The 115,343-nt window shown below is 61.0% G+C and carries 102 protein-coding genes, 3 tRNA genes, 1 other RNA gene and 1 riboswitch (2 of these 107 cut by a window edge); of the genes, 41 read left to right on the top strand and 65 right to left on the bottom strand.

The window, feature by feature from the left end; all coding sequences use genetic code 11:
* Window positions 1-133, top strand: partial view of a hypothetical protein gene (locus tag QWU44_RS00770; protein ID WP_370913813.1) — the final stretch only. Its footprint begins 893 nt before the window's first position; the window shows 133 of its 1,026 coding nt (coding positions 894-1,026); its start codon lies beyond the left edge, outside the window; the stop codon is at window positions 131-133.
* Window positions 134-209: 76 nt separating this feature from the next.
* Here the strand turns inward: QWU44_RS00770 and QWU44_RS00765 are convergent, their stop codons facing one another.
* The 13 genes from QWU44_RS00765 to QWU44_RS00705 form a co-directional block, all read right to left on the bottom strand.
* A complete protein-coding gene (locus QWU44_RS00765; RefSeq protein WP_370913812.1) occupies window positions 210-566 on the bottom strand; it encodes a zinc ribbon domain-containing protein YjdM in 357 nt (118 codons plus the stop codon).
* Between the two features lie 31 nt (window positions 567-597).
* Window positions 598-1,959 carry an LssY C-terminal domain-containing protein gene (locus QWU44_RS00760; protein WP_370913811.1) on the bottom strand — a complete coding sequence of 454 codons (1,362 nt, stop codon included), beginning with the start codon at window positions 1,957-1,959 and terminating at the stop codon, window positions 598-600.
* 53 nt (window positions 1,960-2,012) lie between these two features.
* On the bottom strand, window positions 2,013-2,774 hold the full coding sequence (locus QWU44_RS00755; protein ID WP_370913810.1) for a lysophospholipid acyltransferase family protein: 762 nt from the start codon (window positions 2,772-2,774) through the stop codon (window positions 2,013-2,015).
* Window positions 2,775-2,876: 102 nt separating this feature from the next.
* Window positions 2,877-3,839 (bottom strand): ROK family protein, encoded by a 963-nt coding sequence (locus tag QWU44_RS00750; RefSeq protein WP_370913809.1) that lies wholly within the window; start codon window positions 3,837-3,839, stop codon window positions 2,877-2,879.
* Between the two features lie 96 nt (window positions 3,840-3,935).
* Window positions 3,936-5,078, bottom strand: a complete 1,143-nt coding sequence (locus QWU44_RS00745) for a glycosyltransferase family 4 protein (RefSeq protein WP_370913808.1) — start codon at window positions 5,076-5,078, stop codon at window positions 3,936-3,938.
* 14 nt (window positions 5,079-5,092) lie between these two features.
* A complete protein-coding gene (locus QWU44_RS00740; RefSeq protein ID WP_370913807.1) occupies window positions 5,093-6,157 on the bottom strand; it encodes an NlpC/P60 family protein in 1,065 nt (354 codons plus the stop codon).
* A gap of 244 nt (window positions 6,158-6,401) precedes the next feature.
* Entirely contained in the window at window positions 6,402-7,037 is a 636-nt protein-coding gene (locus QWU44_RS00735) for a C40 family peptidase (RefSeq protein WP_370913806.1), read from the bottom strand.
* A gap of 12 nt (window positions 7,038-7,049) precedes the next feature.
* Window positions 7,050-7,222, bottom strand: a riboswitch (cyclic di-AMP (ydaO/yuaA leader).
* Window positions 7,223-8,171: 949 nt separating this feature from the next.
* Complete coding sequence (locus tag QWU44_RS00730) at window positions 8,172-9,803, bottom strand: cytochrome bc complex cytochrome b subunit (protein ID WP_370913805.1); 1,632 nt, start codon at window positions 9,801-9,803, stop codon at window positions 8,172-8,174.
* Window positions 9,800-11,005 (bottom strand): ubiquinol-cytochrome c reductase iron-sulfur subunit, encoded by a 1,206-nt coding sequence (locus QWU44_RS00725; protein WP_370913804.1) that lies wholly within the window; start codon window positions 11,003-11,005, stop codon window positions 9,800-9,802. Before QWU44_RS00725 ends, QWU44_RS00730 begins: the two co-directional genes overlap by 4 nt.
* Window positions 11,002-11,892 carry a cytochrome c gene (locus QWU44_RS00720; RefSeq protein WP_370913803.1) on the bottom strand — a complete coding sequence of 297 codons (891 nt, stop codon included), beginning with the start codon at window positions 11,890-11,892 and terminating at the stop codon, window positions 11,002-11,004. The genes QWU44_RS00725 and QWU44_RS00720 overlap by 4 nt, the downstream gene beginning before the upstream one ends.
* 92 nt (window positions 11,893-11,984) lie before the next feature.
* Window positions 11,985-12,599 carry a heme-copper oxidase subunit III gene (locus QWU44_RS00715; protein WP_370913802.1) on the bottom strand — a complete coding sequence of 205 codons (615 nt, stop codon included), beginning with the start codon at window positions 12,597-12,599 and terminating at the stop codon, window positions 11,985-11,987.
* 756 nt (window positions 12,600-13,355) lie between these two features.
* Window positions 13,356-13,787, bottom strand: coding sequence for a cytochrome c oxidase subunit 4 (locus QWU44_RS00710; RefSeq protein ID WP_370913801.1), 432 nt, complete (start codon window positions 13,785-13,787; stop codon window positions 13,356-13,358).
* A 16-nt stretch (window positions 13,788-13,803) separates the two neighbouring features.
* Window positions 13,804-14,940, bottom strand: coding sequence for a cytochrome c oxidase subunit II (locus QWU44_RS00705; protein WP_370913800.1), 1,137 nt, complete (start codon window positions 14,938-14,940; stop codon window positions 13,804-13,806).
* A 508-nt stretch (window positions 14,941-15,448) separates the two neighbouring features.
* On the opposite strand from QWU44_RS00705, the gene asnB reads away from it, so the two are divergent.
* A complete protein-coding gene (gene asnB, locus QWU44_RS00700; RefSeq protein WP_370913799.1) occupies window positions 15,449-17,371 on the top strand; it encodes an asparagine synthase (glutamine-hydrolyzing) in 1,923 nt (640 codons plus the stop codon).
* A 189-nt stretch (window positions 17,372-17,560) separates the two neighbouring features.
* On the opposite strand, the gene QWU44_RS00695 is transcribed toward asnB, so the two are convergent.
* On the bottom strand, window positions 17,561-17,905 hold the full coding sequence (locus QWU44_RS00695; RefSeq protein WP_370913798.1) for a HesB/IscA family protein: 345 nt from the start codon (window positions 17,903-17,905) through the stop codon (window positions 17,561-17,563).
* Window positions 17,906-17,926: 21 nt separating this feature from the next.
* On the opposite strand from QWU44_RS00695, the gene QWU44_RS00690 reads away from it, so the two are divergent.
* The 5 genes from QWU44_RS00690 to QWU44_RS00670 all read left to right on the top strand — a co-directional run bounded on the left by QWU44_RS00690 (window position 17,927) and on the right by QWU44_RS00670 (window position 21,439).
* Window positions 17,927-18,052, top strand: coding sequence for a hypothetical protein (locus QWU44_RS00690; RefSeq protein WP_370913797.1), 126 nt, complete (start codon window positions 17,927-17,929; stop codon window positions 18,050-18,052).
* Window positions 18,030-18,863, top strand: coding sequence for a DUF3043 domain-containing protein (locus QWU44_RS00685; RefSeq protein ID WP_370913795.1), 834 nt, complete (start codon window positions 18,030-18,032; stop codon window positions 18,861-18,863). The genes QWU44_RS00690 and QWU44_RS00685 overlap by 23 nt, the downstream gene beginning before the upstream one ends.
* A gap of 18 nt (window positions 18,864-18,881) precedes the next feature.
* The gene (locus QWU44_RS00680) at window positions 18,882-19,409 is read left to right on the top strand and encodes a bifunctional adenosylcobinamide kinase/adenosylcobinamide-phosphate guanylyltransferase (RefSeq protein WP_370913794.1); all 528 of its coding nucleotides are present in this window, start codon (window positions 18,882-18,884) and stop codon (window positions 19,407-19,409) included.
* Between the two features lie 132 nt (window positions 19,410-19,541).
* Window positions 19,542-20,585: a nicotinate-nucleotide--dimethylbenzimidazole phosphoribosyltransferase gene (cobT, locus tag QWU44_RS00675; RefSeq protein WP_370913793.1), complete on the top strand. Its 1,044-nt coding sequence runs from the start codon at window positions 19,542-19,544 to the stop codon at window positions 20,583-20,585.
* 2 nt (window positions 20,586-20,587) lie between these two features.
* Entirely contained in the window at window positions 20,588-21,439 is an 852-nt protein-coding gene (locus QWU44_RS00670) for an adenosylcobinamide-GDP ribazoletransferase (protein ID WP_370913792.1), read from the top strand.
* A gap of 115 nt (window positions 21,440-21,554) precedes the next feature.
* On the opposite strand, the gene QWU44_RS00665 is transcribed toward QWU44_RS00670, so the two are convergent.
* A complete protein-coding gene (locus QWU44_RS00665) occupies window positions 21,555-22,670 on the bottom strand; it encodes a branched-chain amino acid aminotransferase (RefSeq protein WP_370913791.1) in 1,116 nt (371 codons plus the stop codon).
* A 182-nt stretch (window positions 22,671-22,852) separates the two neighbouring features.
* On the opposite strand from QWU44_RS00665, the gene QWU44_RS00660 reads away from it, so the two are divergent.
* Entirely contained in the window at window positions 22,853-24,346 is a 1,494-nt protein-coding gene (locus QWU44_RS00660) for a leucyl aminopeptidase (protein WP_370913790.1), read from the top strand.
* Between the two features lie 77 nt (window positions 24,347-24,423).
* On the opposite strand, the gene QWU44_RS00655 is transcribed toward QWU44_RS00660, so the two are convergent.
* Window positions 24,424-24,819: an oxidoreductase gene (locus QWU44_RS00655; RefSeq protein ID WP_370913789.1), complete on the bottom strand. Its 396-nt coding sequence runs from the start codon at window positions 24,817-24,819 to the stop codon at window positions 24,424-24,426.
* 126 nt (window positions 24,820-24,945) lie between these two features.
* Here QWU44_RS00655 and sucB point away from each other — a divergent pair, with 126 nt between their 5' ends.
* From sucB to QWU44_RS00625, 6 genes are all read left to right on the top strand, one after another.
* A complete protein-coding gene (sucB, locus tag QWU44_RS00650) occupies window positions 24,946-27,048 on the top strand; it encodes a 2-oxoglutarate dehydrogenase, E2 component, dihydrolipoamide succinyltransferase (protein ID WP_370913788.1) in 2,103 nt (700 codons plus the stop codon).
* Between the two features lie 248 nt (window positions 27,049-27,296).
* Window positions 27,297-27,902, top strand: coding sequence for a TetR/AcrR family transcriptional regulator (locus QWU44_RS00645; protein ID WP_370913787.1), 606 nt, complete (start codon window positions 27,297-27,299; stop codon window positions 27,900-27,902).
* Between the two features lie 41 nt (window positions 27,903-27,943).
* Window positions 27,944-28,723 carry a lipoyl(octanoyl) transferase LipB gene (lipB, locus tag QWU44_RS00640; protein ID WP_370913786.1) on the top strand — a complete coding sequence of 260 codons (780 nt, stop codon included), beginning with the start codon at window positions 27,944-27,946 and terminating at the stop codon, window positions 28,721-28,723.
* Between the two features lie 44 nt (window positions 28,724-28,767).
* Window positions 28,768-29,835, top strand: coding sequence for a lipoyl synthase (lipA, locus tag QWU44_RS00635; protein WP_370913785.1), 1,068 nt, complete (start codon window positions 28,768-28,770; stop codon window positions 29,833-29,835).
* Between the two features lie 55 nt (window positions 29,836-29,890).
* The gene (locus tag QWU44_RS00630) at window positions 29,891-30,664 is read left to right on the top strand and encodes a DUF4191 domain-containing protein (protein WP_370913784.1); all 774 of its coding nucleotides are present in this window, start codon (window positions 29,891-29,893) and stop codon (window positions 30,662-30,664) included.
* Between the two features lie 297 nt (window positions 30,665-30,961).
* A complete protein-coding gene (locus QWU44_RS00625) occupies window positions 30,962-32,581 on the top strand; it encodes an aspartate:alanine exchanger family transporter (protein ID WP_370913783.1) in 1,620 nt (539 codons plus the stop codon).
* 70 nt (window positions 32,582-32,651) lie between these two features.
* On the opposite strand, the gene QWU44_RS00620 is transcribed toward QWU44_RS00625, so the two are convergent.
* On the bottom strand, window positions 32,652-33,128 hold the full coding sequence (locus tag QWU44_RS00620; RefSeq protein ID WP_370913782.1) for an RDD family protein: 477 nt from the start codon (window positions 33,126-33,128) through the stop codon (window positions 32,652-32,654).
* Window positions 33,129-33,338: 210 nt separating this feature from the next.
* On the opposite strand from QWU44_RS00620, the gene glnA reads away from it, so the two are divergent.
* Window positions 33,339-34,775 carry a type I glutamate--ammonia ligase gene (glnA, locus tag QWU44_RS00615; protein WP_370913781.1) on the top strand — a complete coding sequence of 479 codons (1,437 nt, stop codon included), beginning with the start codon at window positions 33,339-33,341 and terminating at the stop codon, window positions 34,773-34,775.
* A 75-nt stretch (window positions 34,776-34,850) separates the two neighbouring features.
* Here glnA and QWU44_RS00610 read toward each other — a convergent pair whose 3' ends face one another.
* The 4 genes from QWU44_RS00610 to QWU44_RS00595 form a co-directional block, all read right to left on the bottom strand.
* Window positions 34,851-35,519, bottom strand: coding sequence for a DUF624 domain-containing protein (locus tag QWU44_RS00610; RefSeq protein ID WP_370913780.1), 669 nt, complete (start codon window positions 35,517-35,519; stop codon window positions 34,851-34,853).
* 38 nt (window positions 35,520-35,557) lie between these two features.
* Window positions 35,558-36,496 carry a carbohydrate ABC transporter permease gene (locus QWU44_RS00605; RefSeq protein WP_370913779.1) on the bottom strand — a complete coding sequence of 313 codons (939 nt, stop codon included), beginning with the start codon at window positions 36,494-36,496 and terminating at the stop codon, window positions 35,558-35,560.
* On the bottom strand, window positions 36,493-37,341 hold the full coding sequence (locus QWU44_RS00600) for a carbohydrate ABC transporter permease (protein ID WP_370913778.1): 849 nt from the start codon (window positions 37,339-37,341) through the stop codon (window positions 36,493-36,495). The genes QWU44_RS00605 and QWU44_RS00600 overlap by 4 nt, the downstream gene beginning before the upstream one ends.
* A 101-nt stretch (window positions 37,342-37,442) precedes the next feature.
* Complete coding sequence (locus QWU44_RS00595; RefSeq protein ID WP_370913777.1) at window positions 37,443-38,771, bottom strand: ABC transporter substrate-binding protein; 1,329 nt, start codon at window positions 38,769-38,771, stop codon at window positions 37,443-37,445.
* Window positions 38,772-39,293: 522 nt separating this feature from the next.
* On the opposite strand from QWU44_RS00595, the gene QWU44_RS00590 reads away from it, so the two are divergent.
* From QWU44_RS00590 to QWU44_RS00575, 4 genes are all read left to right on the top strand, one after another.
* Window positions 39,294-39,896, top strand: a complete 603-nt coding sequence (locus QWU44_RS00590) for a hypothetical protein (RefSeq protein ID WP_370913776.1) — start codon at window positions 39,294-39,296, stop codon at window positions 39,894-39,896.
* A gap of 81 nt (window positions 39,897-39,977) precedes the next feature.
* Window positions 39,978-40,913, top strand: a complete 936-nt coding sequence (locus tag QWU44_RS00585; RefSeq protein WP_370913775.1) for a nucleoside hydrolase — start codon at window positions 39,978-39,980, stop codon at window positions 40,911-40,913.
* A gap of 82 nt (window positions 40,914-40,995) precedes the next feature.
* Complete coding sequence (locus QWU44_RS00580; RefSeq protein WP_370913774.1) at window positions 40,996-42,318, top strand: nitrate/nitrite transporter; 1,323 nt, start codon at window positions 40,996-40,998, stop codon at window positions 42,316-42,318.
* A gap of 78 nt (window positions 42,319-42,396) precedes the next feature.
* Entirely contained in the window at window positions 42,397-42,816 is a 420-nt protein-coding gene (locus QWU44_RS00575; protein ID WP_370913773.1) for an organic hydroperoxide resistance protein, read from the top strand.
* A gap of 139 nt (window positions 42,817-42,955) precedes the next feature.
* Here the strand turns inward: QWU44_RS00575 and QWU44_RS00570 are convergent, their stop codons facing one another.
* From QWU44_RS00570 to QWU44_RS00560, 3 genes are all read right to left on the bottom strand, one after another.
* Window positions 42,956-43,615: an anaerobic ribonucleoside-triphosphate reductase activating protein gene (locus QWU44_RS00570; RefSeq protein ID WP_370913772.1), complete on the bottom strand. Its 660-nt coding sequence runs from the start codon at window positions 43,613-43,615 to the stop codon at window positions 42,956-42,958.
* Complete coding sequence (locus QWU44_RS00565; RefSeq protein WP_370913771.1) at window positions 43,612-45,438, bottom strand: ribonucleoside triphosphate reductase; 1,827 nt, start codon at window positions 45,436-45,438, stop codon at window positions 43,612-43,614. Before QWU44_RS00565 ends, QWU44_RS00570 begins: the two co-directional genes overlap by 4 nt.
* Window positions 45,439-46,003: 565 nt before the next feature.
* Window positions 46,004-46,678: a heme oxygenase (biliverdin-producing) gene (locus QWU44_RS00560; protein WP_370914273.1), complete on the bottom strand. Its 675-nt coding sequence runs from the start codon at window positions 46,676-46,678 to the stop codon at window positions 46,004-46,006.
* A gap of 432 nt (window positions 46,679-47,110) precedes the next feature.
* On the opposite strand from QWU44_RS00560, the gene QWU44_RS00555 reads away from it, so the two are divergent.
* Window positions 47,111-47,899 carry a lysostaphin resistance A-like protein gene (locus tag QWU44_RS00555; RefSeq protein ID WP_370913770.1) on the top strand — a complete coding sequence of 263 codons (789 nt, stop codon included), beginning with the start codon at window positions 47,111-47,113 and terminating at the stop codon, window positions 47,897-47,899.
* On the opposite strand, the gene QWU44_RS00550 is transcribed toward QWU44_RS00555, so the two are convergent.
* Both QWU44_RS00550 and QWU44_RS00545 read right to left on the bottom strand, forming a co-directional pair.
* Entirely contained in the window at window positions 47,896-51,015 is a 3,120-nt protein-coding gene (locus tag QWU44_RS00550) for a bifunctional [glutamine synthetase] adenylyltransferase/[glutamine synthetase]-adenylyl-L-tyrosine phosphorylase (RefSeq protein ID WP_370913769.1), read from the bottom strand. The genes QWU44_RS00555 and QWU44_RS00550 overlap by 4 nt on opposite strands.
* Before the next feature lie 57 nt (window positions 51,016-51,072).
* Entirely contained in the window at window positions 51,073-52,413 is a 1,341-nt protein-coding gene (locus tag QWU44_RS00545; RefSeq protein ID WP_370913768.1) for a glutamine synthetase family protein, read from the bottom strand.
* Window positions 52,414-52,647: 234 nt separating this feature from the next.
* On the opposite strand from QWU44_RS00545, the gene QWU44_RS00540 reads away from it, so the two are divergent.
* Window positions 52,648-54,288 (top strand): CHAD domain-containing protein, encoded by a 1,641-nt coding sequence (locus QWU44_RS00540; protein ID WP_370913767.1) that lies wholly within the window; start codon window positions 52,648-52,650, stop codon window positions 54,286-54,288.
* A gap of 15 nt (window positions 54,289-54,303) precedes the next feature.
* On the opposite strand, the gene QWU44_RS00535 is transcribed toward QWU44_RS00540, so the two are convergent.
* Window positions 54,304-54,537, bottom strand: coding sequence for a hypothetical protein (locus QWU44_RS00535; protein ID WP_370913766.1), 234 nt, complete (start codon window positions 54,535-54,537; stop codon window positions 54,304-54,306).
* Window positions 54,538-54,753: 216 nt separating this feature from the next.
* On the opposite strand from QWU44_RS00535, the gene QWU44_RS00530 reads away from it, so the two are divergent.
* The gene (locus tag QWU44_RS00530; RefSeq protein WP_370913765.1) at window positions 54,754-56,097 is read left to right on the top strand and encodes a galactokinase family protein; all 1,344 of its coding nucleotides are present in this window, start codon (window positions 54,754-54,756) and stop codon (window positions 56,095-56,097) included.
* A gap of 26 nt (window positions 56,098-56,123) precedes the next feature.
* Here the strand turns inward: QWU44_RS00530 and rnpB are convergent.
* The 5 genes from rnpB to cobC form a co-directional block, all read right to left on the bottom strand.
* An RNA gene (rnpB, locus tag QWU44_RS00525) (RNase P RNA component class A) lies at window positions 56,124-56,584 on the bottom strand.
* Between the two features lie 63 nt (window positions 56,585-56,647).
* Window positions 56,648-57,802, bottom strand: a complete 1,155-nt coding sequence (locus QWU44_RS00520) for a bifunctional RNase H/acid phosphatase (RefSeq protein WP_370913764.1) — start codon at window positions 57,800-57,802, stop codon at window positions 56,648-56,650.
* A 33-nt stretch (window positions 57,803-57,835) separates the two neighbouring features.
* On the bottom strand, window positions 57,836-58,561 hold the full coding sequence (locus QWU44_RS00515; protein ID WP_370913763.1) for a zinc ribbon domain-containing protein: 726 nt from the start codon (window positions 58,559-58,561) through the stop codon (window positions 57,836-57,838).
* 67 nt (window positions 58,562-58,628) lie between these two features.
* Window positions 58,629-59,774 (bottom strand): Nif3-like dinuclear metal center hexameric protein, encoded by a 1,146-nt coding sequence (locus tag QWU44_RS00510; protein WP_370913762.1) that lies wholly within the window; start codon window positions 59,772-59,774, stop codon window positions 58,629-58,631.
* A complete protein-coding gene (gene cobC, locus QWU44_RS00505; RefSeq protein ID WP_370913761.1) occupies window positions 59,774-60,871 on the bottom strand; it encodes an Rv2231c family pyridoxal phosphate-dependent protein CobC in 1,098 nt (365 codons plus the stop codon). The genes QWU44_RS00510 and cobC overlap by 1 nt, the downstream gene beginning before the upstream one ends.
* Before the next feature lie 10 nt (window positions 60,872-60,881).
* Between cobC and QWU44_RS00500 the strand changes: the two genes are divergently transcribed.
* Genes QWU44_RS00500 through QWU44_RS00485 form a run of 4 tightly spaced genes read left to right on the top strand, consistent with a single transcriptional unit; the run spans window position 60,882 to window position 63,398 of the window.
* On the top strand, window positions 60,882-61,535 hold the full coding sequence (locus QWU44_RS00500; protein ID WP_370913760.1) for an HAD-IA family hydrolase: 654 nt from the start codon (window positions 60,882-60,884) through the stop codon (window positions 61,533-61,535).
* Complete coding sequence (locus QWU44_RS00495; protein ID WP_370913759.1) at window positions 61,513-62,028, top strand: low molecular weight protein-tyrosine-phosphatase; 516 nt, start codon at window positions 61,513-61,515, stop codon at window positions 62,026-62,028. Before QWU44_RS00500 ends, QWU44_RS00495 begins: the two co-directional genes overlap by 23 nt.
* A gap of 54 nt (window positions 62,029-62,082) precedes the next feature.
* Window positions 62,083-63,063: an SURF1 family protein gene (locus QWU44_RS00490; RefSeq protein ID WP_370913758.1), complete on the top strand. Its 981-nt coding sequence runs from the start codon at window positions 62,083-62,085 to the stop codon at window positions 63,061-63,063.
* A 2-nt stretch (window positions 63,064-63,065) separates the two neighbouring features.
* The gene (locus tag QWU44_RS00485; protein WP_370913757.1) at window positions 63,066-63,398 is read left to right on the top strand and encodes a hypothetical protein; all 333 of its coding nucleotides are present in this window, start codon (window positions 63,066-63,068) and stop codon (window positions 63,396-63,398) included.
* Window positions 63,399-63,419: 21 nt separating this feature from the next.
* Here the strand turns inward: QWU44_RS00485 and cbiB are convergent, their stop codons facing one another.
* The 4 genes from cbiB to QWU44_RS00465 all read right to left on the bottom strand — a co-directional run bounded on the left by cbiB (window position 63,420) and on the right by QWU44_RS00465 (window position 66,372).
* Window positions 63,420-64,313: an adenosylcobinamide-phosphate synthase CbiB gene (gene cbiB, locus QWU44_RS00480; RefSeq protein WP_370913756.1), complete on the bottom strand. Its 894-nt coding sequence runs from the start codon at window positions 64,311-64,313 to the stop codon at window positions 63,420-63,422.
* Window positions 64,310-65,614 (bottom strand): acyl-CoA thioester hydrolase/BAAT C-terminal domain-containing protein, encoded by a 1,305-nt coding sequence (locus QWU44_RS00475; protein ID WP_370913755.1) that lies wholly within the window; start codon window positions 65,612-65,614, stop codon window positions 64,310-64,312. The genes cbiB and QWU44_RS00475 overlap by 4 nt, the downstream gene beginning before the upstream one ends.
* A 173-nt stretch (window positions 65,615-65,787) precedes the next feature.
* Window positions 65,788-65,860, bottom strand: a tRNA-Val gene (locus tag QWU44_RS00470).
* 83 nt (window positions 65,861-65,943) lie between these two features.
* Window positions 65,944-66,372: a DUF3052 domain-containing protein gene (locus tag QWU44_RS00465; protein ID WP_370913754.1), complete on the bottom strand. Its 429-nt coding sequence runs from the start codon at window positions 66,370-66,372 to the stop codon at window positions 65,944-65,946.
* 449 nt (window positions 66,373-66,821) lie between these two features.
* On the opposite strand from QWU44_RS00465, the gene aceE reads away from it, so the two are divergent.
* From aceE to QWU44_RS00450, 3 genes are all read left to right on the top strand, one after another.
* Window positions 66,822-69,566, top strand: coding sequence for a pyruvate dehydrogenase (acetyl-transferring), homodimeric type (gene aceE, locus QWU44_RS00460; protein WP_370913753.1), 2,745 nt, complete (start codon window positions 66,822-66,824; stop codon window positions 69,564-69,566).
* A gap of 142 nt (window positions 69,567-69,708) precedes the next feature.
* The gene (locus QWU44_RS00455) at window positions 69,709-69,864 is read left to right on the top strand and encodes a hypothetical protein (protein WP_370913752.1); all 156 of its coding nucleotides are present in this window, start codon (window positions 69,709-69,711) and stop codon (window positions 69,862-69,864) included.
* Window positions 69,861-70,325, top strand: a complete 465-nt coding sequence (locus QWU44_RS00450; protein ID WP_370913751.1) for a LiaF domain-containing protein — start codon at window positions 69,861-69,863, stop codon at window positions 70,323-70,325. Before QWU44_RS00455 ends, QWU44_RS00450 begins: the two co-directional genes overlap by 4 nt.
* Window positions 70,326-70,328: 3 nt before the next feature.
* On the opposite strand, the gene QWU44_RS00445 is transcribed toward QWU44_RS00450, so the two are convergent.
* Entirely contained in the window at window positions 70,329-71,366 is a 1,038-nt protein-coding gene (locus tag QWU44_RS00445) for an alpha/beta fold hydrolase (RefSeq protein WP_370913750.1), read from the bottom strand.
* 154 nt (window positions 71,367-71,520) lie between these two features.
* On the opposite strand from QWU44_RS00445, the gene QWU44_RS00440 reads away from it, so the two are divergent.
* Complete coding sequence (locus QWU44_RS00440; RefSeq protein WP_370913749.1) at window positions 71,521-71,808, top strand: acyl carrier protein; 288 nt, start codon at window positions 71,521-71,523, stop codon at window positions 71,806-71,808.
* 727 nt (window positions 71,809-72,535) lie between these two features.
* Here the strand turns inward: QWU44_RS00440 and QWU44_RS00435 are convergent.
* A complete protein-coding gene (locus QWU44_RS00435) occupies window positions 72,536-73,363 on the bottom strand; it encodes a serine hydrolase domain-containing protein (RefSeq protein WP_370913748.1) in 828 nt (275 codons plus the stop codon).
* Window positions 73,364-73,389: 26 nt separating this feature from the next.
* Here QWU44_RS00435 and QWU44_RS00430 point away from each other — a divergent pair, with 26 nt between their 5' ends.
* The gene (locus tag QWU44_RS00430) at window positions 73,390-74,715 is read left to right on the top strand and encodes an alpha/beta fold hydrolase (protein WP_370913747.1); all 1,326 of its coding nucleotides are present in this window, start codon (window positions 73,390-73,392) and stop codon (window positions 74,713-74,715) included.
* Between the two features lie 58 nt (window positions 74,716-74,773).
* On the opposite strand, the gene QWU44_RS00425 is transcribed toward QWU44_RS00430, so the two are convergent.
* The 3 genes from QWU44_RS00425 to QWU44_RS00415 form a co-directional block, all read right to left on the bottom strand.
* On the bottom strand, window positions 74,774-76,102 hold the full coding sequence (locus tag QWU44_RS00425; protein ID WP_370914272.1) for a dicarboxylate/amino acid:cation symporter: 1,329 nt from the start codon (window positions 76,100-76,102) through the stop codon (window positions 74,774-74,776).
* A gap of 408 nt (window positions 76,103-76,510) precedes the next feature.
* The gene (locus tag QWU44_RS00420; RefSeq protein ID WP_370913746.1) at window positions 76,511-77,314 is read right to left on the bottom strand and encodes a TRIC cation channel family protein; all 804 of its coding nucleotides are present in this window, start codon (window positions 77,312-77,314) and stop codon (window positions 76,511-76,513) included.
* Window positions 77,315-77,481: 167 nt separating this feature from the next.
* A tRNA-Ile gene (locus QWU44_RS00415) sits at window positions 77,482-77,555 on the bottom strand.
* A gap of 186 nt (window positions 77,556-77,741) precedes the next feature.
* Between QWU44_RS00415 and QWU44_RS00410 the strand changes: the two genes are divergently transcribed.
* Window positions 77,742-77,817, top strand: a tRNA-Asn gene (locus QWU44_RS00410).
* A gap of 60 nt (window positions 77,818-77,877) precedes the next feature.
* On the opposite strand, the gene QWU44_RS00405 is transcribed toward QWU44_RS00410, so the two are convergent.
* On the bottom strand, window positions 77,878-78,828 hold the full coding sequence (locus tag QWU44_RS00405; protein ID WP_370913745.1) for an ornithine cyclodeaminase family protein: 951 nt from the start codon (window positions 78,826-78,828) through the stop codon (window positions 77,878-77,880).
* Window positions 78,829-79,058: 230 nt separating this feature from the next.
* Here QWU44_RS00405 and QWU44_RS00400 point away from each other — a divergent pair, with 230 nt between their 5' ends.
* The gene (locus QWU44_RS00400) at window positions 79,059-79,304 is read left to right on the top strand and encodes a hypothetical protein (RefSeq protein WP_370913744.1); all 246 of its coding nucleotides are present in this window, start codon (window positions 79,059-79,061) and stop codon (window positions 79,302-79,304) included.
* Between the two features lie 233 nt (window positions 79,305-79,537).
* Here QWU44_RS00400 and dnaG read toward each other — a convergent pair whose 3' ends face one another.
* A complete protein-coding gene (gene dnaG / locus QWU44_RS00395; RefSeq protein WP_370913743.1) occupies window positions 79,538-81,445 on the bottom strand; it encodes a DNA primase in 1,908 nt (635 codons plus the stop codon).
* Between the two features lie 115 nt (window positions 81,446-81,560).
* On the opposite strand from dnaG, the gene QWU44_RS00390 reads away from it, so the two are divergent.
* Window positions 81,561-82,052, top strand: coding sequence for a ribonuclease domain-containing protein (locus QWU44_RS00390; protein WP_370913742.1), 492 nt, complete (start codon window positions 81,561-81,563; stop codon window positions 82,050-82,052).
* A 392-nt stretch (window positions 82,053-82,444) separates the two neighbouring features.
* Here QWU44_RS00390 and QWU44_RS00385 read toward each other — a convergent pair whose 3' ends face one another.
* From QWU44_RS00385 to QWU44_RS00365, 5 genes are all read right to left on the bottom strand, one after another.
* On the bottom strand, window positions 82,445-84,724 hold the full coding sequence (locus QWU44_RS00385) for a collagen-binding domain-containing protein (RefSeq protein WP_370913741.1): 2,280 nt from the start codon (window positions 84,722-84,724) through the stop codon (window positions 82,445-82,447).
* A gap of 377 nt (window positions 84,725-85,101) precedes the next feature.
* Window positions 85,102-85,461, bottom strand: a complete 360-nt coding sequence (locus QWU44_RS00380; protein WP_370913740.1) for an ArsR/SmtB family transcription factor — start codon at window positions 85,459-85,461, stop codon at window positions 85,102-85,104.
* Window positions 85,462-85,467: 6 nt separating this feature from the next.
* Entirely contained in the window at window positions 85,468-86,727 is a 1,260-nt protein-coding gene (locus tag QWU44_RS00375; protein ID WP_370913739.1) for an MFS transporter, read from the bottom strand.
* A 472-nt stretch (window positions 86,728-87,199) separates the two neighbouring features.
* Window positions 87,200-88,495: a deoxyguanosinetriphosphate triphosphohydrolase gene (locus tag QWU44_RS00370; RefSeq protein ID WP_370913738.1), complete on the bottom strand. Its 1,296-nt coding sequence runs from the start codon at window positions 88,493-88,495 to the stop codon at window positions 87,200-87,202.
* 39 nt (window positions 88,496-88,534) lie between these two features.
* Window positions 88,535-89,221, bottom strand: a complete 687-nt coding sequence (locus QWU44_RS00365; RefSeq protein WP_370913737.1) for a YdcF family protein — start codon at window positions 89,219-89,221, stop codon at window positions 88,535-88,537.
* A 50-nt stretch (window positions 89,222-89,271) separates the two neighbouring features.
* Here QWU44_RS00365 and QWU44_RS00360 point away from each other — a divergent pair, with 50 nt between their 5' ends.
* Window positions 89,272-91,341: a TPM domain-containing protein gene (locus tag QWU44_RS00360; protein WP_370913736.1), complete on the top strand. Its 2,070-nt coding sequence runs from the start codon at window positions 89,272-89,274 to the stop codon at window positions 91,339-91,341.
* A gap of 5 nt (window positions 91,342-91,346) precedes the next feature.
* On the opposite strand, the gene QWU44_RS00355 is transcribed toward QWU44_RS00360, so the two are convergent.
* The 3 genes from QWU44_RS00355 to QWU44_RS00345 form a co-directional block, all read right to left on the bottom strand.
* Entirely contained in the window at window positions 91,347-91,826 is a 480-nt protein-coding gene (locus QWU44_RS00355) for a hypothetical protein (RefSeq protein ID WP_370913735.1), read from the bottom strand.
* A 19-nt stretch (window positions 91,827-91,845) separates the two neighbouring features.
* Window positions 91,846-92,385, bottom strand: a complete 540-nt coding sequence (locus QWU44_RS00350; RefSeq protein ID WP_370913734.1) for a hypothetical protein — start codon at window positions 92,383-92,385, stop codon at window positions 91,846-91,848.
* A 75-nt stretch (window positions 92,386-92,460) separates the two neighbouring features.
* A complete protein-coding gene (locus tag QWU44_RS00345; RefSeq protein WP_370913733.1) occupies window positions 92,461-93,846 on the bottom strand; it encodes a glycine--tRNA ligase in 1,386 nt (461 codons plus the stop codon).
* A gap of 372 nt (window positions 93,847-94,218) precedes the next feature.
* Here QWU44_RS00345 and QWU44_RS00340 point away from each other — a divergent pair, with 372 nt between their 5' ends.
* Window positions 94,219-94,662 carry a Fur family transcriptional regulator gene (locus tag QWU44_RS00340; RefSeq protein WP_370913732.1) on the top strand — a complete coding sequence of 148 codons (444 nt, stop codon included), beginning with the start codon at window positions 94,219-94,221 and terminating at the stop codon, window positions 94,660-94,662.
* A 22-nt stretch (window positions 94,663-94,684) separates the two neighbouring features.
* Here QWU44_RS00340 and QWU44_RS00335 read toward each other — a convergent pair whose 3' ends face one another.
* The 9 genes from QWU44_RS00335 to dnaJ all read right to left on the bottom strand — a co-directional run bounded on the left by QWU44_RS00335 (window position 94,685) and on the right by dnaJ (window position 103,355).
* Window positions 94,685-95,776, bottom strand: a complete 1,092-nt coding sequence (locus QWU44_RS00335) for a VIT1/CCC1 transporter family protein (RefSeq protein WP_370913731.1) — start codon at window positions 95,774-95,776, stop codon at window positions 94,685-94,687.
* Window positions 95,777-95,800: 24 nt separating this feature from the next.
* Window positions 95,801-96,577: an isoprenyl transferase gene (locus QWU44_RS00330; protein WP_370914271.1), complete on the bottom strand. Its 777-nt coding sequence runs from the start codon at window positions 96,575-96,577 to the stop codon at window positions 95,801-95,803.
* A 19-nt stretch (window positions 96,578-96,596) separates the two neighbouring features.
* Window positions 96,597-97,364 (bottom strand): DNA repair protein RecO, encoded by a 768-nt coding sequence (gene recO, locus QWU44_RS00325; protein ID WP_370913730.1) that lies wholly within the window; start codon window positions 97,362-97,364, stop codon window positions 96,597-96,599.
* A gap of 1 nt (window position 97,365) precedes the next feature.
* A complete protein-coding gene (gene era, locus QWU44_RS00320; protein ID WP_370913729.1) occupies window positions 97,366-98,286 on the bottom strand; it encodes a GTPase Era in 921 nt (306 codons plus the stop codon).
* A gap of 139 nt (window positions 98,287-98,425) precedes the next feature.
* Window positions 98,426-99,748 carry a hemolysin family protein gene (locus QWU44_RS00315; protein WP_370913728.1) on the bottom strand — a complete coding sequence of 441 codons (1,323 nt, stop codon included), beginning with the start codon at window positions 99,746-99,748 and terminating at the stop codon, window positions 98,426-98,428.
* A 2-nt stretch (window positions 99,749-99,750) separates the two neighbouring features.
* Window positions 99,751-100,371 (bottom strand): rRNA maturation RNase YbeY, encoded by a 621-nt coding sequence (ybeY, locus tag QWU44_RS00310; protein ID WP_370913727.1) that lies wholly within the window; start codon window positions 100,369-100,371, stop codon window positions 99,751-99,753.
* Window positions 100,368-101,303, bottom strand: a complete 936-nt coding sequence (locus QWU44_RS00305; RefSeq protein WP_370914270.1) for a PhoH family protein — start codon at window positions 101,301-101,303, stop codon at window positions 100,368-100,370. Before QWU44_RS00305 ends, ybeY begins: the two co-directional genes overlap by 4 nt.
* A 142-nt stretch (window positions 101,304-101,445) precedes the next feature.
* Window positions 101,446-102,225 (bottom strand): 16S rRNA (uracil(1498)-N(3))-methyltransferase, encoded by a 780-nt coding sequence (locus QWU44_RS00300; RefSeq protein WP_370913726.1) that lies wholly within the window; start codon window positions 102,223-102,225, stop codon window positions 101,446-101,448.
* On the bottom strand, window positions 102,222-103,355 hold the full coding sequence (gene dnaJ / locus QWU44_RS00295; protein ID WP_370913725.1) for a molecular chaperone DnaJ: 1,134 nt from the start codon (window positions 103,353-103,355) through the stop codon (window positions 102,222-102,224). The genes QWU44_RS00300 and dnaJ overlap by 4 nt, the downstream gene beginning before the upstream one ends.
* A gap of 286 nt (window positions 103,356-103,641) precedes the next feature.
* Here dnaJ and QWU44_RS00290 point away from each other — a divergent pair, with 286 nt between their 5' ends.
* Window positions 103,642-103,845 carry a hypothetical protein gene (locus QWU44_RS00290; protein WP_370913724.1) on the top strand — a complete coding sequence of 68 codons (204 nt, stop codon included), beginning with the start codon at window positions 103,642-103,644 and terminating at the stop codon, window positions 103,843-103,845.
* Window positions 103,846-103,917: 72 nt separating this feature from the next.
* Here the strand turns inward: QWU44_RS00290 and hrcA are convergent, their stop codons facing one another.
* Window positions 103,918-104,946 (bottom strand): heat-inducible transcriptional repressor HrcA, encoded by a 1,029-nt coding sequence (gene hrcA, locus QWU44_RS00285; RefSeq protein WP_370913723.1) that lies wholly within the window; start codon window positions 104,944-104,946, stop codon window positions 103,918-103,920.
* A gap of 220 nt (window positions 104,947-105,166) precedes the next feature.
* Here hrcA and QWU44_RS00280 point away from each other — a divergent pair, with 220 nt between their 5' ends.
* From QWU44_RS00280 to QWU44_RS00270, 3 genes are read left to right on the top strand one after another with little or no spacing between them, the layout of a single operon-like run.
* The gene (locus tag QWU44_RS00280) at window positions 105,167-106,825 is read left to right on the top strand and encodes an HlyD family efflux transporter periplasmic adaptor subunit (protein WP_370913722.1); all 1,659 of its coding nucleotides are present in this window, start codon (window positions 105,167-105,169) and stop codon (window positions 106,823-106,825) included.
* Entirely contained in the window at window positions 106,822-107,514 is a 693-nt protein-coding gene (locus QWU44_RS00275; protein WP_232958984.1) for an ABC transporter ATP-binding protein, read from the top strand. The genes QWU44_RS00280 and QWU44_RS00275 overlap by 4 nt, the downstream gene beginning before the upstream one ends.
* A complete protein-coding gene (locus QWU44_RS00270; protein WP_370913721.1) occupies window positions 107,511-108,785 on the top strand; it encodes an ABC transporter permease in 1,275 nt (424 codons plus the stop codon). The genes QWU44_RS00275 and QWU44_RS00270 overlap by 4 nt, the downstream gene beginning before the upstream one ends.
* A 10-nt stretch (window positions 108,786-108,795) precedes the next feature.
* On the opposite strand, the gene hemW is transcribed toward QWU44_RS00270, so the two are convergent.
* The 3 genes from hemW to QWU44_RS00255 all read right to left on the bottom strand — a co-directional run bounded on the left by hemW (window position 108,796) and on the right by QWU44_RS00255 (window position 112,706).
* The gene (gene hemW, locus QWU44_RS00265; protein ID WP_370913720.1) at window positions 108,796-109,974 is read right to left on the bottom strand and encodes a radical SAM family heme chaperone HemW; all 1,179 of its coding nucleotides are present in this window, start codon (window positions 109,972-109,974) and stop codon (window positions 108,796-108,798) included.
* On the bottom strand, window positions 109,971-110,672 hold the full coding sequence (locus QWU44_RS00260) for a hypothetical protein (protein WP_370913719.1): 702 nt from the start codon (window positions 110,670-110,672) through the stop codon (window positions 109,971-109,973). Before QWU44_RS00260 ends, hemW begins: the two co-directional genes overlap by 4 nt.
* A gap of 204 nt (window positions 110,673-110,876) precedes the next feature.
* Window positions 110,877-112,706 carry a long-chain fatty acid--CoA ligase gene (locus tag QWU44_RS00255; RefSeq protein ID WP_370913718.1) on the bottom strand — a complete coding sequence of 610 codons (1,830 nt, stop codon included), beginning with the start codon at window positions 112,704-112,706 and terminating at the stop codon, window positions 110,877-110,879.
* A 197-nt stretch (window positions 112,707-112,903) separates the two neighbouring features.
* Here QWU44_RS00255 and malQ point away from each other — a divergent pair, with 197 nt between their 5' ends.
* Window positions 112,904-115,066: a 4-alpha-glucanotransferase gene (malQ, locus tag QWU44_RS00250; RefSeq protein WP_370913717.1), complete on the top strand. Its 2,163-nt coding sequence runs from the start codon at window positions 112,904-112,906 to the stop codon at window positions 115,064-115,066.
* Window positions 115,067-115,335: 269 nt separating this feature from the next.
* On the opposite strand, the gene QWU44_RS00245 is transcribed toward malQ, so the two are convergent.
* Window positions 115,336-115,343: the final stretch of a hypothetical protein gene (locus QWU44_RS00245; protein ID WP_370913716.1), read on the bottom strand. 286 nt of this gene lie beyond the right edge of the window; 8 of the gene's 294 nt are visible here — the last part of the coding sequence; its start codon lies off the right edge, out of view; it ends in the stop codon at window positions 115,336-115,338.

The following is a 115,343-nucleotide window of genomic DNA, read 5'->3' as shown; positions in this document are numbered from 1 at the left end:
GAAGTCAGACGCCATCAACGACATCGAACTCAACTCAACCGATATTCCGGGACGGATCATTCTCATCGCATGCGCCGTAGGCGGGGGCCGCGACCTGGACTACAACGTAATCGTGTCCGGCCACCTGGTCTGACCCCAGCACGAAAACAACTCTGTTCAGGACGATGTGTGTGGCAGCGACGTTTTCAGCGCTGATCCAGCCTGCACGTTTATGCCTTACGCACGACCGATGACTTCAACTGCATCGCTCCAAACCCCTCGATTCGACAGTCAATGTCGTGGTCCCCAACTCCGTCAACGAGGCGGATTCCCTTGACCTTCGTACCCGCTTTGATGGGCTGAGCCGCTCCCTTCACTTTCATGGTTTTGATAACGGTAACGGTATCTCCGTCCTGCAAAACATTACCTACGGCATCCACAATCACGGGAGTACCCGGATTCTCCGACTCACCGAGCTCCTCGCCCGGCGCCCACTCATGGGCGCACTCCGGGCAGATGATCAGGGCGTCCATCGGATAGGTGTACTCGCAGGTGCATTCGGGACACGGAGGTGTGGTATCAGTCATGACCTCCATCCAACCATGTGCTGTGTGCACCTCACCATACGGGCCCCTCCCGAGATGGAGCCTTCGAGCACACACCCCTCCGGGTACTCCAGATCCTCGCACTATCCTCGGATAACGCCAGAAGAAGCACGATGTTGACGCAGATCGCCGCAACCGGTAAGACCGCATCGAGTTGTTCTCCCATGGCTTTGAAAATGACGCCGTCTGCCAACAGATTGAACAGCGCAAATCCGAGCAGCCATATCCTCGAGCTGCCACTGCCCCGCCAGGTACGCCAGGCGCAGATCAACAACCCCACGTAGCTGACTCCACGTAGTATCTGGACGATACCTCCGAGTACCGGGTCGATTTCTGCGGTGAGTCGCTCCACAGCCTGGACATCGATGATGACGTCGAAAAAGACAGCAACGAATGCAAGGAACACTCCCGCGATCACCGAATTCGGCCTGCGGTCGCCGTCCTCCTTCGCGCCAGACGACCGGAGCACCTCATGCAGGTCTGAGTCAGGGCTCGCTGCGGCGCCGGCAGCGGGATCACCGAGGTCGGGATATCCGCACGCTGCTCGTACCACGGCCCACGGCATTTGATCGAAATCCTGGTCCGGGATGACCCCTGTCAGGTCGACCACCGGCAAGTTCCCATCAGTCCGCACCTCATCTCCGCCGCCGTTCCGGGAATGGTAGCCGGTTGAGAAATTCTCGATTACCCGGTGTTGGATCCGTGCATCCGACCCCTCCAAGCAATTGACGATGTAGTCACGCTCGACGTCGATATTTGCATCGACTTTGTGGGTAATCTGCAATGTGAAGAGAGACAGACCCACAGCACGGTCATAGGTACCTGCGGCGAGCCAATCTGCCCGGATTCCCCCCGGTAGGAACCACCCATCAGGGCACCGCCAGAAGCGAACGTGGTGGCGTTGTGACGCGTTCCCATCCACCTCCTGCTGATACGCGAAACACTGCTTCCGCCCAAAAACCAGGAGTGGACTGACAGGAGCGTGAGGATAACTTTTTCGGAGCAAAGCCGAACGGATTATTCCGAGGGAACTACGCATCGTGATGTCGTCGGCGAGGCGCCATCCCGCTTTCGTCATGGCGGTGTGTATCTCACGGGCGCTTCCGTCGAATGCGAGATTGATCGGATCACCCAACAATCCGTCGGATGTCCGCGCCCGTCCGATGAAATAGTTGGGAACGTAGATCGCGGTCAGAAGTGTGTGTATTCGAGGGAGAACCAGATAAGCGACTATCCCCCAGAAAGGTAGCAGAAGAAGCAGATGTAGAAGTCTGGCGCTGAAAGAAGCACGGAAGACGTCGATGGCGAGGACGGTCGCGGCAAGTGTAGCGATGATGAAAAAGAAGAGATCAATGATCCGTCCCGAGTGAGTCACCCAGGTTGGCCTCGTATGGATCTTTCCCGGAACGGCCCCCGGAAATGGAGTACTCACTCCCCCGGGGATTTTTTCTGGCCGAAGCCCGGCTCCGTTCCATCAGGATAACCGTTACCGGCAGCGAGGGACTGCTTGACGTCCGCTGCATAGCAATCCACGTACTCATTGCCGGTCATATCAACGAGAACCTTGATGATATGGTCCGTCAGCGCCCGCGCAGCTTCATAGCTATCGGACGAGAGTCCTCTTGATGTGACGAATTGAATCGGGTCAATGGGACTTCCGATGTGCATGCCAACCTTAGCGGGCCGTGGCACCCAAGTACCGATCGGGTTCGCCTTACGAGTACCGAACATGGCGACGGGTATCACCGGTGCCCCCGTCGCCAATGCCATACGCGCCACCCCCGTCTTTCCCCGGTAGATGCGGCCGTCCGGTGAGCGTGTCCCCTCCGGATATATCCCCAGAACCTTACCCTGACGCACGAGCTCGATTCCGGTCTCGATGGCAGAGCGTGCGGCATCTCCGGAACTCCGGTCGATGGGAACCTGACCGACAGAGAGGAAGAATGCGCGTTGCAGCTTACCGATGATCCCCTTTCCCGTGAAGTACTCCTGTTTCGCAAGGAACGTGATCCGACGGGGGATCAGCAACGGCAGAAAGAAGGAGTCCATCACGGTCTGGTGGTTGGACGCCATGATCGCGCCACCGGTCGCCGGAACGTTCTCTACACCGCGGACATCAGGACGGTTGTATACCCGCAGGAACGGCCCGATCACGACATGTTTGAACAACCAGTACCACTTGATCTTCATGGCGTTATACGCTCCTTCGACAAGACGAAAAGACTCGTTCTACCGGCCCACTGATCAGTAATGCACCATGTGAGTCAGGGCTGACGGGTTGCAGCTCGGGTATCAGGTGTCTCCCCGGGCCAAGTCCGCCACGCCGATCATACCTGCGTCAGCACCCAGCTCTGCTGTGGCCAAACGAGCAAGGGGACGGTGCCCAGCTCCAACGATCGCCCCCGTGAAGTGAGAACGCGCATCCTCCAGCCACAGATCGGCATCCGTCGAGACCCCTCCCCCGATGACGATCAGTTCCGGGTCGAGCACATCAGCGACAACGCTGAGCCCCTGTCCCAACCACGCGGTGTAATCCCGTACCGCCGCAACCGCGACCGGATCGTCACCTCGAGCGGCGTCCATGATCACCCGTCCGGTGAGTTCCCCACTTCCGCTCTCGCGGTAATCTGCAGCGAGACCGTACGTATCGTCGGCCCCGGCCACGATGATCTCCCGGGCGGTGTCGACCAGAGCAGTACCTGAACAGTAGCGCTCGAGACAACCGAATTTTCCGCACGAACACGGACGACCGTCACGGACGACAGTGAGGTGGCCGAACTCTGGGGCGGTGCCGTATGCACCCCGGTAGAGTTTTCCCTCGATCATGAGCGCACCACCGATACCGGTACCCACCGCGAACAACACCCAGATTCGACTACCCCGGGCAGCCCCAAAACGGTACTCACCCCACGCCGCCGCGTTCGCATCGTGCTCAAGAGTGACCGGAAGTCCCAACTGCTCCTGGAGTATGTCCCGAACCGGAGCGTCCCGCCACGGCAGGTGGGGGGCAAAACGCACCGTGGTGCATTCGGGATCAAGGAACCCGGCTACCGCGAGCCCCACACCGGTCACCTGTTGGCGACGACGGTAATGGGACACGATTTCGGTGACTGCGGTTTCAAGTTCTTCAGCGGTTCCGGGGGTTGGCACCTGCGTGGTGTCGATGATGTGGCCTTCGGCATCCACCGCCGCACCCCGCAGGTTGGTTCCGCCGATATCGAACCCGACGGTGACCGAACCCGATGGGAGTGGCATGTTCGCACCTTGTTTCTGTGACGTCTTGTTCAACAACCTGGCCATTATATCGGGAAGAGAGCCGTACTCCCCACTTGCGGTACGGTTGGCGGGTTTCTAAACCGATGCAGTTCCTTCCAGAACACGCCTCAAGCGGGCGCCCATGATGTCCCACGTCCAGTTACCGAGTACATGCTGCCGCCCGGCAACACCCATCCGGGATCGCAGATCTGCATCTCCGAGAAGACGGTTCAGCGCTTCAGTCAACGCTCCGGTGTCACGCCCACCGACAACGATCCCGGTCTCCCGAGTGACGGTTTCCGGTGCGCCTCCGGAATCACCGGCGATAACCGGTACACCACTGGCCTGAGCCTCGAGGTACACAATTCCCAGTCCTTCCACATCAAGTCCGCCCCCCCGGGTACGGCACGGCATAGCGAACACATCTGCTGCCGCAAGCAGGCGTCGCATCGCCTCGAAATCGAGTTTCCCGGTCAACTGCACACTATCCACGAGGTTCGGTGTGATCATGGCCGATAGACGCCTCCGGTAGCTACCCTCACCAACGATGAGTAGCCTGACTTCAGGATTCACCGCAAGCACCCCGGGCATCGCACGAATCAGCTGATCCTGGCCTTTTCTAGGGACAAGGCGGGAAATACAGACGACCAGAGGTGCTTCCCCCGGAATACCGAACTCACGCCGGGTAGCTTCTTTCTGCGCCTCGTCCGCCGGGCAGAACACATCCGTGCTGACGCCTGACGGCAAGGCGCTGAATGTGGCAGCAGGACCGAAGGCACTCCGGAATCTACCGAGTGTGTAATTGGAGATGTAGGTGACATGGTCGCACTGGGATCCGATGCGGCGGAGCATCGCTCTTGCCCCCGGGATCATCGACCACCCGACCTCGTGTCCATGCGTCGAAGCCACTATCCGGCGGGCACCAGCTTGCCTCGCAGATGGTGCGAGGAGAGCAAGAGGGGCGGCAGCTCCGAACCAAACCGTGTCAATCTTCTCTGCACGAATCACGCCCTGCATCGCCCGGGCAGTGGCGGGGGTCGGAAGCATGATCTTCCTGTGCCAGCGATGGACGCGATAGGGAACATCGGCATCATGGGAAACCGCTGCGGCCCGGTCCTGGGTCGAGGTAAATACCACCGTCTCCTCGGGATCCAACGTCCCGATAAAATCCCTGAGATACGATTGGATTCCACCGAGTGCGGGTGGAAAATCATTGGTGACCAGAAGAGTCCGCGTCATCGGGTAAGTCCGCGCTAATAGCGACGCGCGCCAAAGAAAGGCATCGAATCCATCGGCACCACCTGCACAGGAATCCCGAAATCCGAGGCATGGACCACCATCCCGTCACCCGCATAGATTCCTACATGGGTGGCTCCGGGATAAAAACCGATCACGTCGCCCGGCTGAAGCTGGTCCCGGCTCACCGGGACACCATCCGCCATCTGCGCCTGAGAGGTGCGCGGCAACCGTTTGCCCTGTTGCGCGTACGCCCAGACCACCAACCCTGAACAGTCGAAAGAATCAGGACCGGTGGCACCCCAGACATACGGCGCCCCGATCTTGGACATCGCCTGTTCAAGTGCCGACATCCCTGACGGATTCATGCCCATAATTCCGTCAAGAGAATGGTCTACGGGCCCGTTCTTGTTGATCCAGGCGAGTTTCTCGGTCGCAGACATGTTCTCGACCCGATTCCGGATATCCGTTATAAGGCGTTCAAGATCAATACGCTCCGCTTCCAACTTCGCACGTCTGGCTCTGAGCTCACCGGCGCGGAACTCAGCCTGTGCCTGCGCCCTCGACACCTTTCCCCTGGCGCGTCCCGCATCCGCCCGGGCCCTCTTCAGCTCATTGAGCGCATCCGAGTATCGACGAGACAGGGCATTCATATATGCTGACCGATCAATCGCTTCCTGCGGCCCAGCGGCATCGATCAACATCGTGAGAGGATCAACGGCCACCCCCCGGTAACGAGACTGGGCGATCCGGTCGACCTCAGCTCTGGCCCCGTCAACCTCACGATCAGCCTGCTCTGCACGCTCGCGGGCCTCATCGGCACGTTTCCGGAGTTCCTCAACCTCGCGTTCCCTCTCGGCAAGTTGTTCCTCAAGCTGCTTCACCTCTTCATTCTGCACCTCAGCCTGGTGAGAATTCCGGCCGAGTTCCTCGATGAGGAATCCGAGATCCTGTGGCGCCTCAGCCTCTGCCTGCACCCCCTCTGGGTCTGCGACGGCAGGAACCGACGGGCAGAACATGAGACCAACGACAGCAACGCTGGCGAAGATCGACTGACGTCGACGCAACCTGAAGAACTGCAACGGTGTTCAACTTTCCGAGAGTGTGGTTCATAAAGGGAACAGACCGGGAGAGCGATCCGCTTCAAACGACTATAGAACGTTAGCGGGTCTTCCGAAAATACCCCTGGGATGACTGCGAGCGGAGTTCAGCGACGATCCACACTCTTCATCGGTACTTCACTGGATCAGCGCTCCGACTCCCTGAACTGACGAACCGCCATCCGGGAAACCCGAATGGCGGAACGGAAGTGGTCACCGAGGTGAATCAGTAACGAACCGCTGAATGGAACGGCATGTAGTCGAGTGAGGTCTCGGAGAGCGGGGTGCCCGACTGAATCGCATGGATGACAGTTCCATGTCCCGAGTAAATTCCCACATGGGACGCGCCTGAGTAGAAGGCTATGATGTCTCCGGCCTGAAGATTATTGAAGGAAACGGGCGTTCCACCTGCAGCCTGTGCATAAGACGTACGGGGAATGTGCTTGCCCACCTGGGCATAAGCCCAGGAGGTCAGACCCGAGCAATCGAACGCATTCGGACCCGTGGCACCCCACACGTAGGGGGATCCGATCTTTGAGCGGGCGGCATCGACAACACGCTGCCCATCAGCAGCCGGCGCAGCAACGAACTGCTGCTCGAGCGGAGCCGCCGCGATAGCGGAGTAATTGGCCTGGGCTGCCTGTCCAGCGAGTGAAGGAACCCACTCGGAAATGCCCGGCACCGATGCGATGTTCGGAATATTCTCCAGACCCGCAACCTCAAAGGAGAGGTCAGTATTGGGAATGTAAACCTCCGCGGCCTGTGCCGGGGAGGTCAGAGCGGCGGTAGCTCCGAAAGTTGCAGCGGATGCGATTGCTGCCCGCTGGACCGTCTTGTTACTACGGCGGCTGTGCTTACCCACGAATGAATCTCCAAATCTTCCAGTGTGTTACCTGCCGGGTTAGCTGTCGGGCTCGGAAGCGGAAGGCTCCTACCCCACTCCACGGCCATCGTGCGACGGTGGTCGTTCTCGTGTGGGATTCACCCCAGAGTTACTTTGGGTGTCGGGTCCCCGGCTCGCGGTATCGATTCAGGCAGACTCTCTGCCGTCTGTCGAAGGTGCGAAAAGGTGTGTATTTCGGTTTTCATTGGCGGTGCTTCCGGGACTATCCCCGTCGCCTGCCGCAATGTCTCAATCAGATTACGAAACGGATAACAACATGTCCACTCAAACCGTCAATCCAAGGACGTTATCGCTCCGTTATCGTTTCTCAACCGGACCTCAACCAAACCATCAGCCCCGTCCCCCCTGGCAAGCTCCCCAACTGCACAGTCTAGCAAAAAAGGCACTGACCAGCAGTTTACCGCAAATTCCAAATAGCCTCGAGAAACATGTCCCCTCGCCAACCAAACACAGTATCTAGTAGCAGATAAATATTTGTGGTACTCGTCACATATTCCGAATCGAGGTCCGAATACAGCGAATCCGATGAACACGACCACCGGCCTCCACTATCCGGAGGCACCCAAACCCTGCCCCCCCGCTAGGTTCCTAGCAGGATAATGCGCCCTGCAGACTCCGACTTCACGTCCACCCAGCAGGTTCCGGTTTCCACCGCCCAGACATTGCGCCGATACAACGTCATCAGTACAACTACACCCCGGGGAGGCCCCCTTTGTATCACCGCGCCCCAAAACTGATCACTATCCCAAGCAGAATCGACGAGAACCCACTCGGGCATCTGGGAAGACAATGCCGAGCACCTACCGTTTACCTGTCATCAGCAGCAGTCGAAAATCGAATTTGTGAAGTATCGGCCCCACTTCGGTTCGCCTCACGCCACGAGCTGTCCTCGAATCCGCTTACCTCGGAAACACCGTTGGATAGCCCGCAGCAGTGTCACGCACCCGCAGATGCCCGCACAAGGGGAACAGAGGAACACTAACGCCACTGACTTTGGAAGTACCGGAAAACGGGAAACCCCGGATATCCCTGCCACTTTGAATGTGGCCGGAGATCCGGGGTTTCACCGATTTCGAAGAACCGGAAATGATTCTAGTTGTCGAACCCGCGGGCACGATCCTCAGCACGAACCGATTCCTGCAGCCTCCGCAGCATCTCGGTCTCTTCGTGATGATTCGATTCCTCAATCTCACGTGCCTTCGCCGCGATATCTTCGGGGTCAGCCTTGAAGAAACCTCCGCGTCCGGGGTGCCCGGCGTAACCGAGTTCGTTCATTTGCTTCGGTACCTTCGCACCAGCATATTCGAGCGGAATCGGGTGACCGTGCTCATCCACCGGTCCGAGCGGCTGGTGGACCTCGACGAATGCACCGTTCGGCATCTGATTAATGATGCCTGTCTCAATACCGTGCTCCAGGACCTCTCGGTCAGAACGCTGGAGCCCGATGCACAGACGGTACGTCATGAAATAAGCCAGAGGCGGAAGTACAACCAACCCGATACGACCAATCCAGGTCATGGCGTTCAAGGAGATATCGAAGTGCAGGGCAAATAGGTCATTGCCACCGGACAAGGTCAGTAGGAAGTAAAAAACCATCGCCATGACACCAATCGAGGTACGCACCGGCACGTCCCGCGGACGCTGGAGCAGATTGTGATGAGCATCGTCGCCCGTGATCTTCTTCTCTATAAACGGGTAGGCGAACAGCAGGCCGACCAGGATACCGAGCATCACAGCGACCCAGAACACCGCCGGAATCGTGTGGTTACCGAAATACAGCTCCCACGCAGGCATGACACGGGCAGCACCGTCAGTCCACAGCATGTAGATGTCCGGCTGGGAACCGGCCGAAACCTGCGACGGATTGTACGGACCGAGGTTCCAGATAGCGTTGATCTGGGTTATACCTGCGAGCAGCGCAAGAAGACCAAAGGTGATCAAACCGAATGCCACGGACTTCACAGCGAACACCGGAAGAATACGAACGCCAACGACGTTGTTCTCCGCACGTCCAGGCCCTGGGAACTGGGTGTGCTTCTGGAACCACACGAGCGCCAGGTGCGCAGCGATGAGTGCGAGAAGAATACCCGGTATCAGCAGTACGTGAGCGATGTAGAAGCGATCAAGCATCAGGTCAGAGGGGAAATCGCCCCCGAAGATCAACCAGTGCATCCAGGTGCCGACAACCGGGAGTGAGATGACGATGGCGGACATGATTCGTAGACCGACACCGGAAAGCAGGTCGTCGGGAAGTGAGTAGCCGAAGAAGCCCTCAGCCACGGAGAGCAGCAGCAGGATACAACCAATGATCCAGTTTGCCTCACGCGGACGCCGGAAGGCGCCGGTGAAGAAGATACGCATCATGTGGACCATGATCGAGACGGCGAACATCAGAGCCGCCCAGTGGTGTAACTGGCGGATGAACAGGCCACCGCGAACCTCGAAGGAGATGTTCAGGGCAGTCTCATAGGCGCGCGACATCTCCACGCCTCGCAGGGGAGCATAGGTCCCGTCATAAATGACCTTGGTAATCGACGGATCAAAGAAGAGGGTGAGGTAGATCCCGGACATCAACAGAATCACGAAACTGTAAAGCGCGATCTCACCGAGGAGGAACGACCAGTGGGTCGGAAAGACCTTATTGATCTGGGTGCGCATGACACCGGAGATGGTGAGCCGTGAATCGAGGTTGTCGGCTACTTGGGCAAGTTTCTTGTTACTCATGAGCGACGCTCCCAGAAGGCCGGACCAACCGGCTCGATGAAGTTGCCAGCCGCGACGAGGTAACCCTCATCATCGACGGTGATCGGAAGCTGCGGAAGTGCGCGGGCAGCGGGACCGAACACCGGCTTGCAGAACTGCAGCACGTCGAACTGCGACTGGTGACACGGACAGAGAATACGATTGGTCTGCTGTTCGTACAGCGAGGTCGGGCAACCGATGTGGGTACAGATCTTCGAGTACGCGTAGTAGTCACCATAGTGGAAGGCCTCTTGGCCCACACGCTGAACGGCACGGGCTGCGTCAGCACTACGAAGGCGAATCAGCATGACCGGGTTACGGGGCCCGTGAATCGAGTGCATCTGCTCCGTGTAGACGTCAGCCTTGGGATCGTAGGCGTCACCGTCGTTCACGTAGCTCACCGGCAGTGGGTAAACCGTCTCCATGCCGCCGGCCTCCATGTCCTCGGGACGCATACGGGTCAACCGTGTGATCCCCTGGGTTGTCATATGACCGTCATGTTCGACAGCGATGGCACCGGTGTCCCGGCCCAGATAGAGTTTTTCACCGTGGTCGAACAACGTCCACCCGGACGTCCATAACGTACCGTCACCCTGGATACCGAGAGGGCCCTTCTTCCAGGGATTCTTGACCATTCCACCTAATGGGACAAACATCGCGAGACCAGCGAGCACCGCGCTGCCTCCCATGATTCCCATGAGCACCTTACGGCGGCCGAGAGTCGAGGTCTCCCAGGAGTCATTCAACAGTGCGACAATGGTCTTTCGGTCGACCTCATCGGAGGGACCGTCGTGACGACGCTGGACCGCCACCTCTTCAGGGATGAACTTCTTGACGAACTCGACCGCTCCGATACCCAGGGAAAGCACCGACAGACCGAGCGTCAGTCCGAGAAGCGGCGTGTAAAGGGAGTAGGCCCACAGCCCATCCTGGCCGAGATACTTGTACTCCCAAGGCCAGAAGATGTAGATCGCGATACAGGCCATGGCCATGACACCACCGAGACCGAACCAGAATCCGACGGTCCTAACCGCACGCTTTTCAGCGGGATCATTATCCAGCGGGAAACGCTCTTTACGGTAGGCGACCGTGACCTCATCGAGCTCGGTACCCAGACGGGCGAGCTCCTCATTAGTCATCGCGTTGAGTTCCTGCGTCGTGTACTTCTTTTCGGTGTTGCTCATGAGCGCGATCCAATCCACAGAGCGGCGGCGACGAGAACCACGATGCCGAACAGCCACATCAGGAGGCCTTCAGCGACTGGTCCGACACCACCGAGACCGTAACCACCCTGGTCGGGGGTTTCCTTGACGGACTTCAGGAAGGCGATAATGTCCTTCTTCTCATCCGGAGAGAGCTGGCGATCGGAGAACTTCGGCATATTCTGGGGCCCGGTGAGCATGGCCTGGTAAATCTCCTGCTCATTAGCCGGTGCCAGTGGCGGTGCGAACTTACCCGAGGACAAGGCTCCACCCTTACCCGTGAAGTTGTGACATGACGCGCAGTTGAGTCGGAAAAGATCCGAACCACGGGCAACGTCGGCCGGGTCGATTTTGCCGTTGTAGTTCTTGCCCCGGAGGCTGTCGAGTGCGACGGTTCCGTCCTCATTACGGACGATACCGGGACCGCCGCCGTTGGCGTTGACATAAGCGGCCAGCGCGAGAGTCTGCTCTTCGTTGTACCGAGCGGGCTTCCGCTCCGCCTGAGCGTTGTTCGACATCATCGGCATCCGGCCACTATGAACCTGGAAGTAGACGGCACCTTCACCGACGCCTATCAGTGAAGGACCACGGTCCTTCACACCCTGGAGGTTCGCCCCGTGGCAAGTGATGCAGGCGGTGTCATAGAGATCCTTGCCCTCCTGGATCATGGACTGTTCATCCTTGGCCGCGGTAGCGGTCTGAACATCAGGTGTCAGAGCGCCAGCCAGGAGGCCGGCGCCAGTCAGTCCGACCGTCAGCGCGACGGCACCAGCTACGGTGCGCCGAACCTTGCGGCGGTTCTTGACCTTTTTGGCCGAGGCCGCTGCTGATGCGGCGGTCCCGGTGGTCTGTGGGTTGGTTTCCATCATTTTCCTTATTACGTGTGCTCGGAAAGTGAAGGGCTGTAGGCCTGTGCGCGGATACCCGGGGGTGAGTCCGTGATCGCGTCGGCGGCTACGGCCTACTTAATGAAGTAAATAGTGATGAACAGTGCGATCCAGACGACGTCGACGAAGTGCCAGTAGTACGACACGACCATCGCTGCGGTTGCCTGGGCCGGCGTGAACTTCGACTTGCTGACCCGGATCAGGACGACCACGAAAGCGAGGACACCCGCGAGAACGTGGGCCGCATGGAATCCGGTGGTGATGTAGAAAACCGAACCGTAGACACTGCCCTGAATCGTCAGTCCCTCATGCACCGCGTGCGTGTACTCGTACATCTGACCCCCGAGGAAGGTCAGACCCATCAGAGTAGAGATTGTGTACCAGATCCGCAGGCTGAAGACGTCCCCCCTTTCCGCAGCGAAGACGCCCCACTGCGCGGTGAACGAAGAGGCCACCAGAATGGTGGTGAACACCAACGCATACGGGACGTTGAGAAAGCTGGTCCCATGGTCCCAGCTCTCCCCCTGGCCGTTGGCGCGAGACACGAAGTACATCGCGAACAGACCAGCGAAGAACATCAATTCCTGCGACAGGAACACAATGGTGCCGACACTGACCATGTTGGGTCGGTTCAGTGCCGCAACACGTTGCGTTGCTGCCATTCCTGGGTTTCCTACTGCGCTCGTCACGTCAACCAGTATGGTCGGTTTTCAGGTTTAAGTCATCTCACGCCCCCCACGACAATCAGTCGATTATCAAAAGGTGCAGGTTCTTCCAGGCGTTCCTTAAATTATCCGGAAATTTTCCTGGACCGTGGAACTTTCCGCCTCTTCCATCCGACGCACGATTTTCGCAGGTAGCAGGGCCACACCCCCTCACCCCCTCCCCCACATTGCGTCATCCGCGGTAAATCCTAAACACCCCCCAGAGGACCATCGGGGACGGAACGGAAAAACAGATGTTACCCATCTCACATTTTAGACCGACTGGAATTGCGCCCTCTACAACTTTAGTTTGACCCCCGCTCACCAGGGTTTTTAATGCAGCCAGCGCGTTACGGATCGCCTAGCCCCACCGGAAAGTTCAGGAGAGGGAAATTCACCGCAGGCATTCTTCTTCGCGGAGGCACATTCCGACTCCTCCGCGCCATGTCCCCCCACCACCCTCTCTGCCCACACATAAATAAAGGTGGAGAAGCGGAACACGACATAATCACGTCAAATCGCCAACTTCTGAGACGAGATGACTCCACGAGGAGGATCGTACAGGTATTCGACAACGAAACGAGAGCCTGTACCATTTCCACCGACATGTTCAACAGCACAACATCACGGATCACCAACGACATAGCAAAACCACAGTACCCCGCCCGTAAAATAAGGGCGGGGTACTGTGGGGCGTCCTCCGGAAGGCTGGAGGACCGCTAATTTCGACCGATACGCCGGTCAGTGCTTCTCGGGTGGAACGCCGTACTGCAGATTGAGCATCGTGGCAAAGATGATGAGTAGCACAGCCCCGATACCGACCAGCCAATATGCCATGAACACGACGCCGTATCCAAGAAGCGCAATAGCACAGGTCATCGCGAAAGGCCAGATGGACGAGGGACTAAAGAACCCGAGCATCCCGGATCCATCCTCAACCTCAGCTTCCTCCCAGTCCTGGGGAAGGATGTCCATACGACGTTCGGTGAAATGAAAGTAACCGCCGAGCATCAGTGCAAGTGCCGCAGACAGTGCGAGACCGGTCGCGCCGACCCACTCCAGGCCCTGAATATTCGCGGAATCATTGAGGTGCATGGTGGATACGATGTAGATCACGGTCATGACCACCATGAAAACAGTGATCCCGTAGAAAATCTTGGAGGCATTCCTCATTGTTGGTCAGCTCCCTTTACTGTGCGGTCTTGTTGAGGTCGACGGTGTTGCTGCCGGGGCTGACGGAACGTGTGTCGGTACGTCCTGGAAGGAACGGGCTGGTGCTCGTCGCGTAAGGAGCCTCGCCGATCGCCTTCAGCGCCTCGGAGTTCGGGGCATCCGGATTCTCCATCCGGTATCTAAGATACTCGGTGAACCGCTCCGGAGAGACAACCCGGATCTCCAGGTTCATCATCGCATGATAGGTACCGCACATCTCGGCACACCGTCCGACAAATGCGCCTTCCTCCTCGATCTTTGCAACCTGGAAACGGCGCTCGGAGAGGTTCGCTTCCGGGTGCGGGAACGCATCACGCTTGAACAGGAACTCCGGGATCCAGAAGGAGTGAACAACATCCGCAGAAGCGAGATCGAATTCAATGGCGGTTTGCGAAGGAAGCACCAGAACGGGAACCTCCTCCGTAGTTCCCACGGTCTCGATCTTGTCGAAATGGAGGTAGCTCAAATCGGACGAAGGCTTGCCATGAATCGGACCGGCTTCCTTCGGATGATGTGCCTCACCCTCCGCGCCGCGGGTCGTCTCGAAGCCCTCATGCTGCTGCGCGGCCGCCTGGCGTGCCTGATCAGTTCCGTCATACAGGTTTCCTGTCGGGGACAGCTCAGCAGCGACCTCCCCGTAACCAAACTTCCAGTTCCACTGGAAAGCAGTCACATCAACCTTGACCTTGGGATCCTTGTCCAGCGCGGTCACCTTGTCCTGGGTCTGGACAGTGAAGAAGAAGATGGTCAGAACGATGAGAATGGGCATGACGGTGAGAACCAGCTCGACCGGAACGTTGTAACCGACCTGCTTCGGAAACTCACCCTTCCCCTGTTTCTCAGCACGCTTCGCCGAAAACATAAAGAGGGAATAGAGCATGAGCCCCCACATCACTGCTCCGATGATCCAGGCCGCGACCCAGATCCAGACCCAGAAGTTACCCATGGCCGTGGCCTCAGGCGTAATTCCCTCCGGCCATCCAAAACGGAGAAGATGGCCGATCGTTCCGCCTGGCGCCTCGACATCACAGCCGGTCAGTGCAAGACTGCCCGCACCGATGGTGCCCACGAGCATCGCCCTGCGCCTGAAACCACGCTTGTTTCGCTGTTCCACGTGTGTCTGCCTTCCTGTCCACACTAAAAATATAAGGACGTCAACGCCCTTCCTAACTTCGCAGACTATCGCATCCGGGCCGGGAAACCACGCCGTCTGCTGTCGCTGCACCGACGTGACCGTTTCACGCCTTATAGAACGGTGAGGATTTTACTGCATGCGCCATGGTCAGACCCAACATCAACCCCTCTCCCTGTTAGGTAACTCACACAATCTCATCCTTGTGGATACCCTCAAATGGGCGAATGACCCCACTCGTCATCTAGCGTGTCAGCTCACGCACCGGAGTATCGAACCCCTTTCCCCCTGACCCAAACCAAGAGGAATACCCCCCATTCCACCCCCAGACTACGGTCAGAGAGAATATTCCCCCTCCGTATCGCCACCTGATCAGCGGTGCTCGAACCGTAGCTGTTCCACAGCCAAGTACAGTATCTCCAATGGGTCCGGCCACGGCACGGACAGGCTCAAAATCACCCGGCATCAACAGGAAGAAGGACAACCGGCAATGTGCGGTCTACTAGGAATGCTCACGTCCGGCGGAGACGCTGCATCATACGTGACTGCTGTTGAGCAGGCATTGCCCTGCATGCGGCACCGCGGCCCGGATGAGGACGGGACCTGGCACGATGAATCAGCCGTTTTCGGTTTCAATCGGCTATCAATCATCGACATCGCACATTCACACCAACCGATCTCGTGGGGCCCGGAGGGTGAACCCGGCCGCTACACCATGACTTTCAACGGTGAGATCTACAACTATCTCGAGCTCCGGCGTGAACTCGAGGAGAGCGGCTATGCGTTCACCACTTCCGGTGACGGTGAGCCAATTCTGGTCGGTTTCCACCACTGGGGGGCGGATGTCGTGAACCACCTTCGGGGGATGTTCGCCATCGCCATCTGGGACACCAAGGATCACGAGCTCTTCCTCGCCCGTGACCCCTTTGGTATCAAACCGCTGTTCTACGCGACAACCGACCACGGCACCGTGTTCGCAAGCGAGAAGAAGTGCATCCTCGAGATGGGCCCGGCCATCGGACTCGATCACACCCTGGATAACCGCGCCATCGAGCACTACGTCGATCTTCAGTATGTACCGGAACCTGAGACCCTGCATGCCGGGGTCCGCCGCCTCGAATCCGGATGCACGGCCACTGTCGTTCCCGGCGGCGGGGTCATCCAGAGCCGTTACTTCCGACCGCAGTTCCCGGCACGCCCTGTCCCCAAGGGGCGCGAACAGGATCTCTTCGACCGTATCGCCGCAGCGCTGGAGGATTCCGTCGCAAAACACATGCGAGCGGATGTAACCGTCGGATCCTTCCTCTCCGGTGGAATCGACTCCACTGCCATCGCGACCCTCGCCAAACGGCACAACCCGAATCTCCTCACCTTCACGACGGGCTTTGAACGTGAGGGCTACTCCGAAGTCGATGTCGCCGCAGAATCTGCGGAGGCGATCGGTGCAGAGCACATCGTCAAGGTTGTCTCACCGGAAGAATACGTCGACGCGGTACCGAAGATTATGTGGTACCTGGATGATCCGGTTGCTGACCCATCGCTCGTCCCTCTCTACTTCGTCGCCGCCGAAGCCAGAAAACACGTCAAGGTGGTGCTCTCGGGCGAGGGGGCGGACGAGCTGTTCGGCGGATACACCATCTACAAGGAACCGCTGTCGCTCGCCCCCTTCAACCGGGTACCCGACCCGCTGAAGAAAGCCCTCGCGATGTTCTCCCGGTCGCTTCCGGACGGAATGAAGGGGAAGTCACTCCTCGAGCGCGGAACTATGCCCATGGAACAGCGCTACTACGGCAATGCGCGTTCGTTTAACTGGGAGCAACTACAGCGAGTGCTCCCCGACGCCCGCCGCGACTGGGACCACACGGATGTCACGGCCCCCATCTACGCGCAGTCCACACACATGGACCCAGTAGCGCGGATGCAGCACCTCGACCTCTTCACCTGGATGCGCGGAGACATCCTGGTCAAAGCGGACAAAATCACGATGGCCAACTCACTGGAGCTTCGTGTCCCGTTCCTCGACCGTGAGGTGTTCGCCGTCGCCGAGACGATCCCGTATGACCTGAAGATCGCGGAGGGAACAACGAAATACGCCCTGCGCAAAGCACTCGAACAGATCGTCCCACCGCATGTCCTGCATCGTCGTAAACTAGGGTTCCCGGTTCCCATGCGGCACTGGCTCGCCGGCGACGAACTCCACGACTGGGCATTGGATACCATCAATGCATCCGGGACGGAACACATCTTCAACATCCCGGCCGTCCGCGAGATGCTCACCGAACACCGTAAAGGAGTCTCCGACCACTCCCGCCGTCTGTGGACGGTTCTGGCGTTCATGATCTGGCACGGGATTTTCGTCGAGCACCGGATCCACCCGAACATCGAACAGCGGGAGTACCCGGTCGAGATCTGACGCTCACGCGCCGAACTGGGTCTGGGACCACCGGCTGTGGGAACCGAATCGGGTACGGTACGGACATCGTTTTCCCGCACTTTTCAACAGTCCACCATCTGGAACACAAAGAAAGATGACCGTTCCCGGGGCCGGGAACGGTCATCTTTCTTCCTACGTACCGACCAGAGCGGTGTTGAACAACCTGAATTAGTTGAAGGAGTCCCCGCAGGCGCACGAACCGGAGGCGTTCGGGTTGTCGATGGTGAAGCCCTGGGACTCGATCGTATCCGCGAAGTCGATCCGCGCCCCATTGAGGTAGGGAACGCTCATCTTATCCACGACGAGGCGGACACCACCGATCATATCGACCTTGTCTCCATCGAGATCACGGTCATCGAAATAAAGCTGGTAGCGCAACCCAGCACAGCCACCAGGCTGTACGGCGATACGCAGGGACAGATCATCGCGACCCTCCTGATCGAGCAGTGCCTTGGCTTTGGCAGCCGCAGCTTCAGTGAGGATCACACCGGTACTTGTCTCGGGTGCGGTCATGTCGGTGTCTCTCCTTGATAGATGGCACCCGTGAAGGGTGACGTCGAGCTTGTGTGCACCACCGTACTACTGCGCCGGGGGACGATGCACCTGGCGGGTGCCATCTCCCGCACACCAGCGAAGTATGAGCGGGGACCGACATCGTGACCTCGTGATCGAGACGTCACCCGGAACGCTGATCACGGTGCTGCCCCTCCCGGTACCCCGAGCCGCTGAGACCCGCTGTAATCTTGACTGTGTGAAACTACCCTGGCAGAAATCCTCGAGCACCGGTGCCTCCGACGGCACAACGCAGTCCGGACCCACCGGGGCCGGTTCCACTGACGAACATGACGCTCCTTCGCGCTCACTCCCCAAGGGGTACACCCCACCCAAGGGACGTCCAACTCCCAAACGTAAGGAGGTTGAGCGCGAGAGAGGCATCATCCGGGACCCAGTCGACAATCCACAGACTCTCCGGCAGATGCGGGAACGCAAGAAGGCGTTGAAGGCGTCAATGACCAAGCAGGAATACAAGGCGTACAAGAAACGCGAACGCGACGAACGCGCAGCCCGCAGACGTGAAGTACAGAAACACATCGACGCAGGCGATGACCGATACCTCCAGGACAGGGACAAAGGCGATGAACGGCGTTTCGTTCGCGATTGGGTCGACAGTCAACGATTCTTCAATTCGTTGGTGATGCCGGTCGCCCTTGTTCTGCTCGTCATCATGTTCACCTCGCAGTACTACCCGGTCGTCGCCAACGCGTTGACGTTGATCGCCATGGCGGTGATCCTGATGTTCTTCATCGAGGGGGTCGTGATCGCCCGCAGGGTGAACCGTGCCACCCGGGAGCGTTTCCCCGGCAGTACCGCCCCCGGGGTATCCCTTGGTTTCTACGCTTACTCCCGTGCGACGCAGCCACGGAAACTGCGCACCCCGAAACCGCGTGTCACTGTCGGAGCCGAGGTATAAGAACGGGGTCCGGGTACGATGCGCACGCTTGTCCTCGGAGGTGCCCGTTCCGGTAAGTCATCGTATGCCGAGATTCTGGTTCCCCCCGACGCTCCTGATGTCACCTATGTGGCTACAGCTCGGCCCTGGCCCGGTGATCACGATTTTTCCGCGCGAATCCGTGAGCACGCCGCGCGTCGTCCGTCGTACTGGCGCACCGTCGACACCGTTGACGCGGTCGATGTACTGATGAATCCGCCTCCAGGCTGGATCATCATCGATGACCTCGGCACCTGGTTGACGTCCACCGTCGATACCGCAGCCGCGTGGGAGGAACCCCGGGGTACCGTCGCTCCACGTTGTCGGGAACTGGTGTCCGCGGTGGCGCGGTTACCGGTCGGTTTCGATCTCATCCTCGTGTCACCTGAAGTTGGAATGAGTGTCATCCCCGAACAGCGTTCGGCTCGACTGTTCCGAGATGAAATCGGCAGGCTGAACTCTGAGCTCGCGGAGGTCTGCGATCGGGTCATACTGGTTGTTGCCGGTCTGCCGCTAGTCTTGAAGTAACTCAACAGCCAATTTCAGCGTCACCGGGAACCAACAGATGGCATCCGGGAAAAGACACCAGCGTGAATGGCCTCCGTGTCAGCGGTACGGCATTCAGCTCTCACCCGAATTTTGATCGAAGGAGACAGCTCCATGACCGATGCCGATCTGTTCCCAGCCGTTACATCTCCCGATGCGGGGGCTTACCGGGCATCTGTCGCACACCAACTCACGCTCACGAAACCCGCCGGTTCCCTCGGTCGAATCGAAGAGATCGGCGCGTGGCTCTCAGCATGTCAGGGATCTTGTCCCCCAGTCCCCCTCACTGACCCGTCTATCGTTGTCTTCGCAGGCGATCACGGGGTTGCCAGGTACGGCGTCTCGGCTTACCCGGCGGAGGTCTCGCTCCAGATGGCACGGAACATCGACGAGGTCGGCGGCGCGGGCGTGAATGTCCTTGCCCGTGCTGCGGGCGCCCGAGTCAGGGTTGCCGACATCTCCCTCGATCACGATGCCGACGGGCCGGATCGCGTTCGTCGGGGGAGCGGAGCCATCAATGTCGAGGATGCGATGACCGCCGACGAGACGTCACGGGCAATCGAGGTCGGGAGGACCATCGCCGACCGGGAAATTGACTCGGGCGCTGACCTCCTCATCGCGGGCGACCTCGGCATAGGGAACACCACACCTGCATCCGTCCTGATTGGACTGGCTACGGGTACGGAACCGGTAGTTGTCGTCGGTCGTGGTAGCGGTATCGACGATGAGGGATGGAAACGGAAGACCACGGCCGTCCGGGACGCTATGTTCCGCGCAAGGAACCTCGTGCATGATCCCGTGGCCGTGCTCCGCACAGTGTCTTCTCCCGACATAACCGCGTTGGCTGCGTTCCTTGCGCAAGCCGCGGTACGGCGTACCCCTGTGATTCTCGACGGCGTCGTGGTGACGTCCGCGGCACTGTGGGCGGAGCGTCTCGCCCCCGGAGCCTCAGAATGGTGGCTCGCCGGCCACCGCAGTGCCGAGCCCGCACACGGCATCGCCCTCGAACATCTGGGGAAACAGCCGATCATCGAACTTCAGATGCGCCTGGGTGAAGGCTCAGGCGCAGCCGCTGCCTTACCACTCGTGAAAGTCGCCGTCGACGTGATGCGTGATATGACAACGTTCGAATCAGCCGGTGTGTCCGGGGCGAACTAACGGTGTCCGGTAAAGCCGCCGAAACCACCGGCGAACACGGCCCGGCGATCACTGAGGGGCTGTCTACGGTACTGAGCTGGTTAACCGTGCTTCCTTTCCGGGGAGCCACAGTCTTCGACAGGATCACCGGGCGCAGGGCGATGGCTGTACTACCAGTCCCCGGGCTGGTCCTCGGGGCCGCCGCAGTCCTCATCTGCTCCGTAGCCGAGGTAGTGGGGTTCGGCCCCTTAGTGACCGCGATGCTCTGTGTTGTGTCTTGGGCTCTACTGACCCGCATGATGCACATCGACGGTCTCGCGGATGTCGGCGACGCGCTGGGTTCCTACGCCGCCCCGGAACGCGCACGGGAAATCATCTCGGACCGGTACACCGGTGCTCTCGGTGTCACGGCGGTCGTACTGACCGTAGGGGTACAGGTGGTTGCGTTGTCCGACCTGATCACCTCATATTCAGGTGTAAACGGACTGCTCCTTGTCGCGGTGGTGCCCGCTCTCGCCAGAATGGCGGCGATGGTCGGATGCAGCCGACTGTTCCGGCCCTTTTCCAGAACCGGCTTCGGTGCCCTGATCATCGGCACCGTACCGCTCCGATGGATCGCTCTCTGGTGGATATCCATCAGCGGACTTGTCGGTGGTACGGGTGCACTCATCCTGCCGAGTGGAGATGTTCTTCCCGAGGTCGTCACAGGGGTTGCATTCGCCGGGTTCGTTGCCGTGATCTTCGCGTTGGCGGTGGCAGGACATCTCGCGCGCAGACTGGGTGGCCTCAACGGGGACTGCATCGGGGCGTTGATAGAGATGTCCACTGCAGTGGTTACGTTGGCCCTGCTCACTGCCGTCCATTGCCGTATCTGACCAACCTGAACATCACGCCCTCCGGTGCATGGGAAGAAGCGGGCCCCCAGATCGCACAGGAAGGAGGCCCGGTCCACTCATCGACGGGTGAAAAGCGCAGAATCACCCGGCTCCATCACTCGACCAGCGTGTACAACCATCCGTGGGTGTCCTCGATCTCACCCTTCTGGATTCCGGTGAGGATCTCACGCAGTTTCATCGTGATCTCGCCGGACTCTCCACCTGCGATGTCAAAGTCTCCCTGATTGCTCTTCACGTGACCAACTGGCGTGATCACCGCCGCTGTGCCGCAAGCGAACACCTCTCTCAACCGTCCGGAAGCGGCATCTGAACGCCACTGTTCGGTGGAGATGCGGACCTCCTCGGTCCTGAACCCCTGGTCCTTCGCGACCTGGAGCAGCGAACGGCGGGTGACACCCGGTAAAAGCGAACCGGAGAGTGCTGGTGTGGCGACGGTGATTTCACCGGGTCCTGCGTCGCCGTCACCGTAGACGAAGAACAGGTTCATCCCCCCCATTTCCTCGACGTAGGAATGCTCGATCGCATCCAACCAGACGACCTGGTCACATCCCTTCTCCGCAGCCTGAGCCTGAGCTTTCAGGGAAGCAGCGTAGTTTCCCGCAAACTTGGCGGCACCGGTTCCCCCGGGGCAGGCCCGCACGAAATCCTCGCACAGCCAGACGGAGACGGGGTTGACTCCGCCACGGAAGTAGGCGCCGGCAGGTGACGCAATGACCGCATAGGTGTAACTGTTCGACGGATGCACCCCGAGTGTGCTCTCGGTCGCGATCATGAACGGTCGCAGGTAAAGCGCTTCCTCCCCACCCGCTGTGGGAACCCAGTCACGGTCGATGTCCACGAGCTGCCGTACCGATTCCACGAAAACGTCGACAGGAAGCTCCGGCATGGCCATACGGGCCGCGGACTGCTGGAGGCGCTCTGCGTTTGCATGGGGACGGAAACTACGAATGGATCCATCGGCATGACGGTAGGCTTTGAGGCCCTCGAAGATGGCCTGACCATAGTGCAGCACCGAGGTGGAGGGATCAAGGCTCAGCGGTCCGTAAGGGCGTACTCGTGCGTCATGCCACCCCTTCTCAGCGGTCCACTCGATGGTGACCATGTGGTCGGTGAAGGAGCGTCCGAAACCGGGATCTGCGAGGATCTCTGTTCGTCGTTCGGCACTGGTCGGGTTCTCGTTCCGGGTCACTTCGAATGTCAGGGAGCTCATGCGGATCAGGTTACACCTCCCCGATCCGGGAACCGGTTGTGTTCCGACGTCCCCTTATCGAGCGATGTTCCCCCGGTCAGGCTAGGCTTGTTCGCGTGCCCGGGACGGATCGTGGTACTCAGATTCATTCCGGGTTCTCGGCCATCACCGTCCGACGAAGTTATCTCTGGAGGATTATCACTGTGTCTGCCACTTTCACACTTCCGGCCCGAGGCAGTGTCCCTGCCCTCAGCCTCGCGAAGAAACTCCCCGATGACACCGACGCATTGCTCGTCGCGGTATTCGAGGGGAACGAGGGGCTCGAACTCGCTGCAACAGGCATGTTCGATGATGAGGTAGAAATCGCCGTGTGGCAGCAACTGGTTTCAGTCGGTGCCACAGGGGCCAAAGAAGAGGTCACCCGGGTACCTGGGCTCAAGGCGACCGGGGTCGGCACGGTTGTCGCGGTGGGGCTGGGAAATTCGGATGAGCTTGATGATGACCGTCTACGCCGGGCAGCCGGTGTCGCCGCCCGCGAGTTGCGGGGGTTCACGACGGTGGCGACCACGATCGGTGCGTTCGGCCTGCGGCCCGCTGTCGAGGGAATCGCCCTCGGCGCGTACGAGTACCGCGGGTTGAAGACCGATGAGGCCCCCGCAAAGAAGCGGACGGTCGGTGAGGTTGTCTTTCTCGGCGGCGACAAAAAGGAGTTCGTCAGGGCGCAGATCACCGTGGAAGCGGTGGTATTCGCCCGCGACCTGGTGAACACCCCGTCCTCTCACCTCTACCCGGAGTCCTACGCCGAGATCGCGGCGCGTGAAGCCCGAGAACACGGAATCAAGGTCGAGGTTCTCGATGATGAACGCCTGTTGAAGGACGGGTATGGCGGCATCACCGCCGTGGGCCGAGGATCCGCCAGGAAGCCCCGTCTCCTCCGCCTCTCCTGGAACCCACGCAAGGCCTCGAAGTCCGTTGCGCTGGTAGGCAAGGGAATCACCTTCGACACTGGCGGAATCTCCATCAAACCCGCCTCGAACATGGATCACATGATCTCGGACATGGGTGGTTCCGCAGCCGTCATCGCCTCAATCATCGCCGCGGCGCGCCTCAATCTGCGGGTGAACGTGACCGCCACGGTTCCGTTGGCAGAGAACATGCCCGGTGGCGACTCCTACCGACCGGGAGATGTGATCACCCACTACGGCGGAACAACATCGGAGATCTTGAATACCGATGCCGAAGGACGGCTGATCCTGGCCGACGCGATCGCCCGTGCTTGTGAGGATGATCCGGACTATCTCATCGAAACTGCGACCCTCACGGGCGCACAATTGGTTGCCCTCGGTGTGCGAACGTCCGGCGTGATGGGATCCGAAGAATTCCGGGACCGGATCGCCGCGCACGGTCGGGCTGTGGGTGAGGACGCCTGGGCGATGCCCATCCCGGAGGACGTCGCCGAAGGAATGAAGTCCTCGGTTGCCGATCTCCGTAACGTCAATCCCTCCAGGTTTGGCGGCATGCTCGGTGCCGCCCATTATCTGAGTGCTTTTGTTACCGAAGGTGTCGAATGGGTTCACATCGACGTGGCCGGGCCAGCGTTCAACACCGGTGGAGTCTGGGGGTACACGCCGAAGCGCGCCACAGGTGTGCCGGTACGCACCATCGTGGATGCACTCACCGCGATCGCCTCGGAATGACCGTCTAGTTCTTACCGAGCAGGAAACCGGTTTCCGACCGATGGTCCGGAAGCCGGTTTCCTGTCTTAGGAGCCGTGTCAGGGACGCGGAGTTTCACCTCGTTCAAATCTCGCGCGACGCTCCTGCTGCTCACGACGTTTACGAAGTAGGCGCTCCCGCTCGATACGTTCGCGCATACGCTGCGGATAGCCGGTTTCCTCCACGTCATAGATGGGAACACCGAGTCGCCGCGCGACCACGTCAATACCTTTCGGCCCACCGATACTGCGGCGGATAAAGTCACCGTCGCCATCCACGAGAACCACTGACATCTCGTTGACCACCGTCTCCGGTTCGACGAAACCTTCGACGAGGGCCCTACCCCCATTCCACTCCATGAGGTCAGCGAGATCGTCCTCCCGGATCGTATCCCCGGGGGCCCTCGGGGGTTTCAGGCCCGGTTTCGACTTGCTGCGACCGAATATGTTGAACACAATCAACGATTGTAGGGGGAAAATCTGATTCTCTGTGGGGCGAAGGCCACACCTGGCGGGTCGAACCGGTACTCTCAAGGTACTAAGAGCTTTACCCGACACGACGTTTTTGAGGAGTCTGACACAATGGCGTTCTCTGTAGAGATGCCCGAACTTGGTGAATCCGTCACCGAGGGCACAATCACCCGCTGGCTCAAGGAAGTCGGTGACACGGTCGAAACCGACGAGCCGTTGCTGGAGGTCTCCACAGACAAGGTCGACACCGAGATCCCGTCCCCGGTTTCCGGTGTACTGACCAAGATCCTCGCAGAAGAGGACGAGACGGTCGATGTCGGTGCGGTCATCGCCGAGATCGGCGATTCCGCTGATACGGCTGACGATTCCGACTCTGATTCCTCCGATGAGGGCGGTGAATCCGCACAGGAATCGGATACTTCCAATGAATCCGAAGAAAAGGATTCCGCGGATTCGACATCCGCGAAGAAGAGCGGTTCCGGTGAGTCGACCGATGTCGAGATGCCCGAACTCGGCGAATCAGTCACCGAGGGCACAATCACCCGCTGGCTGAAATCTGTCGGCGATACCGTCGAGGTCGACGAGGCACTCCTCGAAGTCTCCACAGATAAGGTCGACACCGAGGTTCCCTCCCCCGTCGCAGGCACCATCCTGGAAATCCTCGCGGAGGAAGACGATACCGTCGACGTCGGCGCGGTCATCGTCCGAATCGGAGACGAATCCACGTCCAGTGACGATCCGGACGATTCCGACGGCGAGGTTCCCTCCGAAGAGGAGATCCGGGCATCCGAGGAGAAAAACGAGGATGACACGGTCGAGGAAGCCGCTGATACATCCGGTTCCGGTGAGTCGACCGATGTCGAGATGCCCGAACTCGGCGAATCAGTCACCGAGGGCACAATCACCCGCTGGCTGAAATCTGTCGGCGATACCGTCGAGGTCGACGAGGCACTCCTCGAAGTCTCCACAGATAAGGTCGACACCGAGGTTCCCTCCCCCGTCGCAGGCACCATCCTGGAAATCCTCGCGGAGGAAGACGATACCGTCGACGTCGGCGCGGTCATCGTCCGAATCGGAGACAAATCCGCAAAGCCTGCCGAGGCCCCGGAATCGAAGCCGGAAAAGAAGGCTGAACCAGAAAAGAAGGCCGAGCCGGAGAAGAAGGCCGAGCCGGAGAAGAAGGCCGAACCCAAGCAAGAGAAGGCTGCAGAAAAGATGACCGAGCCGGAGAAGAAGCCCGAGCCCAAGCAAGAGAAGGGAGCGGAGAAAAAGACCTCCGACAATGGTTCCGTACCGTATGTAACTCCGCTTGTCCGTAAACTTGCAGACAAGCACGGGGTTGATCTCACCTCGATCAAGGGTACTGGCGTCGGTGGGCGAATTCGTAAACAGGACGTTCTCGCCGCCGCGAACGGTGGAGAACAGTCAACAACCACTGCTCCAGAGAAGGCTTCCCGGGCCTCGACGAAGTCGGTCGACCCGGAGAAGGCGAAGTTGCGTGGAACCACGCAACGGGTGAACCGGATCCGTGAGATCACCGCGAAGAAGACCCTCGAGTCCCTTCATTCGGCCGCCCAACTGACGCAGGTCCACGAGGTCGACATGACCAAGGTGGCCGAACTGCGCAAGGCCAACAAGGTCGCTTTCCAGGAGAAGCATGGTGTCAATCTGACGTACCTCCCGTTCTTCGCGAAGGCGATGATCGAGGCCCTCGTCTCCCACCCGAACGTCAACGCGAGCTACAACGCCAAGACCAAGGAAATGACGTACCACGAGGACGTCAACCTCGGCATCGCCGTGGATACCCCGCGTGGGCTGCTCTCACCGGTCATCCACAAGGCGCAGGACATGTCGATCGCAGAAATCTCCAAGGCAATCGCGGATATCGCTCAGCGTGCCCGCGACAACAAGCTCAAGCCGAGCGATCTGACCGGTGGAACATTCACCATCACGAACATCGGTTCCGAAGGTGCCCTCACCGACACCCCGATCCTGGTCCCGCCGCAGGCTGCGATGGTCGGAACGGGTGCCATTGTGAAGCGTCCGGTCGTGGTCACCGATGACGGTGTCGACGCCATCGCCGTCCGTCAGATGGTGTTCCTCCCAATGACGTACGACCACCAGGTCATCGATGGTGCCGATGCAGGACGTTTCATGACGACTGTCCGAGACCGCCTCGAGAAGGCTGACTTCGTGGAGGATCTGGACCTCTAGCTCCGTACATTCCATGCTGATGCCCGTTGACCGCCTCCGGCGAGTGACGGGCATCAGCCTTTCCGGCTTTCTTAACAGCGACTGTTCAGTATTCCGCTGACGGCAACTCCAGCCCCAAATATGTGGTTCGTCTGGACCTGGATACAGATTCACCTGTCGCTCACGGGGTGCTGCCCGGTGGCTTCGTTCACCGGGCTGGGGCTTCGTTCCTGCGGCCACATTACGTCAACAGTGATACATTTAGGGGCGTGAATATCTCCGCCCCCACACTCCCCTCACGCACTGCGCGAGCCGAGCAAATCATAGCCACCGCCCGGGACATGACGGAATCCGAAGGGTGGGATGCCCTGACCATGAGAGGCCTCGCGGAGCGGATCGGCATTAAAGCCCCGTCACTCTACAAGCACACATCCAACAAGGATGAACTCCGTGCGATGCTCACTATCGATGCGATAGCGATTATCGGTGAAATGTTGTGGGCGACACGTGACGAGAATGGCCATTTCCATCTGGCGGATCTCATGTCCGCATTTCGGGAGGTGGCTACCGCTCAGCCGGAGCTCTACCGACTGGTTGCCAGTGGCACCACCACCTGTGAGACCCTCCAGTCAGATCCATGGCGCCGGTTACTTCAGGAGATGCAGGAGTGGGCGGGTAGCCCTGTCACAATGATCGCGGACAACGAACTTGTCGCGACAACCCTCTGGTCTGCAGCCCACGGAATCGCGTGCATGGAAACGGATAACCGTTACCCCGACGCCTCCTTCGCCGACACTGTCTGGGAAACTCTGGTCAGTACATTCGAACCCTACTGCCGTCAACAACGTACGAACGTACTCCCCTTCTGCCCCTAATTCCCTGCCAGCATTCCAGTGGTTGTACTGTTGAATCCACTATGAGTGCCCCGCGTCCTCCATTCACACCAGCAGATTCCCCAATCCGAAATTTGAGTGTCCCGCTCGTGGTCCGAGAGCTCGGCGAGGTGGACTATCGCCGGATGTGGAATGAACAGGCCGAGATAGCGAGCGCCCGCGCTGCGGATGAGATATCGGACCAGCTCCTTATGTTGACTCATCCGTCGACTTACACGGCCGGGAAGCGAACACAGCCGTCGGATCGTCCCACCAATGGGGTACCGTGTGTGGATGTTGACCGGGGTGGCCGCATCACCTGGCACGGTCCTGGACAGCTCGTGTGTTATCCCATCATCAAGCTGACAGAGCCTATCGACGTCGTGGACTACGTCAGGCGGGTCGAGGAAGCGCTGATCCAGGTTGTCCGGCAGGTCGGACTCACCGGCGCGGGCCGGATCGAGGGGCGTTCCGGGGTCTGGCTACCATCTGACGGGGATCAACCGGACAGGAAGGTGGCGGCTCTCGGGATCCGAGTGACTCGTGGGGTAACGATGCACGGGCTCGCGCTCAACTGCTGCAACACACTCGAATACTACGAACACATCGTCCCGTGCGGAATCTCAGACGCAGGAGTCACGACGCTCTCCGTGGAACTGAACCGCACCGTGACCCCTGATGAGATGATCTCCCCACTCGCGTCCGCATTGGACGAAACACTCTCCGGCAGACTCACGGTGGCCGAGCACACCATCGGTTCTGCGCCGGACCCGTGTGCGGTTCCACCCGCTCCGGGCATCCGGGGTGGATCAGCAGAGCACTGACTGCTCTTTTCACCGTGCGGACTCCCCCGGGTAGGGTGGGGGCCGTGACTGTAGCACCAGAAGGACGCAAGCTGCTGCGGGTTGAGGCCCGTAACGCTCAGACCCCGATCGAGACCAAGCCGCGCTGGATCCGTACCACCGCCAAAACCGGTCCCGAATTCAAGGACATGAAGAAACGGGTGGCCGGAGCCTCCCTGCACACTGTGTGTCAGGAGGCGGGCTGCCCGAATCTGCATGAGTGCTGGGAATCCCGGGAGGCAACCTTCCTCATCGGTGGGTCGCAGTGTTCGCGCAGATGTGACTTCTGCCAGATCTCCTCCGGAAAACCGGAACCACTCGACCGGGATGAACCCCGCCGGGTGGCGGAATCAATCCGTGAGATGAAGCTCAATTATGCGACGATCACAGGCGTCACCCGCGATGATCTCCCGGACGAGGGTGCCTGGCTCTACGCGGAGGTCGTGCGGAAGATCCACGAGCTCAATCCAAATACCGGTGTCGAGAACCTCACCCCAGATTTTTCCGGAAAACCCGACCTCCTCCAGGAGGTATTCGAAGCCCGGCCAGAGGTCTTTGCGCACAACGTCGAAACAGTTCCCAGGATCTTCAAGAGGATCCGGCCCGCATTCCGTTACGACCGTTCGCTTGAGGTGATACGGCAGGCTCGAGACTTCGGTCTCGTGACCAAGTCCAACCTGATTCTCGGCATGGGTGAAACATACGAGGAGATCACCCAGGCGATGCACGATCTGCATGATGCAGGTTGTGACATCCTGACGATCACCCAGTATCTGCGGCCCGGACCCATGTACCACCCCATTGAGCGGTGGGTGAAACCGGAGGAGTTCCTTGAGCATGCTGAGGCAGCCAAGGAGATGGGCTTCACAGGTGTCATGTCCGGGCCACTCGTCCGCTCCTCCTACCGCGCCGGTAGGCTCTACGCCCAGACAATCGAAGCGCGCGGTGAAAAACTCCCTGAGAATCTCGCGCATCTGAAGGATACGACCGAGGGCACCACCGCTCAGGAGGCATCAAGCCTCATCAGCAAGTATGGAGCATCTCAGGACACTCCGGTGCAGAGTTTCGCCCCGTTCCAGCGCACTGGTTGCTGACCGGGGCCGGGGTCGGTGAACGCCTTCTCATCTGCCATCACCTATTGTTGTGGTCATGGCAGATGAGAAGAAGGCGGCCGCCAAGGCCGCGATGAAGGAAGAGAAAGCCGCCAAGCGGGCTCAGCGTAAGCAGACCCGTGCCCAAATGTGGCAGGCATTCAACATGCTAAGGAAACAGGACAAAAAGTTCCTGCCTCTGGCAGTACTCGCCATCATCGGTCTCGGTGCACTCGGATTCCTCATCGGACTGCTCTGGGGTGGGCAGTGGTTTATGCTGCCCATTGGTCTCGTGTTCGGTGTTCTTGCCGCCCTCTGGCTGTTCACCAACCGTCTACAGAAGTCGGTCTACAGCCGGGCGGAAGGGCAGCCCGGGGCCGCTGGTTGGGCGCTGGAGAATCTGCGGAGTGGCGTTGGCATGGTCTGGAAGACCCACACCGCCGTTGCCGCGACACCCCAGATGGATGCTGTGCACCGCGTTGTCGGTGTCTGCGGCATCGTTCTCGTTGCTGAGGGAGATGCCCGCCGGGTGAAGCCTCTCGTCGCACAACAACGTCGTCGTCTACAGCGAATAGCCAGTCAGTATCCCGTGTATGAGATCTACGTCGGTGACGGTGAGGATGCTGTCCCAGTGGCCAAGCTACAGCGTGCCTTGGTCAGACTCCCCCGGAACATCAAGAAGAATGAGGTGCATTCGTTGTATGCCCGCCTCGAGGCGATGGATGCACAACAGGGTAACCCCGGGATTCCGAAGGGGCCGGTACCCAAGGGGGGCTCAGTGGCTGGATTGAGCCGACGCGCCCGCCGGGCCGCCGAACGGAAAAAGAAGTAGTTCTCTTCTTCCGGGCCGCTTTCGTACGAGACCGTACGAAAGCGGCTTTTCTGCTTCTCCGATGTGTCCCCCGGGCAACACCCGGACATTACTACCGCCCTCATCTAGGATAAGGTATCCAAAAAGTTCCCGCCGCACATTTCTGATTATGTCCGTTTTACCACCCCTCAATAACAACCCCTCACAAACACTATTCGCAGGGTAACTCCATTATGCGCCCCCACCTGCGACTTATTGTGATCATCCCCCTAGTGAACCTTGTTGCAAAACGGACATGACCGGGGGGATCATAGAGGTGTGCAACTACTCGTCGACAATCAACTCCTGGCCCTGCTCGTCATCATGTCGATCGGTTTGGTCTTCGGCCGACTCCGAATCGGTGGATTCAGCCTCGGTGTCGCCGCCGTACTTTTCGTCGGCATCGGGTTCTCCACCATCGAACCCGAGATCCAGCTCCCGCCGATCGTCTTCATCATCGGACTCTCACTCTTCGTCTACACGATCGGACTCGAAGCCGGACCCGGTTTCTTCCGTTCCATCCGGACCACCGGTATCCGGCACAACATCCTCGGAGTCGGAGCAATTCTCATCGTCGCTTTGATTGCTCTCGCCATCATCCCCATGCTCGGGATCGGTGGTGCATCAGGTGCCGGCATGTTCACCGGAGCGATGACCAACACCCCGGCCATGGCCGCGGTGGTGGATGCCGTCCCGGGGCTGGTCAGTGACCCGGCCGAGCTTGCAGCAGTCATCGAGCTACCGGTCGTGGCGTACTCATTGGCCTATCCGATCGGTGTTTTGGGTGTCATCCTGTCGGTAGCCATACTCGGCAAGGTATGGAAGATCGATCACGACAAGGAGGCACAGAAGGCTGGCGTCGCGCCACAGAAACTCATCACCCGCCGTGTCCGCGTCGAAAGGGAGGATCTCGCCGAGATCACGAACATCCGGAACCGCCTCCACCGCCAGATCATCGTGTCGCGGATTGAGCACAACGGTAGACTTTTTCTACCGGAGCTTGGTGACACGGCGAGCGTCGGGGATATCCTCTCCATCGTCGGAACGCCGGAAGAAGTTGAACTCGCGGCAGCGGAAATCGGTGAACTGCTCCCCGGGGATCCGACGCACGATGAACGTCTGGATTACCGCCGAATCTTCGTCTCCACCAGTTCCATGGTTGGGATTCCGCTCTCGAAGTTGAACCCCAGAATGCCCGGAATGCTCGTCACCCGCGTGCGCCGCGGCGATGTCGACATGGTCGCGACCCCCGACACAGTTCTCCAGTTGGGCGACCGGGTGCGTGTCGTCAGTACCCATGATCGGATTGATCAGGCTACCCGTCTTTTCGGAGACTCCTACAAGCGACTGTCTGACATCAACCTCCTCCCACTCCTCGCGGGGATGGCTATCGGCGTGCTCGTCGGGATGATCCCGATCCCACTCCCCGGTGGCATCACACTGCGGCTTGGAAGCGCTGGCGGTCCTCTCGTCGTGGCTCTGATCCTGGGATCCTACGGACGCACCGGACGGATCGTCTGGCAGGTTCCCTACGGCGCGAATCTCGCACTTCGGCAGTTCGGTATCACGCTGTTCCTCGCCGGTATCGGCACGACCGCAGGAGCTGGTTTCAAGGAAGCTCTCGGCGATCCCGCAACCTTGAAGATCATCGCGGGTGGCGCGATCCTGACCTTCACGCTGTCCCTGTTCACGTTGTTCATCGGGCACAAGGTCATGCGGATCCCCTTCGGCCAGACTGCGGGAATCGTCGCCGGCCTACAGACTCACCCCGCGGTGCTCAGCTATGTCTCCGATCAGACCCGAAATGAACTGCCATCCATGGGCTATACGACGGTGTACCCCATGGCGATGATGGCGAAGATCATCGCCGCTCAAGCGGTGCTGTTCATACTCTTGTAGGAAAGACGCAGCGGAAAACCTGGGAATGGCACGCCATTCCCAGGTTTTTTCTTGTGACACTGCAGGGCGTTCAGCCGAGGATCACCGCTGTGCCGGTAACCCGGTCATGGAGGCCTCTCCCGTCAGAATCAACAAGAACAGGGGGAAAAATGAATACGGTGAGAACGGCACGAACCAGAGCACGGAGGAACCCGACACGTTCCATGGGACGGTCGACACGAGCGACCCCCATCTTCATCATCGCCTGCCCCGGAGTGCGGGCAAAAAGGCTGACAGTTACAACGCTGATGATGAAGAACATCAGTAGCTCGACGGTAGCGAACCCCCCGAGTGCATCCGTCATCGAGGTGACAATGACCGTAGCCAGCATCGCGACGATCCAATCCAATGCAATCCCCCCGACACGGCGCATCACACTGGCCAGGGCACCATAGCCGTTTTCGGGGAGACCGAGCCGTTCCCCCGGCCATTTTGCGGGTGCGAGCGGATTCTCGTTCTGCGCGGGAATCTTCGGTCCATCCAGCCAACTGTGTCTTTCGCGTGCCATACCCCCAATCTAGCGTCCGAACAGTGCCACTGCGCACACGGCGTGGGTTATGGTCACGCGACAGAAACTGGGTACAGTGTTGGGTATATGTGAATAGGTTCCGCATCGGCGGCCGCGCGCGGTCACTGGTCCGGCTCCCTTCATGTGAGAGATCATCCGAGACGATCATGCATCCGGCCACCCCGAACCGGCCCGCTATTAGGAGTCACCGTGGCATTTGAAACCACAGAAGACGTCACCAAGTTCATCGCCGACGAGAATATCGAGTTCGTCGACATCCGATTCACCGATGTTCCGGGAATTGAGCAGCACTTCACAATTCCCGCGTCCATGTTCGATGAGGATGCGGTCGAGGAGGGGCTCGCGTTCGACGGTTCCTCCGTCCGCGGATTCACCACGATCGATGAATCCGACATGAATCTGCTTCCGGATCTCGCCACCGCGGTGGTTGATCCGTTCCGGAAGGCGAAGACCCTCAACATGAAGTTCTTCGTGCACGATCCATTCACCCGCGAGCCGTTCTCCCGCGATCCGCGCAACGTCGCCCGCAAGGCGGAGGAATACCTCACCTCCACCGGTATCGCCGACACGTGTTTCTTCGGCGCCGAAGCCGAGTTCTACATCTTCGACAAGGTGTCCTACGCCACTGATACCAATTCTGGGTTCTACCACCTCGATTCTGTCGAGGGCTGGTGGAACCGCGGCGAGGAGGAAAACCTCGACGGCTCCCCCAACCTCGGATACAAGACCCGCATGAAGGGCGGTTACTTCCCCGTCGCTCCATACGACCACGCTCAAGATCTCCGCGACGACATGTGCCGCAATCTGGCGAAGTGTGGTTTCTCATTGGAGCGCGCGCACCATGAGGTCGGTACCGGCGGACAGCAGGAGATCAACTACCGGTTCAACACTCTCCTGCACGCAGCGGATGATCTCCAGAGCTTCAAGTACATCATCAAGAACACAGCCTTCCAGCAGGGCAAGTCGGTGACCTTCATGCCGAAGCCCATCGCCGGCGACAACGGCTCAGGGATGCACGCCCACCAGTCACTGTGGAAGGACGGCAAACCGCTGTTCCACGATGAGTCCGGGTACGCCGGTCTCTCAGACATGGCCCGCTACTACATCGGCGGTATCCTGCACCATGCTGGTGCCGTCCTCGCCTTCACGAACCCGACGCTGAACTCCTACCATCGTCTCGTGCCGGGTTTCGAGGCACCGATCAACCTCGTTTACTCGCAGCGCAACCGGTCCGCCGCCGTGCGCATCCCGATCACCGGATCCAACCCGAAGGCCAAGCGCATCGAATTCCGCGCACCGGACCCGTCCGGTAACCCCTATCTTGGCTTCGCCGCGATGATGCTCGCCGGTCTCGACGGCATCAAGAACCGCATCGAACCGCACGCGCCGGTTGACAAGGACCTCTACGAGCTTCCCCCGGAGGAGGCAGCCAGCATCCCGCAGGCGCCGACCTCCCTCGAGGCATCCCTGAAAGAGCTGGAGCGCGACCACGATTTCCTCACCGAGGGAGACGTGTTCACCGAGGACCTCATCGACACGTACATCAAGTTCAAGTACGACAACGAGATCACCCCGGTCCGCCTGCGCCCCACCCCGCAGGAGTTCGAGATGTACTACGACTGCTGACCGGATCTTGACCCTGTCCACCAGTTCGAACTGGTGGACAGGGTGATCACACGGCGTTTATTCTCGCTCTCCGACTCACCGGGTGCAGGGGCTCTTCATCGTTTCAGTTGGCTCTTCCGTGACAGGAATCCCGAAAACACGGTGGACGGGCCTGCGGACGATCAGCGCACCCAGGTACACCACGAGGCCGGTCCCGAAGGTCAGCAGGGCCAGCAGCACCCGCGCGGCCCACATCGGTGACACCGCCGCCAACGCCCAGGGTGACAGCAGGATGAGAAGCAGAGAAAGCGTCCTCGGCAGCTTCCGGAACGCCAGCGATACCGCGACCCCCAGGGTTTCGCGTGGCCCCGCCCCACCGACGGCGGCTACCGGGATCACCCAGGAACCTATCATCACGACGATGACCGATCCGCCGATGATGAACGCCCGGAACATTGTGGCCGCCGCACCGTCGGACACTGCGTCGAGAAGCGCGATTTCGTATACCGCAAGTAGAATGAGGGCGACGAAGACGCCCCACAGTGGGCTGATCGTCCGAAACACGGACCGGAAACTGCGCACATACAACCGAGGTAAGGAACCGTGTTCTCCATTGAGCCTGCGGAAGATGACACTGTAGGCCGCGGCGAGGGACGCTCCGGCGGTAACCAGAGGGATACTGCTGATTACGACGAGGACGTTCACGGTGACGACATCCGCGAACAGTGCCATCGCCGCGTGCATCCGGCCATTCACCGAGAACATCTGCTCCCCGGGCGAACTCCGTGTCCCAGGTTCCCCGCTCATCCCTTGACTGCGCCGGCTGCGACGCCTTCGATGATGTACTTCTGGGCGGCCACGTAGAAGATGATGATCGGGATGATTGCCAGCACGAGCATCGCCATCAGTGCACCAATGTCCCGGTTACCGTTGGACCCCACGAGGAACTGGACCACGACGGGGATCGTCCGGTACTCCGGCCTCGACAGTCCGATCACCAGGTACGGCAGGAGATAGTCGTTCCAGATCCACATGGTGTTCAGGATCGAGACCGTGATCGCCGTCGGTTTGAGCATCGGCATGACGACACGATAGTAGATCTGCAGTGGATTGCACCCATCGATCATCGCGGCTTCTTCGACCTCCAACGGAATCGACTTGATGAAGCCCGAGTACATGAATATGGAGAGTCCCGCGCCGAAGCCGAGGTAGAGCACGATTATTCCCCACGGGGTGTCGAGTCCCAGGGTGTCTGCGATCTTGACGGTCGGGAACATGACCATCTGGAAGGGCACGACCATGGAGAACACGAACATGTAGTAGAGCGCTGACGTCCACCAGGTCTTCACCCTGGTGATGTAGTAGGCGGTCATCGCGCAGAAGAACACGATGACGACGACTGAGCAGACAGTGATGAAGAAAGACCAGATGATCGCGTTGTAGAAACCAGACAACTGAAGCCCGGTCGCGTAGTTCTGCAGTCCAACCCACATATTCTTCACCGGCAGAGAGAACGGATCGGTCGCGATGGAGAACTTGGTTTTGAATGAGTTCATTCCGATGAAGACGATCGGACCGAGGAACACGATCGTCAGGAATACGAGCAGCGCATAGGTGAACACCTTGCCAACTGAGCCGATCGCCCCGTCATCGCGATGTGTACGACCTTGACGGGACGGATTGGCGCCCACGGGGCCGAGGGCTGCGGAATCCGGAACCCCGGAGGATGCGGATGTACTCATGCCTCGATCTCCTTTGATCTGGTTGCGCGAATCTGGAACATGGCGATCACGACGACCACCACGACGAATATGACGGCCTTCGCCTGCCCGATGCCTTCTTCGCCGATACGCAGGAACATCGTGTTGACAATGTTCAACGCGACCATCTCGGTCTTTTCCTGCGGAGCACCGTTGGTGAGCGCGAGGTTCTGGTCAAAGAGTTTGAACGTGTTGGCCAGCGTGAGAAAGAGACAGATCGTGATGGACGGCATGACCATCGGGACAGTGACATGCCGGAGGATCAGCCACTTACCGGCACCGTCGATCTCCGCGGCCTCGATCAGTTCGGCGGGAACGTTCTGCAGACCGGCAATGTAGATGATCATCATGTATCCGACCAACTGCCAGTTGATCAGCACAATCATGCCGATGTACCCGTATTTCCAGTCAGCGACGATCGTGGTGCCATACTTCGCCAGTATCGCGTTGATGATCACCTGCCAGGTGTAACCGAGGACGATGCCACCGATGAGGTTGGGCATGAAGAACACAGTCCGGAAAAAGTTCGTTCCCCGCAGCTTGAGAGTCAGTGCCCAGGCAATGGCGAATGCGAAGATGTTGACCGTGATCATTGAAACGACGACGACCATGATCGTGAAGATGAAACTCTCGGTGAAGCCACTCCTGGGATCGGCGAAGACGTCTATGTAGTTCTGTACCCCGACGAAGGTGCCGTCGGTGATCGTGGTGAAGTCGAAGAAGGACAACACGAGACCGATGAAGAAGGGAACGAGGAACGCTACGGCGAACGCCAGCAGAGTCGGGAGAACGAAGATCGGGAAGTAGTACTTGAGACTGGATCTCATCGGTTACTCTTTTCGGCCACATGCCATCGTCAGGATGCGCCTACGGTGGACCCCCGGAAACGCATCCGGACGATGGCTAAAGCGGTTAAGTGACTGTGGACTCAGTTCTTCTCTGCGGCCCAACTATCGCGCACCGTGCTGACAACCTCATCCCATGCCAGGTTGCCAGAAGCGTATTGCGCGAGAGCCTGTCCGAAGTCCTCCTTGAACTTCTGCGACGGGTACACCTGAAACACCCAGGGAACAACGTTAAGGGATGTGTCGTTCATCGAGACGGCGATCTCCTTCGCCAGTGGGTCATTCGGGATGTCGGCATCGGTGTAGTTATCGAAGGGGGCGATGAAACCGAGATCCTCGACGACGTGCTTCTTACCTGCATCCGTGAGGAACAGCCAATTCACGAAGTCTTTCGTGGCTTTCTTGTCCGCCTCATCGGCCTTGGCATTGATCGCCATGTAGGCCTCGGTACCGACAGCCAGTCCCTGCTTCTCCTCCCCTTCGTGTCCCGTGTACATCGGTAGGTACTTGATGTTCTCCTCGGTGACGACGTTACCGTCGATGTCGGAGATCTGGCTCCATGCCCAGTTTCCGTTCTGAACCATGGCGGCCTTGCCCTGGGCGAACTCGGACATCGAGTCGGTGACGGTCTTCGACGGAGCGAGGGTCTTCGGGGTGGTGGAATCGTTCAGGTACAGATCGAAGAGGTTCTTGAACTCCTTGTTGTAGGTGAAGTCGAGCTGCTCCTTGTCAGTCACCCCCGAATCACGGAACTCGTAGTAGACGGGAATGTTCGACAGGTGTGTCTGCCAGCGCCAGTCCTCTCCGGACGCCAACGAGGTGGAGGCGAAGACTCCATCGATGCCCAGCTCGTTCTTGCGCGCCTGCATGTCATCGGCGACGGCCTTGAGCGTGGCGAAGTTGTCGATCTCATCGACAGAAGCCGCCTTGGCACCGGAAAGCGCGAAGTAGTCGTCCAAGATCGCCTGGTTGTAGATGATGCCGTAACCCTCAACCGCGAGGGGAACACCGTAGATTTTTCCGTCCTCACCGGTCAGCGCAAGCTCGGGGTCCTTCAGCCTGGTCGCGAAATCGGTATCGCTCAGATCCTCGATGTACTTGCTCCAGGTCTTGAGACCTTCAGGGCCATTGACCTGGATGAGAGTCGGTGCATCTGACTTAGAGATCTCGGATTTGAGGGTCTGCTCGTAAGTACCGGAAGCAGCGGTGACAACCTTGACCGGCACTCCGGTCTCCGCCGTGTATTCCTCGGCTATCTCCTTGAATGCTGCCTCTTGCTCCGGCTTCCAGTTCAGGAAGTAGACGGAGCCGACGCCGTCGTCAGAGCCACCGCCTGATCCACAGGCCACGAGGCCTCCCAAGGCAACGGCACCAATGCAACCGGCCGCCATCATGCGGCGAATTGTGTTCACAAGATCTCCTTGATCGGGGATGTGTCTAAACGCGTTACAAACATCAGAATCAGAGACAAACATAACATTAACTATCGTGATCCGGAACACTCCATGGCGCCCTCTGTCTTATAGAGCACTCGACACGGCGCGGAATAGTGCCCATATCCCGAACACGCTGCGCAGACGTGGTCGAGATCACCTCTATAAACCGCAGGACCGCAGCCTCCTGGAACTCCCGAGATGACGATCACATTCGTCAACACAGCAATCAGATCGGACAAACATCCCGACCCGAACCATGTCGTAGCCACCCCTGGCGGATGTCTGCCCACTCCCCCACGTCCGCCCAGGTTTCAGCGAACACACCGTTCACGGCGGTGGCGGACCAAAATCCGGAAACAGGCCGAGGATCAAGCTCACAGATCAGGCATCCGGGCGATCACCCTGCCCTAACCAGCGGTGCCTTATCCTTGATGCCGGGCCTGTCTCGGGCAGACCGGACCGCTCCCAAAACACGAACCCCCAAGGATTGATGACGGCATGAAAACCCATGAAGCACGTGTCGCCCAGAGGATTTTCGCGGACAACTGCACCACCCGGGGCCTCGATTTCGAGTTCACGACGAAAACGACCACCCGGAGCACCGCACTGGGAGAGGCGGTGGCGGCGGCAGCAGCCGCCCGGGGCGTCGAACCGTCGGAGGTAACAATCAAGATCTTCGACGAGAAGCCCCTCGATGATTCCGGTTCAGTGATGGTCAGGGTCTACCGTGACCCAGAGGAAGACCATCTCGATCTGCGGAACCTCATGATTCCCCGTCTCACGAAGGCACTGACGACCGACCCCGAGCTAATTCCCTCATTGCGCGATGTCACCACGGCCGGAGACAGCGAACTCATCGTCGCGATGGCTCTTCCCGATGACCGACTCTCGGAGTGCCTCGCACAGATCGGGGGCGATCAGGCGGTCGCGTTCGGGATGCTCGATAACGGCCGGCTCCGGTGGCGTGTCTTCGCGAACATTCCCGGAGCCCCCACCGTGGAGTCCCTCGATCTGACTCCAGCACACCCCCTCGGTGAACTGGTCCGGGTCACAGCCAGCAGCGAGGACGACCGGGGAATCCTGACGCTTTCACGTCACTGACTTGTTCGACGCACGTACCATCGACGAGGAGTAGGTGGGGTTCCCATCAATGTTGAGCTATGACAGGCAGGGCGGAACACAATGGCACGGAAAATCATCCTCGACTGTGACCCGGGGCACGACGATGCAGTAGCGCTGATCCTCGCAGTCGGTAACCCCGAGATTGATCTTCTCGGTGTGACCACCGTCGGTGGAAACCAGACACTGGAGAAGGTGACCCGCAACGCACTGGCCGTTCTCCAGGTTGCCGGCCATCCCGAGGTTCCGGTGTACGCAGGCTGCGGTCAACCACTCGTGAGGGAAGGCGTGTTCGCTGCCCACGTCCACGGTGAATCGGGATTGGACGGTGTCGATCTCCCCAACGTCACCGCAGAGCCTGCAGCGGGGCACGCCGTCGATTTCATCATCGACACAGTCATGTCCTCGGAGCCGGGGACGGTGACACTCGTCCCGATCGGACCGCTGACGAACATTGCCCTTGCGGTACGCAAGGAACCCCGGATCGTTGAGCGCGTCCGTGAAGTGGTGCTCATGGGTGGCGGCTACAAGACGGGCAACTGCACGGCAGTCGCCGAGTTCAACGTCCACACCGATCCGGAAGCCGCGCACATCGTGTTCAACGAGGACTGGCCGGTCACGATGGTGGGGCTTGACCTCACGCACCAGGCACTCGCCACTCCGGAGATCGAAGCCGAACTCCGCGAACTCGATAGTGCAACCGGGCGTTTCCTGTTGGGGCTGTTCGGATTCTTCCGCCGGGCATACAAGGACAACCAGGGGTTTGACGATCCGCCGGTTCACGACCCCTGCGCGGTCGCGTACCTCATTGACCCCGAGGTGATGACCACCCGGACCGTGCCCGTCGATGTGGAATTGTCCGGGTCATTGACAGCCGGTATGACCGTCGCCGATTTTCGGGAGCCGATTCCTAAAGGTTGCCGGACAAAGGTCGCGGTCAATCTCGACCACCGACGGTTCTGGGATCTGGTCCTAGCAGCGGTCGCCGCCGTCGATTAGCAGTTCCGTTTCCCCCGGATGCTCCCCCCTGTCCGCATAACGGGGATCAGTGATCGGGAAACCACGTTCTATTGTCATCCGTATGGCTCGCGGCGGAGACGAATCAACTAGGGTGACCGGGCGCTCGCTGGCGGTCTGGTTGGCGGCGGTCGCCGTCTACATCACCGCGACCACCGGCAGAACGTCCTTCGGTGTCGCAGGCGTCGCCGCCCTCGATCATTTCCAGATCGACGCCTCCCGGGTGGCGGTGTTCACCGCCGTACAAGTCGGTGTCTACTCGCTGATGCAGATCCCGATGGGGTTGGCGGTCGACCGTTTCGGGCCACGCCGCATGTTGGTGGTCGGCGCGGTCATCATGGCGATCGGGCAAATCATCCTCGGATGCACTGCCGCCTACGCCGTAGCAATCTCCGCGCGAGTTCTGATCGGAGCCGGTGATGCGACAGCGTTCCTCTCGGTGCTCCGAATACTGCCTAACTGGTTCCCCCTGCGCAGGGCTCCATTGATGATGCAGCTCACCTCTGCATTGGGTCAGCTCGGCCAGATTCTCTCCGCGATCCCCTTCGCTGCAATCCTGTATTCGAGAGGATGGGTGACAGCTTTCGTCTCTCTGGGGGCAACGGGGCTGATCATTGCGGTAGCGGCGATACTGGTCATCAGGGACGTCCCGGAACCAGTTCGCTCCGTGCGAAAGCAGGCGCCCGTGAAGCTCGCGGCGGCACTGTGCTGTGTCATCACTCATCCGGCCTGTTGGCAAGGATTTTTCACACACTTTACTTGTATCTTCCCGCAGATTGTGTTCACTCTCATCTGGGGTGTTCCCCTGATGTCCCTGGGACTCGGGTTGAGTCAATCTCAGATCAGTACCGTCCTCGTGGCAAACATGGTGGTCATCATGATTGCCAGCCCCCTCGCCGGGTTAGTCTCCGGGAGGGTCGGACGAGGGCGTGACGGACTCGTGTTGGCTGCGGCGGTGATCCTCGCCGGGGGTTGGGTATGGTTCCTGCTTCCCGCCGCGCCGAGGAGCTTCACGGTGCTGATGGCGGTGAATCTCATGATGGCGGTCGTGAGTCCGGCGGGAAACTTCGCGTTCGACACTGTCCGTGAATATATGGACCGTCGAGTACTTGCGGCTGGTACGGGGTTGGCGAACATGGGTGGTTTCACCGGGGGAATGCTGGCGACGCAGGGTATCGGAGTGCTTCTCGACGTCGCACACGGCGACAGCGGATCCGGTTATGTGTGGGCGGATTTCCAGTTCGCTGGATCAGCGGCTCTCGCGGTGTGGGGACTCGGGATCATCGGATTCCTCCTCAGCCGCCGTGCCCTGCGAAAACATGACGCCACACGCCCTAGCGCCCAAGGTGAGGAGAACCCCGCGCAGGGCGCAATCGGCGTACGGTGATCTGCTAGTACACTTTCTCCCCGTGTTTCCTCTACCGTTGTCGGTACCCTTCCATTGAACCTATCGAGGAGACCTCACATGGAGAACATCTACACCGCAGAAGCACTGGCCACCGGTGGTGGGCGTGACGGACATGTCCGCACCACCGATGGTCTCGTCGACACTGATCTTGCCCTGCCGAAGGCTATGGGCGGCTCTGAGAAGGCACCGAATCCCGAACTGTTCTTCGCCGCTGGCTACGCCGCCTGCTTCCATGGAGCGCTTCAGCTCGTCGCCAAGAACGAGGGCACATCCATCGACGGCTCCTCCGTTGGAACGCGAGTGAGCCTGGGCAAGAATGCTGAGGGTTTTGCCCTCGCAGTCGAGATCGAGGTGCACATCCCGGAGATGACGCTGGACGAGGCACAGAAGCTCGCTGACACCGCGCACACCGTGTGCCCCTACTCCCGCGCAACGAAGGGCAACATCGAGGTGACCGTCACCGCTGTGGAGGACTAATAACGTCATCTCTCTGTCGTCGGCCCCAGAACCGGCGGTGAGGGGCCGTGGGGAAAATGGCCAGGGACCCGATTGCACGGAGTAATCGGGTCCCTGGCCCTATTGTCGGCGTATCCAGCTACATAACGAGCTGCCGACGCTAGGCGCTAACCCGGTAGTGTCCGTCCGGGCCGACGCCCCGCGCCTGTTGCACTACCAGGTCGAACCCGTACTCGGCCACGTGGTCCCGGAGCGCAGCCAGATTCCGTTCGACGACGCCGCCCGCCCAAACCGTGGTGCGGACCTGCACCTCCATCCCAGTTCGTGCGGCCGCCTCCGCGACAATGCTCAGAGCAGCCGTGGATCGGGCTGCAGCAGAGGGGGTACAACCTACGACACCGGGAAGGTCAGACACCTGCGCCTTGACATCAAGCCCGATCCAGTCGGGCCGGGTGGATTCATCGTCCAGGAGCGCCGCGAGACGTATCGGCGCATACCCGCACGTGTGGAGCCCGACCTGGAAACCACGCTGGTGCACCTCCCGGACCGCACCGGGAAGTGCACGGTGCATGGTCGGTTCTCCGCCACTGATCACCAACCCGTCGATGAGTCCGCGGCGGTGCTCCAGCAGTGTCGTGACCTCCGAAAAATCATGGGCCCCGGCGGAAACCTGCTGGAGCGTCGGGTTGTGGCAGTAGATGCACCGCCACGGACAGCCCTGTGTGAACATCGTGACGGTGAGCCGACCGGGCCAGTCCGTCGCGGAGAACGGGATGATCCCTGCGACTGGCAAACCGAGCTCCGTACTCTCCGTCGTCACAGTGCCGGTTCCACGAAGTACATCCGCTCGCGGAACTCCCCCTTCTTCCCGGTGTTGAAGCTCGATACCGGACGGAAGTACCCCATGACCCGGGTCCACATCTCGGTTTCTTCCCCACAGTGTTCGCAGTGGGGATGTTCCCCGGAAAGGTAGCCGTGATTCGGGCAGATGGAGAACGTCGGAGTGATCGTGATGTACGGGAGCCGGAATGTCTCCAGAGCCCGCCGCACCAGAGTTGAGCACGCATCCCCGGAGCTCATCGCCGACCCCATGTAGAGGTGGAGGACGGTACCGCCGGTGTACTTCACCTGCAGATCCTCCTGTTGAGTCAGTGCGGCGAAGGGGTCTGGGGTGTGATCGACTGGTAGTTGGGATGAGTTGGTGTAGTACGGTTCCGCGGCGGTACCGGCGTGGATGATCGTGCCCCCGAAACGTCGGATGTCCTCTCTCGCAAAACGGTGGGTAGCGCCTTCCGCAGGGGTGGCTTCGAGATTATAGAGGTGCCCGGTGGCTTCCTGTGCTTTCACGAGGAGGGTGTTGATGTGGTCGAGGAGCCGGGCGACCTGTGCATGCCCTTGGGGGTCGGTGATGTCGTAGGTGTCACCGGTGAAGTTCCGGACCATCTCGTTGCACCCGTTGACCCCGATGGTGGAGAAGTGGTTGTCCAGGCTCGGCAGCCACCGCCGGGTATGGGGGTACAGGCCGACGTCGATGAGTTCCGCAATCGTCGCACGACGCCGCTCCAGCGTATCCACCCCGAGTTCAACCAAGCGCTCAACCTCGGCTAGAAGTGCTTCCTCATCGCCTGCGAAACGGTACCCGAGGCGTGCACAGTTGAGGGTCACGACACCGATGGAGCCGGTCTGTTCGGCCGAGCCAAACAACCCGTTTCCACGGGCCAGGAGTTCCCGGAGGTCCAACTGGAGGCGGCAGCACATGGAGCGGATCTGGCCGGGATCGAGATCGGAGTTGATGAAATTCTGGAAGTAGGGCAGACCGTAGCGGGCGGTCATGTCGAATAACCGATGAGCGTTCTCACTGTCCCAGTCGAAATCACGGGTGATGTTGTAGGTGGGGATCGGGAACGTGAATACCCGGTCGTCGGCGTCACCTTCCGCCATCACCTCGATGAAGGCTCGATTGATTAGCTCCATCTCAAGGCCGAGATCCCCGTAGGTGAAGTCCATGACCTCCTCGCCGATGTAGGGGTGGTCCTCCCGGAGATCTGCGGGACAGGTCCAATCAAAGGTGAGATTGGTGAACGGGGTCTGCATTCCCCATCTGCTGGGCACGTTGAGGTTGAAAATGAACTCCTGCATGAGCTGTTTCAATTCCGGATACGTGAGCCCGTCGATCCGGACGAACGGGGCCATGTACGTATCGAAGGAGCTGAACGCCTGCGCACCTGCCCATTCGTTCTGCAGGGTGCCGAGGAAGTTGACGATCTGTCCACAAGCTGATGAGAAGTGCCTCGGTGGAGCGGAACTGACCGAGCCCGGGACACCCCCGAAGCCCTGTTCCAGGAGCTGCCTCAGCGACCATCCCGCGCAGTAACCGGCGAGCATGTCGAGGTCGTGGATGTGGATGTCACCGTCACGGTGTGCTGCTGCGGCCGCGGAACTGAAGATTTCGCCCAGCCAGTAGTTCGCCACCACCTTTCCGGTGGCGTTGAGCATCAGTCCACCGAGCGAGTAGTCCTGGTTGGCATTCGCGTTGACCCGCCAGTCGGCGCGGGACAGATATTCGGTGACGGTGTTGACGGGATCGACGAGGTGGGCGCCCTGGCTCGTGTGCTGCGCCTGCGGTGGGGTCAATGTGCTCATGCCCGCCACTCTAAGCCGCAAATGACACTGATGGGATTATTCGAACGCGATTGTGAGAAACACGATATACACCCATTGATTAAGTCACAGGCACAACATATAGGTGATTCGATGTCTCCACAATCCTCAGAAAACCGCTACTTTCCCAGCATCCGATGAGTACTCCAACCCCCACCTGTTGAGGCTCCACTCTCGATGTATCCCAGGCATGACGAACCTCCCCCAGGTTAAAGAGTCTCCAAAACCTGGTTGAGCGAAGTGAGGGGCTGCACGTAGCCGGTGGATGATGTGGACCATGCAGTAGGTGAGGTCTCGGGACACGCGCGTCACAGCAACGCAGATGAGACAGACACAAAAAGTGGCATTCATCCAACCCCACCATGCCTCTCCGAAACGGAACGTCGTGGGCCGGAATTTCCGGAGCACGGCATCGGGTCTGTCGGAGCCGCAACCACGATCACGACGCGGAGAGTCCATGCGTTTATTCTGCCACTGAGATTCCTCGGAGGATAAAGCTGTCACAGACCAAGATCATGCCGGATAGACATGCACCGTTCACGGCTTTCTACCGGTTACTGCGCCCGAGCTCAGCGAAAAGGTTGAAATTGAAGAGGAAGGCCGCGCACGCCTCATCCAGCAGACGCTCGCGGTCGGACACTCCAAGGGGGAGGGAGTCGAGTGCCGCACGATAACTGTCCTTGTATGGCTTGATCTTCGGAATCTCGGCGAATCGATAGAAAGAAAGCACCTCCGGCCCGAGACCGTAGTGGCGCTGCATCATACGCGCGATAACCTGTCCACCGGAGAGATCACCGAGGTAGCGGACATAATGGTGTGCGATCAACCCGGGGGCGTCAGCCGCATCCGCGATCTCGTTGAGCCTGGCGACGTATGCCACGGTGGCGGGTAACGGTATGACCGTCTCCCTCCATTCAGAATTGCCGTGAAGGGCATCGAGGTCGGCCTCGATGGAAGGGACACGTTCAAGCGCCGGATCCACGATCACGGCGGCGATGGGGTCATTGGCGACGACACGCGCAGCATTCTCGAGGGCCCGGTAGAACAACCAGGACTGCTCCTGGAGCGCGATGAAGTCGGCGACGGTGAGGTCACCGGCCATCAGATCCTGGGTGAATGTCGAGTATTCAGCCGATTCATGGGCGTCCGCAGTGGACGCTTTGAGGGCCTTGGAAAGCGGGAGGAAATCTGAGCCGCTCCGTGGCTGGACTGCTGTCGTCATGCCTTCTCTACCTTCATGTTTGCGGAGCATCGTGGGCTCCTTAAGCGGTTTCCCCGCCGGATCACGTGCACCATGTCGTGTTCCGATTCGGTGCCCCAACTGTAACTAAGGGCACCCTGACTGTTCTATAGATCGAATTGTTGATGCCCTCTCGAACCTCCTGCTTCCTCATGCCCGCTACTTCTGAGGATCTTCTCCCGTTGGATCCCCCATTTTTTCGCCTAGGTAGGACCTCCGGGCGTCACCGGTTCTGCATGACCGTGGATAGGACCCTCACTCATTCTGTGCGTCATCACTCGGCGGGTTCTGTGGGTCCACTGTGAGTTTCAGGAGACTTTGCCTGTAGGCCCCTGGGAACGAAGTTTCGGGGCTTTCCGGGGATTAGCATTCTCTGCGGTATCGCTCGGTACCGTTCGAGAGAAAGGAACGATATTGCGTCAACTTCACTGGCAGCACCGGTGGGCTGCTCCTTTGGCCGTGGTCATTGCGTCAATCGGGCTCGCGAGCCTCTGGGTGTCATCTCTTCTGGTCGGAAGCAAACAATCCACCGAATCCACCGCGATCACTATCTACGTGTTCCCGCTCATTGTCACCGGCCTGTTGTATGTCTTCCTCAGGCGTGTCTCCACCCTCCGTGACACCAGGTTCCGCGTCAGGAACATCCGGTACGGAGGCTATCTCTTGATTGCGGGTGCGGTTCTGGCATCCGCCTTCTTCCTGGCACCACCCTCCGGTGGACTTGTTTTCCCCTCCCCCAGCTCCGTGCTGTTCTTCGTGGTCGGCGCTCTTCTGACCGGTACCTGGGAAGAATTGCTGTGCCGCGGGCTGATCCAGAATGTTCTTACCGAGGCGTTCGGGACAGATCAACGACGTACCTGGTGGTCAATCATCGCAGCCTCCGGGATCTTCGCGGTACTGCACTTCATCCGTCTCACCACAGATCCCCAGCTCATCCTGACCGTCACCACCCAGGTGTTCTATGCCTTCGCGATCGGACTTCTCCTCGGTGTCATCTATCACTTGACCCGCGATCTGCCCGCGGTGATCCTGCTGCACGCGACGTTCAACATGCTCGGCGGCATCGGTGCTCTGTTCACCCCACCCGCACCGGGAGCCGCCTCGGATATCCCGGTGATCGCCGCACTAATCCTTCTCGTGGTTCTGATGCCCGCCATCTGGGTCGCGCGTCGCATATTCATACGGCACAGCACCGACATCTAGGGTTCAAAGGTTGGTTCGCCCCAGAACACCTCGTCGACGACCTGTCGTGCACGGCGGGTGACCTTCAGGTAGTACTCGAGAAACTCCTGGTACCGGTTCGGGTCCCAGCCCGCTGCTCCTGCGACTTGCGCGAGCTGGGGCCCGGGAGACGGAAGCTGATCGGTGCGTTTTCCCCGGACGAGAACCAGGGCATTCCGGGCACGGGTGGCGGTCAACCACGCGGTACGCAGTCGCGCAACCTTCGAATTCTCGATGATTCCGTGCTCCTCGATGACATCGAGGACTTCGAGGGTTGAGGTGTTGTGCAGTTCCGGGAACTCCTGCGAGTGCAGCATGGTGAGCAGTTGTACCGTCCACTCAATATCGGTGAGAGCGCCACGCCCCAGTTTGGTGTGAGTTTTGCGGTCGGCTCCACGCGGTAGCCGTTCATTGTCCACCCGCGCCTTCATCCGGCGGACCTCGCGAACGGTCTCGGCACCGATCCCCTCTTCCGGGTACCGGAACCTATCAATGGTGCGGAGGAATCGCTTTCCGACGTCGGGGTCCCCCGCGATCGCGGCGGCGCGAAGGAGTGCCTGGATCTCCCAGGTCGCCCCCCATCTCTCATAGTAGTTCCCGTATGATTCGATCGTCCGGACAATCGCGCCTGACCGGCCCTCCGGGCGGAGCCCCAGGTCCACCTCGAGTGGTGGATCGTCGCTGGGCTTCGAGAGCCGCCGTCGCAACCGATCACAGATACCGACGGACCATTTGACCGCGTCGGTGTCACTGACCCCTTCGGCGGGTTCACACACGAACATGACGTCCGCATCGGAGCCGTAGCCGAGTTCGGCACCGCCGAGGCGCCCCATCCCTATGACCGCGATCCGAGCGGGCGGAGTATCCCCAGAATTCGCGGTGGCCGCCGCGATCTCCACCCTCAGTGCGGCCTCGAGAACAGCATCCCAGACGAGGGACAGACTGCGACACACCTCTTTTACATCCATCATCCCCAGAAGGTCTGCGGCCGCAACCCGGGCGAGTTCCGCCCGTCGCAGGGATCTCGCCGTGGCGATGGCCTTGTCCGGGTTCGCATGTCTGCATGCGGCACTGACGAGTGAACTGGACACGGTGTCGGGGTCCGTGTCCAGTAATTTCGGCCCGTTGGCTCCATCCCCCAGGCGTCTGATCGTGTCCGGTGTCGAGAGAATGAGGTCGGAGACGTACGGTGAGTTGCCGAGTATCTTCATCAATCGCTGTCCTACGATGCCTTCATCACGGAGCATCCGCAGGAACCACTGCTTGTCTCTCGCGGCCTCGGACAACTTCCGGTAATTCAGCAGTCCGGCATCGGGATCCGCCGTCGTGGACAGCCATTCCATCAGCGTGGGGAGCAGCATCGCCTGGATCTTCGCCCGGCGAGACCCCCCGGAAGCCAACGCCTGGAGGTGCTCGTAGGCGCGGTCAGGGAACTGGTAGCGGAGGGCCGCGAGCTGGAGCTTCGCCGATTCGGCCGAAAGCCGAAGTGTCTCCACGGGGAGGTTCACCACTGAGTTAAGCAGTGGACGGTAGAAGAGTTTCGCGTGCAGTGAGGAGATCTGGCGGACGACACGACGGTGTTCCTCGAGCATCGTCACTGCGAGTGAGGTGTGCCCGGAGCCTCTGACCCCGGATGTTCTGGCGAGCCAGCGCAGCGCTGCTTCGTCTCCGGCATCCGGCATGGTGTGGGTACGTCGGACACGCTGAAGCTGCAGCCGATGTTCCAGTAGACGCATGAATTCGTAGGCGCCGATCAGTGCCTGGCCGTCTTCCCTTCCGATGTAGCCTGCTGTGATCAGTGCACCGAGTGCATCCACCGTCGAGGTGACACGGAGACTCTCATCGGAGCGGCCGTGCACCATCTGCAGCAGTTGAACGGCGAACTCGACATCCCGAAGTCCTCCTCTCCCGAGTTTCAGTTCCCGTTCCCGGAGGTTCTCGGGAACGTTTTCGATGACTCTGCGGCGCATCGCCTGAACATCGTCGACGAAGCTCTCCCGTTGGCTGGCGTCCCACACCATCGGGTTGAGAGCGTCGAGGTAGGCTTGGCCGAGGCCTCGGTCCCCGGTCATCGGGCGGGCTTTCAGCAGCGCCTGGAACTCCCAGGTGTGCGCCCAACGCCGGTAGTAGGCAATATGTGAGTCCAGGGTGCGGACGAGTGCACCATGCTTCCCCTCCGGACGGAGGGCCGCGTCCACCTCGAAGAACGCCCGGCAGCCGATCCTGATGAATTCACCGGCGACCCGTGTCACGCGGCTGTGCGCGGGTTCGGCGATGAAGATGACGTCGACATCCGAGATGTAGTTCAGCTCGCGTGCACCGCATTTACCCATCGCCATCACCGAGATCCGGGTGTCCACGGGTTTCTCCCCGTAGACCCCGCCCACCGCAACCGCGAGGGCTGCGGTCAGTGCGGCATCCGCCAAATCCGTGAGAAGTCCCGCGACGACGGTGAACGGAACTTCGGGTTGCCCCACGCGGCGCGGGGATTCGGGGTAAGTACCCGCGAGGTCATGAGCAGCGATCCGCATGAGAAGGGTGCGGTAGGTACGGTGGAGTACCTGTTCGGCGTCTCGCCCCACCATCCGTGCACGGTAGGTTCCCGCAGCCGAGAGATAGTCGTTCGCGGCATCATCGGATTCCGCCCCGTCCGGGAGATCGAACGTCGCGGGAACAGCATCGACACAACCGAGCATCGCCTGCATCATCTCGGCACGATCCGGTGCCGGTTTCGAGATGAGACGCCACAGTTCGGGGTTCGCCACGAGATGATCACCCAATGCCGTCGAGGCTCCGAGCAGTGAGATCAACCTGACCCGGAGTGGAACGTCGACACGCAGTTGACCGTCCAGTTCTCTCCGGGATGGCCCGACCTCCCCTTTGGGCACCCCGTCAGCAGAATCCAGTGCCTCCATCAGTCGAACCAGGGAGTTCAACGCCAGGTCTGGGTCACCAGCCCCAGACAGCGCCCAGAGGAGCTCAACGGACTCCGGATTCATCCAGCCAAGCCAGGTAAGATCACGTTCGGCACCGGGTCCGTTGAGACTCAGGCCCGCCGGAGCAGGTACCGCCCTGCGGGTGGAGCGCGGTTGATTCATGAGAGGTGCAGGTCCTTCCCCCGGGGGCCGGTCCTAGACCCCCGAGATGTCGGCTGGCTAGTAGTCGAGGTTGGTGCGCAGCTCCCACTGGGTGATCTGCGCCTGGTAGTCATGCCATTCCCGCCATTTGTTACGGAGAAAGAACTCGAAGACGTGCTCCCCCAGGGTGTCCGCCACGAGTTCCGACTGTTCCATCAGGCGCAACGCCTGATCAAGGGAAGTCGGCAGATCCTTGTACCCCAGTGCACGTCGTTCACGACGGGTCAGCGAGGAGATGTCGTCCTCGGCGGGTTCACCCAGCTCGTATCCCTCGCGTATCCCCTTCAGACCTGCGGCCAGAAGCACAGAGTAGGCAAGGTACGGATTGCATCCTGAGTCAAGGTTCCGCACCTCGATCCGTTTGGAATCGACGTTGCCCGGACGGTAGTTGGGTACCCGGATAAGCGCGGACCTGTTGGATAACCCCCAGGTCGCTGCCGTCGGCGCCTCGGAACCGAAGACTATCCGCTTATAGGAATTTACCCACTGGTTCGTCACTGCCGAGATTTCCGGCGCATGTTCGATGATCCCCGCGATGAAACTCCGCGCCGTCCGGGAGAGGTTGTACGGATCATCCGGATCATGGAAGGCATTGGAATCCCCCTCGAACAGGGACATGTGGGTGTGCATCCCAGATCCGGCGTGATCCGTGAACGGTTTCGGCATGAAAGTGGCACGTACCTTGTTGAGGAGGGCGACCTGCTTGATCAGATACCGGAAACTCATGATGTTGTCACTCATCGTCAAGGCATCGGCGTACCGCAGGTCGATCTCCTGCTGTCCCGGCGCGGTCTCATGGTGGGAGAACTCCACCGAGATACCCATGTACTCGAGGGCCTCGATCGCGTCCCGTCGGAAGTTGGGGGCGTCGTCGTGGACAGCCTGATCGAAGTATCCACCGTTGTCGGTGGGAACCGGCGGTTGACCATTTGTGTCAAGAGATCTGACGAGGAAGAACTCGATCTCCGGGTGAATGTTGCAGACGAACCCGTCATTGGCCGCCGATGTTGTCTGACGTCGCAGCACCTGTCTCGGATCCGCCCACGAGGGTTGGCCGTCAGGCATCGTGATGTCGCAGAACATGCGGGCCTGTTTCGGGGAATTCTCGTCCCTGTCGAAAGGAAGCACCTGGAACGTCGAGGGATCAGGTCGGGCTATGGTATCCGCCTCACTGACCCGGGAGAACCCCTCGATTGCGGAACCGTCGAATCCGATGCCGTCCGCGAACGCGGTCTCCAACTCCGCGGGAGCGACCGCCACCGACTTCAGATATCCGAGGACGTCGGTGAACCAGAGCCGGACGAAACGGATCTCACGTTCCTCAACGGTGCGCAGGACGAATTCCTGTTGACTGTTCATGCCACCCAACTCTAGCCGTCCGTACACCCGGAGAGGGCGTCTGAGCACAGCAAGCACACCGTGATATACGGAAGGATGAATCAGCCGTCGCAGATAGGATCTGTTCCTCTCCACTCCCCGCACACGCAGTGTTCGGTCCCCACCGTCTTCCCGCCACTGACCGATGGCGCCAAAGTCTCCCCTGACACAGATATTCCACGTGTAGAGGGAATAAAAGCTGGTACAAACGAACATATGTCCACGCGTGAGTTTTTTGAGGTTGAAGTTAAATTCGCGGTGACCGACGCCACGGAGGTACCCGACCTGACCGGGATCACCGGGGTCTCCGCCGTGCCGGAAACAGCAGTTCATGATCTTTCGGCCGTCTACTACGACACGGGTGATCTCCGGCTCACCCGGTCCAGGATCACCTTGCGCCGACGCACCGGCGGCACCGACGCCGGCTGGCACGCGAAGCTCCCCGGTGACGGCGGACGTATGGAACTCCATCACGATCTGGCCGAGGATGACGCGAACACCGTCCCCGAGGCACTGGTCGAATCCGTACGGTCGATTGTCCGGGATCTGCCGCTCATCCCGATCGCCAGGGTGGACAATCAACGATACGAGTCGACCTTGGTGTCTGCCGATGGAACGGTGTGCGCCGAATTTTGTGATGACCACGTCACCGCATGGTCGTTGCTCCCGGACGGAGACCGGACCACCTGGCGGGAATGGGAAATCGAGCTCTCGGACGATTACGCCGGAACCGATGCGGGAACCGGATTGCTCAGATCCGCCACGGAGTTGTTCGGAAACGCCGGAGCCAGTCCAGCGGAGAGCCCCTCGAAGCTGGTGTCCGCTCTCGGGGATTCCATTGACAACGCACCGGCTCCCCCCAGGGTCGCTGTACCCGAACCTGGTTCGGCGGAAGCCGGGGTGCTCGCAGCGCTCGCGCAGAACCACAGCCGTCTGATCAACCTCGACCCCAGGGTCCGCCGAGACGAGTGGGATTCCGTGCATCAGATGCGCGTCGCCACGCGTGAACTTCGCAGCCATCTTGAGGCCTTCAACGGCGTCATGGACGGCGACCGTTACCGCGGAACAGCCCGCAGGCTCAAGGAACTGGCCGCTGTCCTCGGTGCGGCCCGCGACGCAGAGGTGGTGGCTGAGCGGTTCCGGGAGCTGACCGCGAATGAGGATCCCTGTGTGATCCCCGCCGAGTCCTGCCGTGAGTTGATCGACTCAGTGCTTGCGGACTACCGGGCCGCCCACCGGAAGGTCGTCGAACACCTGAATTCCACGGACTACCTGCGACTGCTCGGCGATCTGGAGGAACTGCTGGCGGAACCGCCGTTCCGTGAGTTTTCCGATGACACGACCATTCCGGCGGCGGAGGTCCTGGTGGATCACCTCACCCACGCCTACAAACGACTGCTTGCCCGCCATGACCATGCGATGTCAACCTGGCGGGACGAATCACTGCCGCTGCGGGAACGTGAGGAAAACATCCACCGGATCAGGAAGGCAGTGAAGAAGCTCCGCTACTCTGCGGAAGCGGTCGGCGCGGCTACCGGATTGAAGACGAAACACCTGTACAGAGCCTGCCGCACGATGCAGTCCGTGCTCGGAGACTTCCAGGACGCGGCGACCTCCAGGGAGCTGCTCCTCGAGAAGGCACGCCAAGCACGTGCCACCGGAACCGACACCTTCCTCCACGGCATGCTGTACCAGCGGGAACTCGAGAACAGCGCCGATGCCTTGAACGGCTACCGGGCAACCATGGATGATGTCGTCGACGCATACTCCGAGTTCGACAACCAGCGGAGGAAAACCCGCCGTAAATCCGGTGGGAAGCCGGAGAAGCACAAGAAGAAGGGCGACAGGAAGAAATAGTACGCCCGAGTGGTGTCACTGCCCGTCGTTCTTCTCCCACGACGGCGCCACACCCCAGGACTCATCCTCGCGGTCGAATGAATCAGCCTCACGGGTGCGGCGTTCCGCGATGTCGAGTGCCTGTCTGGCCTCATCCTCTGAATCATAGGGTCCCATACGGTTCGTCCAGCTTCCCTGTTTACCGCGAACGACCTCACCGGTCTCAGGGTTGTAATACCATTCACGATCGTCTGGTGACATGGTGTCCATCGTCCTAGATGCTCCTTGAATAAGTTTGGCGGAAACCGGCGGGAGCGTCCGGTTCCCCGGTGTCCACCGCAGGAAACGCACCCCACCGGTGACAGGCGTCGCCCATCGGTTCTCATCACGATCCAGGTTACCTATCGGATCACCCCGGACGTGCGGGCGTCGACGATACGCCGACTACAGTGGGGCTGTCCGTCACCGATCCGAGGAGCCGAGTTCTTGACCAGACTGATGTGGCCGACCACCGGTACCGCCAACCGGAACACAATGTTCCAGGAACACACCACGGCCTACGGCAGCGCACCGGGCCTCATCGCCACCGCGCCAGCGACCTTCCTCGTCATCGGGGAGCACACCGATCTTTACGGAGGGATCGTGTTGAGCGGGATGAGCGGACGTCGCGTTGTCGTTGGCGCATCCAGGCGCCGCGACGACACAGTCCGGGTTCGGGTGCTGCGCAACGGTACCGATGACACACCCGTGGTCGTCACGACGTCGACCACCATGGAAATTCTCTCCACACACGCCAACCTGCGGTCGAACGGGCCTAACGAACCGGATGCGGCGCTGCCCGCGTCTCCGTTGTCAGGGATACAGGACAACTGGGCCAACCGGCTCGGGGGCGTCGCGTGGATGATGATCCAGCGGCAACTGATCAGCCGTGAGACCCCGGGGTTCGATATCACGATCATTTCTGACATTCCGCCGGGCTGCGGTCTCGGTGAGCACGCAGCCGCGGAAACGGCATTCGCGCTCGGCCTCGCTGACCTTGCCGGGCACCAACCGGATGCACCGCTCAGGACGAGAATCGCCGATGTATGCACCCAAGCGGCTTCCTTGTTCGGTGGAACCCCACCGATGAGAGCCCGGCACACGACGGCGCTACGCGGCGGTACCGGTCAGGTGCTGTCCGTCATCGATTACGCGGACGGCTCCGTAACCCAGGCACCCTCACCGGCCCCACTGAGTTACCGCCCCTACCTCGTCACGGTCCCCGCGGGTTCCGTTGAACCTTCGGGCTCCGGAGTGTCTGAGCTGAAGCGCCGAGGCGATTTCATCGAACTCGCCTCCCGAATCTACGGGGTAGAGTCCCTCCGGCTCCTTCCCGATTCCGAGGAAAGGGTGATCGACTGGCTCGAGACCGTCCATGAGGTTCGGGGGCCTGAAGCCCAACCGCCCGTTGCTGAAGCGGCGGGATGGATGGGTTTCCTCACTGCAGAAACTCGACGGGCGTTCGACTGCGCCGCGTTCTTGCGGTCGCGCCGAATCCCAGAAGCTCTAGGAACGCTCTCCGATTCACAGGCTCAGATGTGTGCCGCGTTCGGTCTCGGTTCTGACACGGATGCACTGGTTCGGTTGTGCATTGCCCGGGGTGCGGCGGTCGCTCGGGCCGCACACGCTGGGGCGAGCCGCGCCGTCATCGCGTGGTTTCCCTCCGATGCTGATTGTGAAGACTCCCACGACGACGCGGCGATCCGCCTCACCGATGACGGACTGCTCGTCATTCCACTGGCGGATGGCAGTCCTGCGGCCGTGGATAACGTTCCGGGGAACTGGAGCTGACCGTCAGCCCCCCGGGGAGATTCGCGCGAATGAGCCGACCTGTAAGCCGGATTCTGTACCGCGCCGTCTAACCGGCGCGGCGGCGGTCATCCATCTGGACGCACCATCGCTGGACGCCTCAAGCGGTCAACCCGCGGACTCAGGCGGGCAGCCCTCAATCGTCCGCGCAGGCACACCGGGATCTCTTCACTGAGATCCGGTGATGCGCCCTCTCACCTTGCTCCGGGTGGGGTTTACCTAGCCACCGCAGTCACCTGCGGCGCTGGTGCGCTCTTACCGCACCGTTTCACCCTTACCCCGAATCCCGGTTGACCGGAAACTCGGGGCGGTTTATTTTCTGTGGCACTGTCCCGCAGGTCACCCTGGGTTGCCGTTGACAACCACCCTGCCCTAAGGAGTCCGGACTTTCCTCGACTACGGTGTCTGCGCTGGGAGAAACAGAAGTTCCGCCCGCCGATTCACCGGCCGCGACCGCCCGATCGACTCATTCGCACCCGTCACTGTACAGTGTCCGGCCTCATCCGACGAGACGGCGGAACTCACGGGGGAATCAGCGCAGGTGGGCGGTCTCGTTCACGAGTCGAACGGTAGTGGGGCCGTCGGCGTAGAACTCCGCCACCGAGAGAGACGCGAGATCGAGATGCAAGCGGTGAAAGATCCCGGGACCGGCGTCGAGTGCGAGCCGCAGAATCCCCTTGATCGGAGTGACATGACTCACCACGAGAACATTGGCGGCACCGTATGTCTCTTCGATGTGTTTCTTCACGCGTCTGGTGCGTCGGTACGCCGCCTGAAGTGATTCTCCGCCGGGTGGCGTGACGGAGATATCGGAGAGCCATTTCTCGTGGAGCTCGGGGTCCAATTCCCGAGCCTGCACGAAAGTCAGGCCGTCCCAAGCCCCGAAATCGAGCTCAGTGAGATCATCGATACTGTCCACATCAAGACCGAGTGCTGCCGCGCAGACCTCCGCGGTCTGCCGGGCACGAGTGAGAGGCGAACACACGATGGCGTCGATACCGCCCCGCCCAGCAAGCATCGCTGCCGCACGTTCCGCCTGTCTACGCCCGAGGTCGGTCAACTCGGGGTCACTGCGCCCGGAGTACAGACCAGCCGCGGACATCGCTGTCTGCCCGTGTCGCAGCAGGATCATCCGGGTGGGTCGAGTCACCGCGCCGTTCCAGGTGGCCGGAGTGGCCGGAGCATCTGCTGAAGCCGCTGCGGCAGCGGCCCCCGGTTCCGCAGCGGAGTCGGGGTTGTCCCCGGAGCGTTCCCCAAGATCGATTTTCCCCGGTTCCGCGCCATCAGCCCCAGCATCCATCGCGAAGTTGGCGAGTTCGTCAGCACGACTGTTCTTCTTCCGCGGAATCCAGGTGTAACGGATCCGCTCGAATCCAGCGGCGAGATCACGGGCTTCGAGGGCGAGACTCTTCATGTCGGGGTGCTTGACCTTCCATCGCCCCGACATCTGTTCGACGACGAGTTTGGAATCCAACCGGACCTCGACGTGGGTCGCCCCGAGATCACGCGCTGCAACGAGGCCGTTGATCAGGCCCCGGTACTCGGCGACATTGTTCGTTGCTTTTCCCACGTACTCAGCGATCCGCCGAAGCACCGTCTTGCCGTCCCCGTCCAAGATCAGGGTCCCGCTACCCGCCGTGCCGGGGTTCCCGCGGGAGCCTCCGTCGGCTTCGATGATCACCTTCACCGTGTGTTCTCCGTTTTCATTCCGGGGTTACGTTCAACTGCGGATCAACCAGGTACCGCATTCCGGGCACCTGGGGACACTGTCTTTCGCCGTAGCGCGGATCCGGGAGATTCCGGCGGCGGGAAGCACGAGATAGCAGGCCGTACAGGAATTTCCCGCAAAACGAGCCGCTCCCACCCCGTACGAGTCGTACTGTTCGTCGTAGGCTTCGAGCGCCTCGGGAGCCACATCAGCGAGCTGGGATCTGAGATCATCGCGCGCCATCTCCAGGTCAGCATGTGCGGATTCGCGTGCCCTGAGAGCAGCATCACGGGCGCGGGTCGCGGCGGCGATCTTCTCCTCGATCTCATCGAAAACGGCGCCGTCGGAGTCATGGTTGAGGCTAGTCGCCTCAATCCTTCGCCGCATCGCCTCCCGTTCAGCGGTGATTTCCTTGATGCGTCTGCGGGTGGAAGCGAGATCGTGCTCGAGATCCCGCCGATCATTGAGTTCTGTGGCGGCGCCGAGTCCCTCGAGATCAGCCTTCTGACGACGTTCGAGCTTGACCAGATCGTGATCGAGGCGGAGCAAATCACGGCGGAGATCTCCGACACCCATCTTGGATACAGCGGCGCCATCCCGGAGTCTGGCACGTTCCGCGATGAGCGCGTCGAGCTCCTTCTGCTCGTCGGAGGTACGCTCGGCACGGTCGGCGATGAGCGCGGTGTCGATGTCGGCGAGCTTGAGGATGAGGCGCTGGTTGTCGGGAGCGAGTTTCACGGTGGGGCTTTCTGTTCTTCGGTCGGAGCGGGCTACCGCCGTTGATCACGGTACGGGAGAGTTCACGTTACCCCTCATCGCGCGGATGCCGGGATATGGTCCACGGATCGGTGCGGATGTCGAGGACACGGGTCTCAACACCGGCCCTGCCGGCGATGAGTTCCGCGGCGCGGGCGCACCAGGGTGATTCACTCGCCCAGTGTGCGGTGTCAATCACGGCTGGGCCACCGGCACGCAAGTGCTCATCCACCGGGTGATGCCGAAGGTCGGAGGTGAGGAACACGTCAATGTCCCCCATTCCCGCGACCACGTCGAGGAAGCTGTCTCCGGATCCGGAGCACACAGCAACCCGCTGCACCATCCGGTCCGGATCACCGGCGGCTCGCACTCCCCATTCGGTAACAGGGAGGCGATCCGCGACTTGCTGCACGAAATCGACGAACCGCATCGGTTCCGGCAGATCGCCGATGCGACCAAGGCCCGGTGCGGTGTCAGGGTCCCCCTCGTCCTCTGATGCGGTGATGTCGAAGGCCGGTTCCTCGTACGGGTGTGCGGCGCGCAGGGCCGCGGTGATCGCTGCACGACTCGACCTGGGGGCTACGAACTCAACTCGAATCTCGTCGACGTACTCGAGGTTCCCGACTGTTCCGAGAGCGGGGTTCGCTCCATGGACGGGACGGAACTGGCCTCGTCCCGGAAATTGGAAGCAGCATTCGCGGTAGTCTCCGATGGCCCCCGCACCGGCGTCAAACAGTGCTTTCTTCACGGCATCCACATCTCCGGCGGGAACCTGGACCCCCCACTTGTCCGGCCCCTTGCCGCATTTCGGAGCGACCGCACGACCCGGGGTGACGCCGATCGCTTCGGCGAGGGCGTCGTTGACTCCGGGACGGGCGGAATCTGCGTTGGTGTGCGCGGCGAACAACGCCACTCCCCCGCGGATCAGGGTGTGCAGTACCCGTCCCTTCGGGGTATCCGCTGCGACGCTGTCCACGCCACGTAGGAGGAGTGGGTGGTGGACGATGAGCATGTCTGCACCGGCGTCGACCGCGGCGCGGGCAACCTCATCGGTGCAGTCAAGCGCGAAGGCGACCCTACTCACAGGGGCATCGGGGTCACCGCAGATCAATCCGACACTGTCCCAGCTCTCCGCGAGGTGCGGCGGATAGGCGGTGTCCATGATCCGACGGATCTCGGCGACGGTGGTGGCCATTATCGTCCTCTTTCCTTGATGTTCTTCGGGGCATGTCCGGTGACCGACTCCACCAGTGTGGCAACTTCCCGGGCACCGCGCACGGCGAGCCGCCAGTAGGTATGGTCCAATCCCGGGAAGGTGTCGCAGCGCCGAACGAGGATGCCCCGCCCGGCGAGCGCGAGGCGGGTGGCTTCTGGATCATCAACCGGGGGTGTAACCAGGAGGTACGGCGCCTGGGAGTCCGTGTGTACGAGAAATCCAGCGTTCGAGAGCATCCGACGCATCCGGGCACGCTGGTCTTCCACCGTCACCCGCTGCTCCGAGACAAACCCGGCCCCGTCGCGGAGCGCGTTCCTGATTGCGATGGCTTGGAGAGTCCCCACCGGCCAGTGCGGGCGGCTCACTGACAGGCGCCGAACCAGATCCGGAGCAGCGAGCAGGTAACCGCAACGCAGTCCCGCGAGAGAGAACGTCTTGGTGAGACTACGCATAACCACGAGTCCCGTATGGTCATTGACGTCCCGGGCCACCGAGGTGCTTTCATCGGTGAGATCCATGAAGGCCTCATCCACGACAGTGATTCTCCCCGGCCGACACCAACTCCGGAGGACATCCGCCGAATGCAGTACTCCAGTGGGATTCGTGGGATTACCGACCACAACAAGGTCGGCGGCAGCCGGGGGAATACGGTCCCCCAGGGTGAAGGGAGACTCCAGCACCATACGTTCCACTGTGGTGCCCGCCGCACGCAACGCCACTTCCGGTTCAGTGAATCCTGGATGTACGACGACAGGATGCTTCGCCCCCAGACCGGCAATCAAGGAGAACCCTTCCGCAGCCCCGGCAAGCAGCAGCACACACTCCGGATCAACGCCGTGCCTACGCGCGGCGGCGGAACGCGCGGCGTCGATAAGCGCGGGAGACGGGTAGGACCCAAGAAAAACGATCTCCTCCCGCAATGCCGAAGCCAACCACTCCGGGGGTCCCCCGGCCCGGACATTCACGGCGAAATCGACAACGTCCCCGGCGATGCCCACCATATCGGCGGTGGCCAGATCACCGTGGTACCGCAGCAGGTCATCCTCATTCACACGGGCCAGGTTACGTTCTGTCACACTGAGAGGTGTGAAAACTCTGCTGTTAGACGTTGACGGAACACTCATCGACTCCTACCCGGGGATCCGGGCCAGTTTCCTCCATGCCCTCGACACCATGGGCCACCCGCGCCCGAGCGAGGACATCCTCTCACGCATCGCCGGTCCCCCGATGGAGCAGACCATGCGGGTCGTCGGCATGACACCGGATGAAGCGCATCACGCCGTCGAGGTTTACCTCCGCCATTACGGCGAAGGCTCGTGGGCCGACTCCGACCCGTACCCCGGCATGCGGGAACTCCTCGCACGTTGGAAGGAGAAGGGATTCCGGGTCTGCACCGCGACCTCCAAGGGGGAATACTTCGCCCGAAAATCCCTCGAGCTCTACGGGATGATGGACTTCATCGATTTTCTCGGTGCCGCCGAAGAGAACGGTACCCGCAGGTCCAAGGAATCGGTCATCGCCCACGTCCTGGATTCCATGGAGCTACGGGGGGCTGAGTCCGATATCCTCATGATCGGCGATCGCATCCACGACTTCGACGGCGCGGCCGCTTTCGGAATCGATGCAGTCGCCTGTGCCTGGGGATACGGGAACACCGACGAACACATCAAGGCACGCTGGACCGCCACCAACGCCCAACATCTGGAGGACATAGTCGATGAGTGGAACGAGCAGAGTTAGGGAGCGCACCGAGGACGTCTACATAGTCTTCGTGTGCACTGGAAACATCTGTCGGTCCCCGATGGCGGAGATCATGACCCGCGATGCGGTGGAGGACGCCGGTCTCACCGAACGCGTCCTCATCCGTTCGTGCGGAATGGGCGGTTGGCATGTCGGTCAACCCGCCGATGAAAGGGCCGTAGCCGAGCTCGAGGCATCCGGTCACGATGGATCCACCCACCGCGCCAGTCAGTTCGGTGACGGACACCGCGACGCCGACCTCCTTATCGCCCTCGATTCAGGTCATGTCCGGGAACTCCGGAACGCAGGGGTTCCCGGCGAGCGCATCCGGTTGCTCCGCAGCTTCGACCCCACCAGTGGTGACGATGACTGCGCCGACCCCTACTACGGCACATCCGCAGACTTCACGGTCGTGCGTGAGCAAATCGATGCAGCCCTCCCCGGACTCATCAACTGGCTCCGGGAGACCTGCACAGACATGTCCGGACGGTGACCCGGACCTACCGATTTTTCGGTTGTCCCACCGACGGGCACTAGACTGACCGATGTGAACGCGAGAGCAGCACGCCCCGGAGGACCCATACGTCCGCTGTCGGTGCTCAAGGTGTTTCTCACACCGGGTTGGGTGATCACCGCAGTGGTGGTGGTTGTCTTCGCCTACACCGCGTTCACGGTCCTCGCCCCCTGGCAATTGGGTAAGAACGAGGCCACGAGCGAACGTAATCAGCGCATCGAGCAGGCCTTCGACACTGACCCCGTACCCGCCACTGATCTCCTCGGTCCCGGTGGCACGGTATCCCCTGAACTGGAATGGCGCCGCGTGACCCTGAACGGGAGATATCTCCCGAAGGACGAGGTGTTGCTCCGGCTCCGCCCGGTCGACCATCAACCCGCGATACAGGGGCTCGTTCCCTTCGAGTCGACTGATGGAAACATGCTCCTGGTCAACCGGGGCTGGCTACCCGTCGAAGCCGACTCACTTCCGCAGATACCGGATGCTCCCGAGGGCGAGGTCATGATCTCCGGCTATCTCCGCCGTACCGAAGACCCGCCTGAGCGGGAGCCGGTCACCGAGCAGAATCACACACAGGTCCACGGAATCTCCACCGACCAGATATCCGAGCTCACGGGTATTCCACTCAGCAAGGATTACATACAACTGGCCGACGGTTCCCCCGGCCAACTCAACGCCATCCCACTGCCGAAACTGGATGCAGGACCGTACCTCTCCTACGGTGTCCAGTGGATCGCCTTCGGCATCATGGCACCACTCGGTCTGGGGTACTTCATCTGGGCCGAGATCCGGGAGCGGCGCCGGGACCGTGAGGAAGACGGTGCCACTCTTCCATCGGGCGAAGATGGAGACGACCGAAACCCATCTCCGCTCCGGGGCGCGTTGCCGGAGCTCGCCTCCACCGACGCCGCACGCCAGCCGCACGGGTCCCGCCGGCGTAAACGGGCTAGTTACGGCGCCGGACACACCGATTACTACCGCACCATCGCCGAGAAGAATGAAGAGAGGTTCTAGCCGTGGACAACACCATCCAGGTTCTGGTCAGCCGTACCCTGCACCGCGAGGACGGAAGCTCCGTCACTGTGGAGATCGCGGCCCCCGTCAATCGCGGCGAAGATTTCTGGGAGACCCGCTGGCGTATCACCGGGTTGTCGGACGGCGACGTCGAGTCCGCATCGGGTGGTGTGGACTCGATGCAGTCTCTGCTCGCAGCTCTCGCGATGTCGGGTGACCGGGTGGCCGCAGACTCCTCCCTGAGTTTCCTCGAAGGGCCGGGAACGGGACTCCTGCACTCCGGGAAACGGGAGGACGGATTCTACACCGCCGTTCTCCGGATGCCGACAGCCTGAACTACCCCGGCGCGTTCAGCCTCAGCGGACACGGGACAGGACCGCAGCCACAGCGATAAACATCTGCGTACGGCGGGACAACCGGACTGCGTCCCTGAGCGCTGCCGTATCCGGCGCCCGCCCACCGCCGAGAAAAGGTCGTTCCTCCATCCCGTGCGCGTACACCGTGGGGCCACCCAACCGCACCCCCAGTGCCGCCGCGGCAGTCGCCTCAACTATCCCCGCATTGGGGCTCGGGTGGGCCGCCGAGTCCTCCCGCCACGCGCGCACGGCTTCACCACCGCGCCCCACGAATGCGGCAAGACACGTGTGCACCAGAGCAGTCACCCGAGCGGGCACCCAAGCCATCACATCATCAGCACGGGCCGCAGCCCAACCGAAGTTGGCGTAACGGGCGTTCCGGTAACCGACCATCGCGTCGAGGGTGTTCACGGCCCGGTGTGCCACCACCCCCGGGGCGCCTCCCACGACCGCCCAGACCAGCGGGGCGACGGCGGCATCCGATGTGTTCTCAGCCAACGATTCAACAGCCGCACGCGCCATACCCGCGGCGTCGAGAAGCTCTGGTTCCCTGGAACACAGCCAGGGAACCAGATACCGTGCCGCCGCCATGTCCCCTTCTTCCAGAGCGTCTGCCATCCGTGTTCCCGTACGCTCCAGCATTGCGCCTCCGAGTGCGGCCCACAGGCACATCGCCAACGACAGCCTGGGGGCCCATCGCGACATCAGCACTGACGCAGCGACCGGCGGTGCCACCGACGCCACGAGATACACACACCCCGCCGCTCTCGTATCCCGGTAGCTGTGTCTCTCACACCAGGAAGCCCACCGCCCGAAAAGAGCAACAGGATGTCCTCTCCTGGGGTCCGGAACCACCCGATCCGCGATCACACCGGCAAAGAGCCCGACGTTCACTCCGGTTCCCCTCCGTGAGTCTGCCGGAGGAATTCAAGAACAAGATCCCGGGACCGTGCCGCTGCGGCGCCAGATGCCGCACGGTCCCCACCCAGGAGCACCGTCTTGCCGTAAGCGACAGCGGTATCAGCAACCGGTAAACCAGACAGGGTGAACGGCCAGCCCACCCCATGACCCGCTCCCGGATACACCACGCCATAAGCATCAATTCCGGCTTCCGCAGCCCGATGCGCGAGCGCCTCACCCATCGTTGCCGAATCCCAGACCTCATCCCCGGTTCCTGCGGTCACGAGCAGCGGACCACGGATGCGTTCCACCGGAATCCGGGCGGCTTCCACCTCCCCATCACCGGCCTTCCGGCGTGCCTCCGCATAGTACGGTGCCAAGTGCAGCGGACGTCCGGACAACGCCGGCCGAAGAAACGTGGACACTCTCGACCACCGAGAACTCGACCCCTGTGAGGAAAGAGCCACCGACGGTTCAACGACCCCGCGATAGGTCGAACCGGACGATCCGGCATGCGGATCATTCGTGCGCACATCACTCGGTGAATGCGCGACCACGGGTCCGACAAGGTCAGGTTCCGCCACCGCCAACAGTAGTGCGAGTTCGGCGCCCCGGCCTCTCCCGATCAGAGCCAATCTGTCCCCATCAACCCTCGGATGCGCCACAAAATCATGCAAAACAGCACGCAGAACCCCGACGTCGACACCACCCGACTCCTGCGGGAACCACCCCCACGCCGCGGTGGTCCAGCCACGATCCGCAAGCTCCGCCGCAGCAGCAGCGGGAACACCTCCTTCAGCGCCCCCGAGCAGAATCACCCCGGGACGCGGCGATCCGTCATCTGGAGCGAACATCCGGATGTTGAGCGACTGCCCCCCGAGCGGAGAAACATGGGAAGCAGCACTGATCTCCCTGGCCCGTCGCCCCACCGTCCTAGAGGCACCCGCCCCCAGGGCTGCGCTGACGGTCCGAACCCGAATGTCCAGACTCACCGTGAACCCCGGTTCCACGAGGAATTCCGCGCCTGGTGTGCCGTGCTCGGGGCGAAGTGTCCACAGTGGGCCGAGGCTGTCTGCGGGTCTCCACTCCGCAGCCCCGGGTAAGGTCGCTCCGGTGTCCACGCAGCCATCCTCTGCCGCGGTAAACTCCGTCGTCGACGACCAGACGATGCCCCTGGCATCCGTCGCCCGGATTCCCACCCGCACGATGTCTCCCGGGGTCAGATCCGAGACTTGTATCGGGAACGGATCACTGACACCTGTTACCGGGGGTACATCGAGAATCATGGCTGCCATGGTAACGCCGCACCCCACCGAATATCATCCGTGAAGAACGCTGGCCTGTACGAATACCCGCAGAAGATCCGATGAGACGGGACCGATCCGGACCGTGGATCCCAATTGACCACGCCCACTTTCCCGCATATACGGAGAAAACCCCGGGAAATTCCCGGGGTTTTCTCCGTATGTGCGCCCTGACGGGCTCGAACCGCCGACCTGCTGGGTGTAAACCAGCTGCTCTTCCAACTGAGCTAAAGGCGCTGACACCGCACGCGGCCATAGCTGGCGGCAGTTGCGGTGGACAACGTCGGATACTCTAGCACGAGTCCCACCACAAAGCGAAGCTAGCGCTTTTTACCGCTCTGCACCAGGCACGATCCCTGCCAGAATCCGAGTCGTTCCGCTGATGTCTGGACTAGGCCGGCAAGCTGCGCGGATTCCGCAATCAGTCCAGGTTCGATGTGCCCTGGTTTTCCTGCTCCCGGAGTCAGAAGCCAGATGCGGCCGTTTTCAGCGAGTGGACGGATCGAATCAACGAGTCCGTCAACGAGGTCACCATCCTCCTCTCTCCACCACAGCAGAACGATGTCGCAGATCTCGTCGGTGTCTTCCTCAAGGAGAGCCTCCCCGATGACGTCCTCGACCGCTTCACTGATCTCACTGTCGCAGTCTTCGTCCCAGCCCACCTCCTGGACGATATGGTCCGGTTTGACCCCGAGAAGCTTGGCGTATTCCTGGGCGCTTTCCTTGGCCGCGCCCGGAGCGTCGCTCACTGTGCGTTTCCTCCTAAAGAATTGGTCCGGGAATGCTACCCGATCCTTCCGCCCGCCCGTGGGTCGGAGCGTAAGGACATCGGACATTCCCCGGTGAAAGTGATCTCGCATGTACACGCTACCGGGTTTCTCCCCGCAGCGGACCATCACCCGGGTTTTTTCCGGAAGAAAACTCCGAGGAATCAGGGAACGACCCCCGCAACGGTGAAAAGCCGATCAGAGCGGCCACGACAAACACCCCTAAAAGCAGTGCTCGCGGCACATGCTGAATAGAAGGTTTCTCCCGGAACACCCTTCCACGGACACTACCCGTATCCTGGTGTGGACATGTGCACATCTCCGCCCACCGCGGAGACGGGTGTATCTCCGGAGAATCATGATCACATATGCCTCCGGGATGGAAGACCCGTACACAGAGACCAGATGAATGATCCACAGGAGGATTCGGTATGTCCCAGCAGCAGGACGCCACGGCCACCCCGTCCGAAGACAGTAATTTCGCGCTCATCCGGGACGGAGTCGCCTCGTATCTGAACGACTCGGACCCCGAGGAGACCAGCGAGTGGATGGACTCACTAGACGGACTCCTCGCTGAAGCGAGTCCTGACCGGGCCCGTTTCCTCATGCTCCGTCTCCTGGAACGAGCCACGGCAAAGCGGGTTCCGCTGCCTCCTCTCACCTCGACCGACTACGTCAATACGATCCCCACTGAGATGGAACCGGATTTCCCCGGAGACGAAGCCATTGAGCGTCGCTACCGCAAGTGGATGCGTTGGAATGCCGCGATCATGGTGCACCGTGCCCAGCGTCCGGGGATCGGGGTAGGTGGACACATCTCCACCTACGCTTCCTCTGCCCCCCTGTATGAGGTCGGTTTCAACTACTTCTTCCGGGGCAAAGACCACCCGGGCGGCGGAGACCAGGTCTTCTTCCAGGGGCACGCCTCTCCCGGCATGTACGCACGCGCGTACCTCGAAGGTCGCCTCACCGAGGATGACATGGATGGTTTCCGCCAGGAGGTCTCCCGTCCGCAGGGGGGCATGCCCAGTTACCCGCACCCGCACGGCATGCCCGAGTTCTGGGAGTTCCCGACGGTGTCCATGGGTCTCGGACCGATGGATGCCATCTACCAGGCACGGTTCAACCGTTATCTGCACAATCGCGGAATCAAGGACACCTCGCAGCAGCATGTCTGGGCATTTCTCGGTGACGGTGAGATGGACGAGCCTGAATCGCGCGGCCTGATCCAGCTTGCCGCTCTGAACAACCTGGACAACCTGACCTTCGTGATCAACTGCAACCTACAGCGTCTCGATGGCCCCGTCCGCGGCAACACCAAGATCATCCAGGAGCTGGAGTCGTTCTTCCGTGGTGCCGGCTGGTCAGTCATCAAGGTGGTCTGGGGCCGCGAGTGGGATGAACTGTTCGAGCGGGACAAGACCGGTGAGCTCGTCCACCTGATGAACACCACCCCCGACGGCGACTTCCAGACGTTCCGGGCCAACGACGGCAAGTTCGTTCGTGAGGAGTTCTTCAACCGCACACCGGAGACGAAGAAGCTCGTCGAGGACATGACCGACGAGGAGATCTGGAAGCTCAAGCGTGGTGGACACGACTACCGCAAGATCTACGCTGCCTACCAGCGGGCCATGGAGACGAAGGACCGCCCGACTGTCATCCTCGCGCACACCATCAAGGGTTATGGCCTGGGCCACAACTTCGAGGGACGCAACGCGACCCACCAGATGAAGAAACTCACCCTCGATGATCTGAAGCTGTTCCGCGACAAGCAGCAGATCCCGATCTCCGACGAGGAACTCGAGAAGGATCCTTATCTTCCTCCGTACTACCACCCCGGTAAGGACTCCGAGGAGATCAAGTACATGTTGGAGCGCCGCCGCGAACTCGGCGGCTTCGTACCTGAGCGCCGTGAGTCCTACACGCCGCTGGAGGTTCCCGACATGGACGTGCTGAAGTCACTCCGGAAGGGGTCCGGCAAGCAGGAGGTAGCCACGACCATGGCCCTCGTGCGTACCTTCAAGGAACTCATGCGCGACAAGGAACTCCGTCGGCGCTTCGTTCCGATCATCCCGGATGAGGCCCGTACATTCGGCATGGACTCCTGGTTCCCCACACTGAAGATCTACAACCCCCACGGCCAGAAGTACACCCCGGTCGACAACGACCTCATGCTCTCCTACCGTGAGGCCGTCGACGGGCAGATCATGCATGAGGGCATCAACGAAGCCGGCTCCATGGGCGAGTTCATGGCCGCAGGCACGTCTTACGCCACCCACGGTGAGCCGATGATTCCGCTCTACATCTTCTACTCGATGTTCGGTTTCCAGCGCACCGGAGACTCCATCTGGGCAGCCGCGGACCAGATGGCCCGTGGCTTCCTCCTAGGCGCCACTGCAGGCCGCACCACGCTGACAGGTGAGGGACTACAGCACATGGACGGCCACTCCCCGATTCTGGCGTCCACCAACCCGGCTGTCGTCACCTATGACCCGGCGTTCGCCTACGAGCTGGCTCATCTGATCCGTGAAGGCATCGACCGGATGTACGGTCCGGGCCGCGGCGAGAACGTGATCTACTACATCACGATCTACAACGAGCCGACCCCCCAGCCGAAGGAGCCGGAGAACCTCGATCTCGAGGGCCTGCACAAGGGCATCTACCTCTATGATCCCGCCGGTGACGGGGAGGGCCACGAAGCCTCGATCCTCGCATCCGGTATCGGCATGCAGGCGGCGCTGAAGGCGAAGAAGATCCTGGGCGAGGAGTACGGTGTGCGCACCAACATCTTCTCCGTCACCTCGTGGAACGAACTCGCCCGCGACGGCCAGGCCCATGACCTCCAGCAGCTGCGTCACCCTGCCGATGAGTTCGAGGCTCCGTTCGTGCAGCGCAAACTTGCCGACGTCGAAGGGCCATTCGTCGCGGTGTCCGACTTCGCCACCACGCTTCCGGAGCAGATCCGCAAGTGGGTGCCTGGGGACTACACCACCCTCGGGACCGACGGTTTCGGTTTCTCCGACACCCGCCGAGCTGCCCGCCGTTTCTTCAACACTGACGCCGAATCTGTCGTCGTCGCAGTTCTCGCAGGCTTGGCGCGCGAGGGCGCAATCGATGTCTCCGTGGCGGACAACGCCGCCAAGAAGTTCGAGATCACGGATCCGACGGTAGTCTGACCGGATCATCGACGCTTCTCCTTAGAGGGCTTTCGCCCCGGAAACTGAGTTTCCGGGGCGAAAGCCCTCCTCTTAGACACTCCTCCGATCCCCAGACGATCAGCAACACGCCACCCTGGACGGTCCCGCTAGTCGCGGGAACATGGACTCGACACGAGGCAATCCAGGTGTAACCGGAGGTTTCGGTGAAATCCCGCATCGTCGACTACGCGATGAAACCGAGGCGGAACTGATCAGAGCCGTGGGGCGGGGACACCTGGATCTCGGAACGTTCAGTGAGCTGTCCACAGCGGTATGAACAGCCGAGAATCCCGGCGACATCCGCGCGATCGTCCCACGAGTCGCTGCACCGATCCCGGAACCTGCGGGCCCGATGAATCCAGTCCCGAAAGCCATCTCACCGCTGTGCTCGGGGACATCACCAGACAGCGCACCTGGTATCTGCCCCGGAATCTACGTATCCATACGCTCATCGAGGATGTCACACTCGATCTGCGGAAAACCACGATGGAATCCAACTCGTGCCGAATCACGCTGATGAGCTTGATCGGGAACTGCACCGTGATCGTCCCCGGAGGGGGTGTCTGTGAACGTGACCACGCGACGATATTGGGTGATCTCCAGACCGCGGAGACAGGTCTGCCCGGAGATCCCGAGATCGAGGTCAGGGGATTCAGCTTCGGTGGCAATCTCAAGGTGAAGACCCTGGCACCGGGACATTCCGCAGGAAGCGGTAGCTGGTTCGACTTCCTCCGGTGATGTTCAGTTCGTGTGGGGAACCGCCGGGTGTTCCGCCAGGATGGCTTCGTCGATGATCCGGTTGACGGAATCCGGCGCCTCAAGAATCACCATGTGCCCGGCATCGGGAATGACCCGAAGTTTCGCACCGGGCCAGAGTTCGACGGCGCGTTCCGCTTGTTCCACGGGAGTCACATTGTCTTTGTCACCAACCACCACATACCCGGGAACCTCACTCAGGTAGGGCACCGCAGCGAGTTCCTCATGACTCTGGAGCTCCGAGAAAAACCCGATGTAGGTCTCTGCCGGGGTCGTATGGATCTGGTCCGCATGAAATTCGATGACATCATAGTCGGTACCGTTACGCTGGAAAATCGTCACTGCTAGAAGAGGAGCCAGCATCTCCATCATCTCTTTTCGGATCCGGTCGGATTCCTCCGGATTCCGGGAGATGACCCCGTGCACCTTATCTGCCACGGGATTATCGATGATCTGGGCGATACCGCCGGAAGCCATCGGTTCCATCGCGGTGGACACGGTGACGACACCACCGATGCGGCCACGCAGTACCTCCCCACAGCGACGGACGAGACTCATCAGGATCATTCCCCCCATGGAGTGACCAACCAGGATGATCCTACCGGTTGGAACCCGCGCCGCGATCACTGCGAGAACGTCATCAGCCGCACCGTCGACCGTGCAACGTTCGGGCTGAACCATTCCGGTGGCACCGTGTCCACGAAGATCGAGTAATACTGAACGCACGCCCGGATACACGTGCCGCAGGTGATCAACCTGGAAGAACCACGATTCAGCGGTCAACGTGAACCCGTGGACGAAGACGACCACGGTCGCCGCATCCTCCGGACCGACCTCATAATAGTGGATGTCGATTCCGTCGTTGGTGACGGTTCCACGGCGATCCACGTCGGTGAGTCCGGGCCGGACGCCTTCAGCCTGGATGCCATCACGGACGGTACGCAAGTCGGAGCGACCCCACGGGGTGATCCGGTGTGAGATACGACGTAGCGCGTTCACTGCGCGGCCGGGATCCAGGACCATTGACGGCCTTCCTTGTACGGGAACAGATGGGAATGATTGATGACACAATACCGCCTCGGGGGCTGTTCTTCCGACACAGAGCTCTGCCGGTAATCTTGACGGCAGCGCCCCGCACTCTGAACAGTCCGATCAACAGCGAAGGACACCACACGATATGTCACTCACCGAACCCATCACCCATCCCGCGGAGCCAGGTACCGGCACACTGACGCCCGTGGTGGACATCATCGCGACCGCCACGGGCCTTGAGCATGATGAGATAGCCGCCGACGCCCGGATCGCGGATCTCGCCATCGACTCCCTGTCACTCGTCGAGATAGCTGTGCGTCTGGAGGACGCATTCGGCATCCGGATCATCGACACCGACATGGACCGCCTCGACTCGGTCGCCGACATCGTGACGCTCGTCGAGAAGCATGCCGCCGGTGGCAGCCCTGACTGATCCTCGTGGTGTCCGTGAAGGCCACCACCCATCCTCCGTTGACCGAAGATCTGAAACCTTCAGTTCCACATCAAATCCGTGGGCGGACCCGAGACCGTCCAAGATCCTGGACAAACGGAGGAATTCTTTTCGCGCACCACTCAGCGCTTGATCACAATCGACGGCCCGCGGCACGGTGTCTGACCGCCGCCAGCGTGTACACCACTCAGTGGTCAGCGGATCGACCCCCGGTTGCGCCGGAATTCCCGGTGTAGGCAGACACACGACCATGGCGGACTCCACCAACGGCCGGAGTTTTACCGGTAACCCGACGATGCGGAGACGCGCATAGGCAGCGTCCGCCTGAGCAACAGCGAACGGATCCGGCGTGGTGGTGCCGTAGCCGTCGCGTAGGGCAGGCGTTGTAGAGCATGGTGATTGCTGTTTCACGGATGTCCTCGCAATGGGCAGCACGAACACCATGTCATCACGGCTGAAACGCACGATGGTTACATCATGCGAGTGATCCCGCGGTAGACACGGTGCAAGACGAGGTTCGTCTTCCCCAACGGCCTCTGTCCGCGCCCCCGCCTGTCCGACTAAACTCCTGCCCCGTGAAAAGAGCTATCAGAGAGCAATGGATGAACAACAGCGGGCTATCCTGACCCCAGTTTCAGGCAACATAGATCACACCGGCAACTCTCGACACCAACTTGATCCCCCCATTTTTTCAACCTCAAGTTGAGAATCACTCGGTGTCGAGTTTCCTCCACACCGCATCATTGGTCTCTGCCCAGAGCGGTTTCGCCCAAGCACCGAAATCCCGGTCGGTCAGCACGACCATGGCCCGACGCGTCGGTCGATGCACCCAAAAATAGGTACCTGACTGACCAAAATGTCCGGCCGTATCGTCCGGCATCGACGCCCCGGTCCAGTGCGGGTTCTTGCAACCCCGAATCTCGAAGCCGAGACCCCAGGGGCACGGTTTCTGCATGCCGTAGCCGGGAACCACGCCATCCAGTTCCGAGAACTGCACCTCGATCGCTTCCGCCACAGTCACCGGATGAAGCAGAACCGGATCAAGGACTTCCCGTGCAAAGACCGTCAGGTCCCGGACCGTGGACACGGCCCCGTGGCCGGCGGACCCCTCCAGCGAGGTCCCTGTCATACCGAGCGGAGCGAAGACCGCCTGCCGGAGATATGAGGCGAAATCCATCTCGGCTTCAGCGGCAATGACATCAGCGAGGATCTCGAAGCCTGCGGATGAGTAGATCCGTCTCACCCCTGGTGCCCGCTCCAGCTCCCGTGAGGCGAAACCAACGCCACCAGCATGGGAGAGAAGCTGCCGGACTGTCGCCCCATCTGGCCCGACCTCCGAATCCAACTCGAAGATCCCCTCCTCAACCGCCACAAGGACGCCCCAGGCGGAGAGTAGCTTGGTCACACTCGCCAGCTCATAGGGACGTTCAGCGTCACCGATGGATCGTACCTTCCCGTCCGCGATCACCGCCGCAGAGACGTGTTCGACGGGCCAACCCGCGACAGAATCGAGGAACTCGGTAACACTACGCTGCATATCGGTGATTCTAACGGGTGTTTAGAATGAACTACCCCAAAAAGCCCACCAACCGCCCACAAAATTCCGAGAGCGCATACTCCATGTCAGCGACGTCCTTCAGATCCCGACCAGTACTTGCGGCTCTGATCACCACCGCCATCCTCACCACCACAACAAGCATCGCCACTGCGACTCCCCCCGATCCGGCCCCTAAACCGGGACAGGACGCAGTCCTTTGGTCAGGACCACTGCCCGATCACGGTATTCCCGGACCAGAGCACCCCACCCGGGTCTTCACCGACGGCACCCCACTCGACATCAGCGATGACACGACATTCACCTACTCCACACTCAATTCGGACAACGTCGAGATTCCAGCTACCGCACTGCTGATGCGAACACGCCGACCGTGGACTGGACCGGGGGAACGCCCCCTGGCGGTAATCGCGCCCGTCACCCAGGGAATGGACGACGTCTGTGCATTCTCCAACGTCGTCCGCACAGGTATTACCTTCAGCCCAGCGCACCCCGAGCTGTCCGCGACCGCACCGGATTATTTCCGTGCGCACCTCTTACTTGATCGGGGCATCGATGTCGTCGTCACCGACTATCCCGGACTCGGATCACCCGGCCTTCACCCCTACATGGACAACGTCGCAACGGGTCGCGCCGCTGCAGATGCCGGCATCGCAGCCCTGACGCTGCTCAACCGGCCGGGAGCTCCCGTTGTCGCCACCGGCCATTCACAGGGAGGGGCCGCAACAGGTTGGATGGCAGAGAATGCCCACGAGTACACCCCGGAGCTCAATCTACGAGCGGTCGCAGTCTCTTCACCCCCCTACAATTTCCGGCAACTGACAGCGGATGCTGATGGCAGCCTGGCCATGGGCCTGATGCTGATGGCCACCGACACCCAGATGCGTCATTCCCCGACGATCCGGGCGGAGATGGAGCGCATCCTCACCGACGAGGGCCGACAGATGATCGAGGACATGCGGCGAACATGCACCCCCGGAGTTTTTCTTCCGACAGCGTTCCGGAAGGCCTCGTCCCTCACCACCACGGGTGAGAGTCTCATCGATGTCATCGACCGGATGCCCGAGGTAGGTGCAGAGTTCCACAGGCAGGAACTCGGGACCCAAGCACCGACTGTTCCCGTCCTGCTGACCTATCACATGTCTGATCTGGTGGTGAACGGCCACGACTCGAAGACTCTCGGGGAATCCTGGCGTGCCCACGGCGGAGATGTCAGCGTCATCGAGGCGCCGGATTCTCCGATCGCACGAGCACTGATGACCGGACACCCGGACCCGGCTGTGACACACGTCCCACCGATCGTCGATTGGTTGGCCCGGCACCTGGAGAACTGAGCCGAGAAAAAGGAGGCCCCGATTATTCCGGGGCCTCCTTTTCAGATGGCTGGCATCGTCAGCGTTCTGCGCTGGCTGCCGTTCGGTCGGATGCGAAGAGTTCCTCGTCGAGGATTCCCTCCCGTTTGGCGACGATGGTGGGGATCAACGCCTGACCTGTGACGTTGACCGCGGTACGCCCCATGTCCAGGATTGGGTCGACGGCAAGCAAAAGTCCGACGCCTTCGAGCGGCAAACCGAGTGTGGACAGCGTCAACGTGAGCATCACAATCGCACCGGTGGTGCCCGCAGTCGCTGCGGAACCGATGACGGAGACGAACACGATCAACAGGTAGTCAGTCAGTCCCAGATTGATGCCGTAGAACTCCGCCACGAAAATCGCGGCAATGGCAGGATAAATCGAGGCGCAACCATCCATCTTCGTCGTCGCACCGAGCGGCACCGCAAAGGACCCGTAGGCACGGGGCACTCCCAACGCACCAACCACAGTCCGTTCGGTGACCGGCATGGTGCCCATCGAAGAACGACTCGCGAAACCGAGGGAGGTAACCGGCCATGCCTTGCGATAGAACTGTGCGATCGACAGTCCGTTGAATTTCAGTACCAGCGGGTAGACGACACCGATCACGAGGGCGAGACCGATGTAGATCGCCAGGACGAAACTACCGAGGGAGCCGAGGGTCTCCCAACCGTAGACTGCAACCGCCTTGCCGATCAGCGCCGCGGTACCGATGGGCGCGAGCCGGATGATCCACCAGAGCACCTTCTGGATGATGGTGAGCAGTGAACGGGCGACTCCGAGCACAGGCTCCGCATCCTTACCGACCTTGACAGCAGCGATACCAAAAGCGATGGAGATCAGGAGCAATTGCAGAACATTGAAATCGGGGTTGACAGAGAGATTGTCACCTGAACCACGCACCCAAAGGTCAAGACCGAGGATGTTACTCGGAACCAGGGACTGGATGAACGCGGACCAGCTTCCAATGGATCCGGGAGCCGCAGCCGCAGCAACATCAATGCTGGCACTACGTCCGGGGTGCATCAACAGACCGATACCGATACCCACGAAGACCGTCACGAAGGCAGTGATGGCGAACCAGAGCAGTGTTTGCCACGCGAGACGAGCCGCATCGGTGACCTGACGGAGATTCGCAATCGACGTCACGACAGCGGTGACCACTAGCGGTGGAATGAGAACCTTGAGTAGACCGACATAGGCCGATCCAACCGCCGTCAACGTGGTGGCAAGCCAATTTTCGCCACCGATGGATCTGGCGACGAGGCCGAGGATGAGGCCGGCGATCAGACCGTAGATGATCTGGGCGCCGAAGCTGGTCAGCGGATTCGAGCGCTTCGTGGGCGCCTCGGCATCGGGTTTCTGCACCCCGTCAGAGCGTGCAGGAGAGCCGGAGATTGATGTAGACACGTCAATGTTTCCTTAGAGAGTTTGGATTCAAACGAGTGGTATGGATTCACGAACACGGAGAGTCGCCGCACAGTCCGACTGCGGTTCCACGGGACACGCGGGCGTTCTGTCGCGCAGTTCAATACAAACGACAGCAATCACGCCTGAGTCTGAGAGTCAGCGACAGCGGCACAGCGCACACATGTACGGGCGACAGCGGGCGACCACTCGGGTCGTGACGTCGGGAGACATGCGCGGGGGCTGACGGAAGCTCATGCCGACGACCCTACTCTGTACCGATCTGTATGGTCAATATAGACATATCTGTCTATATTTTTTCGATGGGTAACCCCAGTTCAGGACAGTGAATGAAAGTATCTCTCAGAATCAGTCAGAGCGACCCGGATCCTCCCCACCCGAATCGCGCCACCGTCGACGCTCCTCGGCAACTCCCTCGGCATGACCCTCACGCCTCCCCTCAGCGATTCCCTCACGTTCCCCCTTGCGCTCCGCCCGTTTGAGCGCCTTCACCATCTGGGCCGCCGTCATGTTGACCGGCGCCCACTCCGGATTCGCAGGTAGAACCCAACCACGCCAATACGCGAGAATCGCAAAGCCCGCCCCACAGACGGTGGCCACAATCATCCCCACACCATCATGACCCGCCCAGTTGAATGCGACCATCGTCGTCGCCGCCGTGATCGCAGGCGTGGCATAGAGCGTGTTCCCACCGAAGATCGACGGAATCTCCCCACACGCGACATCCCGGATCATTCCACCACCGACCGCCGTGAGAACCCCCATGAATACCGCCGACGCCGCAGGCAGCCCATAGTTGAGCGCCTTCGTCGAACCGGTCACCGCCCACACACCGAGAATCACCGCATCCCCGTGCACCCGAAACAGTTCCCAGGGCCGCCCCTTGAGATGAATGACCATGGCCAGCACACCACCGGCGACGGCGACACCCATGTACATCGGCTCTGCGATCGCCGCCGGAGGCCCCTGCTGCAACAACGCATCCCGAACCATGCCACCCCCGAGCGCAGAAAGCAGGGCCAGCACCGAAAAACCGATGATGTCGAAATTCCGTTGCCGGGCAATCGTCCCGCCAATCGCGCCATTGAGCAAAACGCCAATCAGATCGAGACTTCGGTATATCCCCAGGATTGAGGGGTCGACAGTGAGCATGAAATCTATCCGACCACGAATAAACCACCCATGCCACCCCACACACCGGGGGTGGCATGCAACCACCCCCGAAACGGCTTTCCACAATCGCCCGGCTCCCGACAGGCAAGGACGACAGAAAGAGACAGCACGAAGCCCCGCCACCAACAGGCAACGGGGCTTCATTGTGGGGCCGCCGGGGCTCGAACCCGGGACCAGCGGATTATGAGTCCGCGGCTCTAACCGACTGAGCTACAGCCCCCGACCGCCGGTGAGAGAACGACGGTCGGGAGCCAGTATAGCCACGATGCAACCTTCGGAGCACACCGGGATAATCACCCCTCGACCGGCATCCCCCAAAAACCTCATTGGCCTGGCAATTTGCTATCACACACAGGCGTCGATATAGTTACTTCTCGTTGCCGGGTTACAAGCCGGGACACGATATTCCCCCATAGCTCAATTGGCAGAGCATTCGACTGTTAATCGAAGGGTTACTGGTTCGAGTCCAGTTGGGGGAGCCAAAGAAAGGGCCGAACGGTTTTTCCGTCCGGCCCTTTTACATATCAAGCAGGTTCTGCCGATCAGTTCCGGGCCCCAGTGTCCATCGTGTCTACCAGCGTCCGCATCAGCGCCCAATCCTGCACTGCGACCCCGACTGATTTGAATATCGATACCTGTTCCGGCTCATGTGCGACGTTTCCCTCAGTGAGCGCCGATCCGAGGGTGCGGAGTTCGCACCGGTCTAGTACCCCGGATTCCAGGGCTTCGATGACTTCTCCTGCTTCGGTGGTCACCGCCTGGATGTCGTCGACGAACAATGATGCCTGTGCGACATCATCTCCCGACATTTCCCGCATTTCTGGGCGGTAGGATCCGATGAGGTTGACGTGGGACCCGGGTTTCAGGTCGTCGAGGGAGAACAGCGGTGCCGTCGATGGGGTGGCACAACAAATGATGTCCGCCTCCGCGACCGCGTCCCTGGGGTCGGTGGTTGCCGTGAAGCGCACTCCGTGGAATTCCTTCTCGACCCGGTTGATGCATGCGAGGGCTGAATCACGTTTGAGTGATGTGACGGTGACTGAGGTGATGTCGCGGACGGCGAGTACAGCTCTGATCTGGTCGGGTGCCTGACCTCCCGCACCAATGACGGTGAGGTTCCGGGCCCCGGGAAAGGCCAGGAGGTCCGTGGCGACTCCACTGATAGCGCCCGTTCGCATGGCTGTGGCTTCTGCGGCGTCGACGCCGACGTGTCGTTCGGTGTGCCATTCTTCCCATGTGAGTGTTCCGGAGAGGGCGGGTCGACGTCCGGTGAAGTTCGCCGACAGGGATTTCACCGCGAGGGTTTCGCTACCGATGTGCCGGACCGGCATAACCAGGAATCTTCCATCACCCGGCGCGAGTCGCAGTGGGATTTCGAAGTCACCCTTGTGCAATCCAACCAGTGCATCACGCACTTCGGCGATGAGGGTGCGCATATCGACGGATGCGCGTAGTTGCTGGTTGTCGAACCAGGTGGTGTTAGGTGATTCCACGTTCTTCTCCTCGGAGGTCAGTGAATGTTCATGTGCGGTGCACCGTCTCCGTGTCCTGGTTCCGGGCACGGAGACGGTGCAAGACTAACAACCTTCTCTTCCTGTCTTTCGGGTACCTGCGTGGGTCACTTGGCTCGCCGCTCCGCCAATTCGCCGCGCCTGGTTTGATCGCTTCGGTAGAGTGGGCAGAGCGTTGTCCTATGTTCTCTACCAAGGAGTATCCCTCACCCATGATCCAGTTCGTCGTTGGTGCGGCAGCAGGTTACGTCTTCGGGACGAAAGCCGGGCGAAAGCGTTACCACCAGATCAAGAAGGGGTACAGCCTGGCGGTCGAGTCCCCTATCGCTCGGGCTGCTGTGACCGCGACTAGGAAGGCCGTCGCCAACAAGCTTGATCCTGAGCCCCGTATGCGGGAGGTCAAGAATCTCAGAGGTGACAATCCGGATCAGACAGTTCTTGAACCTGACAGAGATTGACCGTTCTTCTTGAGCACCGCCGTCAGTATTTCCGTGAATCACCATGCCGTGTTGGTACTGGATCTTTTACGGTGTTTGTCGGCGGTCCGCAGCTTCATGCTCCAGCAGGATCCCGTCTCAAATCGACTGGTCCCGCCGGGTGTTCCGTTTTCTGCGGCCGAGACAACACCGAAATCAACCTCTGCGGATCAAACTGGACTCCGGAATCTCCGCAGGTGATGTGAGATGCGGGGTCATCCGGTCCTGAATGCCCGGTCGAGTAGTTCCCGACGCGCCTGCTCGAGTGCGACGAGATCGGCGAACATCGAATTGTAGGCGAGTTCGTCATCCGAGGGGCGCATCCGTTGTAGCTGTCCTTTGAGCTGCGCGATCTGGTTTCCCACACGAACCTCCTGCAGTCGGGAGAGCACGCTGTCAGTGTATTTCTCCAGTTCCTCCGAGTCACAGTGGATCGGTTCTACTGCAAGTCCGGAAACCAGTGATTGCCCGAGGAAGTCATCCATCTCGCCTGCGACCTTCGACAGCCAGTCGACACCGTCGTGGGCATTTCCGCATCCACCTGCGTCACCGATGGCACGACGGATGGCCTGATAAGTGGGATGTGTGAATGCATCGGCGGGTAATCCGTCGAAGTACCCGCCGGCATGCTCGGGATACTGCAGCGCTAGTTTGAGGCTCTCACGTTCCGGCCAGAGCCGGGGGGTACGCTGGTCAGGCATTTCCAGGGCGGATTTCGACGGCATATTGGCCGATGGTGTTTCTGCGTTGTCGAACCTTCGCGCACGCCGTGGCTCTTGTTTTCTCTTCGGACGCCGAGCCTCGGCCCGTACCTGGTCGAGGACTTCGGTGGGGTCCGCCCAACCGACCCAGCCTGCAAGTTGGCGGGCGTATTCGTTGCGCAGGGTCTCATCCCGAATTCCGGCGACCACTGGTACACCCCGACGTAGTGCTTGGAGGCGCCCGTCCGCTGAATCAAGGGGGTAGTCGGCGATCATGGTCCGCACGACAAACTCGAACATGGGTACTCGCCTCGCGACGAGATCCCGGACCGCGACATCGCCGCGCTCCAGACGGAGATCACACGGGTCCATGCCGTCGGGAGCCACCGAGACGTAGGACTGCCCGGTGAACTGCTGATCCCCTTCGAAAGCGCGCATCGCGGCCTTCTGGCCGGCCTCGTCTCCGTCGAAGGTGTAGATGAGCTCACCACGGAAGTAGTTGTCGTCGAGCATGAGACGGCGCAGTATCTGAAGGTGTTCTTCACCGAACGCAGTACCGCATGCCGCAACCGCTGTGGTGACTCCGGCCGCGTGCATTGCCATGACATCGGTGTACCCCTCAACGACAACAGCCTGGTGCCCGGAGGCGATGGCTTTCTTCGCGTGATCGAGCCCGAACAGCACCTTTGACTTGTGGTACAGCAGAGTGTCGGGGGTGTTCATATACTTGCCCATCTGATCATCATCGAAGAGCTTTCGCGCTCCGAAACCGATGACGTCGCCCGCGAGATTCCGGATGGGCCAGAGAAGACGCCGGTGGAAGCGGTCGATGGGACCACGTTTCCCCATGGTGGTGACACCGGCCGCGGTGAGTTCCTTGACATCGAAGCCTCTCCGGAGCAGATGCTTCGTCGTCGTGTCCCATCCGCCGGGCGCGTATCCACAGCCAAAGCTCCGGGCGTGTTCGGCGGAAAAACCTCGGTCAGTCAGGAACGCGCGGGCGGCGGCCGCCTCCGGCGTCTCCAATTGTTCCCGGTAGAAGGCGTGGGCGGCTTTGTTGACGGCGACGAGTCGTTGCCTGGTCCCCGGTTCTTCACGGCGCCCGGGGCCACCTCCCTCGTAATTGATGTGGTAGCCGATCTTCTCGGCGCAGATCTCCACGGCCTCCGGGAAGGGAATCTGTTCCATCTTCATCAGGAAGCTGAATACGTCCCCGCCCTCCCCCGTCGAGAAACAGTGAAAGTAGCCCCGGTTCGGGCGAACGTGGAAAGAGGGCGTCTTCTCGTCCTTGAAGGGGGAAAGGCCTTTCAAGGAGTCACTGCCTGCGGGTTTGAGCTGGACGTACTCTCCGACGATCTCCTCGATCGGGGTACGCTCACGGATCGCCGCAATGTCACTCTCCGGAATACGTCCCTTTGCCATGACCACCACTGTAGTGCCGGAGCCACGGGTGCGAAGACTGACCTCGCCTCCGACAGTGATTCGATGGCACCGCCCAGACCCACGGTCAGACCGGTGTCCGTGCAATCATGGGGGAATGAACAATCGCCGACTGCTGGGCACCATCGCCGGAGCCGCCCTTGTCCTCGGTGCAGCGTGGTTCGGTATCGATCTGGGCGGAGACTCCGCGCCTCAGTCCCGGCCGACGTATCCGACCACCAGCTCGTCGACGACACCTTCCTCACCCGCACAGGCGGGGACACGGTCTCCATCCGCGGCACTGAAACAGACCTGTCCCCTGGGCACTCTCCCCGACCAGACTGAAATGGTAGTTTCCGACATCCTCGCGGGCGGCCCATTCAATTATCCGTCGCACGATGGAACACATTTCGGCAACTACGAGCAGCGGCTACCAAGGAAGAACACCAGCTACTACCGGGAGTACACGGTGGAGACCCCGGGTCTCGGGCACCGCGGTGAACGTCGCATCATCACAGGCGGTGGGACTGATCGCGACCCGGACGTCTGGTACTACACGGATGACCACTACGACAGTTTCTGTCTGATCCCGGATGCAGAGGAGAAGTGATGGAGCTGGAACCACGGACAGTTTCGCTTGACCGTGCGGCTGCCACCGACGAGTCCACCTGGTTTTCCGCCCTTTTCAGAGCCAGTGGAGCCGGGAACGGGACGCCTATCCCCCGGAACCTGGACTCCCTCGCTGATTTTCTCCGTGAACGCACGTATCTGAGAAAAGTCATCTGTCATGGTTTGGAGCACTGGCCTCGGGAGCGACGGATTGGATTGTGCACCGTTTTCCTGGATACCGGTGTCGATCTACAGATGAAGTGATCCCCACGGTGTGATGTACCACCATGGGGATGACTTCCTCATCATTCGGTGTGCCTATCGAATAGCTCCGAGGCCCATCGGAGCTATCCGATCATCTGACGCGGAGGTCAGTGCGCGACCCGACGTCGGTTACTGCCCTTTCCGCCGTTTCGACGCCAGCAGTAGACCACCGAGAAGCATCGCCACAACAGCGATGAATACGATCCAAACGACGTCAGCACCTGTCGCAGCAAGTACCGCGTTCCGCGGAGCCGTCGTCGTAGTCGGCTGGTTTTCCGCCGGGAGAACGGCTGTTGTCGTCGGTGCTGCTGCCGGCGCTGCTGCTGGTACCGCAGGCGCTACGAACGAGGATGCTGCTGGTACAGCCAGAGACGCGAACAGCGCGATCGTCGCCACAACCGCAGGCAATATACTGTTGGACGGTCCCACCGAGGAAGAAGGATCCTCCTCTTCCGGAGGCGTGGGCTCCTCTTCCGGAGGCGTGGGCTCCTCTTCCGGAGGCGTGGGGCCCTCTTCCGGAGGCGTGGGGCCCTCTTCCGGAGGCGTGGGGCCCTCTTCCGGAGGCGTGGGGCCCTCTTCCGGAGGCGTGGGCTCCTCTTCCGGAGGCGTGGGGCCCTCTTCCGGAGGCGTGGGGCCCTCTTCCGGAGGCGTGGGGCCCTCTTCCGGAGGCGTGGGGCCCTCTTCCGGAGGCGTGGGGCCCTCTTCCGGAGGCGTGGGGCCCGGCGTGACAGCGGTGTACTCGTTGACGAAATGCGCGGTGGGAAGAGCCGTGGCAACAGTCACGGTCTGAGCATCAGGTTCTTTCAGCGCATAACCGGTGACCTGCGCATCTGTTGCGTCCTCCGAGATGACGCACGCTGTTCCGATTGGTGCGTCCGAGACAACGTCCACCTTTTCACCGTTCGCTGTGACGCGAACGTCTCCCGAGGTTTTCTTTGGGTCATTGCAGGAGTATCTGAATGTGAATTCGCGATCCGGCTGTGCCGGGGAAATCCCCTGCATCGTCTTCGTGATGCTGAATCCGGCGACGGGTTTCGTGTACTTGTTCGTGACCTGGACGTTCGACGTGGAATCTGCCGCGATACTCACCGGGTTACCGGTGTAGGTCGTTTCAACGTGGTAACCGTCACGGTCCGCTGAGGATTCCTCCTCGCTGATCGTGCACCGGGTTCCTTCCGGCAGGTCGGGCCCGCTCACCGGAGTAGCGTCACCGGGCACCTCAAGCACTCCCGAGGTGGTGCTGGCGTCATCACACGTGTAGGTGATCCGGAATTTCTCATCTAATGATGGTGTGTAGTCACCACGGACGTTCTTCACCACCGAGAAGGATCCGGTACGAGGGGTGGCTCCGCAAGGCACCTTCACCTTGCTGGTGAACGGGAAGAAGTGTTGTTCACTTCCGCCCAGGGTTCCTCCCTTTATGACCAGGGTTCCCTTAATGTGGGCACTGTTCTTCTGCAGATCCGCCAGTGGTGCGAGGATCGATCCATCAATGGAGTCACCGTTCTGGTAAATCTGTGTGACATTAGGCATGTTCCACAGGATCGCCTTCGGATCACGGCCACCCGCCATGTTCATCCTGAAGGTGACCGGTTTATAGCCGACAACGTTGACGATGAGGGTCGAGCCAGAGTTGACGTTGGGGGACTTGCCCTGGAATTTCAGCTCGGTGAGTTTACTGATCTCCTCGGGGGTCACCGACCAGATGTTTGTTTCTCCGGGCTTCAGATCGATACTGACTTTCGTACCCTCACCCTCCCAGACCACCTTCGGTTCAACGGCGGCCCCTTCATCGGCTGCGGCTGCAATCTGAGCGCTAATTTTTTGGGCCTTCTCCTGGGATCCGAAGATTTTCTCGAAGGCTCCAGCCTCATGGACCGTGTCGTTGTATTTATTATTCAGCACAACCCTGGGTCGACTGTCACGGGTTCTTCCTTCGGCAACGACGAATTTCATTACATCTCCGCTGCCACCTGCCCGAGTAAACTCGACTCCCTCACGATCTTCCAGTATCAGATCTCCGTGCAAGATCTTGAACTCGCCGGATGTCGGAGCACCAAGGTTCAACTTTCCAGCGACCAGACCAATTGCCCGATCATATCCCTTCACCCTGGCGATGTCCTTGGGGTGCAGAACAACATTGGTCTCACGGAAACTGAGGGTCCCGCCAACCCCCATCGAACCTTCACTCTCAGCATTCGCCGTGAGGTCCTCGAACGCGACGACGTTCCAGGGACGATAGTCTTCCATCGGGTCAATCTCACAGGTTGCCGTACTCGCTCCATCCGCACCGTTGGCTACTGAGGGAACAACACACGTCACCATTCCCAGCATCAGAGCAGAGCTCACGGCGGTCATCCGCTTCAGAGCACCCTGCAGTCGGCGACTGTGCACCGAGTTCTTGATCATGGCCATTCTTTTCCCATCAGACTAGTCGGACACATGTGATCTGTCTTCCGTGCATGCACTTATGGACACTGTCACCCACCCTCGCTCAACCGAATTTCTCCGGAATCAATTTGATAGAACTATAGGGATTGATCATTTCAAAATTGATACGGAAACAATCCGAACCAATTTTAGTACTACCAAATTTGAGCGCCAGGACGCACAGCACGCTCACTTTATAGCCGACTTTTGAAGGAACTCATAACCGACAGAAGGCGCCAATAAATAAATGCCCAAAACTACCCGCTACCGATTACCTGGATACACATTTTCCTTACGATAAAGAAAAATAAATACACCTCAATGGCCTGTACTAGAAAAATACCCCCGGGGGGAACCTAGCTGTGTCGAGGTTCCCCGCTCAACACATGATCCGCATGATTGACAGCTTCGGAAATGAGCCGAACCAAGTGCCCATCATCCATACGGTAGATAACACGGCGGCCATCCTTACGGGTCTGTACCAGTTTTCCGGCTCTCAGCTTGGCGAGATGCTGCGACACGACCGTTCTCGACGCTCCCGTAACCGCAACAAGATCGGTGACCGAGTATTCGGCACCACGCAGTAGCACAAGGATGTGGAGACGGGTCGGCTCAGCAAGGAGCTTCATCGTCGCAGCTCCGGTATCGAGCAACTCATCCGTTATCGACGGATCATGGTTCAGAGATGCGGGGGGATCCTGATGCTGGGTATCCATGCCTTCTCACGCTACTGCGGTCGTCCTCCGGATTGCTGACCAACCCGCAACCCCTCCCAGAACGGTCAAGACAAGGAGGGCTCCGGACGCCACGGTCAATCCGAACCTGACCCCTATGAAACCTGCCACGGGATAGGTAACCAGGTAACAGGCGTGCGACAGGGAGAACTGGGCTGCAAAAATACACGTATATGCATCAGGCTCGACATTCCTGCGCAGAACCCTGGACATCGGGGTCTGCAACGCTGACGTAGCGGAGCCCAAGACAAACCACAACACGATAAGTAAAGCCCAGAGCCCATATCCGTCGTAATGGGCACCTCTCCACAGAATCGCCATCACTCCTACAAGAGCCCCCACTCCTGCGCCTGCTCCACACACCATCACCCGAACATCACCGACAGCCGAGAGCATCCTGGGCAGGACAAGCGCCGTCATCAGGGATCCCGCCCCAAACGCCCCCAGGGTTATAGCGAGGGCCGTGTCGCTTCTCCCCATCTCCCCACGAACGATGACAACCGTGTTGATCATCACCATGGCCATCGGTGCCGCGACCGCAAGATTGAACCACAACACCCCACGCAGTTCCGGCAGGGAAACCATGAGGCCAACACCACGGAACATCCGGGCGAAAAATCCCCCCTCAGCAGACTCCGACAACTGGGGTCGTACGGGGAGCTTCGTCCCGATAACCATCAACGCCGAGACAAAGAAACCCATCGCCGTTCCGATGAACAGATTGTGGTAGCTCATCACTATGAGCAGAAGAGCTGCGACAGCGGGGCTGGTGATCTGTTCCACGTCATAGGCCATCCTGGAAAGTGACAGCGCATTGGTGTAGTCGTCCTCATCAGGAAGAACCTGGGGGATGACGGACTGGAACGTTGGAGTGAAGGTGGCCGAAGCCGCCTGCAGAAGGAATATCGCGACGTAGAGCTGCCATTCAGAATGAATGAAGGGCAAGCAGAGAGCTATCGCAACGCGGATGATGTCCGCGGTGATGAGAACCGGCTTATCCGGCAGCTTCGCAGCCATCGCAGTAATGGTCGGTGCACCGATCACGTAGACGAGAATTTTTATAGTCAGCGCTGTCCCGAGAACAAGCCCGGCATCCCCTCCCGCAATGTCGAAGGCGAGCAATCCCAGGGCGACCGTAAGCAAGCCGGTGCCCACGAGCGCAACGATCTGCGCTGTAAAAAGCCTCCTGTACGTTCGATGACGGAGAACACTCAGCAGCGGTGAAACCCTGGCCTTTACGGTTGTCATACCGCCCCCGTTTCCTCGTTATGGCAAAGTCTCCGGCCACTGGACCGAAACCCTGCGTGAAGCACGGTCTAATGTGCATTAGTGCGCACACTTAAAAACATTAGACCGTTCCACACCTCTACACAACGTCCGCATCATCAACAGATCGATGGCTCCGGCGGCATGAGTACGACAGACCCCGGAGTCGGGGCCACGTCGAGACGGTGTGACACCCCCAGCCTCCACTGCCACCGCCCCACCACGCAGCCAGAAAAAGGAAACTCACCAACCCCATTAGGACACTTCAATCCCCCGAATCATTTTCTTCCTGATCTGATTCGAGACGAGTGGAGTACGCGACTTCTCCACCAGATGAGACATCACGGCCTCATCGACAAACACGTGACGATAGTGCCGGAATGTTGCGTTCCCTTGTCTTGTCTATCTTGGGGACGGTCGACTCTCCTCCCTCCCCTACGCCTCTGATGCATGACTAAATGTAGTACCCGGCGATTCCGGTGGCCTGCTTTGCCGTCCGCTCCAGGCGAGATTCAGTCATCGAGGCGATCTGGTCGATGATCACCCGGGACCGTGCCGCGTCGCTGTCAGCTTCTGTCCACCAGGCGGCAAATATCGGGTCGAGGGTACCTGGTGCTCCGAAGGTCAGATAATCGTGCACCCTGGCGATCCTCTCCCGTTGACGGTCCTGACGTTGTCGGTGCCGACTTTCCTCCATCACGTAGAGCACCGCAATCGTCTTCAGCATCTGCACTTCCGATGCTGCAGCCGGAGGAACCACGAGTCGACCATGCATTCTTCCGAGCGGTTGACCGTCAGCTTCAGCGAGCGTCGCGGTGACGGTGGCTCCCACGTACCGCCCCACAAGTTCACTCGTCAGCGCCTTGAGTGCAACGAGAGATGAGAGCGAACCGTCGTAGTCCGCTGCTGCCGCAACGACTGGGAGCTGACGCAGGGAATCCGCTGCGGAGATCATTTCCTCCGGATCTCCGCCGAACGCCTCGGCCCCCTTCTCCGCGAGTTCCGCGAGTTCAAAGAGGTCCCATAGAACCTTCAGACTGATTCGGCCGGAGCAGATTCCATCCTCGACGTCGTGTACGGAGTAGGCGACATCATCGGACCAATCCATGACCTGACCTTCGATGGACGGTCGGAAGTCTTCCGTCCGGTGCCCCTCACGGATCCAGGCGAGCAACTCTGCTTCTTCTTCGTATGCACCGTATTTCCGGCGCACCGTCCCGTCGGGTGATACCCGTGTCCACGGATATTTGCAGGCGGCATCGAGGGAGGCTCTGGTCAGGTTGAGGCCGTGCGGGGTGCCGTCGGTCGCGAGGATTTTCGGTTCCAGGCGTGAAATGATCCGCAGCGTCTGGGCGTTTCCCTCGAATCCACCACATCCGGCAGCGAGTTCATCGAGGGCAACCTCTCCGTTGTGTCCGTAGGGAGGATGCCCGATGTCATGGCAGAGCCCGGCCAGGTCAGCAAGGTCAGGATTCACCCCGATACCGGAGGCGATTCCACGGGCTATCTGGGCTACTTCAAGGGAATGGGTGAGCCTCGTCCTGGGGGTGTCTCCGTCCCGTGGGCCGACAACCTGTGTTTTGTCAGCGAGCCTCCGCAGTGCGGCGGAATGAAGCACCCTGTCCCGGTCACGTGCGAAGGCACTGCGACTGTCCACTGTTGTAGCGATCATCTGGCTACCTTTGGGCTTCTCATCACAGAAGCGCGCGGAATCTTCGGTGGTGTAGTGATATCGGGCGAAACTGTCCACGGCTTTTCGACGTCTCCTCCGGGATCGAGGTGTTCTGGGTCAGGTCCTGTCGCGGTCGAGGTGTCGATAGCGGGTGTTTCTCGACGGTCGCAGACGCCCCGCTGCAGCACGTAACGCATGTTCCAGCTTATCGGCTGCCGGCGCAGAAAACGGTAGCCGACGTAGATCGGCTACCGCGAGCCCGGCGGATTCGTGGAGTAGTGTCCACGCCCAGGGTGCCCCAGGGAACCGTGTCGGCGTTCCAGGGGCCGGGGCCGTCGAAACCCGCCCGAATCCGACCTCCCTGGCTATCATCCTCGCCCGCAGACAGTGGTTCGGATCAGTGACGATGATGACCTCGCCGCGTCCTCCTTTTTCCTTGACTACCGCCGAGAATGAACCCCGGGTGTCATTCCCCACCGGCACGGCCTCGATGGAATCCGGGGTGACGCCTGCCGCCTGAACGTAAGCAGCCCCCACGTCGGCTTCCGTGTACCGATCTCCCGGAAGACAGGAACCGACGGTGATGATGCGGAGAGCGGGGTTCCGTCTCCACAAAGTGATCGCGTGATCGAGGCGGGCTGCAAACTGCGCGCTAGGCCGACCGTCGTACTGTGCTGTCCCCGGGATGATGAGCGCATCAGCCCGCCGAGGATCAGGGGGCCGACGGTGCGGCTCCAGCAGTATCCGCAGAGGCCAGAGAATCAGCACGACCGCCATCGGTAATACTGGGGCAAGACGGTTCATGGGTCCCAGTGTGCCACTCATCATGAAACTGATCGCGGTACCCTTGGGCCATGAATTCTGCAACACGGTTCCTTCGAGCCTGCAACACTGACCGATCGGTATCTTCGCCGCTGATGCGCCGGAGGTTCCCCGCACGGCTCGCCGGGACGACAGCAGTGTGCCTGATGGCGCTGCTCGGTGCAGGCGCGCCAGTTGCATGGGCCGTACAGGACATCTCCGTCGTCGCACAGCAGCCCGGTGCTCTCACCTCCACGGTCACGGATCATGCTGGAGTTCTGAATCCCAGCCAGGTGGCGGAACTAGAGTCGAAGATCAAGGAATACCAGAAAACCTCGTCGCGCAAGATCTATGTCGTGTTCGAGCGTGATTTCGGCGGCATCGAGGGTTCGACGTGGGCAGAACGGGAGTTCCGCGCCAATGACGGTGCGAATGTCCTGATTTTCGCTGTGGCGGTCGAGTCCCGGGATTTCGGTCTGAGTTACGGAAAGGAATTCTCCCCGTCCGAGGCAGAACGTCTACGGTCCACTGCCTATGAGCACCTGGTGGAAGATGATTTCCCGGGGGCTGCCTTTGCTCTTGTCGATGCTGCTTCAGGTTCCGGTGGGGGTGGCGGCATGTCGGGCACGGGTTGGTTGTTCCTGCTCGGTGGTGGCGGTGCGATGGCGGCGGCATTCCTCGGCATCAGGCATTCCGCAAAGAAAAACACCCGGGAGAAACGGAACACCCTGCTCGCTGATGCCCAGCGACTGGCCCCGGAACAGTCTGATCGATTGGAGGATCTGCCACTCGATGTCCTGGAGCATCTGGCGCAGGATGAACTGGTGAGTACGGATGAGTCGATTCGCGGGGCCCGCGAGGAGCTGGATCTCGCTGTCGCTGAATTTGGCGCGGAACGTACGAGGCCGTTCACCCGTGCCATGAACGATTCGACGGGAACACTGCAACGTGCGTTCTCGATCCGTCGACAACTCGATGATTCGATACCGGAGGATGCCGTTACCCGGAGGAGCCTGCTGATCGAGATCATCACGAGTTGTAAAAAGGCCGATCAGGCGCTGGAGGCACGGGCCGAGGAGTTCCACTCAATGCGGGATCTTCTCATCAACGCTGACAGCCGACTCGATGAACTCACCCGTCGAACCATCACGCTGCGAACTCGGCTACCACAGGTACGTGATTCCCTCACCCAGATGCATGCTCGCCTCGATCCGCAGTGGATCTCCCCGCTTGAGGACAATCCGGATCTCGCCGAGGCACATGTGACCGAGGCGGAATCCACGATGGAACATGCACGCTCTCTCATCGTGAAACCCGCTGGCCAGCAGGGTGGTTTGGTGGATGATATCCGGCACATCGAGTCTGCGCTGCAGCAGGCTGAAATGCTGATTGATGGCGTGGAACACGGGGAATCGAACATTCGTGCCGCACAGAGCAATCTCGGCCCCCTCGCGGATGAGATCAGGACCGAGATCTCCGAGTCACGTCAGATCATCGCGGACGCCGGACGCGACGGGCTCGATGTCGACCACACCGTTCTCACTGAGGTGACGAACCGAGCGGAACGTGAAAGCGCAGAAGCATTGAGCCGCGCCGATTCAGATCCGTTGGGGGCCTGGGAAACGTTACTCGCGTTGGATGCGGAGCTTGATGATCATCTGGCGACGTTCCGTTCGGAGGCCGCCGACGCCGGCCGTCGACAAGCCATGTTCAACAGGGCACTCAGCACTGCAGCCGCTACTCTGCAGGCAGCGGAGGATCTCATCTCCACCCGCGGCAGGGTAATCGGGGGCACCGCACGGACACATCTCGCCGCAGCGAAGCGCCTCCATGCCACAGCCCTGCAGCAACGCAACACTGATCTGCGTTCCGCGACTCGAGCAGCAGGGCAGTGTGTGTCCGCATCGAACGCCGCACTCGCCTGCGCCCAGAAAGACATCCGTGATTACGAGCGCCGGATGAACCGCCGTAACGGCAGCGGCAACGGTGCATTTCTCGCTGGTATGGTGCTCAATTCCATTCTCAGCAACGGAGGCCGGGGTGGCGGCTTCGGTGGAGGCGGCGGCTTCGGGGGAAGCAGCGGAGGGGGCAATCTCGGCGGCTCCTTCGGCGGGAAGTTCTGAGCTGATCAGACCTTCACGTTGTGTTCGACCGCATCCACAAGGACACACGCCCAGGACAGTACAATGCCTGGAAACATGGGCAGGTCCGTGTGCCTGGGGCCGTCGAAAACCGCCAGGGATCCCCGGTGGTCGGGGTGAGTCCGGGCCACCACCCCGTATGGCCCGATGATGTCCCGGTCGGTACCGAAGAATGATCTTCTCCGCAAGGTGTACCTGGTCCCCGAGCAATAGGCAGCCAGGCGGCGGACGGTGAATCCCGTTTGCACGACGGTGTAGACCTCCCCTCCGGAAAGGGTTGCCCGGCAGCGGAACCGCAGTCCGGGGGCCGATCTCTCGATCAAAATCCGCTCCCCGGATGTGTGGATCACTCCCGCTGACATCATGGCGATGATGTTGCCGTGCCCGTCACGGAGGTAGCCATCCGCCCAAACCCAGTGGTTCGGGGATTCCTCAGCAAATAGGCCGGCCCTGTCCTCATCATCCATCAGTATCGGATCCCGGCGATCAGTTGAGGAAGAACCAGATGATCAGTGGAGTGAGGATGAGCAGACTCACCGTGAGCACGAGAGTGGAGCTGATCATCTTCGCTTCGAGGGCCTTCCGGGACACCCATGCGGTGAACACGGCTCGGTCGAGCGGCAGCTCCGCGTCCGCTTCCATTTCGACGATGACGCGACGTACCCCGTGATTCGCACCGGAGAACTGCCCTAGTTTCTTCCCGTCGGACGCCTCGATGACCCAGTCGGACCGGGATTCGTTGACCAGTACAGCTTCAGCGTCACCTGCAAAGTCCACGGTGATGGTCTTGGCACGGGCGAGCCTGGACTTGTCCGGGGTCGCGGTGAATACCCTCCCGTCGGCGAGAGTCGCACGGAGTGGACCTGATTTCGAGGCGGACAACCGCCACTCTTCGCCTTCAACTGTGGCGGAGTGGTTGTCTGCGGGCTCGGTCCCGAAGACGGCGACGTCTCTGTCCCCCAGTGCGAGAGACAGTTTCGTGTTTCCGTCAGTCGTTTGCCGTGGACCCCAGGTCAGATTCTCCATGGCGGTGTGTCAGCCTTTCTTCCGGTGAACGAATGCGCCCCGAATCAGGGCGCCGGGTTTCCCCTGAGCATGGTTTCAGCAGCCGAGCAGTCGAGTGGCCAGGTAGCTCTCCAGCTCGTCGATGGCGACGCGCTCCTGCTCCATGGTGTCGCGCTCCCGGACTGTGACGGCATGGTCCTCGAGGGTGTCGAAGTCCACGGTGACGCAGAACGGGGTACCGATCTCGTCCTGCCTACGGTAACGACGCCCGATGGCACCGGAGGTGTCGTACTCAATGTTCCAGTGCTGACGGAGCATTTCGGCGATCTTCTCGGCGGTCGGGGTGAGCGTGTCCTTCTTGGACAGCGGCAGGACCGCGACCTTGACCGGGGCGAGACGACGGTCGAGCTTGAGTACGACGCGCTTGTCCACCCCGCCCTTGGAGTTCGGGGCCTCATCCTCGTGGTAAGCATCCATGAGGAACGCCATCATCGACCGGCCGAGTCCGGCAGCCGGTTCAATCACGTACGGGGTCCAGCGCTCTCCACTCTCCTGATCGAAGTAGGAAAGATCCTCCCCGGACCCCTTGGTGTGGGTGGAGAGGTCGAAGTCAGTCCGGTTGGCCACGCCCTCCAGTTCTCCCCACTTACCGTTGGCGAAGTGGAACGCGTACTCCACGTCTACGGTGCGCTTGGAGTAGTGCGACAGCTTCTCCTGCGGATGCTCGTAGAGGCGCAGGTTCTCCGGGTCGATACCGAGGTCGACGTACCAGTTGAAACGGTGATCGATCCAGTACTGGTGCCATTCCTCGTCCTCTCCGGGCTTAACGAAGAACTCCATCTCCATCTGCTCGAACTCCCGGGTCCGGAAGATGAAGTTGCCCGGGGTGATCTCGTTGCGGAAGGACTTGCCGATCTGCGCGATACCGAACGGCGGCTTCATCCGGGCCGAGGTCATGACGTTCTTGAAGTTCACGAAGATGCCCTGAGCTGTTTCAGGGCGCAGGTAATGCAGCCCCTCGGCATCATCGACGGGACCGAGGAATGTCTTGAGCATTCCGGAGAACTCGCGGGGTTCGGTCCACTTTCCGGGTTGTCCGGTCTCTGGATCGTTGATGTCGGCCAACCCGTTTGCCGGCGGGTGTCCGTGCTTCTCCTCGTATGCCTCCAGCAGATGATCAGCACGGTAACGCTTGTGGGTGTGAAGAGACTCCACCAACGGGTCGGTGAACACCTCCAGGTGCCCGGATGAGACCCACACCTGTCGGGGGAGGATCACCGAGGAATCCAGTCCGACGACATCGGGACGGGAGGTGACCATGGAACGCCACCACTGCTTCTTAATGTTCTCCTTCAGCTCGACACCGAGCGGGCCGTAGTCCCACGCGGAGCGGGTACCGCCGTAGATCTCGCCGCAGGGGTAGACCAGTCCGCGTCGTTTACAGAGGTTCACGACGGTTTCAATGGTGGTTTTCTGTGCCACGATTCTTCAGTACTCCTAATGGAAGATTTACGGTTTCATGGTGCGGGGTAACAAAGCCGTGGAGAACACGGGTGGAGGCGGCCTAACCACACCGGATTACCTGGTCATCCCGGTGCGCCGCCGACACGGGGTTCTCACCCTGCACCAGCTCCAGTCCAGTCTAGCCCGCCGCTCTTGGTGTCCAGGCTCCACCCGGAGTTTTGGCCCATGGTTGACTCCCCGTGAAAGGAACGCAGACGGTACGGATGAGTCGGACGCGCTATCATGTGGGGAACAAGCTGTCCCACGATCATCCGCCACGGCGGCCGGAAGCTGGATTCCCGGGTAAAACCCGGCCATCTGACCACGCACCCTGCAGGAAGGACCCCACACATGTCCGCCAACCAGGACTCGACGATTCCGAAGCTGGGTGTTCGCAGCACCCGGCAACGCGCTGCCGTGGTCGAGGTTCTCCGCGACCTCGACACCTTCGCCTCCGCGAAGACCATCCACCGTGAACTTGGCGAACGCAACCACAAAGTCGGGCTGACCACGGTGTACCGAACGCTCCAGTCACTCGCCGATATCCACGCAGTCGATGTTCTCCATATGGCCACTGGGGAATCCCTCTACCGGCACTGCGATACCGAAGCGCACCACCACCATCTCGTCTGTACCGAATGCGGTCACACCATCGAAATTGAGGGGGGTCCGGTGGAGAAGTGGGCGCTGGAGGAGTCACGTCGCAACAATTTCGAACTCACCGGGCACACCGCTGAGGTCTTCGGCGTATGTGCGGACTGTCGGATCGGCGACAGGGCCGACACCGGTAGCTGACGGAACAGCGAGCAGTCAAGTGTCAGACCACCGCACCGATCGCATTGCCCAGTGCAAAGGTGACCGCTGCCGCACTGAGTCCGATCACGAGCTGTATAAGAGCCTTCCGAACCGGCGGGACGCCAGACAGTAAACCTACGACGGCACCCGTGCACAGGAGCGCGATACCGACGAGTACACATGCCACCACGGCCGCCGTGATGATCGGTAACCCGAAAAAGAACGGCACACAGGGGATCAGCGCGCCCGACGCGAAGAACAAGAAGCTCGACATAGCCGCTGACACTCCAGAGCCGACGACCTCCGAGTCAGCAGGTGCCGCACCAACCGGAACCGTCGAGATTGCCTCCCGTTCCACGGGCCGGTTCGCCTGAATTCCAGCGAACACCGCAGCAGCCTTCGCCCGCGCCTCCTCACCGTTCATTCCCCGTGCCCGGTACACGAGTTCGAGTTCATTGGAGTTCACATCCAACTGGGGGAGCTGCGCGGAGGCCATCGGGTCGGCTGTCGACGCATCGAGAAGATCCCGCTGCGACGACACCGAGACGTATTCCCCGGCAGCCATCGACAGCGCCCCCGCGAGTAGTCCGGTCAACCCCGTCAGAACGATCACACCGTTCCCGGTGGCTGCTCCCACGACTCCGAGGACCAGCGCGAGATTACTCACCAGACCGTCATTCATCCCGAAGACAGCCGCACGGAAGTTACCGGACAACTGCTCCCGTCCTCGCGCCGCCAGTCCACGGACAACCTCGGCATGGATGCACTCATCCGCCGTCATCTGGTCCGTGGCATCTTCATCATCCAGGTACGGGGTCCGCTGTTCCGCGGACTGCATCAACGCAAGAGTGAATACACTGCCGAAACGGCGGGCGAGGAAACCCATCAGGAGAGTGGAGTAGTCGGGACGTCGGGGCATTCCCACGTAGTTTCCCAGTAGCGTGCGCCAGTGCTCCTCATGGCGAGCCTCCGCCTCAGCGATAGCCAGCAGGATCTCCCGTTCTTCACCCGTTTTGCGGAGGGCGAGCTCACGGTAGACGGCGGCCTCCGCACGCTCATTCGCCAGGTAGCGCTGCCACCGTTTGATCTGCGCCCGGGATGGCGTCTGGTCCATAGGACAACCATTTTCCTCTGTCATCTACCGGACCCCACCGAATCGTCGGTCGCGGTGTGCATACTCGATGACGGCATCATAGAGATCCTGCGGCGTGAAGTCGGGGAACAACTTGTCCTGGTAAACCATTTCCGCATAAGCGGACTGCCATAGCAGAAAGTTCGAGGTACGTTTCTCACCCGAAGGCCTCAGAAAGAGGTCGACATCGGGCATATCGGGTTCATCCAGGAAGTTCGGGAACGTTGTCTCGGTGATCTGCTCAGGTCGCAGCCGACCCGCCGCTGCCTCCACCGCGATGGCCCGGGCTGCATCGATGATCTCGGCTCGCCCACCATAGTTCACGCACATCGCGAGCGTCATCGTCGTGTTGTCCTTGGTCAGTTCCTCCGCAGCCTCTAACTCACGAATCACCGACCGCCACAGCCGCGGTCGCCTCCCGACCCATCGAACGCGCACCCCCTTGGCGTGCAGACCGTCACGCTGTCTGCGCAGGACATCCCGGTTGAAACCCATAAGGAACCGAACCTCATCGGTGGACCGCCGCCAGTTCTCCGTCGAAAACGCATACGCCGAGAGGTAGGGCACTCCGAGAGCGATACAGGCATCCACGACATCGAGAAGCACCGCTTCCCCCCGTCGGTGCCCTTCCGTACGCTTCATACCACGTTTCGTGGCCCAGCGGCCGTTACCGTCCATCACCAGAGCAATGTGCTTGGGGAGGAACTCGGCGGGAATTTCTGGCGGAGTGGTGTTCGCAGTCACCGCTCCATTGTGCCACCCGCATCTGCCCCTGGGAACCATCCCGGTGGCGTGCTCCGGTTCATCCCTGATCAAGCAGGTCCAGGGAACGAACGCGGTGCTCCAGATGCCACTGCAGATGCGCCCGGATCAACTGGTGCGCCTGCCCCGCGAAGTCGGTGAACAACCCATCCCCGGACCGTTCGGAGGCGAGCCGAGCAGCATCCACCGCAGGCCAGGCATTATGAGCCAGCCACCACATGAGCCGAAGCACCGCTGCATCCGGTGTCGCAGCCCCCGGTGGTCGACATGTCCCGCACACGGCGCCACCGGATGCCGGATGAAAAGCATGATGCGGACCTGGGCGTCCACACTGCGCACAGTCGAACAGACTCGGGGACCATCCGGCGTGCGCCATAGCGCGGAGGAGAAAGGAGTCGAGCTCTACCGTGGGGTCGATGACGGTGCGGAGTCTGGGTAGTGTGGCGGCAGCGGCATCGAACAGCCACGGATCATCCCCCGACTCCGCGACAGCGAGACGCTCCGCGGATTCAAGGACCGCACAGGCACAGGTGTAACGCGTGTAATCCTCGATGAGTCCCGATCCGTGATAGGCCACGGTGTCCGCCCCGGTGATGCTGTGCAGATTCCTCCCCGGATGAAGCTGAACGTCAAGCTCCACGAAAGGCTGCAACCTGGAACCAAACCTGGAGCGTGTGCGCCGTACCCCTTTCGCTACACCACGCACGAGGCCGTGTCCACGGGTGAGAAGAACGACGACGCGATCTGCTTCACCGAAATCATGGGTCCGCACCACGAGCGCCCGGTCGCGGAAGCTCGGGGCACGCATTCTAGAAGCCGAGGCGGCCGAGCGCCTTCGGATCGGACTGCCAGTTCTTCAGTACTTTGATCCGTAGATCGAGGTAGATGTTCTGGCCGATCAACTCGATGATCTCCTTACGGGAATTATGGATGATCCTGCCCAGACGCCGACCGTCCTTACCGATGATGATGTCCTTCTGGCCGGGACGTTCCACATAGAGGACCGCGTGGATGTCGAGGACATCGGGGCGTTCCTCGTTCGGCAGGACCTCATCGATCTCGACGGCGACGGAGTGCGGAAGTTCATCCTTGAGACCCGCGAGCGCGGCCTCACGGATGAGTTCCGACATGCGGGTGTTCCGGTCATCATCGGTGACATGATCATCCGGATAGAACTTTGGCCCCTCAGGGAGCACTCCCGTCAGGACATCAACCAGGACATCGAGTTGTTCACCGGATTGAGCGGAAACCGGGATGACCTCGCAGTCACCGCCGAGCATCTCGTGCAGGGCCATCAGTTGTACGGCGACGCTGTCGCGGGAGACCTTGTCGACCTTGGTCACGATCCCGAGGATCGTGGTTTTCGGCGCAACCTTCTTCACCGCATCGAGGATCCACCGGTCGCCGGGACCGATCTTCTCGTCCGCAGGCACCGTAATGCCGATGACGTCGACGTCCGAGTAAGTTTCCTTCACCATTTCGTTCAACCGCTCCCCCAGAAGAGTCCGCGGTCGGTGGAGACCGGGAGTGTCCACGACAATGATCTGCGCATCGGGCCGATGCACGATGCCTCGGATCGGATGGCGCGTGGTCTCCGGCTGGTTGGCGGTGATGGCGATCTTCTCGCCGACCAGTGCATTCGTCAGGGTGGACTTGCCTGTGTTGGGCCGTCCCACGAAGCTGACGAAACCGGAACGGAACCCCTCGGGGGTGTCGGTGAATGAAGTCAACGTTGTTCTAGTCCTCCACGGAGCCGAACGGCCCCGGATTGTCGATGGGTGGAATCCGCGGGTGGCACATCGATACGTGTCCATCCCCGGACGAAACTCCATCGTACCCCGTGGCCGCGCCACCACAGCCGCTCTGCGATCAGTGTGACTCGATGCTCCCCAATCCCGAATCGAGAACTGTCACGATGACGGACCGGACACGCATCCGGCCGCGTCGGTCCCGCCCACCCTCGGCTGTGAGTTCCAACCCGCAGGTCTGAACAGTCGCTCCAGGTAAAGGTACCCTACCGAGTTCGTAGGCGATGAGGCCGCTGACGGTTTCCACCTGGTCCGTGACGTCTTCACCAAATTCCAGCTCGATACCCAGATCCTCATCCACGAGATCCCCCAGGTCTTCAAGGGTGAGCCGGGAGACAACCCGGTATCGGCCAGAGTCAAGCTTCTCGATCGGTGCGACCTCCGCGGAATCGTACTCGTCGGCGATCTCGCCCACGATCTCCTCAAGGATGTCCTCGATGGAGATGAGACCGGCGATACCGCCGTACTCATCAACGAGGAGAGCAATGTGGTTCCTGTTCAGCTGCATCTCCCGTAGGAGATCATCGAGGTTCTTCGAGTCGGGAACGAAGGTGACGGGCCGCATGACATCCACGACACTGACGCTGTGCCCGTTGTCACTCGACGAGTACGTCCGCTGAACGAGATCCTTGAGATAGACCACACCCACGATGTCATCGACGTTCTCCCCCACCACCGGAATGCGGGAGAACCCGGAACGGACACACAGCGCTGTCGCCTGACCTGCAGTCTTATCCGATTCGATCCAGATCATCTCGGGGCGGGGCACCATGGCACTGCGGGCGGTGGTCGACGCGAGATCGAACACCGACTGAATCATGCGCCGCTCACCGACCTCGACGATTCCGTGTTCCTGAGCGATGTCGACCATCTCCCTGAGCTCGACCTCAGTGTTGAACGGACCGTCGCGGAGACCTGAACCGGGGGCGAGAATATTCCCGATCCAGATGAGGACCTTCGTCACGGGGCCCAGCAGATGCGCCAGCAGAGACAACACGAGAGCCGATTTGAGGGACACCGTGTAGGGATTCTGCCTCCCGATGGTCCGGGAGTAGACACCGACAACGACGAAAGTGATCAGGGTGAGAACACCGATCGCCGCAACCATCGCCCACCCTTGTGAGGGAACTAGGTGGAACGCCAGAGCACCGGTGCACACCGCGGCAGTCGATTCGAGCAGTGTCCGGAGTAGCACCAACAGATTGATGTGGTCCGCACGGCGGTCGATGACATGGAGCAATTTCGCCGCACCCGGATGCTCATCTTTGACGAGTTCCTCAACCCGGGCGCGGGAAATCGAGGTCACGGCAGATTCGACGGAGCCGAGCGCACCGGAGGTTACCAGGGCCGTTACTGCGCCGAAAGCCAGTATGACTGGATTCACGGTCAGTTCTTCTCCGTCGTATCTGGTTCATCCGTGGTGGGTTCAGCAATCACCGGTATGGTGCCGTCGGTGTTCACGTGATCGAGGGCCTCCCGCTCCGAGGCTGTGGGGAACGCACCGGGGCCTGAGGGTTTGGGCTGGTAGCTGACGTCACGTTCGACGAGATCGTCATACCAGTCAGCGAGAATCTCGTTCTGGAGCGCAAACATCTCCCGTTCCTCATCAGGCTCGACGTGATCGTAACCGAGGAGGTGCAGTACCCCGTGGACGGTGAGCAGGGACAGTTCATGGTCCAGGCTGTGTCCCGCACGAGCGGCCTGGCCTTCAGCGAACTCGGGGCACAGCACGATGTCCCCCAGCATCGCGGGGCCGGGATCTGCGGAGTCAGGCCGCCCGGAACCCGGTGTGAGTTCATCCATCGGGAAACTCATCACATCGGTCGGACCGGGAAGATCGAGCCAACGTTCATGGAGTTCAGCGATAATATCCGGGTCAACGATGTACAGGGAGCATTCCGCCTGCGGGTGCACGTCCATCCGTGAAAGTGCGTAGCTGCAGACATCGATGAGCATTTCCTCATTCACGTCGCCGTACGCCGCCTCGTTGAATACCTCAATACTCATGAAAGACCCTGTCCCTTCGTCTCGGTGTTTTCCCAGTCGTCGTACGCATCGACGATTCGGGCGACGAGTTGGTGCCTGACCACATCCTCACTCGACAGTTCAGCGAAGTGCACCCCCTCAACACCACGGAGGATGTGCCGGACCAAACGCAGCCCAGAACGCTGTCCACCGGGCAGATCCACCTGAGTGACGTCGCCCGTGACAACCATCTTCGACCCAAATCCGAGCCGCGTCAGGAACATCTTCATCTGTGCCGGTGTGGTGTTCTGCGCCTCGTCGAGGATGACGAAGGCGTCATTCAGCGTACGACCACGCATGTAGGCGAGCGGGGCCACCTCGATCACCCCGGCCTCCATGAGCTTCGGGATGATCTCCGGTTCAACCATGTCGCGCAGGGCGTCATGGAGCGGCCGCAGGTACGGATCGATCTTCTCGTTGAGTGTTCCGGGCAGAAACCCGAGCTTCTCACCTGCTTCGACCGCCGGTCGAGTGAGAATGATACGGCTAACCTGCTTGGTCTGCAGCGCCTGTACCGCTTTCGCCATCGCCAGATACGTCTTGCCGGAACCTGCGGGACCCAGGCCGAACACGATGGTGTTGTCGTCGATGGCGTCGACGTATTCCTTCTGCCCGAGGGACTTCGCCCGGACCACCTTGCCCCGACGCGCGATGATGTCACTGGCGAGGACACTGGCAACCGACTGCGGCGCTTCACTGGTAATGAGGTTGACGGCGTGCTTCACGGCCGTCGGACTGATGTGCCCGCCCCGACGCGCGGTGGCTTGGAGCTCATCAAGAACCCGACGGGCACGGGACACCTCGTGCGCGGGTCCGGTCAGAGTGACGGCATTGCCACGGACAAAGATATCGCAGTCGACGTACTTTTCCAGCGCTTTCAGGTTGCCGTCGGTGGTACCGAGCACGTTCGGCACGAGGGCCGCGTCGAGATCAAAGGTCTCGGAGACACTCTCGGTGGTGTTGTAGATTGCCACGTGTGGGTCTTCGCCTGCTTTCGGGGACGTGTTCGACAAGGGCTGTGCGCCGACCGTGGGGCCGGTGGACTCGTAGTGGACCTTACCAGCGGGAGCTGGACACCCCGATGGCTGAGAGCGCCGACAGTGCGGCGGTCGCCGTGCGCAGAACTTCGGGACCGAGCCGGACAGCGCACGCCCCGGCAACCGTGAACCGCTCAACCTCCGCCGGAGAGAGACCTCCCTCCGGTCCAACAACCAGAACCACATCTCGGGACTGCTCCCAGTTGATCGTGGCGAAGGGAACACTCGATTCCTCGTGGAGAAGCACTGCCACCCCACCCGAGGCAACGGTTTCCCGGATCAGTTTCTCAACATCCCTTACCTCTGCGAGGAAGGGGATGAGTGGAACATCGGCCCGCCGCGACTGTTTTGCCGCTGCGACAGCGGCGGCCCGCCACTTGCTGAGCCCCTTATCCCGTTTGGCCCCGGACCAGCGGGCGATGCAGCGCTCCGCCTGCCACGGGATGATCGCGTCCGCCCCACCCTGGCAGGCGAGGTCGACGGCGAGCTCTGCACGTTCAGATTTCGGGATCGCCTGGACGACCGTGACCCGAGGAACCCGGTTCACCGGAGCCAGCGTCTCCGCCGCAATCAGACTCATGGTGTCCCTGCCGCCCGTGTCCCGCACCGTGCAGCGGACAGCATTTCCGCGCCCGTCTACGAGAACCAGCTCATCTCCGACACCGAGGCGACGCACGCTCACCGCATGTCGTGCCTCCGGGCCAGTGACGGTGATGGTTTCCCCGGGGCCCGGTAGCGGTTCGGGTTCCGTCCCCGCGAGGACCGCATCGAGGTCCGAGAGAAAGACGGGAAGTGTCATCGCCGGAAACGATTGCGTAGCCGACTGAAGAGGGTCTCCTCGCCATCGCCCTCACGGTTGACCTCGGCGGAGTCCTCCCGGTGGTCACGGAGCTGTTCCAGCAGTGCGCGGGAGCGATCGTCCAGTTCCCGGGGGACCACGACATCGAGATGTGCGACGAGATCACCCGCCCCCTCGGAACGCAGGCGCGGCATACCTGAACCGGCGAGCCGAATCCGGTCCCCTGGCTGGGAACCCGGCTGGAGTGTGATGGTCATCGGCTCACCTGTGAGAGATTCCACCTGAACCTCAGTCCCGAGAGCCGCATCGACCATGGGCACGCGCACCGTGAGATGGAGATCGTCCCCCTGACGACTGAACACGGGATGCCCTTGAACCGAAATCTCCACATAGAGGTCACCTGCTGGCCCACCACCGGGACCGACCTCGCCCTGCCCCGCCATCCGAATCCGCATTCCGTCGTCGATACCAGCGGGCACCGTGACCACGAGATCACGTCGTGCCCTGCACCGGCCCTCACCATGACACCGGTTACAGGGATCCTGGATGACGTCTCCGGTGCCCTGGCAATTCGGACACGGGCGGCTCGTCATCACGTTGCCGAGGAAGCTGCGCTGCATCTCCTGCAGCTCACCGGTACCGGAACAAGTCTGACACGGAACGGGCTTCGAGCCGGACGCAGAACCTGAGCCGGTGCATTCCGCGCAGAGAACAGCAGTGTCGACGGTGATGTCCTTGCGCACCCCGACGAACGCGTCCTCCAAGGTGATCGAGGTACGCAGGAGTGCATCGGCGCCCGGCTGAACACGGGACCGGGGGCCACGTCCACCACCGCCACCACCGAAGAACGCATCAAAAATGTCGCCGAAACCACCGCCGCCGAAACCACCGCCGAAACCACCAGCGCTCCCCTGCTCTGCGGGGTCACCACCAAGGTCGACGATGCGCCGTTTCTCCGCATCCGTGAGAATCTCGTAGGCGAGCGACACCTCCCGGAATTTCTCCGCGGCTTCCTCCCCCGGATTCACATCCGGATGGTACTTGCGGGCGAGTTTGCGGTAGGCCTTCTTGATCTCCGAGTCCGAGGCGGAACGGTCGACGCCGAGAATGCCGTAGTAGTCACGAGCCACGTTGTCTGATACTTCCTTCTGTCACCGGCCGCGCTGGGGCCGGAATGAGGGTCTTGGTTGCGTGTTCGGGAACGGGGTAACCCCCGCATCTCTTTCATATTAGTGAGCATGCGCCACTTCACCTAAGCGGGGACCAGCCGCCCGGCACCGATGCTGCTCCCCGGGAAAACCCCCACCGAAACTGGGCCTTACCTGACGCGGCGAGCGTGACTACAATGACCTCCACCATGTGAACACAGACACTGTCCGCCTCATCGTCACGACACGCCACTCAGGAGGTTCTGACATGGCCAACACACAACACTTCTACATTTCACTCGGACTCATGATCCTGGCCCTGCTATCCGCTCTATTCGGACTCACCGCCTGGACAGCCATATTCCTGGTCATTCTCATCGCCTGGTCCGCCTGGGGAGAATTCGGTTCAGGAAACATCGTTGCGCGCGGAGGCGCGAAAAGCACCCCGAACAAGAAACCCCGGGTGCGCTGACCCGTTTTCCGGGTGTCTTACCCCGCCAGTTCCGTACTGCGGGGTGGGGCGTTCGGCCGGTAGAAAGCAGCATCAATCCCCGCCGAGAACGCGGGAGACGTAGCGGGCGACGGCCTGGACTTTGGCGATGGTGCCGGGGTAATCCATATAGGTCGGGCCGACGACGCCGAGACCACCGAAGGTCGCACCGGTGGTCCCGTATCCAGTGCTGACGATGGAGGCGCCCCGCAACTGGTCGTCCTGGTTCTCTTCACCGATACTCACGTGTACGACTCCGTGTGCGGTGACCCCGGACAACAGTCGGAGCACCACGACCTGTTCCTCCAGAGCGTCGAGGACCGTGGGGAGACCTGCGGGAAAATCACCAGTCATACGGGAGAGATTCGAGGCACCGGCGAGGACCATCCGCTCACTGGGGGCTTCGACGAGTGTTTCAATGAGTGTGGTGGATGCCCGGATGACAGCGGTTCTGATGTCCGCAGGGGCATTCACAGCGAGATCGGCCATCGAGACGGAGGCATCGCCCAGGGTCTTGCCCACGAGCGCCTGGTTGAGTACATCACGGAGTCTCGCCACTTGATCGGCGGTTAGTTCGACATCTGTGTCAACGTTACGTTGATCGACACGCCCTGTGTCGGTGATGAGGACCAGCAGAATACGGGAGGGGGTGAGTTGTACCACCTCACAGTGCCGAACCCGGGAGACACTCAGGGTGGGGAGCTGTGCGACGGCGGCCTGACGGGTGAGCTGGCTGAGCAGTTGCACGCCACGACGGAGGACGTCTTCCAGATCGACGCCATCCTCGAGGAAACTCTTTATCGCGCGTCGTTCCACCGGAGAGAGTGGCTTGACCTCGTGGAGCGAGTCGACGAAGAGCCGGTACCCCTTCTCCGTGGGGATCCGTCCGGAGCTGGCGTGCTGCTGCACGATGTAGCCCTCTGACTCGAGGACAGCCATGTCGTTGCGGATAGTGGCGGAGCTGACCCCGAGTCGGTGGCGTTCAACCAGCGCCTTGGAACCGACGGGTTCGTGGGAGGCAATGTAGTCGGCGACGATGGCGCGCAGTACCTCGGCGCGCCGTTGGTCGGTGGCTCCGGCCATGTCCGATCCTCTCCCCTGATGTATTCCCGGCGGTGGTCGGGTGTGCGACATCACCGGAAATCTTCTTCCACTGTCAGTGCTCCAGTATAAGGGCCGGTACAGATACACAGCTTTCCCCCAGCTTCCTCCCGGTTGCACCCCGGGAAGGCACCCTAGCGTGACATTTCAACCGACCTGTGCGAGTCGCAGTATCCGAAAGACCGAAAGGCCCTGGTTTCCGATGTCACTTTCCTCCGTTCTCCGTGTCCCCCGCCCACACCGTCTACTACTCACCGGGGCGGCCGCAGCGTTGTGTCTCGCCGCCACGGGTTGTTCCGGGAGCGGGGACGGCACAGTCCTGGCTGCCCACGAGTACCGGGTGGCGGAGGTTGAGGATGTGAGCCGGGCGATCCAGACCACCGCGACGGTGACGGCCGCGAAGACGGAAGCCGTGACCACCGCTCTCATCGGTCCTCTCACTTCCCTGTCAGTGACAGCCGGAGACCGGGTCGAGGCCGGACAGTTGCTGGCGACCGTCGATGTGTCCTCTGTGGAGAGGGAACTCGCGAATCAGAAGTCACAGCAGGCGACGACACTGACCTCGGAACTCAACTCCCTGGAGCAGGCGCAGCAGAAGCATCGCCAGTACAAGGAGGGACTCGATCAGTCATTGAATCCGGAGGTGAACTCCGCACAGGCGGCACTGCGCACGGCAACGGCCGCACACGAGGACGCCGTGCGCGCATTCGAGATGAAGAAAGCGGATGCACTCAACGGCAGTGATCCGCGCCTGGTCGAACAGGAGCGTGCCCTCGAACAGGCACGCCAGCAGGTGCTCAACGGGGAGATCAACTTGGCTCGGGCCGGTGTTGCATCTGCCGCCGCAGCCTTGCAGACCGACCCCTCGGTGGAGGGCGTGCAGCAGTCCGTGACCACCCACATCGGCACGGTGGAGTCAGCGACCGCCCTGCAGAACTCGGTGAAAGATCTGAACAACCGCCAAGCTGCGTACACAACCGCACTCCAGGCGGTGGACCGTGATCTGGCGGAGGCTCAGCGGTCGGTCGCTTCAACCTTCGAAGCGAAGAAAGAAGCCGCTGTCTCCGTGGAATCGGCGAAGCTGACCGCCCGTCAACAGTTGGAGTCCCTGGCCAGTGGTGTCGAACAGGCCCAGCGTGCGGCCCAGGTAGCCCGGGAGTCCGTCGGTCGGGGCACCGATCATCTGACGCGGGACATCAACGCGAGAGAAATCCGGGCACCGTTCACCGGGGTGGTGGTTAACGTCGGTGCGGAGGTCGGCCGCCCTGTCGCCGGTTCCGTGGTGACCCTCGCGGATGATTCCGGGATGATTCTGCGCACCGAGGTTCCGGAGGTTGATGTGGCTGATCTGAAACCCGGCGCGGAGGTCACGTTCACGACGGCGGCGACCGGGGGCAAGACGTTCCGTGGAAAGGTGGCACGGGTGTCCCCCGTGGCGGGAGTCCAGGTGGGTGTTCCGGCGACCCAGCAGGCTGGGACGTCCGGTACCGCTTCTTCCGGTGCGCAGCGTCCGACGTTCCCGGTGGAGATCACGATCGAGGGGGACACGAAGGATCTGCGGATCGGCGGTAGCGCCCGGGCCAGGATCGTGCTTGCGGCGGACAAAGGTGGTCTCGCGGTGCCCCGTGAAGCGGTGTTCGAGCGTGCCGATGGTTCGAAGGCGGTTCTCGTCGTCACAGGTGCCGACGGCCCCGGGTCGAAGGGCACCGTGGAGGAACGCCGCGTCGAGACGGGTACCGAGGGGGACGTCACCGTCGCCGTCACCGGTGGCGAGCTGAAGAAGGGTGAGAACGTGATCAGCCAGGGGTCGACCCGTCGTGATCTGCTGGGTACCACGGTGACGCTCGGGGACGCCGCATGAGCCCACTGGTGGAGATGCGGGGCATCGTCAAGACGTACAACATCGGTACCGAGGGGGAGCTGACGGTGCTCCCGGGGTGTGACTTCACCGTGGAGCACGGCGAGTTCGTCTCCGTGGTGGGTGCCTCGGGTTCGGGTAAGTCGACGCTGATGAACATCATCGGGCTGCTCGACCGGCCGACGTCCGGTAGTTACCATCTCGCGGGCGTCGATACGCAGGAGCTGGACAGCGATGCTCTGTCGGAGCACCGCAGCAGGTCGATCGGGTTCGTATTCCAGAACTTCAACCTCATCGGCAGGATCAGCGCCCGACGGAACGTGGAGATGCCGATGATGTACGCCGGTGTATCGCGCGCGGAACGTACTGAGCGGGCCGTCGAACTGCTGGAGATGGTCGGCATGGGCGGGCGCTTGGATCACCGGCCCAATGAGCTGTCTGGTGGGCAGAAACAGCGCGTCGCGATCGCCCGCGCCCTGGCCAACGACCCGGAGTTCATCCTCGCGGATGAACCCACCGGCGCTCTGGACTCGCACACCGGTCGTCTGGTCATGGACATGTTCCACGACCTGAACCGGAATCAGGGCAAGACCATCGTTTTCATCACCCACAATCCCGAGCTCGCAGCGGAAACCACCCGTGTGGTCACCATGCGTGACGGCCGCATCTCCGAAGGGGACCTGCTCCAGTGAACTTCAACGAAGCCCTGCGACTCGCGGTCGGCAGCATCGCAGGCAACAAGCTGCGGGCACTACTCACGCTGCTGGGTGTGATCATCGGTATCACCTCGGTCATCATCGTCCTCACCCTCGGTTCCTCACTGAAGACACAGTTGGTGAAGAGTCTCGCGGATTCCGGGGCCAACGACTTCTCACTGCAGGTCGAGTCCCGCACCGCCGAGAGCGGTGATGACTTCTTATCCCCCACTCCGGTACCCGCCACATCAAAGATCACCCCGGAGCTTATCGACCGGTTGCGGACGAAGTTCACCGGCCAGATCGTCGGAATCCCGATCGGCGAGACCTCTGATCTCTCTGGAACGGTCAGCCTCTCAGACCAACCGCAGACCACGAAACGCGCCCGTATTCACGGGGTGAACCCCGACTTCATCACGATGAGAACCACTGGCGTCACCGCAGGCCGTCCCGTCACCGATGACGATGTTGCCGGTGCCCGACCTGTTGCGGTCGTCTCCCCGGAACTCGTCACCGCCCTTTTCGGCGGGGACACCGCCGGTGCCCCCGGCAAATCCGTCGATGTTGAGGCGACGAACGGGCAAATCATCTCACTCACTGTCATCGGTGTTACCGGGAAATCCTCCGGCGGTGGGATATTCGGCGCCGGAGGTAACGAAACACCGGCGCTCTACATTCCGTGGTCCTTGGAGGACCGTCTCGGCGGCGACCCCGGAACATGGACCCGGCTGTCGGTGCGCCCCGTGGCAGGCACCGACGAGGAGTCTTTCCGCAGGGAACTGTCGGAGTTCGCGGCCGCCGAGTACACGACGGACCCGGATTTCACGGCGAAGGTCACCGACATGAAGAAGGACATCGATTCCTTCCGCCAGGTCATCGACTCGCTGAGTATCGGGTTATCCGTCATCGCGGGTATCTCCCTGCTCGTCGGAGGAATCGGGGTCATGAACATCATGCTGGTCACGGTGACGGAGCGGACCCGGGAGATCGGTATCCGCAAGGCGCTCGGGGCGAGGAACCGGGACATCCGACTGCAGTTCCTGGTGGAGGCGATGATCATCTGCCTGTTCGGTGGTGTGATCGGTGTGCTGCTGGGCACGGCGCTCGGTGTCATCGGCGCGAAACTGATGGGCACGATGGTGTTCCCGCCCATCGCCGGTGTGCTGTTCTCACTCGGGTTCTCCGTGGCAATCGGCGGTTTCTTCGGGTTCTACCCCGCCGCCCGTGCCACGCGCCTCAACCCCATCGAGGCTCTGCGCCACGAGTGATGGCGACAGTTTAATCCTCAGCGACGAGAATGTCCGCGATGATGCCATCGGCGAGCAGCCGCCCGCCGTCGGTGAGCGCCAGCCGACGCCGACCTTCGGCACGACAGATCCACCGGAGCAGACCGGACTCCACGTACCCGGCGATGACTTGCTCAGCGCCGGGGCGCAGATCCGACTCATCAACACCGTCGCGTAGCCGCAGGCCGAGCATCAGTTTCTCGGTGTGCCGGTCGATGTCTGAAAGACGCTCGGAGTCCTTGACCGGCAGCTCACCCCGCGCACAGGCGGCCGCGTAGGTGCGCGGGTGTTTGACGTTGAAGAAGCGGACCCCACCCAGGTGGGAGTGGGCGCCGGGTCCCGCACCCCACCAGTCGCCGTCACGCCAGTAGCCGATGTTGTGGTGGCACTCCCCACCGGGGCGGGCCCAGTTGGACACCTCGTACCAGTCGAATCCGGCGCCGCGCAGGGCATCGTCGATGAGCTGGTAGCGGTCGGCGAGCACATCCTCGTCAGGTGCGGGGAGCAGCCCCTTGTTCACTTTGCGCGCCATGGCGGTGCCGTCCTCGACGATCAGCGAATAGGCGGAGACGTGGTCGACCTCCGCCGAGAGAATCGCGTCAAGGGTGGCGCGGACGTCATCGTCGGTCTCGGTGGGGGTTCCGTAGATCATGTCGAGGTTGACGTGCTCGAACCCGGCGGCCCGGGCCTCGCGTGCCGCGGCAATGGGCCGCCCCGGTGTGTGCCGCCGTTCGAGGACAGCCAGAACGTTGCCCGCTGCGGACTGCATACCGAGGGAGACCCGGGTGAACCCCGCGCCCCGCAGCCGGTCGAAGAACTCGGGTGACGTGGATTCCGGATTGGATTCGGTCGTGACTTCGGCGCCTGGGGCGATGCCGATGTGGGTCCGGACGCCTGCGAGGAGCCGGGTGAGGCCATCGGCCCCCAGCATGGACGGGGTACCGCCGCCGACGAACACGGTCTCTGCGGGGCGGAGGATCCCGTCATTGTCCATCCGCTCCGCAGCGAGCCGAAGTTCGATGTCGAGTGCGGCGAGATAACTCTCCGGGTCGGCACCGGTGCCGAGTTCGCCGGGGGTGTAGGTGTTGAAGTCGCAGTAGCCGCACCGGCTGGCGCAGAAGGGCACGTGGACGTACACCCCGAAGGGTGTCGCCGGGTCAGCTCCGGTCACGATGCGAAGCCACCGCCGTGTGCACCCCTGTTGCGCGCGAGCTTGCGGGCAACCTTCGCCACGACGGCGTCGACACGCGCACGTTCCAGCAGGAAGGTCGGGGGATTCGATCCCCGCATGGTGCGGCAGTACGCCGGATGTCGCCGGGCAACGGTGGTGAGCCAGCCGTCGGCGGCGGCATCGACGAGGGTCCGGGTGTGGGCGAACATCAGGGGCAGGCTGACCGCGTCGAGATCATCGGCGGCGACTGCCGTCTGGTCGAGTACCCACTCGACGATGTCCTCGAGCTGCTGCACGACGTCCCGGGTGCGGGCGGACAGCGAATCGCTGAGCTCGCGGACGATCATCGGGGCGACGGAAAGCGGATGGACGGTGACCAGCACCGTGGCATCGAGCAGGTCGGGACGCTGAACCTCGGGTGCACGGGCGACCGCCCCCCGCACGCTGACGGAACCGGAGCGGAGGCCGGAGGTCAACGCCTGGCGGAGTCCGATGAGTTCGGCGATGGTGCGCCGGGAATCAGTGCGGGCCTCATCGATGATGAGTTCCAGCTCCGCCAGACAGTCAGCGACCAGTTCCTCGTCGTAGTCGGCGATCGCCTGCGCGAGATGCTCGATGTATTCCGCGACCTCATCCCCGATGTTGTAGACCTCCTGGGTCAGCTCACGGTGGCGCAGCAGGGCGTCAGAGTGTGGCAAGGCTGCTCCTCGGTGGATCTTCCCGGCGAATCGGGAGGTCGGTCAACATCAGTGGTTCTCCCGCCGACGGCGGGGACTCCGATTACAGAACTCTAAGCGCATTCCCCGGCTTCGTGTGGGTGCCTCGCCGATGACACGCCCGCCACATCAATGTTACTGGTGTGGCGGGTGTGATTGTGGGGGTGTGCGACACAAGCCCACGATCTAGCGCTTGTACAACTGCCGGATCTCCTCGTTGAACCGCTGCGCCACGACATTCCGCTTGATCTTCATCGTCGGTGTCAGCTCATTCTCCTCCTCCGACAGATCCCGATCGAGGATGTAGAACTTCTTAATCGCCTCAGCATGGCTGACCGTCGAATTGCAGTCGTTGATCGCATCCTGGATCTCCGCCCTCAGCACCGGATCTGTCACCATGTCCGCCACAGACCTCGACTCCGGGAAATTCCGGGTCAGCTTCCAGCGACGGAACGCCTCCTCATCGAGAGCTATCAGTACCCCGACAAATGGCTTACCGTCCCCCACGACCAGCGCCTGACTGATCAACGGATGGCTTCGCAGACGATCCTCCATAGGCCCCGGAGAGACATTCTTCCCACTGGCCGTGACAATGAGATCCTTCTTGCGGCCGGTAATCACCAGGTGACCAGACTCCAGAATCTCCCCGAGGTCACCCGTATTGAACCACTCTTCCTCGAAGGTCTCCGCGGTGGCTTCCTCGTTATGCCAGTACCCGTCAAACACCATCTCCCCCTTGACGAGAATCTCTCCGGCGTCGTTCACCCGGGCAGCCATCCCACCGATGGGACGCCCCACGGAACCGATGATGTTGTCCTCGAAGTTCACGGTCACCGCGGCAGTGGTCTCCGTCAGGCCGTAGCCCTCGTAGACGGTCACCCCGATACCACGGAAGAAGTGCGCAAGATCGGGACTCATCGCGGACCCCCCGGAAATGCAGTACTTCACGCTCGCCCCCATCGCCGCCCGGATCTTGGAGTACACGAGCTTGTCGAAGGCCTTGTGCTTCAAACGCAGCGCCCGCGAGGGCCCCTCCTCCGTATCCAGTGCCCTGGAGTAATCCTGTGCGACCTTCTCCGCCTTCAGGAACAACGCCCCCTGAACCGGGCCATTGTCCTGGGCGTTCGCCGCGGCACCGTTACGCACCTTCTCGAACACCCGCGGCACACCGAGAATCAGATTGGGACGCGCCCGCTGGAACTCGACGGACAGAGTGGAGAAATCCGACCAGTGGGACTGCGCCGCACCCGAGATCGTGATCGCGAGACTCACCGCACGGGAGAACACGTGCGCCAACGGAAGGAACGTCAGAACCCGCGTGCCGGGCGCAGCGATGGCCCCCACAGGATGAGTCATCAGCGCCCGCGTCTCCGCAAGCCAGTTCCGGTGCGTCAGCCGACACCCCTTCGGGCGACCCGTCGTACCCGAGGTGTACACCAGAGACGAGAGATCAGTCGCCTTCGTCGCCGCGATCCGCTCATCCACCTCGGAATCGTCGATCGGGCGCCCCTCAAACTTGAGCGTGTTGATCGCCGAGGCGTTGATCTCCAGGATACGCCGCAACTGTGACGTCGACCCCTTCAGAGAGGGAGATCCATCCGCCCCCAACTCCAGGTGCCGCATCAGATCAGTGTGTTCCCGGGTCTCCGTCACAGCGAACACGGCACCCGAATCCTCAATGATCCACTGCACCTGACTCAACGACGAGGACCCGTAGATTGGAACGCTCACCGCACCGGCAGCCCAGATCGCGAAATCGAGCAGCGCCCACTCGTAACGCGTCTCACTCAACAGTGCAATCCGGTCGCCCTGCTGCACCCCGTTCGCGATGAAACCCTTGGCCACCTCATACACCTCATCCAGAAACTCCTGCGCGGTGACACTCACCCACTCGAAGTTCTGCGGCCTGGTGAACATCACCCCATACGGTCGGGCCTTCACCAGATCAATCAACGCGGTCAGGCACGTCTCGTTCGGTCCGATCTCGTATTTCGCCGGGGTGGAATATTCCTGCACTGTGATCCTTCCGCATACGGTGTCCCGCGGTTCACGGGCGAAAACCGTGAGGCGGGAACCGCCATCGCTCGAATGTCTTTCCCGGTAAATTTACCCCGCAGCCCCCCGGTGTGGGGCGTCCCACTCCGGTCGACACCTCTCAGGTACACGGGGTGAGGTGTGCAGGCCAAGACCGCGGGATGGCAAGATAGGTGCCCGTGACCTACATCAATGAGCTGAAGTCCCTGGCAGACCTGTACGGGGTGGCCACCAGCTACCACACCGCGTCAGGTGAACTGGTCGAGGTATCGGAGGATACCCTGACAAAGACCCTCACCGCCCTCGGAGTGGACATTCTCCGCGGTGGGGATGAACCCACATCCGAGACACTAGCCGCCGCACGACACAGTTACCTGGACTCACGTTTCACGCGTCCCCTCCCCCCCTGTGTAGTAACGGTGACCGGCGAACCCCACGAGTTCACCGTCCACGTGCACGACGGCGAACCTGTCACCGTGACGATCACCCTCGAGGATGGCGGCACCGTGGTCCCGGAGCAGGTGGACAACTTCGTCCAGGCCCGCACCATCGATGGCGTCACCTGGGGCGAAGCCAGTTTCGCAGTTCCCACCGACCTCCCACTCGGCTGGCACACCCTGTCCATGGAATCCACCGGTGGGGTCAGCGGCACCAGCCACCTGATCGTCACCCCGAACCGACTCACCACAGCCGACAGATTCCTCCGGCACCCGGTCACCGGCGTGATGGCGCAGCTCTACTCCACACGCTCCCACGACAGTTGGGGTATCGGTGACTTCGGCGATCTCAGGGATCTCGCGGCCTCCCTCGCCCGCAACGCAGGAGCCGACTTCCTGCTCATCAACCCGCTCCACGCCGCTGAACCCTTCCCCCCCGTCGAGGACTCCCCCTATCTCCCCACCACCCGTAGATTCACGAACCCCCTCTACATCCGGGTCGAGGACATCGAAGAATACGGATTACTCGCCCCCGCTGACCGCGTCCGCATCGAAGGCATCTCCACACAGCTCAAGGCCGACAACACCTCCCCGGATGAAATCAGCCGGAACCCGATCTACACCGCAAAACTCGAAGCCCTCCGCGACATCTACGAACTCCCGATGACCCCCACACGCGCCGAGGCATTCAGCGCATACCTGGAGAAGGAGGGACACGGTCTAGACGACTTCGCGACCTGGTGCGCACGCCGCGAACTCGACGTTCTTGCGGACGGTGGAACGGTCCCCGGAGTTGATCCCACACAGGATCGCACCATCGAGGAAGCCGCGGGCTTCTACCGCTGGCTCCAGTGGATCTGCGACGACCAGCTCGAATCCGCACAGAAAGCCGCCACTGACGCGGGAATGTCCATTGGTGTGATGGCGGACCTCGCCGTCGGCGTCCACCCCGGTGGTGCCGACGCGGAGAATCTCTCGGATGTCCTCGTCCAAGCCGCTTCCGTCGGTGCCCCACCGGACGACTACAACCAGCAGGGCCAGGACTGGTCCCAGCCGCCCTGGCACCCCGAGCGGCTCGCCGAGTGCGGGTACGCCCCCTGGCGCGACATGTTGCGCACGGTCCTCCGACACTCCGGCGGCATCCGCGTCGACCACGTTCTCGGCCTGTTCCGACTCTGGTGGATACCCCGCATGCAGGCACCGACCACCGGAACCTACGTCCACTACGACTACAACGCTCTCGTCGGCATCCTCACCCTGGAAGCCGAACGCGCCGGCGCCGTCGTCATCGGAGAAGATCTCGGAACCTTCGAACCATGGGTGCAGGAGGTTCTGGCCAGCCGCGGAATCATGGGCACATCCATCCTGTGGTTCGAGCATGATCCCGAAATCACCGGCCCACGCAGACAGGACCGCTACCGCGAACTCGCACTCACATCGGTGACCACGCACGACCTCCCACCGACCGCCGGGATGCTCCGTGGCGAACACATCAAGCTCCGCGAACGACTCGGACTGTTCACCACCGACCCCGCAGAAGAAGACCGCGGGGATCTCGCGTGGCAGAACGACGTGCTGGCACGCATCGCCGAACACGGTTGTTTCGCGGGAACATCGGTTGAAGGACGCAGCTTCCACGGTGCGGAACGCGGTGACAGGGGAGCAATCCGCGAACTTCTCGTCGGCATGCACCGCTTCATAGCCGGAACCCCTTCCGCCCTCGCCTGCACCTCACTGGTCGACATGGTCGGGGACGTCCGAGCCCAGAACCAGCCCGGCACGACACACGAGCTCTACCCGAACTGGTGTGTGCCGCTCTGCGACAGCTCCGGCGACGTGGTATTCATCGAGGATCTCCCCGAGAACACCTGGTTCCGAGCCGTAGCCGAGGCGTCGAAGCGCTGACTCTCCGGTTGAAGGGGTGGGCACGTGGAGTTCCACGTGCCCACCCCTTCCTCATCTTCATGTCATGGACGGCTAGATCAACGTAACCAACCAACCGATAATCACGAGCAAGAGCAACACCACCAGGGCCAGCTTCACGCGGGAACGTCCATAATCGCGCTTCTTCTTCGGTGTCTGGTTACTCATACCGGTCTTCGGCCACTGCTTTCTCGTGTAAGTGCATCTCCGTACATACGCCCCGTCACTGAACGGAGCCGCAGAAAACCAGTCTAGCCAC

Source organism: Corynebacterium sp. CCM 9203 (assembly GCF_041357675.1).
GTDB lineage: Bacteria > Actinomycetota > Actinomycetes > Mycobacteriales > Mycobacteriaceae > Corynebacterium.
Note: the sequence above shows the minus strand (reverse complement) of the source record. Positions and strands in the feature narration are given on the sequence as shown.

Bases quoted from the DNA above. Each gene is read 5' to 3' on its own strand.
- asnB (WP_370913799.1), top strand. From the start codon at position 15,449: ATGTGCGGTCTACTAGGAATGCTCACGTCCGGCGGAGACGCTGCATCA.
- QWU44_RS00375 (WP_370913739.1), bottom strand. From the start codon at position 86,727: ATGACAACCGTAAAGGCCAGGGTTTCACCGCTGCTGAGTGTTCTCCGT.
- QWU44_RS00585 (WP_370913775.1), top strand. From the start codon at position 39,978: ATGGCACGGAAAATCATCCTCGACTGTGACCCGGGGCACGACGATGCA.
- QWU44_RS00600 (WP_370913778.1), bottom strand. From the start codon at position 37,341: ATGAGATCCAGTCTCAAGTACTACTTCCCGATCTTCGTTCTCCCGACT.
- QWU44_RS00435 (WP_370913748.1), bottom strand. From the start codon at position 73,363: ATGCAGCGTAGTGTTACCGAGTTCCTCGATTCTGTCGCGGGTTGGCCC.
- QWU44_RS00690 (WP_370913797.1), top strand. From the start codon at position 17,927: ATGGCACCCGTGAAGGGTGACGTCGAGCTTGTGTGCACCACCGTACTA.
- QWU44_RS00300 (WP_370913726.1), bottom strand. From the start codon at position 102,225: ATGACACTTCCCGTCTTTCTCTCGGACCTCGATGCGGTCCTCGCGGGG.
- QWU44_RS00620 (WP_370913782.1), bottom strand. From the start codon at position 33,128: ATGGCACGCGAAAGACACAGTTGGCTGGATGGACCGAAGATTCCCGCG.
- QWU44_RS00580 (WP_370913774.1), top strand. From the start codon at position 40,996: ATGGCTCGCGGCGGAGACGAATCAACTAGGGTGACCGGGCGCTCGCTG.
- QWU44_RS00335 (WP_370913731.1), bottom strand. From the start codon at position 95,776: ATGGACCAGACGCCATCCCGGGCGCAGATCAAACGGTGGCAGCGCTAC.
- QWU44_RS00680 (WP_370913794.1), top strand. From the start codon at position 18,882: ATGCGCACGCTTGTCCTCGGAGGTGCCCGTTCCGGTAAGTCATCGTAT.
- QWU44_RS00400 (WP_370913744.1), top strand. From the start codon at position 79,059: ATGATCCAGTTCGTCGTTGGTGCGGCAGCAGGTTACGTCTTCGGGACG.
- aceE (WP_370913753.1), top strand. From the start codon at position 66,822: ATGTCCCAGCAGCAGGACGCCACGGCCACCCCGTCCGAAGACAGTAAT.
- QWU44_RS00380 (WP_370913740.1), bottom strand. From the start codon at position 85,461: ATGGATACCCAGCATCAGGATCCCCCCGCATCTCTGAACCATGATCCG.
- sucB (WP_370913788.1), top strand. From the start codon at position 24,946: ATGGCGTTCTCTGTAGAGATGCCCGAACTTGGTGAATCCGTCACCGAG.
- QWU44_RS00355 (WP_370913735.1), bottom strand. From the start codon at position 91,826: ATGGATGATGAGGACAGGGCCGGCCTATTTGCTGAGGAATCCCCGAAC.
- QWU44_RS00725 (WP_370913804.1), bottom strand. From the start codon at position 11,005: ATGAGCAACACCGAAAAGAAGTACACGACGCAGGAACTCAACGCGATG.
- QWU44_RS00360 (WP_370913736.1), top strand. From the start codon at position 89,272: ATGAATTCTGCAACACGGTTCCTTCGAGCCTGCAACACTGACCGATCG.
- cobT (WP_370913793.1), top strand. From the start codon at position 19,542: ATGACCGATGCCGATCTGTTCCCAGCCGTTACATCTCCCGATGCGGGG.
- recO (WP_370913730.1), bottom strand. From the start codon at position 97,364: ATGCGTGCCCCGAGCTTCCGCGACCGGGCGCTCGTGGTGCGGACCCAT.
- QWU44_RS00545 (WP_370913768.1), bottom strand. From the start codon at position 52,413: ATGAACAGTCAACAGGAATTCGTCCTGCGCACCGTTGAGGAACGTGAG.
- QWU44_RS00565 (WP_370913771.1), bottom strand. From the start codon at position 45,438: ATGAGCACATTGACCCCACCGCAGGCGCAGCACACGAGCCAGGGCGCC.
- QWU44_RS00450 (WP_370913751.1), top strand. From the start codon at position 69,861: ATGAACAGCCGAGAATCCCGGCGACATCCGCGCGATCGTCCCACGAGT.
- QWU44_RS00605 (WP_370913779.1), bottom strand. From the start codon at position 36,496: ATGAGTACATCCGCATCCTCCGGGGTTCCGGATTCCGCAGCCCTCGGC.
- QWU44_RS00275 (WP_232958984.1), top strand. From the start codon at position 106,822: ATGAGCCCACTGGTGGAGATGCGGGGCATCGTCAAGACGTACAACATC.
- QWU44_RS00610 (WP_370913780.1), bottom strand. From the start codon at position 35,519: ATGTTCTCGGTGAATGGCCGGATGCACGCGGCGATGGCACTGTTCGCG.
- QWU44_RS00665 (WP_370913791.1), bottom strand. From the start codon at position 22,670: ATGAGCTCCCTGACATTCGAAGTGACCCGGAACGAGAACCCGACCAGT.
- QWU44_RS00385 (WP_370913741.1), bottom strand. From the start codon at position 84,724: ATGATCAAGAACTCGGTGCACAGTCGCCGACTGCAGGGTGCTCTGAAG.
- QWU44_RS00440 (WP_370913749.1), top strand. From the start codon at position 71,521: ATGTCACTCACCGAACCCATCACCCATCCCGCGGAGCCAGGTACCGGC.
- QWU44_RS00340 (WP_370913732.1), top strand. From the start codon at position 94,219: ATGTCCGCCAACCAGGACTCGACGATTCCGAAGCTGGGTGTTCGCAGC.
- QWU44_RS00430 (WP_370913747.1), top strand. From the start codon at position 73,390: ATGAACTACCCCAAAAAGCCCACCAACCGCCCACAAAATTCCGAGAGC.
- lipB (WP_370913786.1), top strand. From the start codon at position 27,944: ATGAGTGCCCCGCGTCCTCCATTCACACCAGCAGATTCCCCAATCCGA.
- QWU44_RS00455 (WP_370913752.1), top strand. From the start codon at position 69,709: ATGGACTCGACACGAGGCAATCCAGGTGTAACCGGAGGTTTCGGTGAA.
- QWU44_RS00475 (WP_370913755.1), bottom strand. From the start codon at position 65,614: ATGGCAGCCATGATTCTCGATGTACCCCCGGTAACAGGTGTCAGTGAT.
- QWU44_RS00290 (WP_370913724.1), top strand. From the start codon at position 103,642: ATGGCCAACACACAACACTTCTACATTTCACTCGGACTCATGATCCTG.
- QWU44_RS00540 (WP_370913767.1), top strand. From the start codon at position 52,648: ATGTCCACGCGTGAGTTTTTTGAGGTTGAAGTTAAATTCGCGGTGACC.
- ybeY (WP_370913727.1), bottom strand. From the start codon at position 100,371: ATGAGTATTGAGGTATTCAACGAGGCGGCGTACGGCGACGTGAATGAG.
- QWU44_RS00730 (WP_370913805.1), bottom strand. From the start codon at position 9,803: ATGAGTAACAAGAAACTTGCCCAAGTAGCCGACAACCTCGATTCACGG.
- QWU44_RS00280 (WP_370913722.1), top strand. From the start codon at position 105,167: ATGTCACTTTCCTCCGTTCTCCGTGTCCCCCGCCCACACCGTCTACTA.
- QWU44_RS00685 (WP_370913795.1), top strand. From the start codon at position 18,030: ATGAGCGGGGACCGACATCGTGACCTCGTGATCGAGACGTCACCCGGA.
- QWU44_RS00695 (WP_370913798.1), bottom strand. From the start codon at position 17,905: ATGACCGCACCCGAGACAAGTACCGGTGTGATCCTCACTGAAGCTGCG.
- QWU44_RS00750 (WP_370913809.1), bottom strand. From the start codon at position 3,839: ATGCCACTCCCATCGGGTTCGGTCACCGTCGGGTTCGATATCGGCGGA.
- QWU44_RS00745 (WP_370913808.1), bottom strand. From the start codon at position 5,078: ATGACGCGGACTCTTCTGGTCACCAATGATTTTCCACCCGCACTCGGT.
- QWU44_RS00330 (WP_370914271.1), bottom strand. From the start codon at position 96,577: ATGGTTCCCAGGGGCAGATGCGGGTGGCACAATGGAGCGGTGACTGCG.
- QWU44_RS00560 (WP_370914273.1), bottom strand. From the start codon at position 46,678: ATGACGACAGCAGTCCAGCCACGGAGCGGCTCAGATTTCCTCCCGCTT.
- QWU44_RS00755 (WP_370913810.1), bottom strand. From the start codon at position 2,774: ATGAAGATCAAGTGGTACTGGTTGTTCAAACATGTCGTGATCGGGCCG.
- QWU44_RS00535 (WP_370913766.1), bottom strand. From the start codon at position 54,537: ATGGACACCATGTCACCAGACGATCGTGAATGGTATTACAACCCTGAG.
- QWU44_RS00710 (WP_370913801.1), bottom strand. From the start codon at position 13,787: ATGAGGAATGCCTCCAAGATTTTCTACGGGATCACTGTTTTCATGGTG.
- QWU44_RS00510 (WP_370913762.1), bottom strand. From the start codon at position 59,774: ATGGCCACCACCGTCGCCGAGATCCGTCGGATCATGGACACCGCCTAT.
- QWU44_RS00365 (WP_370913737.1), bottom strand. From the start codon at position 89,221: ATGAACCGTCTTGCCCCAGTATTACCGATGGCGGTCGTGCTGATTCTC.
- dnaG (WP_370913743.1), bottom strand. From the start codon at position 81,445: ATGGCAAAGGGACGTATTCCGGAGAGTGACATTGCGGCGATCCGTGAG.
- QWU44_RS00765 (WP_370913812.1), bottom strand. From the start codon at position 566: ATGACTGATACCACACCTCCGTGTCCCGAATGCACCTGCGAGTACACC.
- QWU44_RS00350 (WP_370913734.1), bottom strand. From the start codon at position 92,385: ATGGAGAATCTGACCTGGGGTCCACGGCAAACGACTGACGGAAACACG.
- QWU44_RS00390 (WP_370913742.1), top strand. From the start codon at position 81,561: ATGAACAATCGCCGACTGCTGGGCACCATCGCCGGAGCCGCCCTTGTC.
- hrcA (WP_370913723.1), bottom strand. From the start codon at position 104,946: ATGGCCGGAGCCACCGACCAACGGCGCGCCGAGGTACTGCGCGCCATC.
- QWU44_RS00550 (WP_370913769.1), bottom strand. From the start codon at position 51,015: ATGAATCAACCGCGCTCCACCCGCAGGGCGGTACCTGCTCCGGCGGGC.
- QWU44_RS00630 (WP_370913784.1), top strand. From the start codon at position 29,891: ATGGCAGATGAGAAGAAGGCGGCCGCCAAGGCCGCGATGAAGGAAGAG.
- QWU44_RS00445 (WP_370913750.1), bottom strand. From the start codon at position 71,366: ATGGTCCTGGATCCCGGCCGCGCAGTGAACGCGCTACGTCGTATCTCA.
- QWU44_RS00575 (WP_370913773.1), top strand. From the start codon at position 42,397: ATGGAGAACATCTACACCGCAGAAGCACTGGCCACCGGTGGTGGGCGT.
- QWU44_RS00590 (WP_370913776.1), top strand. From the start codon at position 39,294: ATGAAAACCCATGAAGCACGTGTCGCCCAGAGGATTTTCGCGGACAAC.
- QWU44_RS00495 (WP_370913759.1), top strand. From the start codon at position 61,513: ATGAGTGGAACGAGCAGAGTTAGGGAGCGCACCGAGGACGTCTACATA.
- QWU44_RS00720 (WP_370913803.1), bottom strand. From the start codon at position 11,892: ATGATGGAAACCAACCCACAGACCACCGGGACCGCCGCATCAGCAGCG.
- QWU44_RS00420 (WP_370913746.1), bottom strand. From the start codon at position 77,314: ATGCTCACTGTCGACCCCTCAATCCTGGGGATATACCGAAGTCTCGAT.